Consider the following 115,343-nt stretch of genomic DNA (forward strand, 5'->3'; position numbering starts at 1 on the left):
CGAGTAGACCTCTGGCGTCATCTGCCCGATGCGGGCCGTGCCCTGGACCAGGACGAAGCCGGGACGTGACGACCTGCCGTGCTCCCGGGTGTGGAAGGCCAGCGCGACGCGCGGGTCCGCGGTCATCCGGTCGAGCTTGCGCCCGTTGCCGAGGGCAGTGGTGAACCCGATCCTGCCGTGCGTCCTGTCCCGCAGGCCCAGTGGGCACACGGGCGTCATCACGACGCCGCCGGCCGGCGTGGTGTAGGCGAGCGCGGAGACCAGGTCGCCGGCGAAGATGTCGTCGAGCGTGTCGTCCCAGGTGATGGTGGCTGCTCCGGACGGCAGCGCGGATCCGGTGAGTGAGTCGCTCATGCGCCGTACACCTGCCGCATCCGCTTGTTGAACTTGGGCCGCATCGCCAGGCGCCAGAGCAGCCGGACGAACCACGGCACGCTGGTCAGGAGGTGGGCGATCTCGGTCCTGCTCGCATACGTGACGGCGATCCCGAACAAGAAGGGCAGGTCGGGCTGGTCCCAGCTCTTCGTGACCTTCTCGTGCAGCTCTCCGAACCACTCCTGGGTCAGGTGCCGGCGGATCAGCGGCACCGCCTCGCGCTCTTCCAGCGTGAGGTGGTCGGCGAGGCGGGCTTGGAGTTCACGCAGGATCGGGGCGCGCTGGGCCAGCGTCCTGCCGCGGTCGCCGATCTGCTCCAGCAACGCGTCGATGTCACCGTGGTCGGCCTCCAGCCGGTCCAGGACCGCGGTGGCGGCGGGATCGGCCAGGCGCAGCGCCGGCCAGATATCCTCGTCCTCGGGCGCGTGGTGATGGTGCAGATACTTGATCATGAAGGCGATGTGCGCCTCGATCGCCGCGACGCGTTCGACGTCGGCCGGGTCCACGGTGGCCGCGGCGTCGGCGAGGCGGCCGTACTCGGCCTTCATGGCCTTGTGTGCGACGAGGAAGCCCGTCAGATCGGGCCCGGTGGTGACGGTGGATGCGGCGGGCATGTCCGCCCCTTTCTGTCGAAGACTCTTCGAGAGTGCGGGGCGGCTCTTGCGCGGCTATTGGTTGTGGATTGTCCGGATCAGGCCGCGGGCCTGATCCGCCCACCACGTCAGCCCCTCCCGGCCGGCGTCGGCCGCGCAGGATCGCAGCAGCTCGCCGGCCTCGTCACGCCGGCCGAGGAGAAGCGCGAGCTTGGCGAGGTGAAGGTCGACCGGCCCGAGGGTCAGGATGTTGCCGCCCATCACCAGGCCCCCCTTGTAGGGGAGGAGCCGGGCGTACGTGCGTTCCGCCTCCTCCTGGTCTCCCGCCGCCTCGACCGCCATGGCGCGGTACGCGAGGCTCGCGACCTGCGTCCAGTCGTCTCGCAGCGGCTCCCAAGGGCTCGACGCGAGCTCGGCGACGCGTCGCGTGTCCCCTCGCGCGTCCGCGGCGATGAGGGCCAGGTCGTGGGCCGTGGCGGGAACGAGCATGGCTATCCCGGAGCTCTCGAGCATTTCCTCGGTGATCTCGCCGGCCCGGCCCGAGCAGATCAGCAGGGAGCAGCGAACGCTCGTGTAGTGCGCGTCCGGGCTGAACAGCCCGAGTACCCGCAGCCGCTTCCACGACTCCTCGAGGCTCCGCATCGCGGCGTCGAATCGTCCCCCGACGGCCAGTCTGGCCACGCGCCACGCCTCATGCTGGACACCCTGCAGGCGCAGCCCCAGTCGCCGGATCTGCACGTCACACTCGGCGGACAGCCGGTCGGCCTCCGCGATCGCGAGCCGCTGGGCCGCCAGCCAGACGAGCAGGGCCCTGCCGACGACGGCATGCACGGGCAGGTCGTGCCGCTCGCCCGTCTCGATGAGATCCGTGCCGACCTCCTGCAACTGCGGGTTCCACGAGGGACGCAGGAGGGCGAGCAGGCGCGCGCTGAGCGCGAAACCCAGCAGCCGGGGATCGCCGATCCGGCGTGCCATGGCGACCGCCTCGGCCGTGAGGCGGTCGCACAAAGGGTTCTCGACGGGGTCGTAGAGCTCCATCCCCAGTGTGCCGAGCAACCTGCACCGCAGCTCGGAGTCCTCCTGGGGAATCCCGCTCAGCGCGGTCTCCAGGCGCTTGACGAGCTGCAGCTCGACCTCGTGGTACGTCTTCATGACCCACATGCCCGGCATGTCGAGCGCGACGAGCGCCCGCATGTGGACGTCCTCGTCACCGGCCGCCTCCGCCAGGCGTATCGCCTGGTTCCTCGCCTGGCGCGCGCCGGTGAGATCCCCCGCGTCCAGGCGGGCGCGTACCTCGCAGAGCAGCAGTCCGGCTCGTTCGGAAAGATCGGGAAGCGAGGCGGCGGCATGCTCGGTGGACGCTCTGGCCCACCATCGGGCGGCGTCGCCGAAGGCGAGCTGGCCCTCGGCGGCGATCGCCGCCGTGCGGGCCCACGCCACGGCCTCGGCGGCTCCCAGAGGCGAGGCGGAAAGGTAATGTCCTGCCACGGCCTCGGGGTCGCTTCCCGGCCGGGCGGCGAGCGCTTCGGCGACGGCCAGATGCAGCGTGCACCGCCGCGCCGACGGGAGACCGGCGTAGATCGTCTGCCGGATGAGATCGTGGGCGAAGGCCCGCCCGGGCTGCAGCAGCCTCGCGGAGACCCCCTCGTCCAGATCCTCGATCACCTCGGTGGCCGCCTTGGCGGTGACGACGGACAGCAGCGGGATGTCGCCGCCGTGCCCGATCACCGCGGCCGCGGTGAGGACGTCCTGGCCGCTGAGCCGGGCGACGCGGCGGCGGATGACGTCGGCCACGCCGGAGGGCACGGCTTCGAGCGCGGCCTCGACGCCTTCGGCGGCCGCCAGCCGCAGCGTCTCCTGGACGAACAGGGGATTGCCGCCGGTCCGGTCGACCAGCCGCTTGAGCGCCTCGTCGCTCATCGTCGTCTCCGACGACTCGGCCATCAGACGGACGCCGTTCGCGGACAGCCCGGCCAGCTCCACCCGCTCCGCCCCCGACCGGGTCAGCGCGTTCAGCAGCTCGCTCAGCTCGCGGCTCTCCGCCTCTCCCGTACGGAGCGTGGCCACGACGTAGAGCCGGGCGCCGGAGGCCATGGTGAGCAAGTCGCAGAACAGCCGGAGGGAGGCGTCATCCGCCCATTGCACGTCCTCGAGGATCAGCAGGCAGGGGGTGGCCGACGCCGCTGCCGTCAACCGCTGGACCAGTTCGGCGTGCCGCTGGAAACGCGCCTCCGCCGCGTCGGGGATGGAGCGTTCCTCGTACTCCGATCCGATCGCTCCCAGAGCCCGCAGCGCCTGCGTCCACGGCCACAGGGACGGCCGGCCGCCGGATTCGCTCGACCGTCCCCAGGCGACCTGCCAGCCCTGCCCGGCGAGCGACTCCGCCAGCCGCGTGGTCAGCCAGGTCTTGCCCACCCCGGCCTCGCCGGAGATCAGGGCGCACCCCGGACGGTCGGAAGCGGTGGGGGCCGCGCCGAGAAGCGCGCCCAGTGGCTCGGCGCGGTTGGCGAGAGGCTGCGCCGTCCGGGCCGGCGGGGGCGGCGGCGCCGGGGCGAGCAGGATCTCGTCCTGGGCGAGCAGCATCGACTCGAGTTCGCGCAGGCGAGGCCCGGGATCGACGCCGAGCTCGGCGGCCAGGCGGGCGCGGGCCCGCCGGATGGCGGCAAGCGCGTCGCCCTGCCTTCCCGAACGGTAGAGCCCGAGCGCGAGCAGCCGCCACAGCTCCTCCCGCAGCGGATGCTCCCGCACGGCGGCCTCCAGCGGGGGCACGGCCTGCGCCGTGCGGCCCAGTTCCAGCAGCGCCTCGCAGCGGGCCCCGAGCGCGTCCAGCCGCAGCTCCTCCAGGCGGGAGACCTCGGGCGCCGCCCAGTCCTCCGTGGCGAACTCGGCGTACGGCCTGCCCCGCCACTCCGCCAGCCCCGCCTCCAGGAGGGCGAGCGCCTGCGTGGGGCGGCCGGCGGCGAGCTGCTCACGGCCGCCGAGCACGGCGTCGGTGAACCTGCGCGCGTCGACCGCGTCCTTCGCTATCCGCAAGGCGTAGCCGGGCGCCTCGCTGACCAGCACCGTCGCCGGGCTGCGCGGGGGCCGCTCCGGTTCGAGCATGCGTCGCAGCCGGGCGAGGATCGCGTGCATGCCGTTGACCGCCTCGCGCGGCGGCTTCTCCCCCCAGATGGTGTCGATGAGGGCGTCGAGGGAGACGACGGTTCCGTCGGCCAGGATCAATCTCGAGATCACCGCGCGCTGCTGGCGGGCCTTGATATCGACATGGGCACCGGCGACGCGGGCTGTGAGCGGGCCGAGAACTGAGAAGCGCACCGGACAAGTGTGATGTCTTGGGTAGTAACTCTGCCAATTCGGCAAGGACTCTTTTCGGACACCATTTGCCACCCAGCCGTCGCCGCCCGTCCCAAAGGGAGACCTTAAGCGATCCGTAAGCAGGTCCCGCGAGGCTGAAGGCACATCAGAACGGCGGGGCCGGACGGCCCCGCCCCTTCCTGGAGGATCATCATGAGGACGATCGCCGCAAGCCTGTTCATCTCCCTCGACGGGGTCGTCGAGGAGCCGGCGGAGTGGCATTTCCCGTACTTCAACGACGAGATGGGTGCCGCCGTGGGGGCGCAGATGACCGACACCCTGCTCCTGGGGCGCAAGACCTATGACAGCTTCGCCGGAGCGTGGCCGGAGCGGGAGGCCGAGGGCGGCGAAGACGCCGGCTTCGCGAAGACGCTCGGTGACGCACGGAAGATCGTCGTGTCGCGGCAGCCCCTGGAGTTCACCTGGCGCAACTCCGAGTTGCTCCAGGGCGACCTGGTCGAGGCCGTGACCGCGTTGAAGAAGGAGCAGGGCGGCCGCATCGCCGTGAGCGGCTCGATCTCGGTGGTCCGCCAGCTGCTGGCCGCGGGAGTGCTGGACGAACTGCACCTGCTGGTGCACCCGATCGCCATCCGCAAGGGCGAGCGCCTGTTCGACGAGGGGGACAACCCCGTCCCTCTGGAGCTGATCAAGTCGGAGACGTTCACGACGGGTGTGCTGTACCTGGTATACCGGCCTGCCGAGGCGACCGGCGACGCCTCCTAGGACGGCGCCGAGGCCGGACGTCGATGTGGGCACCAGCTGTTCTGTGAAAGCGCAGAGAGAACGCATTGCCTGTGGCCAAATTATTAGTTAACTTTCCTTTATGAAGTCGCGCACTCTTGCCGCGCTCACGTTGACCGCGGCCGCCCTCGTCACCGCATCCAGTTTCGGTTCGCCCGCGCACGCCGAGGTGCCCGGCTATGTCAAGCAGGGCACCTACGGCTGGCCCGACCAATGCCTCGGGGTCGGCCACCAGGGCCAGACCAACCACAGCTGGCGCCTGTACTACTGCGAAACCGTCATCCCCACCAACTGGAGCGCCCCCGGCCTCTACTACCTGTGGGTGCAGCACTGAACAGCCGGTCTCCTACAGAGGGCTGATCGCCCGGTCCCCGGCGGACGTGACGATGCTCCAGGGCGCCTCGGGCAACGGGAGCCGGTCCGCCCCCGGATCGAGGAGCAGGGAGCCGGCGGGCAACCGCGGTGAGTTGGCCGCCACCACCCTGCCCTCGGCGTTCACCAGCGTGATCTGCGTGGGGCTCGCGGCCAGCACGCCGAGCAGCAGCGCCTCGAACCTGGCCGCCCGCACGTCGGCCCCCACCACGCCGAGGAAACGGCCGTCCACCTCGGCGGGCGCGGTGAACGTCAGCATGTACGTGTCGGTGCCGCCGTAGTCGACGTACGGGCCGACGATGTGGCGGCGGCGGGTGCGCTCGGGCACGGCGAACCATTCGGCGGCCGTGTAGTCGTAGAAGTCGAGGCTCTCCGGGTTGAGGTCCACGTCGAGGAAGATCGGATCCTGCTCGGGCGGCGCCTGCCACCACTCCAGCCACCGCCGGCGGTCGGCCAGCACGCCGGGCGCGACGATGACGCCGGCCCCCGCCACCACCTCGTTCGTCCTGCTCAGGCAGGCGAAGATCTCCGGCCGGACCGCGGCCAGATCGGCGCAGGCGAACGAGCCGGAGGCGCGGTAGCAGGCCACGACGCTCGCCAGGATGCGATCCAGCGAGCTGAAAATGTCCGCGACGATCGTATGGACCCGGTCCGCCACCTGGCCGACGTGCCGATCGCTCATCGTTGCCTCCTCACTCGGATGCGACGAGCCGCCAATGGAACTCCATCAGACGCTCTATCCCCTTGTCGATGTGTTCCTCGGTGAGCGACCTGGCACGGGCCGGGTCGCGGGCCTCGATGGCGTCGATCACCTGGGTGTGGCTGCGCACCACGTCCTGCGGGTCGACGGCCTCCCCGTACGGGAGCCAGAGCAGCTCGCCCACCTCGGCCTGGATGTCGATCTCGGCGCGCGTCAGCCGTACGGACTGGGCGGCTGCGGCGACCTCGATGTGGAAGCGTCCGTCGGCGCGGCGGCGGTCGCCCACGGAGGTGGCGGCGTCGAGACGGCCGAGGACCTGGCGCAGGCGCGTGACGTTGTCGGCGGAGGCGCGCAGGGCGGCCAGCCGGGCGGCGGTGCCCGCGATCGCCGAGCGGTAGTCGCCGATCTCGCGCAGCTCCGAGGTGCTGAGCTCGCGCAGGCGGCGGCGCAGCCGGGCCGTGGAGGGGTCGGCGGGCGCGAGCACGAACGTGCCGCCGCCGCGCCCCCTGCGGGTCTCGACCAGCCCGCGCTCGCGCAGGGCGGCCAGGGCCGCGCGCAGCGTCACGGTGGAGACGTTGAGCGCGTTCGCCAGCTCCAGCTCGGCGGGGAGCTGGTCGCCGTCGGCGATCAGGCCGAGCGCGATCGCCTCGGCCAGCCGGCGCACCACGACCTCCACCCGGCCGGAGCCGTCATCGACCGGGGCGAAGACCGCCGCCTTGGGGAGCGCCCCCGCGCGCTGATTCATAAGCAGAGCATATTGCCTTTTGAAATATGAACTCATAGTTTTAAGCGCAACCCACTGAGGGAGGCCCCATGCCGGATCCGGAGAAGAGGCCAGAGAAGAAGCTCGCCGAGGAGTGGCGCAACGCCGCCTACAACTGTTTCTCCTCGGGCCACAAGTTCTGCCGCGAGGTCTGCCCGGTCATGCAGGTCACGCGGAACGAGTCCTGGAGTCCCACCGCCTTCCACGCCAACGTCGTCGCGATGGAGCAGGGCGAGCTCGAGGTCGCGGACGTCGCGGCCGACTACGTCAACTGCACCGGATGCGGCGCGTGCGAGCTGCGCTGCCCCAACTCGCTGTTCACCGGCGACTTCTACCGCTTCCGCACCCGTACGGTCGACCTGGTCAAGGCCGTGCGCGGGCTGGCCGTCTCGCAGGGCGTGCACCAGCCGGGCTGGCAGCGCTGGAACCTGCTCACCGACGAACGCGGGCACGAGCCGGTGCTGAACGGCACCCCGGTCGACCAGGCGCGGGTACGCGACTGGGCCGAAGGGCTGGACCTGCCGATCGGCGGGGAGACCATCTTGTTCGTCGACTGCGAAGCGGCCTTCTACCGCACGTCGGTGCCGCGCTCGGTGGCCCGGACCCTGAATCTCGCCGGCTACAAGTTCGGGCTGATGAACGAGCAGTGGTGCTGCGGCGGCCCGGCGGCCGAGATGGGCTACGAGGAGCAGGCGCGCAGGTTCGCCCAGCACAACCTGGACGACTGGCGGGCGGCCGGGGTGCGGCGCGTGCTGGTGCTCGACCCGCACGACTACATCACGTTCACCGAGGACTATCCGAAGTACTTCGGGGACGCCTACGACATCGAGATCGTGCTGGTCGTGGAGCTGCTGGCGGAGCTCATCAGGGAGGGCAGGCTGACGCCGCGCGTCCCGGTCGAGCGTACGGTGACCTACCACGACCCGTGCCGGCTCAACAAGCGCAAGGGCGTCTGGCGGGAGCCGCGGGAGATCCTGGAGGCGATTCCCGGGTTGACCTTCCATGACGTCGACCGGGTGACGCAGTGGTCGTACTGCTCGGGCGGGGGCGGCGGGCTGCCCGTCGAGAAGCCGGAGCTGACCGCGAAGATCAGCGAGCACCGGGTGGGGAAGGCGGCGGAGCTGGGCGTGGACACGCTGGTCAGCGCCTGCCCGTGGTCGGAGCGGCCGCTGTCGGAGGCGGGTCGGGCGCGCTCGATCGACGTCGTGGACCTGCACGAGCTGCTGGCCGAGTCGCTGGGGGTGGCCCCATGAGCGCGCCGGAGGTGGAGTCATGACCGTCCTGCTCGGCGACCCCGTGCTGGAGGAGCTCCGGCGGATTCTCGGCCCCGAGCACGTGCTGACCGGCAAGGCCGACCGGCTCAACCGGGCGCGCGTGCCCGCGCCGTTCCCCGTGCACCGGTGGGCGGAGCGCATGCCCGACCTGGTCGTGCTGCCGGCCTCCACCGAGGAGGTCGCGGAGGTGCTCAGGCTGGCCAACAGCCTGCGGATCCCGGTCGTGCCACGCGACGGCGGCACCGGGCTGACCGACGGCGCGGTGCCGCTGCGCGGCGGCATCGTCGTGGACGTCAAGCGGATCAACCACATCAGGGAGATCGACCTCGACAACCGCACCTGCACGGTCGGCACCGGCATCAACGCGCTCAAGCTCAACGAGGTCCTCGCCCGGCACGGGCTGATCTATCCGGACGATCCGGCGTCCTACCCGTGCTCGCTGGTCGGCGGCCGGATCGGCACCAGCGGCTGGTCGCTGATCGGCTCCCGCTACGGCCACACCCGCGACCTGGTGCTCAGCTTCGACCACGTGCTGCCGACCGGCCGGGTGATCCACGTCGGGGACGGCATCGGACGGAAGATCACCAAGAGCTCCAGCGGGTACCAGCTCAAGCACCTGTTCATGGGGCATCAGGGCACGCTCGGCATCGCCACCGAGGCGACGCTGAAGTTGTTCCCCAAGCCGGAGGCGGAGTTCTCGCCGTTCTGGGCGTTCGAGGACTATGACAGCGCTTACCGCGCGGTCGGGGCGCTGGCGCGGGCGGGCGTGGCCACGTTCGCCGGCGCGGTGCTGTTCGACGAGTGGAAGGTCGGCTACCTGCGGCGCGACGACGAGGCCTACATCCCGCAGCCGTCGTCGGTGAAGGCGCTGGTGTGCGCCGCGATGTACGGCTACGAGGACGAGGTCCGGGCCGGCGGCACGAGGCTGCTGCGCATCGCCCGCTCGCTCGGCGCCCGCTACCTGGGCGACGAGATCTCCGAGGGCGACTGGGCGGCCAGGCACGACAGGTACGCCACGCCGCTGCACGGCCGTACCCGGTCGGGCCAGGTCGTCCCGATGAGCTGGCACTGCGAGGACGCCTCGATCAACTACACGAACCTGCCCTCTGTACGGCTGGCCTGGCACGAGATCGCCGACCGGCTCAGGCGCGAGAGCGATGTGTTCGACGACTGGGGCATGTTCGCCTACACCAACGGCGCGACCGGCGCCGACTACCTCACCGAGATCGACATCGGCATCTGGGAGCAGCGGCTCGACGACGCCGCCTGGGAGGCGTGGGTGCGGGCCAAGCGCGACCTCGCCGCCGTGTCGCTGGCGCACGGCGGTTCGATCAGCGCCTGCCACGGCTCCTGCCGTGAGGGCGAGGTGGACCTGGTGCCCGCCGAGCTCGGCGGCGGGTACGACGTGATGCTCGACATCAAGCGGGCCATCGACCCGAACAACATCATGAACCCCGGCAAGTACCTGCTCGACCAGGCATACGCGGAGAAATCGTGAAATATCGCTATCAGGAGGAGATGTCGCCTCCACCGGTCCAGCGGGTGACCGACGTCGCGATCACCCGGTTCGAGCACGTCTTCGAGGTCGAGCCCGGCCTCATGATCGAGCACGTGACGCAGCAGACCTTCCCCAACTGGGACACGCTGCGCCTGGTCCGGTCCCGGGCCGACCACCTGGCCTGGATGCACCGGCACTTCGCGGACAAGGTGATCTCTGGCGAGGAGCTCCTCCGTGACCTCGACGAATAACGCCCCGCCGATCCCTGGGGACGACGCGGGGGACGACGCCCGGCTGGCCGACCTCGGCTACACCTCCGAGTTCCGCAGGGACATGAGCTTGTGGGCCAACTTCTCCCTCGGCTTCACCTACCTGTCTCCCGTGGTCGGGATCTACACGTTGTTCGCGTCGTCGCTGGCCGTCGGCGGCCCGCCGATGATCTGGAGCCTGGTCATCGTGGGCGCCGGGCAGTTCCTGGTGGCGCTCGTCTTCGGCGAGATCGTCTCGCAGTACCCGCTGACCGGCGGCATCTACCCCTGGGCCAGGCGGCTGTGGGGCCGGCGGTGGGCCTGGATGACGGGCTGGGTGTACCTGGTCGCGCTGCTGGTGACGATCGCGAGCGTGGCGTACGGGGCGGGGCCGTACCTGTCCGCTTTTCTCGGGATCGAGGTGAGCACGGGGAACACGATCCTCTGCGCGCTGATCATCCTGGCCGTGGCGCTGGCCGTCAACATGGCCGGGACCAGGGCTCTGGCGATGGCGGCGATCATCGGGTTCGCCGCCGAGCTGGTCGGGGCGCTGGCCGTGGGCGGGTGGCTGCTGCTCACCCAGCGGCACCACGGGCTCGGGGTGCTGTTCGACTCGTTCGGTGCGGGGTCGGGGTCCGGATACTTCGCCGCGTTCCTGGCCGCCGGGCTTATCGGGATATTTCAGTACTACGGGTTCGAGGCCTGCGGTGATGTGGCCGAGGAGGTGCCCGACCCGACCCGGCGCATCCCCAAGGCCATGCGCATGACCATCTACGTGGGCGGCGCGGCGGCGACGTTCGTCTGCCTGGCCCTGCTGCTGGCCGTGCCCGACTTCGCCGCCGTCGTCTCCGGGGCCGACGCCGACCCCGTCACGAACGTGCTGACCACCGCCTTCGGCGCCACCGGCCTCAAGGTCGTGCTCGGCGTGGTGCTGCTGTCGTTCCTGTCATGCACGCTCAGCCTGCAGGCGGCCGCCAGCAGGCTGCTGTACTCCTACGCCCGCGACGACATGATCGCGGGCAGCCGCGTGTTCAGGAGGTTCTCCCAGGCCAGGCGCATCCCGCCGAACGCGCTCCTGGTCGCCGCCGTCGTGCCCGCGCTGGTCGTGCTCGGCTCCATCGTGTCGGAAGACGCCCTCATCAAGATCATTTCTTTCGCGGTCCTCGGCATCTACCTGGGCTTCCAGATGGTGGTGCTGGCGGCGTTGCGGGCCAGGTTGCGCGGCTGGAGCCCGTCCGGGCCGTTCACGCTGGGCCGCGCGGGGCTCGCCGTCAACGTGGCCGCGCTGGTCTACGGGGTGCTCGCCATCCTCAACATGGCCTGGCCGAGGACGCCTGACGCCCCCTGGTACGACAACTATCTGGTGGCCCTGTCCGGGCTGGTGGTCGTCGCCGCCGGGCTGGTCTACCTGCTGGTCGCCAGGCCGTACGACAAGGGCGACGCCCCTTCGGGCGACGCCATCCCCCAGGAGGTCGCACGATGAAGTTCAGCTACGTGATGTTGCCCGACTACCCGCTGCAGGAGTCGCTGGCGTCCATTCGCCTGGCCGACGAGCTCGGCTTCCACGCCTGCTACGCGGCCGACGAGACCTGGCACAAGGACCTGTGGCTGCTGTTCGCCGCCGCGGCCCAGCAGACGTCCCGCATCAGGTTCGGGCCCAGCGTGTCGTCGGTGGTGCTGCGCGAGCCGACCCTGATCGCCCAGGCGGCGGCCACGCTCGACGAGCTCAGCGACGGGCGTGCCGAGGTGGTGCTGTCCAGCGGCAACTTCGGGCTGCTCGCGCAGTACAACATCGACTGGACGGTCACCAAGCCGCTGTCGCGCGTGAAGGAGGCGGCGCACGTGGTGCGCACGCTGCTGGACGACGGCGCGATCACCTTCGACGGCGAGTTCTTCAAGTACACCGGCCTGTTCACCTTCGCCCGCCCGGTCCAGGACCGCGTGCCGGTCAAGCTCGGCGCGATGCGCGGACCGCGCTCCTTCCAGGCGGCCGGCGAGCACTCCGACGGCGTGCACCACGCGCTCAGCTACACCCGCGAGGCCTACGACTACCTCGTCCAGCACTTCAGGGCCGGCGCGGAGAAGGCGGGCAAGGACGCCTCGTCGATGGACATCGGCGCCTGGGTCGTCTTCGCCACCGGTCCTGACTCGGCCGTGGCGAAAGAGGCCGCCCGCAGCATGGTCGGCCTCTACGCCTCCTCCATGCCCGCCGAGCAGCTCGAACGCAACGGCGTCGACCCGAACGCGATGAAGCCGATCGTCGACGCCCTCGGCGCCGGCGACCTGGCCAGGGCGATCGAGCTGACCACACCCGAACTGGGGGAGCGGCTGTCCATCGCCGGCACGCCGGAGGAGTGCGTGGCCAAGATCAAGCGCGAGATCGAGCCGTCGGGCGTCAACCACATGATCCTGGCCATCACCGACGCGACGCTGGTCAAGCAGTTCATGGGACGGGAGCTGCCCGAGGTGGCGGATGTGGACTCCCAGCTCAGGCTGATCCACGACCAGATCATGCCCGCGTTCGCCTGACCGGGAGGGGTACGGCGGGCCACGCCGTACCCCTCTCCCGGCCGATGCCGTGCGGTCCTCGTGGCGGCTCACGCGTCGACCCCGCGTACACGGAACCGGCGCCACCGCGCGTTCATGCCCTGGCCGTCGAGCGAGCGACTGCGCCCGTCCCGGATCGGCAGCATCGTCCAGATCCCGAACCCGATGCGGACACGTTCGGGGATGAAAGTGCCGCGGGCCTCGTACACCGTGCGGCCGTCGACGCGCCAGGCCGCGGTCGATCTGCTCCGGTCGAGCGTGATCTCGCACGCGCGAAGCCGGGTGGTGAAATCGTCGTCGAAGTCCTCGTACGGCGACTCGACCACGTGGTAGAACGGCTCGCCTGCTCCCCACGCGCCCAGCTGCTCGTGCAGCGCGAGCACACGGGTGGAGGTGCCGCAGACGGCGAACACGCGCTTGCTCACCTCGAAGTCGAAAGCGTGGAAGGCGGCCATTCCCCGACGGTAGTCCTCCGGTTCCCCGCCGATGTTCTCGACCGCGAGGTCGACGGCGAACGTCGCGGGCCGATCCGGCGGCAGCTCGAACTGGCGCGTCGAGAAGATGAGGTACTTGGCGCTGTCGGCGGGCTGGAACGTGTCGTGCGACAGCGAGAAGCGCGGGATCGTCACTCGCACTTCGCCGTCGCCGACGGCCGGCTCCGCGTTGGGGTCCAGCGGGATGTGGTCGCCGCCCGTCGGGAGCGGCAGGTGCGCCGGGCTCCAGCGCGCAGCGTCGAGGCCCGGCCCCTTGAGCTCGTCGTACGTGACGAAGCCGTCGCGGGGGGCGGCCGCGGCGCGCGTCTCAGGCATCACGGCTTCCGCCCCGGGAGCAGATCGATCACGATGCGTCGCCACTATCCGTCTCCTTTCGTTTACGCCCTCAAGAGGAAGATGCCCGGCGGCACCAAGATGTGACGTCACCTTCAGCGCCCGGGACGGGCCGGCAGATCGATTCCCGGTCGTCGGGGGCGACACCGGCGACCTGGCCAGGGCGATCGAGGCAGGCTCCTTTCTTTCATCGGTGACTACCGACAGCGTCCGGAGGAACGTGCCACGCGGGCCGGGGGCTTTGTCCACCGGCACCAGGGCACGAAGACGATCGGTGCATGCCCGGCAGTTCGCCGTGCACTGTTCCTGGGGATTCCTCAGGGTCGCCAAGCCGATCAGAGACGCTGCTTGGGCACGTGCCCGGCCTTCGCGTTGATGTCAGGCGCCCGCCGCAGGGCAGGGGATCAGACTCCGAACGCGACCGGGTAGCGGATGGTGCCGGCCGGCACGGGCCGGGTGGGGTCGAAGACGAGCGCCATCATGTACCTGTCCTCGACGTCGAAGGGTGGCCGGATGGAGTGGCGCGAGGCCGGGACGAAACCGAAGCGCGGGTAGTACTCGGCGTGGCCGAGCACGAGGACCACGTTCTCGTCCTGTCGCCGGGCGGCATCCAGGGCGGCGCGGATGGCCGCCGAACCGGCGCCGCGACGCTGGTGCTCGGGCCGTACGGCGCACGGGCCCAGGGTGAGGGCGGCGAAGCCGTCGACGTGGCAGCGCGTGAGCAGCGCGAACCCGGCGATGGCACCGTCGGGCTGCTGCGCGATCCATGACAGGCCGGGCACCCAGGCCGTCCGGTCGGCACGCAGCGCGTCGACCAGGTCTGCCTCGTGAGAGGTGGGGAAGGCGGCGAGGTTGACCTCCCGAACCTGGTCACGGTCGGCGTCGGTCTCGGGACGGGCGATCCAAGGGATGGTCATGATGGTCGGGAGTCCGTTTCTGTGGTCGTCGCGAGGTGGCCGGTCGAATAGTGGCCCGTGTCCGGGCGGCCGGGGGTGTCGATGAGCACACCGCCGGTGGGCAGCGGAACCAGCTCGCGGTGGACGGTGGTGTGGCGGCCCTTGCCGTCCTGTGCCCGCACCGTGCGAAGGTTCCCGGACGAGCGACGCGGCGATGCGGTCGCCGGCCACGCTGTCCATCGAAGACCAGCGATGCTTCGACGTCCAGACCGGCGCCTGGGCTTTGGCGCCGGTCTCTGGCAGGTCAGTGCCTCGCGATCGCAGAGATCGACCACTCCGTCGGCGTCAGCCCAGTTCTTTTCTCAGCCATTGCAGGACATCGGGCGTCACCGGGTCGATGATGTCGGCGAACTCGTCATGCTTCTTCAGGTGTTTGGCCACGTACGGGCAGACGGGCACGATCCGCCTTCCCGCGGCGCGCACGTCGGCGAGCGCCTGCTGGACCAACTGCGCGGCCAGGCCCTGACCGGCGAAGGCGTCGCCGACTTCCGTGTGGAAGAAGACCCGTTGCTCACCGCGGTCGCGGTACGCGGTCAGGCCGGCACGCTTGCCGTCGACCAGAATCTCGTATCGCTGCTTGGCATCCACCCGCTCGACGATCGGAGCGGCAGACGGCTGGCTCATGAGGTGCCTTCCGGACGAGGCTCGGAACGCGGAGGATTCCCGCGCGGCTTGATGGTGGCGTTGGGCAGGGCGGGCGCGTGAAGGCGGTTCCCCGGATATCCGGAGACGACGCCGAAGCGATCGGAGGAGGCCTCCCAGTCCTCTCGGGCCCGGACGATGTCCTCATGAGTGCGGCCGATGAAGTTCCACCACATGACGATCTCCTCCTTGAACGGAGTGCCGCCGAGCAGCACCGCCCTCGCCGGGCCGTCTGAGGTGTTCGTCAGCTCCAGGGCGCCGATACCTGGGCGGACATAGCCGAGTTCCGCCGGGCGCAGCAGGGTGCCGGCCACGCGGACGTGCCCGCTGTCCACGAGAAGGCCGTGCTCGAAGGTGGTGTCCACGGCGAGTGTGATCGCCGCATGCGGTTGGAGGGTGATCTCGGCGCCGAGCAGCGGCGTGAACGTCCGCACGGGGGAGACGTCTCCGGCGAGCGAGCCCAGGAATACCCTGATCTCGGCCCCGTCGATCCGCACGGGTTCGGGCACGTGGTGCTGGAAGTCCCGTTCGGCGTCGCGGTGCTCTTCGGGCAGCGCCACCCACAACTGGACACCGTGGAGAACGGTGGTGCCCGGAGTGGAGACCTCTGAGTGGGCGATGCCGTACCCGCCCGTCATGAGGTTCATCTCACCAGGCCGGATGAAGGCGTGACTGCCAAGACTGTCGCGGTGTTCGACCTCCCCGCTGAACAACCAGCTCACCGTCTGCAGGCCGGTGTGCGGATGCGGGGCGACCTCCATGCCACCGGTCCTGGCCACGTCGTCGGGGCCGTAGTGATCGGCGAAGCACCAGGCTCCGATCAGCGTCCGGGCCCGCTGTGGCAGCGTCCGTCGTACGGACATCGCCCGCGGCCCGCCCAGAGGCACGTTCCGCGCGGAGAGCACGTCGACCGAGGGCGCCTGCGCCGGCCGCCCGTCGTCTGCCGGCTCTCCACATCTCATTTCAACAGGCTCGGCTTCCACGTTGCTCACCGAGACCACCTCCCACACAGTCCAGTTCCATATTCGACTACCACGCCAAACGTCGGCGCGTCGTCCAGGAGCGACGCTGGGCGGCGAGATCCCGATGGTGTCGCACCGCCCAGCCAGGATGACGGTCTCGAAGCCGCGGTGCGGTGGTCAGCCGGCGCACTGGGCGGTATCGGGTCGAGCGTGGGCAGGCGGGGCAGGACGAGGACGTCGTCGACGGTGATGGCGGGCATGGCGGTTCTTCTGAAGACGCTCAGGTGAAGGGATACGGGCCGAAGCGGCCCCAGGCCACGAACAGGGCCAGCGCGAGCAGCACCACGTTGATCACGATCGGCTGGGACTCCTTGCGCCGGGCGTGCGTGAGGATGGCGCCGATCATCGACACCGCCAGCCCGGCGGCGGCCAGCGGCGCGAGCACCGGGACGATGCCCAGCGCCGGGGGCAGGATCAGCCCGAGCGCGCCCAGCACCTCCAGCGCGCCGATCGTCTTGAGCGCCCCGGGCGGGAAGTCCTCGGCCCAGGCCATGTTCGGCGAAGCGATGAGCTTCTCCTTCGATTGGGCCAGCTTCGCGCCGCCGGCACCGAGGAACACGAGGGCGAGCAGGGCGGCGATGACCCACAAAACGATGTTCACTACGACTTCCAGGAATCTTGGGGGATGGATGCGGCTGGGGGATGGCCGGGGTCGTGGTCAGATGCCGGCGAGGGCGGGCTTGTGCGCGGCCAGCCACTGCTCGAAGCTCTGCAGTTCCGGGTTGAGGCCGCGGACGACGTCCAGGTCGCGGGCGGCGGCGAACTGCGGCACCTCCGCATAGAACTGGAACATGTTGCCCAAGTCGGCGGCGCCCGGCCAGGGCTGCGCGCGTATGGCGTCGAACGGCACCGGTACGTAGCCCACCTCTTCACCCAGCGCCTTGCTGAGGTGCGCGGCCATCTCCGTGCCGGTCAGGTGCTCACCGGCGATGGACACGGTCTGGCCGGCGAGTTCGCCGCCCTGCTTGAAGATGCCGTAGGCGGTCTTGCCGATGTCGTCGACGGCGATGCCGGCGAGCTTGCTGTCGGCCATCGGCAGGGCGAGCACGAGCCGCCCGTCCTCTCCTCGTCGCGGCGCCATCGGGCCGAGGAGTCCCTCCCAGTAGAACGTGGTCCGCAGGAACGTGGTCGGCACCCCGGCGTCGATGAAGAACTGGTCGGCTTCGGCCTTGGCGTCGAAGTGCGGCACCTTGTACCGGTCCATCAGGGTCGGCATGCGCTCGTCGTCGAGCGGGATGTACTCGCGGGTGTCGTCCAGTGTCGACCAGATCACGTGGCGCAGCCCGGCGTTCTTGGCCGCCCGCGCCATCGTCGCGGCGTCCTGCTTCTCCTGCTCCGGCGACATGTGGTCCCAGGTGTTGGTCATGAGGAACGCGCCATAGGCCCCGTCGAACGCCTCCGTGAGCCGCGTCTCGTCCCTGATGTCGGCCTCGACCACTTCGGCCCCCTGGGCGGCGAGCTCCCGCGCCTTGTCCGAGGCCACATTGCGGGTCAGTGCCCGCACTGCGAACGCGCCGCCGGCGTCGTTCAGGATGGCGCGGGCCAGCCCGCCGCCTTGAGCTCCGGTCGCGCCGACCACCGCGATCACTTTCTTGTCCGCCACAGTTTCTCCTTCGGTTACGGTGCCAGAACACCTGTACAGATGATGTGTCATCGCTTCATGCGAGAGGATAGATGACGCATCAATTGATGTGTCATGTACTTTAGCGGGAACGCATGACATGTCAAGAGCCGGGGGTAGACTTCGGGCACATGAACGAGACGCCCCAGTGGCTCAGCCCGGCAGAGCAGCAGACCTGGCGTGCCTTCGTCCGCGTGCACCAGCAGCTCACCGCCAGGCTGGGCCGTGACCTGCAGGCGCACTCCAAGCTGTCCGGCGCCGACTACGAGATCCTCGTCGCCCTCACCGACACGCCCGACGGCCGGCAGCGCTTCCAGGACCTGGCCAAGACGGTGGACTGGGAGCAAAGCCGCCTGTCCCACCACATCGCCAGGATGTGCAAACGCGGTCTGGTCGCCCGTGAGGAGTGCGCCGAGGACGGACGCTCGGCCTTCGTCGTCCTGACACCCGCCGGTCGCGAAGCCATCGAAACCGCCGCCCCCCAGCATGTCGCCACGGTCCGGCGCCTGGTCATCGACGCCCTCAGCCCGGACGAACTCGCCATGCTCGCGCAGATCTCCAACCGCATCCTCGAACAACTGGACAACATGGCGCCGTGACGCTCGACGCGGCCCTCCGAGTCCCGGCGATCGGCAGGACGGCCCGGCGTCGGCGTAAGGGAGTCCCCTCGGCCGGCGGGAAGGTTCAAGCCGTGCGGATCCGTAACGTGCCCTCATGGGTCGTCGCTCTCGACACGCCGATCGAGGTGCTCGAGTACGGCACCGTCCTCGCCGACGTGGCCTTCGGCGGGTAGTTCTATGTCCAAGCGCCGGCTGTCGCCATGGGCGTGGAGCTGGGTGCGGCCAACGCGCCCGCGATCGTCAGGGCGGGAGCCGCGCTCCTGGCCGCGGCGCGGGCCAAATTCCCGGTTCGTCACCCCGATGACGCGAACATCGATCGGGAATCTCGGCGCGCATGGCCTGCCTCCACGCACGGGGTGAACTCCCGCTCAAAGTCCCCTTCATCCACCAGGGCGTGATGGGGACGACCTTTGACGGCATGCTGCACGAGCGCGTGCAAGTCGGCGGACGCGATGCCGTCATCCCATCGATCAAGGGGCGCGCCTGGATCACCGGCATCAACCAGCACATCCTTCACCCCGACGATCCATTCCCACGCGGGTACACCGTGGGCGATGTGTGGGGGACCACCTCGTTGACCCTGATGGCTAACTCGAGCTCAGGCGGTGAGAGCCTGGTCGAGGCGGGCGAGGTGGCTGGTGTGGGTGCGGTCGAGAGGGTGGCCGTTCCACTAGGCATCGAGTCGGGTGAGGTTGAGAGCGGTGGCTGCGATGACGTGTTCGAGGTGGACCTTGCTGAGTCCGCGGTAGCGGGCTCGGCGGATGCCGGTGATGGCGACAGCTTGCCGGATGGTGCCTTCCACCCCGGCTCGGATTTTGTACTTGTCCTGCCAGTCTTGGCTGGTCTGTTGGGTGCGAGCGGTGTCGAGGGCTTGTTGCTGGGTTTGGGTGTGGCGCAGGGTGATCTGGCGGCGGCCGCTGTTACTGCTGGTGCATTCGGTCCTGGCAGGGCAGGGCGTGCAGGTCTTCGCGGAGAATCTGACCACGATGGTGTCCAGGCCGCGTTGGATGGTGGGCGTCCAGGAGATGCCGGTTTGTCCTTGGGGGCAGGTAGCCTGCTTGGCGGTCCAGTCGATGGTGAATGCCGCCCTGTCGTAGCCGGTGGCTGCGCGGGCCTGGGACGAGGAGTCGAACCGCACCGGTGCGCTCGCCGCGCCTTCCCCGCTGGTGCCACAGGTTTCGCTGATGTGAGTAGCGTAGAGGGCTGGACCGCGGTCTTATAGGGCGGTCCAGCCATCCCTCGCCAGAAGGGGTTGTCTCCGTGAGACGACTATCCGCAATCGCTGCGATGCTTGTTGCGGCCGTGAGTTTAGTGGCCTGCACTGCAGACGCCCGCCGAAGCGGATCATCCGCGGCCGCTCCTCCTAAACCGTGCCCGTCGGACAAGGTATGCCACGCCGTTATTGGCACCGACCCGGCCATCGCTGTATATCAGGGGGAGTTCTACTCCACCTTGATGCCGTTGACGGCACGGCTTGAGTGGGTGGAAAGTGAGTCGTGTCTTGTGGTTACGAGACATGGCGATCACTATCGGCAATTCAGGACGCTAGTTCCCCTATGGCCGGAGGGGACGAAACCGGTTCGAGCGCCAGACGGCAGACGAGGCATCGAAATTCCCCAAGTTGGACCGATCTTCGAGGGTGCATTTTTTACGACGGGCGGCACAGATTATCCGCCTGATCTCAAACGACCCGTCCCTGCGATCTCTACTCTTACCCAACCGCCTGGCGCGTGTACCGCCCATGACGGATTTTTCATCATCGAACCGTCTGCGATTAGGCGTTTGGAGAGTTAGTCGCGCGGGCCCTTTACGCCAGATGCGGCGCATGGCGCCTCCTGGCCGTAGGAATACGTGATGCGACCGTCCTGCCACACGACGACGGCGGGCCCGCTCCCCGGGCGACCCCGGACAAGGCCGCCTGCCATCGCTGCTATGCACGAGACCTGCCTCCTACCGGTAGGCGTCGACCAGGTCGTCGCTGTAGGGGTCCCGCCCAGGTCCGGTAACGGCGGGCGCCGAGATGGAGGCCTTCACGTCCCAGCTGTACCGAGTGGCGGCGGTAGCTCCGCGCAGCCGGTACCCGTCACCTGTCCGCCAGACGGTGATGACCGTCACCGGCACGCCCGTGTGGTCGGTGTGGACGCCCCACATGAAGGAGATCTTGCCGACACGCGGGTCGAGCCGGCCGCCGAGCATGTCGCGGAACGGCTTGGAAGCGCGGAACAGCGCGGCGAAGGTGGTCGTGCCACGGTAGGCCCAGGTCTTGTTGACCCGACGACCGTCGGCATCGTAGTGCGCGGGGCCGGCCCGGTTGATGGTCGCCGTCCTGACGAGGAACTTCAGGGTGCCGATGTCGAAGGGGTCGATGATCTGGTCGCCGTAGAGCGCCGCGCCGCCGGGTGCCTTGCCGAGCGTGCGCCACCCGGTGCCGCTGCCGTAGGCGGGCCCCGAGACGTAGAGACGCCCGCCGACCGTGCGTGTCCGGTGCGCCGCCGATGCGATCTTGACCTGGTCGGCCGCCCCTTGGTCGCCGTTGGCGGCGTCCTCCTCCAGGAACCGCAGAGCGCATTCGGAGGTGGTCACCTGACGTTTCATGTCGGCGGCCACCACGCCACCGCGGCCCAGCTTGGCCAGACCGGTCACCACGGGCGCGTCGGCCCGCCGCCCGCACTCCCTCGTCGGTAACGCCTCTACGCGCGGATCCTCCGGCCATCCCGCATCGGTCCGTTGATAGACCTTCACCGCGGCGCCCTTGCTCTGCAGGCGCTTCACCGCAGCCACCACATCTACCGCAGCTGCCTGCGCAGGGGCAGGCAGCGCGGTCAGTGTGAGCACGATCGCTGATATAGCTTGCCATCTCATGGCTGGTGATCATGCCACACCACTCGATGCGGGCATCTCGGACACCTGTCTGGCAGAAACGATGGCTCGAAGGCCGGTGGACCGTCGTCATCAAGTCGGTGTTTGACCATGAGCGTCTCGGACTTAAGGGGCAGGCCGAACGCCGTCGCGGAGAACTGCCGAACCGGCATGGGGCTCATTAGGTGGCCGAGCCACTGCACCTGCGCCTCAGGGCGTCTACACGCCGGGGTGGCAGTCCACCGGAAGGAGATCCAACACCCGTACCAATGCGCTTTGTGAATGACCAGACTAGGACTCCGCCACGTAACCCATCCGACGTGATCACGAGTGCCTTCGCCGTGCTGCCGCCCTGCGCGACAGTGGAAACCCTCGAAGCCCGATTCCTGGTGAGTCCATGACCCGCATCGAAGACCGCACACCCCCACTTCCCGGTCATCCCGTCCGAACGGACAAGGTCGCGCGCGTCGGCTACTTCTGGCGCTACCGGATCTCGAGTCCCTTCATCTTCACCGCACTCCTGGGAGTCGCCGCCCTGGCTGGCGCCCTCTTCCTCCCCCGCTACCTGCTCGCGTGGGACCTGGGCGCGGCAAAGGCGCCGGCCGACTACGCCACCGCCGTGAACAACATCCGCACCGCCCTCCTCCAAGGCGTCGGCGGCCTGGTGCTCCTGATCGGCGCCTATCTCACCTGGCGCCAACTCCAGCTCAGCCGCCATGGGCAGGCCACCGAGTCCTTCGCCGCCGCTATCGCGCATCTGGGCGATACGAGCGTGGACGTCTGCACGACGTCGGGCGCGCCGGTGCCCGCCTTGAGCACATCGCGCGCGGCGCCCGGATGATCGAGTACTGGCAGTGGCACACGCTGAACTTCGGCTGGGAGACCTACTGGGGCGGGGTTCTCCCGCACAGCAACCAGCCCGGCCGCACGTACGCCGAGCTCGCCCGCCTCGGCGCGGAGCTGGAGGCCGCCGGTCCGCTGGCCGCCGGTCTGGAGCCGGACGCCGACATCACGATGGTGTACTCGATGCCGAGCAAGTGGCTCATGCAGAAGCACCCGCCGCTGCCGGCCGCCGACGGCGGCCCTGACGCCGCCGCCTACCACCGCATCTTCGACCCGTTCTACCGGGGCGCCTTCGACACCGGCCGCCAGGTGCGGATCGTCCACGCCCGCCAGTTGCACGACCCCCGCGGGGAACGGGCCGGGACCACGCCCGACGAGGCGGCTCGCCGTCACCCGGTCCTCGTCGTCCCGGCGCTGTACGTCGCCGACGACGCGACGCTCGACTGGCTCGCCGCCTACGCCCACGCGGGCGGCCACCTGGTCCTCGGCCCGCGCACCGCCTACGCCGACCACGAGGCCCGGGCGCGGCGGGAGCCCGCACCCGCACGCCTCGCCGAGGCCGCGGGCGTCCGCTACGACGAGTTCAGCAACCTGACGCACGACCTCCCGGTCCGCGCCGTGCCCGGCGGCCCGCTCGACCTGCCGGGCAACGCGACCGCGACGCGCTGGGCCGACGCCCTCATCGTCGCCGACGCCGACGTGCTCGCCACCTACGTGCACCCGCACTTCGGCCGCTGGCCGGCGATCACCACCCGCCGCCACGGCGCGGGCCGCGTCACCTACGTCGGCACGGTCCCCGGCCGCGAGCTCGCCCGCGCGCTCGCCGCCTGGGTGGCGCCTTCCCCGGTCAGCGGCTGGCGTGACCTCCCGGCCTCCGTCACCGCCACGACCGCGACGTCCCCGGACGGGCGCCGCGTCCACATCGTGCACAACTGGAGCTGGGAGCCCGCCCGCGTCAAGGTCCCCGTGGAGCTGTCCGACGTCGTGGACCGCGCTTCCGTCCCCGCCGGCACGACGTTGGAGCTCGGCGCGTGGGACGTGCGGGTGCTCGTCACGGTGTCGTGACCGACGGTCCCACCATTTGACACACCTGACGCGCGTGGATGGGCTGAGGAGCCAGCCCACCCCACCTGATCGGGCGCGGATTCGGCTCGTCGAGCCCGGGCGTACCGGCACGGTGAGGCCGCCGCAGTGGCGTTATCGTGTCTACGTGACGATGCCAAGCAGTGCAGCAGAAGGATCGGAACCGAAGCCGACACAGCCCCGGTCCTTCATCGTCACGATCTACGGCTTGTACGCACGCGAGGTCGGGGGCTGGATCAGCGTGTCCGCGCTGATCCGGCTGATGGAACAGCTCAAGGTCGACGAGCCGTCGGTGCGTTCGGCCATCTCCCGGTTGAAGCGCCGGGGCCTGCTCGAGGCCCGGAAGGTCAACGGTACTGCCGGATACGGACTGTCTCCGCAGGCCCGGGAGATTTTGGACGAGGGCGATCAGCGGATCTTCGGCCGGCAGCGTGCCGAGCTGTCGGATGGGTGGTTGCTCGCGGTCTTCAGTGTTCCCGAGTCGCAGCGGCAGCAGCGGCATGTGCTGCGGTCGCGGCTGAGCTGGCTGGGTTTCGGTACGACGGCGTCGGGGGTGTGGATCGCGCCACGCTACCTGTACGAGGAGACCCGTGAGGTGCTGGAGCGCTACGAGCTGTCGGGATATGTGGATTTGTTCCAGGCTGACTACCTGGCGTTCGGAGACGTCACCGAGCTCGTGGGCCAGTGGTGGGATCTGGAGGGGCTGCAGCGGCTCTACGGCGAGTTCCTGAGTTCGTTCCGCCCGGTGCTGGATCGCTGGCGGCAAGGTGGTGCCGGCAGTGACGCGGGAGCGTTCGGCGACTATGTGCGGGCGCTGACCGCGTGGCGGCGGTTGCCGTTCCTGGATCCGGGTCTGCCGCCGGAGCTGTTGCCGCGCGACTGGTACGGAGTGCGCGCGGCCGCGCTGTTCGATGAGTTGAAGCACCGGCTGAGCAAGCCCGCGCACCACTTCACGAGCTCGGTGATCCACGAGCACGGCGGCCCGGCTGTGCCGGCCGGCCCGCGGTAGGGCCGCCCGGCTCAGCTCGCGATCAGCCTGTCCTCGGGGATGACGGCGACGCCCAGAATCTCGATCATCGCCTCCGGCTGCCACAGGGCGGTGCAGCCGATACCGGCCATGGCCGGGTAGACCGGTCCGGCCAGCTCGCGCCAGACGCGGCCGATCTCCTTGCCGTGCGCTTGGTAGCCGGGGATGTCCGTGAGGTACAGCGTGATGCTGACCAGGTCCTCAGGCCGGCCCCCCACTTCGCGGAGCGTGGTGAGGACGTTGCCGAAGGCCTGGCGGAACTGCTCGACGATGCCGCCTTCGACGATCTTCATGTTCTCGTCGAGTGCCGTCTGGCCACCCAGGTACAGCGTGTTGCCGATCAGGGTTCCGTGCGAGTAGCCGCTCGGGGCCGGCAGGGCATCCGGGTTGACAGGGATCGGGGTCATCACGCCTCCGTCGAGTCTCGGTCCGCGCCGCCGTGGGGCCGCCGCGGTTGGCTGTTGACTTTATCTGACGTACGTGAAAAAAACGACATACCCTGGTCCTGCGCAACCGGATCGCATTCACCGACGACTAGGAGTCGACCATGCAGCCGACTGAGGGAGACCTCAGCAACTACCAGCTCGAAAGGGACAACACGATGTACGCCACCGAGAGTGGCCTGGTCGTCCCGGTCGTGACCCGAGGAGGGCTGGAGTCCCTGCGGACCGGCCAGTCGGAGGGTGCCTCGCGCGTCGCGGGTGTGAGTCCCCAGCACACGCCGGCGCGGCGAATCTGGTTCGGGAAGGTCAGCAACGAGCCCGGTTACCGCTCGGCCCCGCACCACCACGGTGAGGCCGAGACCGGTGGATACGTCCTGTCGGGCCGGGCGCGCATCTACTTCGGCGAGAAGTACGAGGACTACATCGACATGGAGGAAGGCGATTGGGTCTTCGTCCCGCCCTTCATGCCGCACGTCGAGTGCAACCTCGACCGTAACCGGCCTCTGACCTGGATGACCACGCGCACGCCCGACAACATCGTCGTCAATCTCGCCGACGTCGCGGACGAGGCGCTGAGCGACTGGGTGGAGCGGCCGTGACCGCCCGGGTCCAGCGTGACGCCGTGCCCACTTCTGAGACGTTCACGGCGGCTGTGTCTCTGAAGGAGGCCGAGCCGGAGCACTACGACGTGGCCTACACCGCGGTGACCCAGCCCTGTCCCTGGCCCAAGGCGTACGGCGGTGACCTGGTGGCCGCGGCGGCGGCCGCGGCCATGCGGACGGTTCCGGAGGGGGCGGAGGGGGCGGAGGGGGCGGAGGGGGCGGAGGGCGGCAAGACTCTGCACTCCATGCACTCCTCCTTCATGCGCCCGGCCGACATCGGGGCCGAAGTCCGTTACGAGGTGGAGTTGCTCCGCGACGGTCGCGGTTACAGCACGCGCCATGTTCGCGCGTACCAGCACGGGCGGCCGATCTATGTGGCGCTCATGTCCTTCGCCGCCGGAGAGCCCGGCGGCACCTTCGCCGCGCCGCCTCCGGAGGTCCCGGACCCCGGCACGCTGCCCTCCTCGGCCGCATACCTGGAAGAGCGGTCAGGCGGGACGATGACCCAGGAGTCGAAGGCGTACTGGAGCGGTGGGCGGGGCTTCGACATGCGCCACGTTCCCGGGCCCGTCTACCTGACCGTCGACGGAGACCGGGCGCCGTACCAGGCCGTCTGGGTGAAGCCCTACGACGACCTGCGCCCGGTGGAGGGCCTGACCCGCACGCAGCGCGACCTGGCGGCCCTTTCCTACGTCTGCGACTACACCATCCTCGAACCGGTGCTGCGCGTGCTCGGCCTGCCGTGGGCTCACCCCGGGCTGGTCACGGCGAGCCTGGATCACGCGATGTGGATCCATCGGGTTCCGGGCGAAGGAGTCCTCGACGACTGGCTGCTCTACGCGCAGGAAGCCGTCTCGGCAGGCTCCGGGCGCGGTGCCGGTCAAGGACGCTTCTTCACGCGCGACGGACAACACCTGGCCACGGTCGTCCAGGAAGGCATGGTCCGCACGTCCTGATCGTGCTCTCGTCATGAACCCTCCACACCGGAAGAGCCTCCGATGCAGCTCACCCCCACCTCCCACACCGACACGTTCGCCCGCGATCACCTACCGCCGTTCGAGCAGTGGCCACGGCTGGAGTTCACGACCGATCTCCTGCGGTACCCGGACCACCTCAACGCGGCCGGAGAGATCATCGACGCCTCGGTCGCGGCCTTCGGTCCCCATCGACCGGCGATCCGCACCGACGCGGGCGAGATGTGGACCTACGGTGACCTCCAGCGGCGCGCCAACCAGGTCGCCCAGGTGCTCGTCGAGGACCTCGGCCTCGTGCCTGGCAACCGGGTTCTCCTCCGATCCCCCAACAATCCCTGGGCGGTCGCCTGCTGGCTCGGGGTGCTGAAGGCCGGGGGCGTCGTCGTCACGACGATGCCGGCGCTGCGCGCCCGTGACCTCGCTCCCGTCGTCGCCAAGTCCCTGCCGGCGATCGCGCTGGTCGACCACCGGTTCGTGGCGGACGTGGAGATCGTGTGCGACTCCGAGGCCCCCGGCCTGACGGTGGTGTCGTTCGGTGGCCGCGGCGATGACGACCTGACTGCTCGCTGCGCGGTCAAGCCGGGGGAGTTCACCGCCGTTCTCACCGCCGCCGACGACGTCGCCCTGTTCGGGCCGACCTCGGGCAGCACGGGTGTCCCCAAGATCACCACCCACTTCCACCGCGACATCCTGTCCATCGACAACACGTTCGGCCGGGGGACTCTCGGGCTCGCCGCCGATGACGTGGTCGCCTGCACGGCCCCTCTCGCGTTCACCTTCGGTCTCGGGATGCTCGTGGTGTTCCCTCTGCGGGCGGGTGCCTGCGTGTTCCTCGTGGAGAGCGCGACGCCGGCACGGCTGGCGGACCTCGTCGAGGAGCACGGGATCACGGTGCTGGCCACCGCGCCGACGGCCTACAAGCAGATCCTGAAGGCAGGCAAGATCGCCAAGCTGCGCGGCCTCCGCGTCGCGGTGAGCGCCGGCGAGCACATCCCTCAGGGCCTCTGGGAGCAGATCGAGGCGGAGATCGGGCTCAAGATCATCGATGGCATCGGGGCCACGGAGATGTTGCACATCTTCATCTCCGCGGCCGGCGGCGACATCCGGCCCGGCGCGACGGGGAAGCCGGTTCCCGGCTTCAGGGCGACGATCCTCGGCCCGGACGGCGAGGAGCTGCCTCCCGGCGTCGAAGGCCGGTTGGCCGTGATCGGGCCGGTCGGTTGCCGCTACCTGGACGACGCCCGTCAGGAGACGTACGTCGTCAACGGCTGGAACGTCACCGGCGACACCTTCTACCGGGACGAGGACGGCTACTTCTACTACTGCTCACGTACCGACAACATGATCGTCTCCTCGGGCTACAACATCGGTGGCACCGAGGTCGAGGCGGCCGTCGACAGCCACCCGGACGTGGTCGAGTCCGCGGTCGTCGCCGAGCCCGATCCCGAGCGGGGAGCGATCGTGTGCGCCTTCGTCGTGCTCAGGGAGGGCGTCGAGGGTGACGCGGCGAAGGCCAAGGAGATCCAGGACTACGTCAAGCAGCAACTGGCGCCGTACAAGTACCCCCGCGATGTGCGTTTCTGCTCGTCGCTCCCACGCAACCCCAGCGGGAAGCTGCAGCACTACGTCCTGCGAAAGATCATCGAAGCGGAGCAGACAGGCGACCTCGCCGCCGCGCAATGAGAGGAACTCCCGTTGAAGATCGCAATCGCCGGCGGCGGCCCTGGGGGTCTCTACTTCGCGGCCCTGATGAAGCAGCTGAACCCGGACCACGAGATCACCGTTTGGGAGCGCAACGCCCCTGACGACACCTTCGGCTTCGGCGTCGTCTTCTCCGACGAGACGCTGGGAGGCATCGAGAGCGCCGACACGGTCATCTACGACCAGATGGCGCGTCGCTTCGCCCGCTGGACCGACATCGACATCGAGTTCAACGGCCATGCCTTCACCGCCGGAGGGCAGGGCTTCGCGGCCATGAGCCGCAAGGAGCTCCTGCGCCTGCTGCAGCAGCGCGCCGCAGAGCTGGGCGTGACCGTCCGCTACGAGACCGAGGCGCCCGACGCCGACGAGCTGCGCACCGCCCACGACCTCGTCGTGGCGGCCGACGGCCTCAACTCGAGGATCCGGACCAAGTACGCGGACTCCTTCGTCCCCTCGCTCGACCACCGCCGCAACAAGTACATCTGGCTGGGCACGGACCTGGTGTTCGAGGCCTTCCAGTTCTTCGTCAAGCAGACGGAGTGGGGCACCATGCAGATTCACGGGTACCCGTACTCCGCGAACGGCTCGACCTTCATCGTCGAGATGCACGAGGACGTGTGGCGTCGCGCGGGATTCGACGCGACCGAGAGCGAGTCGTTCCCTCCCGGAGTGTCCGACGAGTACGCGGTCGAGAAGATCAAGGAGATCTTCGCCGGCGAGCTCGCCGGGCACCAGGTGCTCACGAACAACTCCAAGTGGCTCAACTTCACCACCGTGCGCAACGAGCGCTGGTACGACGGCAATGTCGTTCTCCTCGGGGACGCCGCCCACACCGCGCACTTCTCCATCGGATCGGGCACGAAGCTCGCGATGGAGGACGCCCTGGCGCTGGCGGCGTGCCTGCACGAGCACCCGTCGCTCGGCGAGGCGCTCGAGGCCTACCAGACAGAGCGGAAGCCGGTGGTGGAGTCGACCCAGCGCGCGGCGCAGGCCTCGCTGGAGTGGTTCGAGAACATCGGCATGTACGCCGGCCAGGACCCCGCCCAGTTCTGCTTCAACCTGCTGACCCGGTCGCGGCGTATCACCTTCGAGAACCTCAAGGAGCGCGATCCGGAGTTCGCCCACCGCATCGAGGCGGCGTTCGCCGAGGCGGCCGGGGCGGACGAGGTCGCTCCCGCGATGTTCCAGCCGGTCGACATCGGGCCCCTGCGGTTGAAGAACCGGGTCATCGTGTCGCCGATGGACATGTACTCCGCGGAGGAGGGCGTGCCCAACGACTTCCACCTGGTGCACCTGGGCTCCAAGGCGCTCGGCGGCGCCGGGCTCGTGATGACCGAGATGGTCTGTGTCTCCCCGGAGGGCAGAATCACACCTGGCTGCACCGGCCTGTGGAACGACGATCAGCGTGACGCCTACCGTCGCGTGACCGACTTCGTGCACGCGCGGACGACCGCGAAGATCGGTCTCCAGCTCGGCCACTCGGGGCGCAAGGGCTCCACCAGGCTGATGTGGGAGGGCATCGACCAGCCCCTCACCGAGGACAACTGGGAAGTCATCGGCCCGTCCGCCCTGCCGTACGGGGAGGGCTGTCACCTGCCTCGCGAGGCCGGCCGCGACGACCTGGACAAGGTGGTGGCCGACTTCGCCGCCGCCGCGGAACGCGGCGTCGCCGCCGGCTTCGACCTCATCGAGATCCACGCCGCGCACGGCTACCTCCTTTCCTCCTTCCTCTCACCGGTGGCCAACAAGCGGACCGACGCCTACGGCGGCTCGCTGACCAATCGGCTGCGGTTCCCTTTGGAGGTCTTCGACGCCGTGCGCGCGGCCGTTCCCCCGGAGATCCCGGTAACGGTCCGCATCTCGGCGAGCGACTGGGTGCCGGACGGCAACACCGCGCAGGACGCCGTCGACATCGCCCGGGCCTTCGTCGAGCACGGAGCAGCGGCCATCGACGTGTCCTCGGGACAGGTGACCAAGGAGGAGAAGCCGGCGTTCGGCCGTTCCTACCAAACCCCGTTCGCCGACCAGATCCGTCAGCTGGTCGCCGAGCCGGCAGGCGTGAAGGTCATCGCAGTCGGCGCCATCTCCTCCTTCGACGACGTGAACTCCATCCTGATCGCCGGGCGGGCGGACCTGTGCGCTCTGGGACGGACCCATCTCTACAACCCACAGTGGACACTGCAGGCGGCGGCCGAGCAGGAGTACCGGGGCGAAGGCGCCGAGTGGCCGGTCCAGTTCCGCGCCGGCCGCCGCAAGCCCCCGACCTCGCGCACCGACAAGGTCCCGCCGCGCCTCGCGCTCCTGCGGCACGAGACGGATCAGCACGTCCACGTCCGGTGGACCCCCGGCCGTGAGCTCACTCCCGTGTCGTGATCCCCATGCACGGCCCTCGGATCACCTCGGCGATCAGACGACAGAGCTTGCCGAGTACGCTGGGCCGGAGCCGGTCCGGCACGAGATCGCCCCGGCTCCCGAGGAGGTCCGGCTTCCATGACCACGACATTCGGCGCGATCGGCGGCGGGGGGCGGACGCGGTTCTTCCTGCGGCTGGCCGCGGCGATGCCGGACCGGCTCCGGGTCAGCGGCGTCGTGACCCGCAGCGCGGATCGGGGCAACCAGATCACCGCCGAGTGGGGCGTACCGGCCTTCCGCTCGGTTGACGAGCTGCTCCGGCACGAGCGGCCCGGCTACATCGCCGCGGCGGTGCCATGGGCCGCGATGCCGGACGCGATCCGCGAGGTGGCCGGGCATCGGATGCCGGTCCTCGCCGAGACGCCACCCGCTCCGGACCTGGCCGGGCTGCGCTCATTGTGGCGGGACGTGGGCGGCACCGGCCTGGTCCAGGTGGCCGAGCAGTATCTGCTGATGCCGGGACACGCGGCCCGGCTGGCGCTCGTCCGCGAGGGCGTGATCGGCGAGCCGACCTCGGTCCAGGTCTCCTCGACCCACCTGTACCACGCGGTGTCGCTGATCCGCGGTCTGCTCGGCGTCGGCTTCGAGGCCGCCGAGATACGCGCCGGCGCGTTCGAGGCGCCCCTCGCCAACCCGCTGGGGTTCGACGGATGGACCGGTGACGACAGGCCGCAACGGCTGACCACGACCATCGCCACCCTCGACTTCGGCGGCAAGATGGGCCTGTACGACTTCACCGACAACCAGTGGTGGAATCCCCTGCGGATGCGGCGCATCGTGGTTCGCGGCTCGATCGGCGAGCTGGTCGACGACCGGGTGGTCCGGCTGGTCGACCCGGCCACGCCGGTGGAGTCGCGGCTGATCCGGCGGGACACCGGCATCGACCTCAACCTGGAGCTGCGCGACCTCAAGCACATCAGCTTCGACGGCCGGGTGGTCTATCGCAATCCGTTCGAGGGTGCGTCCCGGTCCGATGACGACATCGCGGTCGCGGACATCCTCGAGCGCACGGGTGCGTGGGCACGTCAGGAGGGCCCGCCACCGTACCCGCTCGCCGAGGCTTGCCAGGACCATCTGATCAGCGTCGCCATCGAGAAGTCGGTGAGAACCGGCGGCCCGGTCACCACGGGCAAGGAGCCTTGGGCGGAGTGAAAAATCTCCTCACCGGACGAACGTCACGACGCCGCCCGAGTCGGAGATCCGCCGCAGCCGGTTGAGGGAGAACCAGGGCAGCGTGGAGGTGGCGGTCGGGATCGTGCCCGTCGTACTGCCGGCCGTCGAACACATCCCACCACAATTCCTCCGGGGTTGAGGGTGTGCGGGTCTCTGTTGATTTCAGCCAGGGGAGACGGGGCATGTCAATGACTTTCATCGAACTTCCGGCACTGGACTGAAAGTTTTCGCGCGACTATTGCAAGTCCGCGAAACGTGGATGTAACGTCACGCGGCAACAGGTCAAACCTCCTCATCCCCAGGGAGTTCGATCATGGCCAATCTCGACCGACGCCGATTTCTCCAGCTCAGCGCCCTGGCCGCCGGTGGGGCCGCGATCTCCGCCTGCGGCGGGGGAGGCGCCGTCCCGGCGGCCGCTCCGGCGGGCCCGACCGGCACGGCCGCGAAGGGCAACATCACCGTCTGGAGCTGGCAGGGCCCGGCCGCGATGCTGAAGGAGCTCGTGCCCGGCTTCCAGAAGCAGTTCCCCGGTGTCAAGGTCGACGTCCAGGACATCGGCAACCCGGCCATCTGGGACAAGATCACCGCCGGGATGGCCGCGGGCGGCCAGGGACTCGGCGACGTCCTGCACATCGGCGTCGACTACCTGCCCGCCTACATCGAGAAGTTCCCCGGCGGCCTGGCGGACCTCGTGCCGCTCGGCGCCGACCAGCACAAAGCCAAGTTCGCCCAGGGGATGTGGGAGACCGTCAGCCGCGACGGCAAGGTCTACGCGCTGCCGTGGGAGGCCAACTCGGCCGGCTTCTACTACCGGGCCGACCTGTTCGAGAAGGCCGGGATCGACGCCGCGGCCCTCCAGACCTGGGACGAGGTCATCGAGGCCGGGATCGAACTCAAGCAGAAGACCGGCGTCCAGCTGCTCGGCATCGACAAGCCCGCCTCCCAGGCCGACTCCGCCAACTTCTTCCAGATGCTGCTCCAGCTCCAGGACACCTTCTACTTCGACATGCAGGGCAACGTCACGCTCGACTCGCCGCAGGCGGTCACCGCGATGACCATCATCAAGAAGATGAACGACGCCGGCCTGGTCGCCGACATGTCGGGCGGCTGGAACACGATGATCAGCTCGCTCAAGAGCGGCAAGGTCGCTGTCCAGTCCATGCCCACCTGGTTCGGCGGCGTCGTCGAGGAGAACGTGCCCGAGCAGAAGGGCAAGTGGAAGGTCCGCCTCCCGCCCGCTGTCACGCCGGGTGGCAAGGTGTCGGCGACGGTCAACTCCACGCACCTGGCCGTGGCGGGCACCAGCAAGGTCAGGGAGGCCGCGTACGCGTTCGCCGAGTTCGTGCTCACCCGTCCGGAGAGCCAGGTCGCGATCTACAAGGGCAAAGGCATCGCGCCCGCGCTCATGTCGGCGTACGACGACCCGGTCTTCCACGAGGCGTCCGCGTTCTTCAGCGGTCAGAAGAAGGGCGAGGTCTTCCTCGACGCGCTCAAGCAGCCTTCCTATGTGACCAACTACTCCGCCGACTACCCCCGCGGGCTCAAGGCCGTCACGGACGCGCAGACCAAGGTGCTGCTCAAGGGCGCCGACCCGGCCGCCGTGCTCAAGGAGGCCGCCGATCTGATCGCCCAGCAGACGGGGCGCAAGGTACTGAGATGACCGCCGTCATTCAGCGGGTGACGACCGCCCCGTCTCGCGTGCCCTCCCGCAGGTGGGAGGGCAGAAGGCTGGCGCCGTACCTGTTCGTGCTGCCCGCACTCGCCCTGTTCGCGACGTTCAAGCTGTACCCGATCGTGTGGTCGTTCTGGCTGAGCCTGTTCAGGACGGACGGCGCGCTGCAGACCTTCGCGGGAGCGGCGAACTACGAACGCCTGGCCGCCGACCCGCTGTTCTGGACCGCGCTGGGCAACACCGCGATCATCCTGCTCGTCCAGGTGCCGATCATGCTGGCGCTGGCGATCGGGCTGGCGGTGGCGCTCCATTCGCGGTTGCTGAGGTTCAGGGGCTTCATCAGGCTCGGGTTCTTCATGCCGATGATCACCGGTCTGGTCGCGTACGGGCTGCTCTTCGCGGTGCTGCTGAACCCGCAGTTCGGCCTGGTCAACTGGGTGCTCGGGCTGATCGGCGTCTCCCCGGTCCCGTGGCTGACCGACACGCTGTGGGCCCGCATCGCGATCGGCCTCGCGCTGACCTGGCACTACACGGGCTACAACGCGGTGATCTACCTGTCCAGGCTGCAGTCGCTGCCGCAGGACCACTACGACGCGGCCGCCGTGGACGGGGCCGGCGCCTGGAACCGTTTCCGGCACGTCACGCTGCCGGGACTGCGCCCGGTCATCCTGCTCACGCTCATCCTGTCCACGATCGGCACGCTGCAGCTCTTCGACGAGCCGTACGTCATGACCAACGGCGGCCCCGACAACAGCACGCTGACCGTGGGCCTGTACCTGTACAACAACGGCTTCAAGTTCTTCGACTTCGGCTACGCCTCGGCCATCGCGTACGCGCTCGCCGTGCTCATCGGGCTCCTCGGCATCGCGCAGTTCCGCTTCCTGGGGGAGCGGTCATGACCCGCCGCGTGATGCTCACGTCGTCGCTGCTGATCACGGTCACCGTGGTCCTGGCGCCGTTCTACTGGCTGGTCGTCGCCAGCACGCACAGCACGGCCGAGGTGTTCGGCAACCCGCCGCCGCTGCTGCCCGGCGGGCATCTGCTGGACAACCTGGCCACGCTGGAGTCGACCGTCGGCTTCGGCAGGGTCGTGCTCAACTCCACCCTGATCGCCACCGTCTACACCCTGCTCGCCGGGCTGGTGTGCACCATGGCCGGGTACGGCTTCGCGAAGTACAGCTTCCGCGGCAGGGAGCTGCTGTTCGGGCTGCTCATGCTCGGTCTGGTCATCCCCAGCCAGGTGACGCTTGTGCCGCTGTTCAAGATGATGCTGGCGCTCGACTGGCTCAACACCTACCAGGCGATCATCCTGCCCAACCTGGCCCTTCCGTTCGGCATCTTCCTGATGCGGCAGTCGATGTCGGCGCTGCCCGACGAGCTGCTCGCGGCCGGGCGCGTCGACGGCTGCGGCGAGCTGCGGCTGTTCTGGCGCGTGGTGCTGCCGCCGATGCGGCCCGCGCTCGCGGCGCTGGGCATCTACCTCTTCCTCTACCAATGGAACGACTTCGTCTGGCCGCTCATCGCGCTGCGCACGCGTGACGCCTACACGATCCCGCTGGCCATCGCGTCCCTGCAGGGTGCCAACGAGACCGACTACGGCGCGATCCTCGCGGGCACCGCCGTCGCCGCGATCCCGATGGCGATCCTGTTCCTTCTTCTGCAACGCCATTTCATCTCCGGACTTCTGGCGGGAGCTGTGAAAGAGTGAGCGTCACGACCGCAGGGCTCGCGCCCGCGCCCACCGAGCCCCTGCTCGACGACGTACGGCTGGCCGTGCTGACGCACACCCCGGGCGCGGCTGTCCGGCGCGAGCTGATCGCCCGGCCCGACGGCACCGAACTGCTGGCGCTCCACTCCGACGGGGAGCTGGAGATCAGGCTGTCGGTCCCGCTCGGCGACGCGGCCGGCTTCTGGCACCCCGACGCCCAGTGGACGCGCACGATCGTCGCCGACTGGGCGGGACTCGCGCGGATCTCGCTGGTGAGCGGCGCGGTGGCCGGCTGCCTGTACGACAGCCGCGGCGCGTCCATGCTGACCTTCGCCGCACTGGACCCGGTGTCCGAGACCACCATGCGCTACGGGGTGTCGGAGGAGAACAAGACGTTCGTGGTCCACCTGCGCGTGCCCGCGGGACGCTCGCCGTACCGGATGGCCTTCGCCCGCACCGCGCCGACCGTCGCGACGGCGCTGCGCACGTTGCGCGGTGCGCTGGGGGAGGAGCGCGCGGCGGTGCCGGAGGGGGCGCGTGTGCCGGTCTATTCGACCTGGTACGGCTTCGCCCAGGCGGTCGAGGCGTCGGCCGTGGAGGCGGAGGCGCGGCTGGCGGCCGAGCTGGGGTGCGGGACGATCATCCTGGACGACGGGTGGCAGGAACGGGGCAACCGGCGCGGTTACCACGGCGTCGGTGATTGGCGCCCAGATAAAATGAAATTTCCGGACTTCACGGGGCATGTCGGCAGGGTTCGTGAGATGGGGCTGAAGTACGTCGCCTGGGTGGCCCCGCTGCTGCTCGGCGCGGAGGCCGAGTGCTTCCCCGCGCTCGCCGCGTACGCGCCCGCCACCGGGGGCGCGCCCGGCGCGCACGTGCTCGACCCGCGCATCCCCGAGGTCCGCGAGCATGTCGTACGGACCTGCGCCAGGCTCGTCGGGGACTACGGACTGGACGGGCTGAAGATCGACTTCCTGGACACGGTCATGGCCTACGCGGGCACGCACTCGCCGGGCGACGTCGCCGACGTGGGCACCGCCATGCGGGCGTTGCTGGCCGAGCTGGTCGCGGAGGTCGAGGCGGTACGGCCGGGCGCGCTGATCGAGTTCCGCCAGCCCTACGTGGGGCCGGGCATGACGCCCTTCGCGACCATGTTGCGGGCCGCCGACTGCCCGGCCGACGCGATCGCCAACCGGGTGCGGACCATCGACGTCGGGCTGCTGGCCGGATCCGGCGCCGTACACGCCGACATGCTCATGTGGGACCCCGCCGCGCCCGCACGATCCGCCGCCCGCCAGCTCATCGGCGCGCTGCACGCGGTGCCGCAGATCTCGGCGCGGCTGGGCGAGCTGAGCGGAGAGCACCGCCGGATGGTGGCGTTCTGGCTGCGGCGCTGGCGGGAGCTGCGGGCGGTGCTCCTGGACGGCGAGGTCGAGCCCGGCCGCCCCGACGAGCTCTACCCCGTCGTGAGCGCTTCGCTCGGCGAGCGGTGCGTGGTCAGCGTGACCGCCGACCGGGTGGTCACGGTGGACGCCGCCCGGCACGCCAGGATCACCGTGGTCAACGGCACCGCGTCGGATCGGCTCGTCCTGGAGGTCCGCGGCGGAGCCCTCGACGTGGCCGCCGTCTTCGGCCCGGACGGTTCCAGAGTGGCCGGCTCCAGAGTGGCCGGCTTCAGAGTGGACTCCTCCGGCGGGGCCGGCTCCGGACTGGACTCCTCCGGCGGCGACGGCTCTAGGATCGAGCCGTCGGACCGGCGGCTGGGGCCGGGCCTGTGCGTGCTCGGCGTTCCGCCCTCGGGGCTGGCTGATCTGGAGGTTGCGCAGTGAAGATCGGCATCACCGAGGTGGCGGCCAGGGCAGAGGTGAGCGAGGCCACCGTCAGCCGGGTCATCAACCGGCGCGCCGGGGTGTCGGCGAAGACACGCGAGGCCGTGGAGCGGGCCATGGCCGAGCTGGGCTACGAGCGCTCCACCCGCGGCCAGCTCGTCGCGGTGATCACGCCGTGGCTGTCCAACTGGTTCTTCTCAGACCTGGCCGAGCTCATCGAGGCCGCGCTGGCGCCCCACGGGCTCAAGGGCGTGCTCTGCCCCGCCCTGCCCGGCGGCATCCAGGAACGCGAATTCGTGGCCGCGCTGGCCGAGCACGGCGTGGCCGCGGTGGTGTTCCTGTCGGCCAGCAACACACTTGACGACGCCGACCCCGAGACCTACGACGTGCTGGCCGCGCGGCGCATCCCGTTCGTCGGGGTGAACGGCGGGTTCGACGGGCACGACATGCCGGTCTTGTCCACCGACGATCGTATGTCGGCCGAGCTGGCCGTCGACCACCTGTGGACGCTGGGCCATCGCAGGATCGGGCTGGCCTCGGGCCCCGCCGGCAACCGGCCGGCCGACCGGCGGGTCGCGGGGTTCCGGGCCGCACTGGAGCGCCGGGGTGTCGAGGACACCGGCTCGCTGGTGGTCAGGCAGAACTACACGATCGAGGGCGGCCAGTCGGCGACGGCCGAGCTGCTCGGGCGCGGAGTGACGGGGGTCGTGGCGGCCAGCGACTTCATGGCGCTCGGCGCGATCAGGGCGGTGCGCAGGGAAGGGCTCGAGGTGCCTGGAGACGTGTCCGTCGTGGGACACGACGGGTCGATGTTCATGGAGTTCGTGGATCCGCCGCTGACCACCGTACGCCAGCCGATCGACCGGCTGGCCAAGGAGGTGGCGCGGAGCGTCGTCGCGCTGGTGGGCAACCGTGAGGTGCCCAAGGGGGAGCTGCTGTTCAGCCCGGAGCTGGTGGTGCGGGGGTCCACCGCGCCGCCGCGCGGCTGAGCCCTTCCTGTTGTGATCTTTCGTCGTTCTCGTGGCCTGTTACATCATCCGATCATCGGGAGAATTCCATGAAGTGGAAGGCCTTACCCGTCGCCATCGGCTCCTCGTTGCTCGCCTCCGCCGCCCTGACCCCCGTCCAGGCTTCGGCCGGGGGAGGGCCGCTCATCGTCGTGAACCCCGGCTTCGAGAAGGACACCGAGGGCTGGACGTTCACCGAGGGCACCGGCGTGGCCACCAACCGTCCGCACGGCGGCGCCAAGCTCATCTACCTCGACGCCGGTGCCGGCAAGAGCGTCAGCCAGGTCGTCACCGCCCCGGCGGCGGGAAACTACTCGTTCTCGGCCTGGATCGCCACCGGCGGTGAATCGGGCACGTTCACCGTCAGGCGCAACGGCGCCGACGCGGGCACCGTCACCCTGCCCAGCCGCTCCACCTACAGCCGCTACACGATCTCCGACGTGGAGGCCGCCGAAGGCGACCGCATCGAGATCGTCTTCGGGTCCGGCTCCGGCTGGGTCAACGCCGACGACGTCATGATCTCGCCGGGAGCCATCGCCGACCCGCGCGTCACCTCCTCCAACGCCGAGATCGTCGAACTGTTCGCCTGGGCCAAGGCCAAGGCCGGCGGTTGGGTGCACCAGGACGGCATCCCCGGCCTGCTCAACGTGGACGAGCGCAGGCCCGGCGGCACCGGCGAGGGCGTCTACGCCGCCACCTACTGGGCCGGATACGCCCACCGCACCGGCTACTACTCGCGCGATTTCGCCCACCAACTGGCCGGGGCCCACATCCTCGGCCTGGACCAGGAGAACAAGAACATGCTCCGGTCCTTCGCCGCCTCGGCGACCGAGGAGCACAAGTACTACCCGGTCTGGGCGCTGAACTTCGACGCCAAGACCTACCTGGCCATCGACTACCGCTCGCCCACCGACTTCGTCCGCGAGGTGCCCGCCACGTTCGAGCTGGTGGAGAAGGCCAACCAGGCGTTCAGATGGACCGGCGACCGGGACTACCTCGACGACCCGGTGTTCTGGTCCTACTACCAGCGCGCGACCGGCGACTTCGTCACTCTGCACGACGGCCAGATCCCCAACGGTCCCGTCCAGGTCGCCGAGGGCACCGGCAAGGGGATCTTCCAGGGTGCGGCCAGCTACAACGAGGTCAGCGGCGAGCCACTGGCCGAGGCCGGCGACGCGATCGGCGCCCAATACCAGGCGTACCGGGCCCTGGCCGAGCTCGCCCTCGACAAGCTCGACCTCAGGACGTCGCGCAAGGCGGCCAAGCAGGCCCGCGATCTCAAGGCGTACTTCAACCAGACCTGGAGCGTGAAGCCGGGCTCCGGCGAGTTCGTCCGCGCGTACACGGTCGACGGGACCCCGCTGACCGGCTTCGGCAAGGAGAACAGCTGGTTCATGCCGATGAAGGGCATCATCGACGCCGGGCCGCGCAACGACGCGTACCTCGACTTCGTCGACGCCGAGGCGACCGGCGCGGGGCGGCCGCGCAACATCGAGGCGATCACGTACCTGCCCGACACGTTCTTCAGGCACAACCGCTACGAGACCGCCTGGAAGTGGATGAGGCACGTCTACGAGCAGCGCGAGACCAGGCACGTCAACAGCCGCCAGGGACTGAACGGCGACTACCCGGAGGTGCCGTTCACCCTGGTCAGCCAGACGGTCGAGGGGCTCATGGGCATCCAGCCGGACGCTCCGCGGCACACTGTGGCCACGCAGTCGCGCCTGCCCGCCGACATCGGGTGGCTCCAGGTGACCGGCGTGCCCGTGGGCGACGGCACGGTGACCGTACGGCATGACGGGCACACGTCCACGACGTTCACCAACGGGTCTCGCGCACCGCGTGTCTGGGAGGCCCGCTTCCTGGGCGAGCACCGGCGGCTCGAGGTCAACGGCCACCGCGTGCCCGGTCTGCCCAAGGTGATCGACGGCGTCAGGTACACCGTCGCCCTGGTACCGGTGCTCGGCGGCCGTACCGCCACCGTCAAGATCGCGAGCTGAGGCCCTGGGGGTCGGGAGCCGGAATTCCCCGAACGATCTCCGGCTTCTCGGAGATCGTTCGGGGCCGGATCACTCATGCTTCTAATGGTACATAGGCCGATTGACACATTAGGCTGCGATCCACTAGAACTAATGCGTCATTAGGCCAAGGAGGCATGTGAAGTGTTGATCCCGACCGTCCCCCGCACCATCCACCGCCACGTCGACGTCGACGGCGTGCAGGTCTTCTATCGAGAATCGGTCCCCGACCGCGCCGACGCCCCGGTCCTGCTCCTGCTGCACGGCTTCCCGTCGGCGTCGCACCAGTACCGCCGGCTCATCGACGCGCTCGGCACCCGCTACCGGCTGATCGCGCCCGACTATCCCGGCTTCGGGCACACCCAGCCCCCCGACGACTTCACCTACACCTTCGACCGGCTCGCCGACATCGTCGAAGGCTTCCTGCGGCGGCTCGGCCTGTCCCGGTTCGTCATGTACGTCTTCGACTTCGGCGCCCCCGTCGGCTTCCGGATCGCCCAGCGGCACCCGGACTGGATCGCCGGCCTCATCGTGCAGAACGGCAACGCCTACGAGGAGGGCCTGTCAGAGGGCGCCCGCGGGTTCATCGCCCTGCGCCCCGGAGAGCCTGGCGCCGAGGACACGATCCGCGGCCTGCTGACCCTGCCCGGCACCCGTGGCCAGTACGAAACCGGAGCCCGGGACCCGCACCTCATCGCGCCGGACGGCTGGACCCTCGACCAGCACTTCCTGGACCTGCCCGGCCGCAAGGACGCCCAGGTCGCCCTGGCCTTCGACTACCACTCCAACGTCCAGCGCTACCCCGCCTGGCAGGCCTGGCTGCGCAAGCACACCCCGCCCACGCTCATCGTCTGGGGCCGCCACGACCCGTTCTTCCCCGAGCCCGGAGCCCGCGCCTACCTGCGAGACCTGCCCGAGGCCGAGCTCCACCTGTACGACACCGGCCACTTCGCCCTCGAAGAGAACCTCCCCGAGATCGCCCCGCTCATCGCCGGATTCCTCGACCGCCTCTGACCTGGCCGTCCACGGGGCGCAAGGGATTCACCGCTGCGCTGATGTGGAGAGGTCCTTCAGTGCGCGGCCCTCGTCCGTCCCCCGTGTCATCCATCGACCCTTCGTGCGCGATACGTCGGTTGGGGGCACGGAGAACACGGGGTTGTCCATGGAGATTCGATCTTTGCAATATGTCGTGACGCTGGCGGAGGAGCTCCATTTCGGGCGTGCGGCGCGGCGGCACCACATCGCCACGCCCCCTTCGGGCGGCACATCAGTCGCCTCGAGCGGGAACTGGGCCACGTGCTGTTCAAACGTACGAGCAGGCGGGTGACGCTGACGCCAGAGGGAGAGCGCTTCGTCGACCGGGCCAGGGTCCTCTCATGCTGGTGGCGATAGCCACGAGTCGAGCGGACGCCGGCACACCCGACGGTGCGGCGCACCTGGACACCGTCCGGGCGTTGTCAAAGACGCAGGATATGTGGGCCTATGCCGGTAGTTCGATCTTCTTCTGCCTCGGGGCCCTGCTCCTCAATGTCCTGCTGTACCGGTCAAGACTTGTGCCCCGGTGGATAGCCGGCTGGGCGCTCGTCGCGGTGGTGCCGTACCTGGCCGATGCCTGCCTGGTGATGTTCGGCGCGCTCACCATATCCTCGGAGATCCACACCCTTCTTGTACTGCCACTGGCGCTGAACGAAATGGTGTTGGCGGTGTGGTTGCTGACAAAGGGATTCAGGGCACCGTCGTCGGCGCTCACCGCCGATGTCGCCGGCACCGACACGAAAAGCCGGGCAGTCGGCAGCGCCACATGATGCGTTTCGGGCAGTAACGAAGGTAATCATGATCTGCCAAAGGATCACGCTCCCACTTGTAGGGAGCTGCCATAGGACTCGGCGTCGCCGACGGGCGATCATGAACCCCCATGACGAAAAAGATCCTTTCCAGCGTCGCCGGCGTCGTTCTCGGGGCCGCCGCCCTCATCGGCAGCACCGCCTCCCCCGCGGCCGCAGTGGGCACCTGCTCCAAGACCGCGAGCACCGACCACTCCGTGAGCGTCAAGTGCACCAGCGGACAGGAGACCTACTTCCGGGTCTACGGCTACTTCTGCTCCACCTCGTCCTGTTCCTACCGGCCGGGCAGCCTGGTCCCCCTGGGCCACACGAGCAAGGCCACCAGCAGCGCCTACTACAGCGGCAAGTGGTACGTGAAGGGCTGCTACGTGACCAGCGGCTGCTGAATCGCCCGGGTCTGGACCTCTCCTGAGGTCCAGACCCCTTACCTGCTCTCGACTCGCTTCTTCAGCGTCTCGTCGAGCGCCTCCGAAGGCCGCCGGTCCCGGCCTGATCAGCGACGCTCTCTGGTGAGACTCGACCCTCTCCGTATGCAGGGATACATCTCAGTTCGCCGGGAGGAAAGCGAACGAGATGACCTGCTCCGGCTTCACCGCGGCGGAGATGACCCCGGCTTCGCGGAGTACGGCGATGTTGCGCGCCAACCGTCCGCTGTCCCACCTCCAGGCAGCGGGCACCCTCGGCGACCCCGGCCCGCGTCAGCCTGGCGGTCGTGAACTCATCCAGCATCTCGCACAGGGAGCCGAGCATGGCGCCCGCTGTTGGCTCGTCGTTGTCGAACGCGTACGGCGTCGCAGGGCCCTTCGTGCCCCCAGTGGCCGCGCCCATCGGTCCTCCTCGAGGGACGGACGACGGTAAACCTGACTGGCGTGCTACGGCGGGATCGGGAGGAGGCGCGTTGACCCGAATGGCCGGAATGTCGCAGGTCTTCTCCGGGGGATCAAGGCCTGTCGAGGCCGGACGGGCTCAGTTGTTTCACCAGCCCTGAGATTTCACGCCGTCGCGTGAGCCGACCGGTGCGGCAACCATAAGAGGTCCGGTTGCCGTCCGTCGGATCGTGGATCAGATCCCCGTGTTCAGGCGCGTGCGTTACTTATCGGGGCCGGGCCGGGCCGGGCCGGGGCAGGGGTCGTAGCCCGTCGAGGATGAGCTGGGCGATGTGTGCTGAGCGTTTGGGGCTGGTTTCTGCGCCGGCGTGGCGGATCGCGGCGAAGGCACCGGCGACGAGTGCCATCAGCTCTTCGGCGGTGAGGTCGTGGCGCACGACGCCGGCTGCGTGCGCGCGATCAAGCAGGCCTGCGACATGGCGGGTGAGGTCTGTCGCGACGCCCGGGGCGGCGGTGCGCAAGTCGAACTCATCAGCCGCGAGCGCGCTCTTGACTGCCGCGTTCTCGGCGCCGTTGGCCATCATCCGGGACAGCAGCGTGAACAGGGCTGCGGGATCATCGGCGGCGGCGAGCTCTTCTGCCTCCGCCACCAGTTGCTTGAGCTGATCGGTCGCGACGGCGAGATACAGCGCTTCCTTGGTGGAGAAGTGCCGGTGGACGGTGCCGGGGCCAACGCCCGCGCGGCGGGCGATCTCATCGAGTGATACGCCAAGGCCCTCCGCGGCGAACAGCTGCTGCGCGGTCCGAAGCACCCGCTCGCGGTTGCGGCGCGCGTCAGCCCGCAACTCCCGGTCGCTCCCGTGAGCTGCCGTCGGGTTCGCTGGGGCTGGCTCAAGCTGGCTGGACATGTCGGTCTCAGCATAACCGGGGCTCCGCACCGTATACTGTGCCGTAACCGGGGCCGCGCACCGGTTAGAGTCTGCGCCGCTCACCATGACCCGGTCCGTCAGCCACGAGGAGACCACGCCGATGACCACACGCGAGGACGCGAGCGCCCTGGTGCAGCGGATGCAGGAGTGCTTCAACAGCCGGCAATTCGACCAGGCCGCCGACCTGCACACCCCCGGTTTCTTCAGCCATCCGCTCGGCACCACCGGATTCGAGGCAGGCAAGGACGCCTGGCGCGCGGTTACTGCCCGGTTTCCCGGTATGCGCGTCGTCGCCGAGGACATCCTGGTCGACGGCGACAAGGCCGCCGTCCGCTCGACCGTCGAGGGGATCGCGACCCCGGACGGCGCCGCGCAGCCCATGCTGTTCGAGATCTTCCGCATCGACAACGGCCGGTTCGCGGAGATGTGGGGGGCCAGCACGGGATTCCCGCCCTCGGCCGGCCCCGAGGATTTGCTCAGCTGAGCTCGTCGACTCACGCGACCTGATGAGAGTTCGGGCCGGACGATCAGTCGGACGGCGAAGAGTGCCCCTGATCTGGAAGGTTACGGATTGTCGAGATCAACAACCCTCCAGAGGAGGAGCACTCTTCGCATGCAGACCATGCCGAAACGGATGCAAGGGCCGGCGGTTACGGTCGGCGATCGCGGCGCGGGCTCTCATGTCGGTACGGCAGGGCTGCGGATGCCGGCGTTCAAGTCCGCCGAGGCGCGCTACGGCCGAGCTCTACGCCTTGGCTCCCTGCCGGATCCGCACCATGGTGCCTGAGGGGTCGCGGAATGCAGATCATCGGTGCTGAAGGCGATCACCGGGTCAGCGCTCGTCGACGACCTGACCGTTCAGGGCGGTGGCGTCCTTGGTGAGGGCCATGGTCAGCGGCGCCTGCGCGAAGGTAGGCAGGGCGCCGAACGCGGCGCCCATCTGCTCGGCGCTCGCCCAGTGCCAGGTGTCGGTGTAGGTACCGTCCTCGAGCTGGATCAGCACCGCGTGCGTGAGCCCGGGGTGCCCCTCCCGGACGGTCGCGATCAGCGAGCTGCGGCGGGCCAGGAACTCCTCCCGGTCGGCGTCGGCGACGGAGTAGCGGTGCGAACGGACGACGGACATGTCAGTGTTTCCTTCTGTGCGCAGGGGTCGGGACTTACCAGTTGCCGGCGATCTGCCGGATCGGGGCGTTCAGGCGGTTGAAAAGGTCGGTGACAGCGGTCATCAGCAGGATCCAGGCCTCGGCCGCTGACCCGCAGGTGGATCATCTCCAGGAGCTCCTGGGGGAGACCCTGCGACCGAGCGGCCTCATCAGCTCCTGGATCGGCTGAATCGCGGCGGGGATGATCGTGGCGGGGTTCTTCATCCGGGCTTCCATCGTGTTCCCTCCGTCTCGGTTCGTGTGAGATCAGAGTGGCTGACCGGATTGATACATTCCCTATGCGCCCACGATGCGATGGTGATGGGGGATGACCGCCGGCGGCTGCGCGGGCTGGTCTCCAGCGCCTTCACCGTCCGCCGCACCGCTGAGCCGCCACCCCGCCGGAGTGGTCAGCTTTCGTGGCTGGGCCGGGCGGCAAGCTCAGGCAATGATCGCGGGCCATGAGGCTTCACCGGGTGGACTACATCCCGCGATGCGTGGTCCACGAATTGAGCAAGCAGATGGTCGCTCTCCTTGACCTTTGCGTCGAACTCCGGTCGTGACAGGGTGGGACGCATTTCATCGATCGTCTCCAGCACGCTCTTGGCGCAGGCCGTGACGTCGTTGTCGCCGGCGATGATCTGGGCGCGGAACAGGGCGTGCAGGGCTGCCCCTTGAGCGCGGTCGCTTTCAGCGCGAGCTTCGTGATAGGTCGGCCCTTCAGCATCATCCTGTGCTCTGTACCAACGCGTTATCCGAGCCTGCCGATAAGTAGTTGAAGCGACGGCGAAGGCTCCATATGCCTCAATCCGCTCTTGACGGAGGTTGGAGTCTCGGGACCGCATTTCCATCTGATCGGTCATGCGGCGTTGTAACCAGTGGGTGACGATGGACCCCAGAAGGGTCCCTGCAACGGCGACGACTGCCAGCACAGCTTCCATGGCCTTATGGCATCACATCCGACCATGGGATCGGTATGCCGAATGGCGACCACACCCTCGGGGACGGGCACGACGAGGGCGCCGTCCTCGGGCCGCTGGTCGACCGCGCGGTCAGCCATCACGGCGGCCTGCACCGCCGCGGTCGCCGGCAAAGCGGGTGCCGGCGGCGCTCATTTTCCTGTGGCACCGAACTCGTGAATGGCCGAATATGGCTTCATGTCGTGCCGTTGAGACATTATTCTCGAAGGCTCCACACCACCCCTATAAATTCTCCATAAGCTCACCATACGGCCTTCTGACCTGCGCTTACGCTTGAATTAATTGTGCCCCGGACATGGCTTCATGGATGATTTGAGCATCGCTCCATAAAAATGTCAACCTCTTGCCGAAGTGCTTTATCGGCATTTACTCTCCAGGTGATCAAATCAGTTTTTCCCCTTTGCCTGGAGGCACCACTTGCGCCGATTAGCGCTTCCCGCCGCCCTCGCGGCGATGCTCATCCCCTTCCTCGCCCCGGAGGTCTCCGCCACCACCGCGCTCGACGACCCGCCGCTCGCCGACGTGCAGGAGGTCGGCCCCGGCCAGTACTCCTCCGACACCAAGACCTTCAAGCTCTCCGAGCTGGACGTGTCCGCGGGGGCGATCAGCCGCAAGCACGGTGTGGCTCTGACCGGCGGCGATCTGGCCCGGCCGCAGTCGGCCCCGGCCACCCGCCCCGAGCTCGGCGTCTTCGGGCCGGGCTGGCAGGCCGAGTTCGTCGGCGGGGAGATCAACCGGAAACTGGAGAACCAGGCCGGCACCATCGTCGTCACGGAGCTCGAGGAAGGGACGTCCACGCGCTACCCCCTGAAGAGCAGCGTCTCCTTCCCCGACGGCGGCGGCATCCAGACGTACGAGGCCGACGACGGATCCCAGATCACCGAAACCACCAAGTGGGACGCGGCCGTCGGAGCGATGCGCACCACGACGACCGAGACGTTCGTGACGGATCTGGGCCCCCTGGATCCGGGCGACGACCCCATCACCAACGCCGACGGCACGCCCATCAGCGCCAACGACCTCAAGCTCACCTACACCTGGTCGCGGCCGGCCGGGGCGCCCAGCGCCGACCCCTGGCGGGTGACCAGCGTCGGCACCGCCGCCTTCGGCAAGTCCGTGGTCACCTACGACGGCCAGGGCCGGGTCAGCACCGTCAAGGAACCGGCGACCGCCGAGTCTCCCGAGTCCGTCACCAGGTTCACCTACGCCACGGCCACCACGGCCACCGGCACCTCCTTCGGCGACTTCGCGGGCCGGCTCAAGGCAGTCACGGTCACCTACGGAACTCAGGCGCCGCAGACCGAGGCCGGCTACGCCTACGACCCGAACGGCCTGCTGCGCACCGTCACCGATCCCAGCGTGGGCGCCACCCAGGCGACCTACGCCTACGACACGGTAGGACGCCTGTCGTCGATCGAGTCCGTCAGCAACGGCGGATGGCAGCTCACCTTCCCGGCGGGCGCCGCGGCTCCCGAGGTGACCCCCACCGCCACCGACATGCCCGTCAACGGCGGGATGACCGAGGGCGCGGCCGGGCTCGACGACCCCAACGCCACCGAGCCGCCGGCCAGTGACTTCCTGCCGGACGGCGTGGACCCCCCGCAGTCCTACCCGCGCAAGTGCGACACGGCCAAGACCTGGATGTGGTACACGAAGTCGGGCTGCTCGGCCTGGGCATACCACGGCGGCAAATGGAAGAAGCCCGACTGGAAGCGGACCGCCAGCGGCTTCAAGGTCAGGGGCATCGTTCACGACCACTGCACGAAGCCGGGACCGGACCGCCCCGCCGGGTTCGACTTCCGGCCGGCCTGTGACTCCCACGACTACGGGTACGGCCTGATGACCAACCAGAAGAAGAAGTACAAGTACTACCTCGACCGCACTGTCCGGCGAAAGCTCGACGTGGACACCCGGTTCTACATCACCCTGCGCGACAAGGTGTGCGGTGGCTACTTCATCCTGGTCCGTGGCGCCTGCAGGAAGATCGCCAAGGTCTACTACGCGGCTGTCGCCGCGTTCGGCATGCCGTGACAACGGCGTGAGCAAGACAGAGCCTGCGTTGTGACCCTTCCCCGGGGACCTTCCCGGGGGCCTCATCCGGGCCGGACGGCGGCATCGCCCGCCGTCCGGCCCCCCTCATGCCCTGCACGTCCTTTATGTAAGGCGCGGTACGTGATGAAATCACCAGTCTTAATCTGTGTCATCGTGGCGCTGGCGGCCACGGCGATCGCGACCGGGCCGGCCCACGCGTCACCGGCCCCTTCGGCGTCCACTTCACCGGCCACTTCGGCGGGACAGCAGGCCACGTCGGCGAGCCCCTGGATCGAGCCCCAGTTGAGCGAGCGGGTGGCCGCCGCGGGCAAGATCAGGGTGAACGTGGTGAGCAAAACCCGCGCCGGCCTGCCGGACGCGGCAAGTAGCGGTCAGGTCGTCCAGCAGCTGTCCCGCTTCCCCGTGGTCACCCTGCGCGTCGACGCGGCCGGGCTGGACCGGCTGGCCAAGCTGCCCGGCGTGGTGAGCGTGACCGAGGACCGCCCGGTGCCGCCGGTGCTGGCCGAGAGCGTCCCGCTCATCGGCGCGGACAAGACCAGGGCCGCGGGCAAGACGGGCGCCGGCAGCGTGGTGGCCGTGCTGGACACCGGCGTCGCGGTCAACCACCCGTTCCTCAAGGACCGGGTGCTGGACGAGGCCTGCTTTTCCCCCATCGACGCCGAATACTCCGCCACCAGCCTGTGTCCCGACGGCACCCCCCAGCAGGAAGGGCCGGGCGCCGCCGACACCGACCAGGGCCCGTGCGCCGACCCGGCGCTGGAGTGCGACCACGGCACCCACGTGGCCGGTATCGCGGTGGGCGACGGCCAGGGCGTGACCGGTGCCCCGCCGGCCGGCGTCGCGCCTGGCGCCGAACTCGTCGCCATCCAGGTGTTCAGCAAGTTCACCTCCGAAGACCTGTGCGGCGTGGGCGCCGCCCCGTGCGTGCTCAGCTTCACCAGCGCCCAGCTCGCCGGCCTGGAGAAAGTGCTGGAACTGAAGGACGGCGGGGTGCCGCTGGTGGCCGCCAACCTCAGCCTGGGCGGCGGCCAGTACACCGCCGCCTGCGACGCCGACCCGCGCAAGACGGTCATCGACGGCCTGCGCACCGCCGGCGTGGCCACCGTGGTCGCGGCCGGCAACAACGGCTACGGCACCGCCGTCAGCGCTCCCGCCTGCGTGTCCTCGGCCATCGCCGTGGGCGCCACCACCGACCAGGACGGCGTGGCCGCCTTCAGCAACCGCGGCGCGCTGCTGGACCTCTTCGCCCCCGGCGTGTCCATCGTCTCCTCCGTCCCCGGCGGCCGGTGGGCCTCCCTGAACGGCACCTCGATGGCCGCCCCGCATGTCGCCGGCGCTCTGGCCGTGCTGAGCCAAGCACTGCCCGACGCCCCGCTGACCCAGCTCGAAACCGCCTTGAAGACCACCGGCAAATCCATCGCCTACAGCGGCCTGACCACGCCCCGCATCCAGGTCGACTCCGCCGTGCTGGGTCAGGCCCCCGACCCCGACGCCTGGTCCATCCCGTACTACGAGAACATGAAGGACACCGCGATCCCCGACCACGGCACCGTGACGTCCTCCATCGCGGTCACCGGCCTGCTCGGCAGCGCGCCCGCCACCACCGAGGTGTACGTCGACATCCACCACACCTGGCGCGGCGAACTGAAGATCGACCTGATCGCCCCGGACGGCAAGGTCTACCCGCTGCAGGCCAACGACCCCAACGACAGCGCCGACATCCTGCACGAGACCTACCAGGTCAACGCCAGTGCCTCCCCGGCCAGCGGCACCTGGAAACTACGCGTACAGGACGTCGAATGGGTCGACACCGGCTACATCGACGGCTGGTGGATCCGGCTGCCCTGCTTCGGCAACTGGGACGACGGCACCATCCCCGATCCCGGCGCCGCCGAATCCAGCATCATCCTGGCGTGGATCAACGGCAACGCCCCCACCCGCACCCGGGTCCACGTCGAGATCGAGCACACCTGGCGCGGCGACCTGAAGCTCGACCTGATCGCGCCGGACGGCAAGGTGTACGCGTTGCGGGCCGCCGATCCCAAGGACGGCACCGACAACATCGACGAGAACTACTGGGTGAACGCCGGCGCCTCACCAGCCAGCGGCACCTGGAGACTCAAAGTCGAAGATCTCGCCAAGGGCGACACGGGCTACATCGAAGGATGGACCCTGACGCTGTAGAGGCATCTGCCGGACGGCTGCCCGCGCGCCTGCCGCGGGCAGCCGGTCCGGCTTTCCTCGATGCCCGCGGACTTTGACCGGCCATGCCGCCCCCGCGACTCACCACGACGAGGAGGGGCGTCTCCCGAACTCGGCAACTGAAGTACGACAACAATTCGGCGCTGCACAGTGGCTCCCGCACGCCGGATCCATTAACCAGTGAGAAGTTATCGGTCGGCGATTTGCGTCCGTGAGCCGGGATGACAGCAGTCGGTCTCGGATGCGATGCGCAGCCTGCTTGACGTGCATGGATGCGCTTTTCGGGCAGCCGCAATGCCGGAAAGGCTGATATATCGATCAATGCCGAAAAGGCTCATCGATCGCTCATCCGGAGAACGGTTACCGGCGAACAAAGGACAAACGACTGATGTCGAAATATGTGAGGTGGTTCCGGCGCAGGGTGGGCCGGAACCCGCCAGGGACGCGCCCGGGGGCGGTGCGCGCAAGGGGGATAGATGAACATCGGTGCGAGAACGCGCCGGGCTGTCCAGCCTGGGGCGAAACGGGGAACGGCGCGCATGTTCGCCACGGCCGTCCTGGCGCTGGCGGTCACCGGGGCCGGGCAACTGGCGGTCAGTACGGGAACGGTCCAAGCCGCGGTCCTGCCGGGCGTCGCGCCCGGCGTCGACGACGGGTCGGGCCCGTACACGGATGCGCTGTTACGCGGGCTCGCCGCCTACGAGGCGGGGGCCACGTTCTTCGTCGTGGGGCTGAACGTCGCCGCGTACCCGTCCATTCTGAGCCGGACCGTCGCGGCCGGGAGCGAGGTCGTCGCCATGACCACGACGCCGGGGACGTCCGCGTTCCAGAAGCCGCTCACCCGGGCGGTCGACCGTTATCTGGACGACGTCCCCGGCCAGGTGGCGGTGTCGGTGCGGGATCTGTCCACCGGAATGTCGTACTCCTACAACCCCGGGCTCAGGACGGCCACGGCCAGCATCGTCAAGGTCGACATGGTGATGGCGCTGCTGCTCAAGGCCCAGAGTGAGCGGCGCGGCCTCACGGGCTGGGAGCGGCGGGCCGCCGCACAGGCGATCAAGGTCAGCGACAACGCGGCCGCGTCGGCGCTGTGGTCGGCGATCGGGGGCGCGTCCGGGCTGGCCGCCGCGAACAGGAAGTTCGGCCTGCGCGAGACGACGCCCGGCGCGGGCGGGGCGTGGGGCTCGACCACCACCAGCGCCGCCGACCAGGTGCGGCTGCTGACCGCGCTCACCTCGCCCAAGAGCCCGCTCTCCGAGAAGAACCGCCGGTACGTGCTGGGGCTGATGGGCGGTGTGGCGCCGGAGCAGGCGTGGGGTGTCAGCGCGTCCGGGCGCGAGGGTGCGGACGTGGCTGTCAAGAACGGCTGGCTGCCGCGTGAGCGGCATGGGGGGCGGTGGACGGTCAACAGCATCGGGCGGGTGCGGGATCGGGGGCGCACGTACCTGATCGCCGTCATCTCGCACCGGCACGGGTCGATGGGCGCGGGTGTGACGGCGGTGGAGCGAGTGAGCCGGCTCGTCACCGACGCCCTGGTTCAACGGGGGTGATGGGAGGCGAAGCGAACCACTCCGCTCGGACGGGCGGAGTGGTTCGGGCAGCCGGCGACGGCACGTCTCCCGCATGAGCACGGAATGGCGTGAATTTCAGTCCGCTATCCGGGAGCACGTGCCCCATGTGGTGAATTTGAACCAGTCGCCGGTGGCGTCGGTCACGACCACCTCGATGGCCACGTCCTTGCCGACCGTGCAGCCGATCCTGAGCATTTTCCGGTCGTTGAACTGCGCCGGGAGATTCCGGCGGCCGTCCGTGTCGTCCGGCGCGCCCGCACGTGCGATACGTCGGGGTCAGGAGAGTTGCCCGGCCGTCGTGCGCGCCGCCATCCGCCGTTCGAACCACACCGAGGTGAACGGCGGCACCGCGCATGCCAGGCCGAGCACCACTGCGCCCCGGCTCCAGCCCGCTTCCCGTGCCGAGAGCACCACTCCGAGTGCATACAGCACGAACAGCGCCCCGTGGATCGGCCCGAACACCTTCACCCCGAGTTCGCCGGTCGCGGCGACGTACTTGAAGAACATCCCGACCAGCAGCCCTGCCCACGAGCACGCCTCGGCCACCGCTACGACTCGAAACCAGCGCAGCACGCTCCACCCTTTCCCTAGTACCGCGCATACTCTACAAGCTGTAGAGGATGGCCGTGGCGGCGCTGCTCGCGGTCTGAGCGTTCATCGGGCGAGCTCAGGGCCCGGTAAATGTCCGGTCGCTGACTGTTTTCCTCGCCCCATGAGAGCGTGAGGTGCCCAGCAAAAGGATCAATCCTCAATGCGGCGGCTGTACGTGGAGGTGGCCAACGGCGGCTTCGGCCCGCGTGGCTCGGTCCTCGGGGTCCCCGACGCTCCCGGCCCCCGCCTGGGCACCGACATCGTCGAGTGTCACGAACTGTTCACCGCCGCGCCGCGCCGGCTGGTCCCCGCCGGCGCGGTCTGGTTGTGCGACTGGGGCAGCACGATCTGGTCCTTGACGGACTGCCGCGATCCTGCCGGCCCGATGTGGGTGTGGGATCCGGTGGCGCCCGGAGAGGTTCCGGGCGCGCCGCTGGTGCCTCAGCACCTGACCCTCGCCGAGTGGCTGACGGCGTGGCTGGACGGCTCCTACGGCGAGGGTTTCAGCCCTTCAGCCCTCCGGCACGGCTAGTGCCGCCGCGAAAAGCCGCCTCCTGCTCAACCCGGAATCGGCCATGACCGCCTCCGCTCAGTTGAAGGGGTTGTCGTAATACGGCGTCGACTTCGTGCGCGACCTGTACTGACCCTGGCGGTCGAACCACCCACCCGTCAACTGGAAGCGAATGTTCCTGACGATGTCGCCGTGAGTTACGTCATTGGCAGAGTACACGCGCAAAGTGAGCTGGCACCCGGGCGCGGTCGGCCCGGTCGAATACCCCACGCTCTGCCACACGTCGTTGATGTAGACGTCGAAGTTCGGCGCGGGGTAGGCGCGCTGCCAGCAGACGTTCACGTTGAACGTGTACCTCCTGTTCCCGTCATCGAACGCCACCGTGCCTTCCGCGCGGGCCAGTTGCAGCCCCTGACCGTCGTCTGAGACCAACTGCAGGTAGACCTGCTGTGGCGGGCCGTACGTCGCGTGCGCGGGCGTCGTCGGCAGGAGAACGGCCGCGAGCATCGCGATGGCGATGGCGATCGAACGAGCTGTCAATTCGCACCTCCTGTTTGAGTGGAGCGCCATGAACTGCGTCGGACGTTATTGTTGAATCGTCAATCGGTCCAGCGACGGCAATTTGCGCGCGCAATCCGGCCGGACTTAAACAAGGCACCGGCGCGTCCCTTGCGTCTGCCATTCCGGCGGTCACCAGGACGGAAAAGGGGGCACGGCGAGCCCGCCGCCAAGGCGCGGACCGTGAAAATTTCATTGACTGACGAATGTTGTGGAAATTTGCACCGGATGTCTAGCATTGTGGCTCCCGAACCTCACCGGTCACACCCTCGAAGTGGAGCCGCATGCTCGCCCTTCCTCGCCTGCGCCGGTTACTCGCGATCCTGCTCGCCCTGACCGGAGTCGCCACGCTGACGGCCGGGACCCCCGCCGTCGCACGCCCCGTCCAGCCCAACGTGGTCGTCATCATGGTCGACGACATGAACATGTACGCCCTGCAGTACCTGCGTAACGTGCAGTCCCTCATCGCCGGGCAGGGGACGACCTTCGACACCAGCGTGGTGTCGTACTCGCTGTGCTGCCCGTCCCGCGCGACCTTCCTGACCGGCCAGTACGCGCACAACCACGGAGTGCTGAACAACGCGCCGCCCGACGGCGGATACGAGAAGCTGCCCGCCGAGACGCTGCCGGTGTGGCTGGGCCGGGCCGGCTACGACACCGGGCACGTCGGCAAGTTCCTCAACCGCTACGGCCGGGCGAACCCCACCGAGATCCCGCCCGGCTGGAGCGAGTGGTACGGCTCGGTCGACCCGACCACGTACAGGATGTGGGGATACACGCTCAACGAGAACGGCGTACTACGCACCTACGGCACCCCCGGCGTCGAGGATCCCGAGCTCTACCAGACCGACGTCTACGCCCGTAAGGCCGTCGACTTCATCCGGCGCAAGGCGCCTGCCGGCAAGCCGTTCTTCCTTTCCTTCGCGCCGCTGGCGCCGCACGGCGAAGGCAACACTCCGGCGGAGTTCCGTACGCGGCGCAACCCCCGGCCCGCCCCGCGGCATCTCGGCGCCATGGACGGCGTGACGCTGCCGAAGCCGCCCAGCTTCGACGAGGCCGACGTCTCCGACAAGCCCGCCGCCGTCCGCAACCGGCCCAGGATCGGCGCCGCGGCCCAGCAGCGCATGCAGAACGTCGCGCTCAAGGGCCGCCTGGAGTCCCTCCTGGCGGTGGACGACGCGGTCGCCGGCATCGTGAAGGCCCTGCGCGAGTCGGGCGAGCTGAACGACACGCTCATCGTGTTCACCTCGGACAACGGCTGGATGCAGGGCGAGCACCGCATCCGCAACGGCAAGGTGGTCCCGTACGAGGAGTCGATCCGGGTTCCGCTGATCATGAGAGGGCCCGGCCTTCCGGCCGGCAAGCATGTCAAGACGATCGCGGCCAACATCGACCTCACGCCGACGATCCTCGACGCCGCGCACGCGACCGCCGCGGTCACCCTCGACGGCCGCTCGCTGCTGCCGTTCGTCAACGGCGACGCCACGATCCCGCGCGCCGTCGTGATCGAGACCGGCCCCAGGACGGGCGGCGGCAACTGGTACGCCGGCCTGCGGGCGCAACGGTGGAAGTATGTCGAACACTCGACCGGCGAGCTGGAGCTGTACGACCTGCAACGCGACCCGTACGAGCTGACCAGCGTGCACGCCGACCCGAGCTACGACGCCACCCGGCAGGCTCTCGCCGAGCGGCTGGCGCGGCTACGGACGTGCGCGGGTGCCGCGTGCCACCAGTGGAGCCCCGTCCCCGGGCCCCGGCTCTGATCGATCCGCTCCGCATCGCCAGCCTTCGGGCGCACTGAACAGTCCGGTGGTGCCAGGTGGCAGCGAGACGTCCACCGTCAAAGTGGTGCCGCTGATCGACCGGGCGACGGATGCCGGCTCGAACTCCCGGCGGAGCAGCGACACCGGGCCGGGGGTGGTCCGTCCCCGGTCACTGGGCAGATGGACGGGACGGGCCGTCCAGTCCTCGTCGCCGAGCAGCGCGGCCTCCACCCGGGCGGGTACGCTCCATCCCGTCCACCCGTGGTCGGTGCGGACACGGACGCGCCAGTATCGGACCTCGCGGCTGTGCAGCGGCTCGGCCGGCCATGGTGATCCGTCACGACATCGGACTCTTGCGGGGTGGCCACGAGACCGGAGTCGTCCGCGGTTCGCAGCCCGATGACCGCCGTCGTGGTGTCCGCCGGGTGTCGTGCCTCGAAGCTCGGCACCGGTCCCCGCACGGCGGTGCCGAGCGGAGACCGGTAGTCAGCGGATCAGCGGGCCGTTGCCGCAATGAAGGTGAACGAACCGGACGGGACGTCGTACACGGCGTAGTTTCCCTCCATCCGCAGGAACCTGGCCCGATGCGGGCTCGCGACAGAACGAGAGTCCTTGGCCGGCACCCAGACCTCGGCGGTGGTGTTCGCGGGCACGTCGATCGTCAGCTTGAACCATCGATCATCTTTGGCCCATGCGGAGCGGGCGACGCCTTGGGGTGTTTCGTAGCCGCCCTTGACGGAAGTGAGGTCGCCGACCGGCTTGGGCTGGATGACGAGCTTCCGGTAGGCGGTGGAGCCGCCGGCCTCGCGGATGCCGGCCAGACCGGTGTGGAACCATTCCTCGATCTGGGCGAGGATCATGTGGTTCTTCGAGGCCCCGCGGTTCCACTGCTCGCCGATCGTGGTCATGCCGCCCGGGTTGGCGCTGGTGGGCTGCATGAAGAACCCGTAGCTCGGCTGGTCGTCCGCCTGCAGCAACTCCCACAGGACGTCGTCCCTGCCGCCGCCGGCCAGTGCCCGGACCGTCGAGGCCATGCCGATGGTGCCGCCGCTGAAGTGCGGGCCGTCGCCGTTGGGGTGGAAGGCGTACACGAGTTCGACGAGCGCGTCGAGGACGGCTTGGCGCTCACCGCCGGGGACGAGCCCGGCGTCGAGCGCGAGCGCCTGTGCCGTCTGGGTGGCGCCGGCGGTTCCGGCGTTGCCCGCGCTGGTGTAGCGGCGTAGCTCCTGGTTGTAGAAGTGGGCGTTGAAGGCGTTCTTGATGTCGGCGGCGAGCCTTTGGTAGCGGGCGGCGTCGTCGGCATGGCCCGTCAGTCCGGCCATCGTGGCCAGTTTCGTGATCATCATGTAGTAGCCCCAGGTGCCGGTGATCCGGCCCGAGGTCTGGTCGGCCGCGACCCAGTCGGCGAGCGCGGCGTCGACGATGTGCGCGTTCTCGCCCGTCCCTGCCTTCTGGCGCTGGATGTAGTCGGCGAAGGCGACCATCTGGTCGTAGTAGCGCGTCATCGTGTCGGTGTCGCCGTAGAGCTCGTAGAGCATTGCGGGGACCAGAATGATGGCGTCGCCCCAGTTGATCTCGTCGCCGAAGCGTCCGCTGTAGCCCCAGTCGTAGACCGGGGTTTTCAACGCCACGTTCCCGCGCATCGGGGTGTCGGCGATCGACTGTCCCTCGACGAGGTGCCGCATGTGGGTCCGCAGGTAGGCGGCGAGTTCGTGATTGCGGTGGATGGCGCCCATCGGCATCGTGTAGTCGGCCGGATAGGACAGCTTCTCGCGGCCGGGGCAGTCGGTGAACACCGACATCATGTTGGACGCGAAGGAGTACCGGGCCATCGTGTGGATGCGGTTGACGCGGGCGTCGGAGGTGGTGACCTCGCCCGCGACGGGCGTGGCGACCTGCAGGCGGATGCCCTTGATCAGGTCCTTCGCAGGGGTGTAGCCCTCTGGCAGGCCGGTGACCTGGATCCACTGCATGCCGAAGTAGTTGAAGTCGGGGTGCCAGGTCTCGCCGCCGCGCAGTCCGGCCGTGGTGTAGGTGTTGAACAGGTCGCGGCCTCGGGAGCCGCCTCCGCCCATGAGGGAGGCCTGGTCGACGGTTCCGTCGGCGGCGAGTGACTCGGCGGGGGCCATCCGGATGGTGACCCCGGCGGGCATGGTGCCCTTGAGGTTGAGCTGCGGCCACCCGCTGATGTTCTGGCCGAGGTCGAACACCCAGGTGCCGGGGACCGGGTTCGTCATGGCGACCGGCGTGAACGTCTCGACGGCCTTGACCGGCTCGGCCGTACGGGCGACGAGCTTGGTGGCGAGGTTCGGGGGTGGCGCGATCCCGGCGTCCGCCCATCCCATGTCCGAGCCGTCGCGGCGCTTGGCGGTGGCCGACAGGTCGGACCCGGGCTGGTCCCAGCCGGGCTGGTCGCGCCGGGCGTCGTAGTCCGAGCCGGAGTACCAGGCGTCGGTGACGAGGGCGCCGAGTGCGGTGCGCCAGCTTCGGTCGGAGACGATGACGTCCGTCGAGCCGTTGCCGTAGGTGATTTCCAGGCGGGCGATCAGGCGGGGGGTGACCGCCGCGCCGGCGCTCGGGTCGCTGGCGGCGATGTTGTTGCCCGATCCGGTCACCGTCGCGCCGGAGGAGTGTGGCTTGGACAGGCCCGGGGTGAAGGTGATCCCGGTTCCCCCGGCGCCCGCGGTGCCGATCGCGGTGATGGTGCGGGATTCGAGGGTGTCGCCACCGTTGCCGGTGTCGACGTTGACGGTGCCGCCGACGTGGTAGCCGGCGACGTCGTTCAGTTTCACGGTCGTGGCGCCGGCTTCGGCGTCGGCGGCCAGGGTGCCGCTGCCTTTGAGCTGGCTCTGCCACCACGAGTAGGGGGCCGTGCGGCCGACGGCAGGGTTGGTGACGCTGCGCCGCACGTAGGCGGGGCCGTTGCCGAGCCGGACGCCGAGGGTGTTGGCGCCGGCGCGCAGGTCGTCGGTGATGTCGTAGGTGCGGTACTCGCTGGAGAGCTGGTAATTGGAGTAGCCCGGTGCGAGCACCTCGTCGCTGAGCTTGCGGCCGTTCAGGGTCGGCAGGTGCAGGCCGACGCCGGACAGGTGGAGACGGGCACTGGCCATGCGCTTCTTGCGGTCGACGTCGAACTGGCGGGCGAAGATCGGCATGGGCTGCGTCTCGGCGCGGCCCGGGTAGTCGATCCAGCGCGCGGGACCCCAGTCGCTCTGCTGGAGCAGGCCCATCTCCCAGGAGGAGGGTTCGCTCCAGGCCGACGGCCTCTTGTCCGCGTCCCAGACGCGGACGTGCCAGACGACCTTCTGGCGTGAGGTCAGAGCCCGGCCGGCGTAGCGGATGCCGGACTGGACGGCGGAGTTCACCTTGCCGGAGTCCCAGATCAGCCGGCCGCGCCCGAGGTTCTCCTCGCTCGTCGCCGCTTGGACCTGGTAGGCGGTCTGCGCGTCAGCCGGGCAGGCCGCCCGCGAGAGCGGCCTGCGGCAGGGGTGAGCCGCGGCTTGCCGGGTCTCCTTCATCCGCCACCCCAGGGACGGGGTGGGGTTGTCGAGGCCGAGCGGTTCGTCGTACCTGCCGTCCATGGTGAGGTCGACGACCTGGACGGGCGATGGCGCGCCTGCGGCGACAGCCGGTGGAACGCCGAAGGGCTGCGAGAGCACGAGGGTGAAGGACACCCCAAGTCCTGCGAGCATGCGGATCCGACGACGTAATTCGGACACAGGTCACTCCTTTCCCGGGCGGCCTCGTCGAGCCGGCCGGTACTGCTTCGCCTGCTGCTGCCCGGGATTGCTCCTCGTCGTCGGCGCCCTTCGCCGCGGGGCCGTCTTCAGCGGCGATGCGCGCACGGTTTTCACAATGCGCTCCCGGAACTATAAATCGATTTAACCGAGGTCATTGTCGTCAACGTAAGCGTTACACCCGCTGCCGTCAAGAGGTAATTCGAGCAACGGTTCCCGGCATTGACGCACGTGCAGTCGATATAGCCAACCGAGAAATGAATAACGTTACTCGCCCTGATGCGGGCTTTGACCTGGCGGAACCACGTCGCCCCCGCCGAACTCACGCCCTGGCTGACCGACGGCATGCTGCGCCGACCGTGGCCCAGCAGGATCCTTTGACCTGCTCATTCACCAGCGGTCCGATTCGGGCCGGACGACGAACACCCGCCCCGCGATCCCTCTTATGATCTGATGGATTAAAACGTTTTGCCTCAATTTCGTTGGTAGAGGGTACGTGAGCGACTCTCCGCCCCTCTCGGAGTCACGGAACGTCAGCAAGTCTTTCGGCGCCGTGCAGGCAGTGGGGAACGTACGCCTGGAGCTGCGCGCCGGCGAGGCACACGGCCTGGTGGGCGAGAACGGGGCAGGCAAAGCTCACGCACCACGTTACGGCTTGCCCCGAACGGAGCGGCGAGCTCACGCTCGGAGGGGAGTCCAGGAGCGTGCGCGACACCGATTCCGGTCCGTCGCGCTCAGATTCCTCCCGTCGGCGGTGACGGGTGATGTCGCCCAAGGTGGGCATCGCCCTGAGCTCATACAATCGGATCAGCCTCGGGAGATGGAGTTTCATGGTCACGTCTGGTCGACGACGAGTGACGATCTCCGATGTGGCGAGCCACGCCCAGGTCTCCGTCACAGCGGTGTCGAAGGTGATCCGCAACGCCACCGGCGTCAGCCCGGCCATGAGGGACCGGGTCAAGACCGCCATCGAGGAATTGGGCTATCGACCGCAGGCCGTCGCGCGCGGGATGCGCGGGCGCACCTACACGATCGGCCTGATGCTGCCGCACATCAGAAATCCCTTCTTCGCCGACATCCTCGACGGTCTCACCGACTACCTGGACAGCACCGACTACCAGGCGTTCATGATCCAAGGAGGCGCCACCCGCAAGGTCGAGAGGCGGGCGGTCGACGCCCTCATGGACCGGCAGGTGGACGGCATCATCATGGTCGCCCCGCTCGCCTCGAAGGCACGGCTGGAGGAGGTGGCGAAGGAGAAGCCCACCGTGGTGCTGGCCCGGCACGAGGGGTCGGGGTTCTACGACTCGGTGTTCGACGACGACGAAGCGGGCGCGGAGCTCGTCGTGAAACACCTCATCGAGCTGGGGCACCGCCGGATCGCCCACATCACGCACCAGGACGACAGCCAGGCGCGCCCTGCCGACCTGCTGCACAACATCCGGGCCGCGACCTATGAACGTGTGATGCGCGAGCACGGCCTCGCCGACGAGATCGCCATCGCGACCAGCTTCTACAACGAACAAGGCGGCTACGACGGGGCACGCCAGTTGCTGGGCCGTTCTCCGCGCCCCACGGCGATCTTCGCGGGAGCCGACCAGGCGGCGCTCGGCACACTCGCCGCGGTCCACGAGATGGGCCTTTCCGTCCCGGCGGACGTCTCGGTCGCCGGCTACGACAACATCCACCTCGCCGCCCTTTCCAACATCACGCTGACAAGCGTCGACCAGGACGGCGCCGTGATGGGCCGCGCCGCGGGGAAGCTGCTGCTGGAACGCATCGAAGGCCGGATGACCTCGGTGCGCTTCTCCGTGACCCCCACTCTGGTCGTCCGCGGCTCCACGGCCCCGCCAGAGGGCTCGGTGGATGCTTCGCCTTCGACGGCGAAGCGGTAGCCGGGGCAGGGTCGTCTTCCCCCGACGGGGTCAGGCCGCGCAACACCTGAAGGGCAGCTGACCGGTCGGTCTCACCCGCGGCGCGTCTGCTTTGTCGGTCGCTGTCTTCCGCAGGCACGGCCAAGCAGGGAAACGTTGCATTAAAGATCTTGGAATCAGCGATCTAAGCTGGGAAAAGTCTGGGTACCGTTACCCAAAAAGTATCTTGACACTTCTTCGTGTAAAGCCTACGTTAACCGCATCGGGGAGTCGCTTAAAACGATTCAATAGCCCTGGAGGGGTGTGTGAAGACCTTCCACCGCACGATCGCGACGGCTGTGGCCGTGCTCGCGATGGCGGCCCTGACCTCCTGCGGCTCCAGTTCGGAGCCCGCCACCAACGGCACCGTCACCCTGTCCTTCATGACGGGCAGCGACCAGGCGGTCGTGGACACGTCCAAGGCGCTGGCGAACGCCTTCATGAAGGCCAACCCCACCATCAAGATCGAGATGGAGCACCAGCCGGGAGGCAGCGAAGGCGACAACATCGTCAAGACCCGCCTGTCCACCGGCGAGATGACGGACGTGTTCTGGTACAACTCCGGCTCGCTGCTGCAGGCGCTCAATCCGGCCCAGACCCTCGTCGATCTCACCGGCGACGCCGTCCTGACCAACGTGCAGCAGGACTACCTGCCCGTGGTGACGCAAGAAAGCAAGGTGTACGGCGTCCCGGCAACCACGCTCGCCGGCGGCGGCATCCTCTACAACCGCAAGGTCTACGACAAGCTCGGCCTGGAGGTCCCCAAGACCTGGGACGAGTTCATGGCCAACAACGACAAGATCAAAGCGGCCGGGATCACCCCGGTGATCAGCACGTTCAAGGACACCTGGACGTCCCAGATCTTCGTGCTCGCCGACTTCTACAACGTCCAGGCCGCGGTGCCGGCCTTCGCCCAGGACTACACCGCCGGCAAGGTCAAGTACGCCACCACCCCGGCCGCGCTGGGCGGGTTCCAGCACCTCGCCGACGTGCACGCCAAGGGTCACCTCAACAAGGGCTTCGGCTCGGCCACCCTCGACCAGGGCCTGAAGATGCTGGTCGAAGGCAAGGGCGCGCACTACGCGATGCTCAGCGCGCTCCTGCCGCCCCTGCTGGCGACCTATCCGCAGACGGCGACCGACGTCGGCTTCTTCGGCGTCCCGGGCACCGACCCGGCCACGCATGGCGCCACCGTCTGGGAGCCTCCCGCCATCTACATCCCCAAGACCACCAAGAACCTGGAGGCGGCGAAGAAGTTCCTGGCCTTCGTCGCCTCGCCGGCGGGCACCGAGGCCGTCACCGCGGCCGTGCGGCCGTCGGGGCCGTACCGCATCAAGGGATCCAAACTGCCCGAGGACTCGATCCAGGTGGCCAAGGACCTGCAGGCCTACATCGACAACAGCGCCACGTCGCCGGCTCTGGAGTTCCTGTCGCCCATCAAGGGGCCGTCGCTGGAGCAGATCACCGTCGCCGTCGGCTCCGGGCTGACCCCGCCCGCCGAGGGCGCCGCCCAGTACGACAAGGACGTGGAGAAGCAGGCCAAGCAGTTGGGCCTGGCCGGGTGGTGATCAAGCAGCAGGCCGGGTCCCGCATGGGGCCCGGCGTGGCGCCCGGACAACGGCACGCCCGCCCGGGGGCCAGGCACAAGTCGGCCTACCCCTATGGGCTGTACCTGCCGGCCGCCGTCGTCTACCTGGTGATCTTCCTGGTGCCGACGGTGATGGCCTTCTACTTCGCGCTCACCCGCTGGACCCTGTTCGACAGCACGTTCGTCGGGCTGCAGAACTTCCGGGACTTCCTTGACGAGCAGAATCTGCGCATCGGCTTCGTCAACACCGTCTTCTACGCCGTCGTCACCAGCGGTCTGAAGGTGGTGCTCGGACTGCTGCTGGGTGTGCTGCTCACCAGCAGGCTACGGTTGCGCGGCTTCCTGCGCTCAGTGGTGTTCTTCCCGGTGCTGGTCTCCACCGTGGCCGTCGGCATCACCTTCAGCGCGCTGCTGCGGCCCGACACCGGGCTGGTCAACAGGACCCTGGCGGTGGTCGGCATCGACGGTCCCGACTGGCTGGGCGAGGCGAACACGGCGCTGCTGTCGGTGGCGCTGGTGGACGTGTGGAAGGGCGTGGGGCTGGCCACCGTCATCTACATCGCCGGGATCATGTCCATCCCCCGGGACTACTACCAGGCGGTGGCGGTGGACGGCGGCACCGCCTGGCACCGCTTCCGGCACGTCACGCTGCCATTGAGCTGGCCGGCGACGTACTCGGTGATCATTCTGTCGTTCATCGGGGGCCTGCGGTCGTTCGACCTGATCTGGACGATGACCCGTGGTGGTCCCGGCTTCACCAGCGACACCATCGCCTCGATCATCTACAAGCAGTACCAGGCCGGCTTCTTCGGCCTGTCCACCGCAGGCAACGTGCTGCTGTTCGTGATCGTCACGGCCATCGTGGTCCCGCTCAACTACGTCCTCGGCAAGAGGCAGGTCGCCGTATGAGAGCGCTCAAGAAACTCGGCGCGGAGACGATCGCGTTCGTCCTGGCCACTGTGATCTTCCTGGTGCCGTTCTCGTTCATGCTGCTGACCGCGGTCAAGGATCAGGCGAAGGCCGCGGATCTGGACTTCTCCTGGCCGGGCGAGTGGCGGATGGTGGACAACATCATCGAGGTCGTCGAGGCGCGCGACTACGTGCTGCTGCGCGCCTTCGTCAACTCCACCGTCCTCACCGTCGCATCGGTGGCGCTGATCGTCGTCTTCGCCGCGATGGCCGCGTTCGTGCTGCAGCGCCGCGCGGGGGCGATCGGCAAAGTGGCCAACTTCCTGGTGCTGTCCGGGCTGATCATCCCGCCCGCCATCGTGCCCACGATCTGGCTGCTGCAGGCGCTCGGCCTGTTCAAGACCATGCCGGGGCTGATCCTCGTCGAGGTCGCGTTCGGCCTGTCGTACGCGGTGCTGCTCTTCCGGGCGTTCATCGCGGCCATCCCACGCGAGCTGGACGAGGCCGCCATGATCGACGGCTGCGACGGGCTGCGGTTGTTCTTCCGCGTGATCTTCCCGCTGCTGCGGCCGGTCACCATCACGGTCATCCTGACCACGTCGGTGGCCGTCTTCAACGACTTCGTCAACCCGCTGTACTTCACCCCGGGCGACGACAACGCCACCGTGCAGGTCACCCTCTACAACTTCCAGAGCCAGTACAGCACCCAATGGAACCTGCTGTTCATGGACATCGTCCTGATCACCATTCCGCCGCTGCTGGCCTTCGTCTTCTTCAACCGCAAGATCGTCGCAGGCATGACCGCCGGCGCCATCAAGGGATGACATGACCTTTCTGAACGTCGAACCGGTCACGTTCGAACACCATCAAGACCCTCTCGGCATCGGGGAGCGCGCCCCGCGCCTGTCGTGGATCACCCTGACGAACATTCCCGGGTGGCTCCAGCGGGCGTACGAGATCGAGCTCACCGACGGAACTTCGACGGGCCTCATCGAGTCGGGGGAGTCGGTACTCGTGTCTTGGCCGGGCGAACCACTGGGTTCGCGGGAACGGCGTGGCGCCCGCGTGCGGGTCCACGGACGCGACGGCTCGATCAGCGACTGGAGCCCCTGGTCGTGGGCCGAGGCGGGGCTGCTCGGCCCGGGGGAGTGGCAGGCGCACGCGGCGGCACCACCGCGTGAACTGCTGTCCGATCCTGACGGCCCGGCGCCGCTGCTGCGCCGCGACTTCGCCCTTCGCGCGCCCATCGCCTCGGCCCGCCTGTACGTCACCGCCCACGGCCTCTACGACCTCGAGATCAACGGCGTGCCGGTCGGCGACGATGTGCTGGCACCGGGATGGACCAGCTACCACCATCGGCTGCGCTATCGCACGCACGACGTGACCGGGCTTCTGCGTGAGGGCGGCAACACCATCGGTGCGTCCTTGGCCGACGGCTGGTTCCGGGGCCGCATCGGCTTCGCCGGCGGCAGATCCGCCGTCTACGGGGATCGCATCGCGCTCATCGCTCAGCTGGAGATCACCTACACCGACGGCACCAGTGACCTCGTGGTCACCGACGATCAGTGGCGCTGCGCTTCCGGCCCGGTCACCGCCGCGAGCCTGTACGACGGCGAGAAGCACGACGCCCGCCTGCTGCCGCGCGGCTGGTCGCAGCCCGGCTTCGACGCCGCCGCCTGGCTGCCCGCCGACGCCCTGCCGCATGATCCCGCCAGGCTCGTCGCGCCGACCGGCCCGCCCGTGCGCCGCGTGGAGACCCTGGCTCCCGTGGAGATGCTGACCGGCCCGTCCGGGGAGACCATCCTCGACTTCGGCCAGAACATCTCCGGCCGGCTGCGCATCCGCGTCCAGGGCCCGGCCGGGCACACCGTCACCCTCCGCCACGCCGAGGTCCTGGAGGACGGCGCGCTCGCGCTGCGCCCGCTGCGCCACGCCGCCGCGCTCGACGCGTACACACTGCGCGGCGACGCCGAGCCCGAGGAGTGGGAGCCGCGCTTCACCACGCACGGCTTCCGCTACGCGCAGATCGACGGCTGGCCGGGCGAACTGGACCCCGCCGACGTGCAGGCGGTCGTCTGCCACACCGACATGCGGCCCATCGGCGCCTTCGACTGCTCCGACCCGCTGCTCAACCGCCTGCACGACAACGTCCGCTGGAGCATGCGCGGCAACTTCGTCGACCTGCCCACCGACTGCCCGCAACGCGACGAACGCCTCGGCTGGACCGGCGACATCCAGGTCTTCGCCCCCACGGCCGCCTTCCTGTACAACTGCGCCGGCCCCTTGACGTCCTGGCTCGCCGACCTGGCCGCCGAACAGGCCGAACACGGCACCGTCCCCGTCTTCGTGCCATGGATCGAACTCGAGCCCATCAAGGACGTGGTGGCGACGGCCGCCTGGGGCGATGCGGCCGTGGTGGTGCCCTGGACGATCCACCGGCGCACCGGCGACCTCAACCTGCTGCGCGAGCAGTACCCGAGCATGAGCGCCTGGGTGGACCAGATCGCGGGACTGGCCGGCGAGACCTTCCTCTGGGACACCGGACCCCAGCTCGGAGACTGGCTCGACCCGACCGCCCCGCCCGAACGGCCCTTCGAGGCGCAGACGGACCCGGGCCTGGTCGCCACCGCCTGCCTGGCGTACTCCACGCGGCTGGTCGCCGAGACCGCCGAGCTGCTCGGCCGCGCCGACGACGCCGTGCGCTACCGGGAGCTGGCCGAGCGGGTCAGGGCCGCCTTCGACACCGCCTACGCGACGCCCGACGGCAAAGTGAGCAGCGACTCCCAGACGGCGTACGCCCTCGCTCTGCGGTTCGAGCTCCTCGACGGCGGGGAACGGCGCGCCCGCGCCGGGGAACGCCTGGCGGAGCTGGTGCGGGAGAACGGTCACCGGATCGGCACCGGTTTCGTCGGCACGCCGCTCATCTGCGACGCGCTCACCGAGGCCGGGGCTGTCGACGACGCCTACCGGCTGCTGATGCAGACCGAGTGCCCCTCCTGGCTCTACGCGGTCACCATGGGTGCCACCACGATCTGGGAACGCTGGGACAGCCTGCTGCCCGACGGTGGCGTCAACCCCGGCGAGATGACCTCCTTCAACCACTACGCCCTGGGGGCGGTCGCCGACTGGATGCACCGCACCATCGCCGGCCTGGCCCCGGCTGCTCCGGGCTACCGCCGCCTGATCGTCCGTCCCCGCCCCGGCGACGGTCTCAGCCATGCCCGTGCCAGTCTCGCCACTCCTTATGGCCGGGCCGAGGTCGGCTGGAAACGTACCGATGAGCAGTTGACCCTGGTCGTGGTGGTGCCCCCGAACTGCACCGCCGCCGTTCATCTGCCCACCGACCCGGACAACGCCATCGAGGTGGGGGCCGGACGCCACGTTTTCGCCTGTGTATCCGGAGGCGCGGCCTGATGATGATCCACCACCACGACTGTGGTCGCCGGCGGTTCAGCGCGGCCGTTCGGTCGATCTGGCACCCATTCCGCGTTCGATGGCCTCGATGATCTGGGGTCGCAGCTCCGCGGCGCTGATGATCGCGTCCACCGAGCCGACCTCCACAGCCCGCTGGATGCTGTGCACCCGGTCGAACTCCGCGGCGACCTCCCCCAGCTTCTCAGCCCGCACAGCGGACTGCACCTCCACCAGCTGAGCGTTCAGCGCCGCACGCTCGGCCCCGCTGGCCGCCGAGATCCGCGTCTGCAGGCCGGTCACCCGCGGGTCGGTCGCCGTGCGGTGGTTCACCTCGCCGGCGAAAACCACGGCAGCGGCCGGGGCCCCGCCGAGCACCGAGGCGAACGAGCCCTCCAGCGCGAGCACGGTCATGTTCGGGTTGAGCGCCTTGGAGAACACCACGAACGCCCCACCGTGATACCGGGAGATCACGCAGAACACGATCGGCCCGTCGAAGTTGACGATCGCCCGGCCGATCTCCGCGCCGTACTCCAGCTGGAGCTTGCGCATCGACTCCGGTGAGCCGTCGAATCCGGACAGGTTCGCCAGCACCACCAGCGGCCGGTTGCCGGACGCGGCGTTGATCGCCCGCGCGGTCTTCTTCGACGACCGGGGGAAGAGCGTGCCCGCGGTGTAGGTGTCCGGCCCATCGGTGGGCGGGAAGCCGCGCCGCGGCACCGACCGGGACTCGATGCCGATCAGGCAGACGGGCCAGCCTCCGATGTGCACGTCCTGGACCGCGGACGTCTCCGCGTCGGCCATGCCCGCCCAGCGTTCCAGCACCGGGTGGTCCTGGTCGGACAGGGCGCGCATCACCGTACGGATGTCGAACGGCTTCTTGCGGTCCGGGTTGTGCTCCGCGGAGAAGATCTCACCGACGGTGGTGAAGTCGCTGCCCGCGATCGTGTGCGGGAACGACGAGACGTCGCGGTCGGCCGGGTCGCCGGTGAGGGCCCGCCGCGGCGCCGTCTCGCCGGGCACGATGTAGGTGTGGTCGTAGTGCGTCATCAGCACGTCGCGGGCGGCCTGCAGGTTGGGCGCCCAGTATTGCGCCTGGCCGTTCGGACCCATGACGCGGTCGTAGCCGCCGATGCCGAAGTTGTCCTCGGCCGACACCCCGCCGGAGAAGTCCAGCGACTGCTTGCCGGTGAGCACCATCGCCGAGTCCGGCGTCATCACCAGGATGCCCTTGGTGTGCATGAGCATCGTCGCTTCCGCGTTCCAGTACGGCTGGGCGCCGACGGTGATCCCGGCGACCACGATGTTGATCTCGCCACCCGCCTGGGTGAACGTGACGATCCGCTTCAGCGCGGCCGCGACCCAGTCCATGTTCTCGGTGCCCGAGGTCATCGAGATCCGTGCGCCCGCTGACAGCGCGAACCACTCCAGCGGGACCCGCATCCGCTCGGCGAGGTCGAGCGCGGCGATCACCCGCGAGCACTCCGGCTCCGACAGCGCGCCCAGCGCCTTGATCGGGTCGCCCAGCAGGACCACGCGGGTGACGCCCTCGGGGTGCCGTTCGGTCGGCGTCGTGACGACCCCCGCCACGATCGCCGCGGTGTTCTCCCCCTTCGGCCGGTCGACCGGCACGAGCGCGCCGTGCTCGTCGAGGTCGTGCTCGACGAAGTGGCCGAGCATGCCGGTCAGCTCGTACGGGTAGACGTTCCCGCGCCGGGCCGCCCGCAGCACCTTCTGGCGGTAGTCGTCGAGCGGCTGCACCGGCTCCGTCGACGGCTTCTCGACGTACAGGCTCGCGCCGTGGCCGGCGTCGAGGGTGATCCGCACGGCGACCTCGCTCAGCTCGCCCGCGGCGTTGCGCTGGCGGGCCACGAACAGGACCTCCTCCAGCCCCGCGCCCGCCGTGGTCGGCAGAATGCGCTGGACCAGCGCGTTCAGCTCGTCCTGCGACATCTCGGTCGACGGCCAGACGTACATCATGATCCGGTTGGTGTCGAACCGCTTGTTCTGGGGCCGTTGCGCCTGGATGTTGCGGATCGCGTCCAGGCCCGCGATGAGCGCGTCCTCCACCGCGGGCAACGCGACCAGCCTGCCGTCGGCCTCGCGCAGCGGCGTCAGGTCGCGGACCTGGCCCATCGCGATGAGCCGTTCGTCGGCCGGGTTGCTCTTCGCGACGGCCTTGAACAGGTAGATCTCCTCGTCGACGGACGGCAGCCGGGTGAGGTCGAACTCGCGCCACCGCTGAAGCTGCAGGCGCCGCGCGATCTGCGGGTGCAGGCCTCGGATCAGCCGATCCTCCGCGAAGCCCGCGCCGCGAGCTCCGTCGGGCCGGAAGGTGAAGTGGTGGTGCATCACGGCGCCGCTGGTGCCCGCGACGATGATGGTGATCCGGCGAACGGCCGCGGGTCGCGTGTGCTGGGCGAGGAGTTGCCCCAGCCGTACGGCCATGGCGTCGGCGTCGGGCTGGTCCTCCCAGGTGACGTAGAGGTCGGCGACCAGCCCGCGCTCAGCGGCTTCGGCGGCGAGCGTGCCGACGGCGCCGATGGCGCCGGGCAGAGCGGCGATGTCGACGGCGGTGGCGACCACGCACGTCGCGCCGCTCGAGCCGGCACGCTCGGCCGTGACGAACTGGCAGCCGTCGGTCTCGCGTACGGTGACCTCCGACAGCCCGCGGTTGCCGTAGTAGCGGCGGGTCAGCACCTCCAGCAGCGGCGCGTGGTCGCGCCCTGCCCGGCCGATCCGCTGACCGACCAGCCGGACCAGCGGCTCGGGGCAGGCCACCATGGCCTGGATCCGCTCGGCGCGGTCCGGCGCCTGCGGGTTGCGGTCCAGGTGACGCAGATGGCCGCGCACCGCGGCGTACACATTGGCGCGGTTACGCCGCAGCAGCGGCTGGGCGAACCAGCGGAACACCACGCCGCGGGCCAGGTCCGACACCGTGGGGAAGCGCACCTGCGTGGCCTCGATCAGATGCTCGAGGGTGAGCCCGGCGGGCTCGCTGAGCGACTCCAGCGGTGGCGCGCCGGCCAGCCACTGGCGCAGCAGCTCCGACACGATCGCGACGTCGGTGCTCATCCGCTGCTGCGCCAGGAAGATCCGGAATACCGCGGCCTCCAGCTCCGGAGTGCGGTCGAGGCCGGCGACGCCGTAGTGGGCCAGGACCTTGGTGAGCTTGGCCTGGAAGCTCTCGCTGAGGCCGGCGCGCTCCACGTCAAGGCTTTGCAGGTAGGTGTGGAAGAACTCGCGCGGGCTGCGCACCGCGCTGTCGGCCGACGCGGCGTCGAGGTCGCCGCCCGGCTTGTTGCGGCTCAGCTCACACAGGTCGGCGAACACGGTGAGCAGGTCCAGCTCGCCCTCGAGCAGCTGCCCGCCCAGCTCGGCACGCGCGCTCAGATAGTCCGACAGCACCCGCTTGTGGTCGTGCGGATCGACGTCGAAGCCCATCAGCAGGCTGCGAAGGTCCTGCAGGCCGCGCTCGACCCGGTCGGCCGCGGACACGTCCGCCGGCTCGGCGGGCAGGTCGATCTCGGCGGTGCCCGCCTCCTCCTGCGGGCCCTCATCGGCGAGCGGCTCCAGGCGCATCAGCGGCGCCCCGGTCCCGACCTGGCTGCCCACCGACACCGGGCACTCACGGACCCGGGCGCGGAACGGCGCGCGCAGCACCGTCTCCATCTTCATGCTCTCCAGGACCAGGATCGGCGTGCCCGCCTCGACCTCGTCGCCCACCGCCAGCGGCGCCGCCACGACCAGCGCGGGGGCCGGGGAGCGTACGACACCGCCCTCGTCGCGGCTGATCCGGTGGGTGACGCCGTCGACCTCGACCAGATGGATCGGCCCGTGCGTGGCCGACACCAGGCGGAACCGGCGGCCGTTGACCACGATCTGGCCGCTGTGCGCGTCGAACCGGTCGACCTCGACGTCAGCCGGGTGTACGGCACCGCCGCCCGAGACTCCGACGCGGAACCGCTTCTGCCCGACCCTGGCCACGCTCACCCGGTAGCCGACGCCGCGGAGCTTGAGGTCCAGCGGGCGGCCCGGGTCGTGCTGCACCTGGGGGCGCCCGCCGTACGCGGTGGAAAAGAGCCGGCGGCGGCTCAGCTCCTCCTCGTCGCGGTGGGCCTCGATCGCGGCGGCGGCCAGGGCGATCGCGGAGTGCCGGTGGCTGACCAGGCGGCCCTCGGTGCGCACGCGGTCGATCCAGCCGGTGTCGGCGCTCGCGGCGATGACCTCGGGCTGGTCGAGCAGGTCGAGGATGAAACTCTTGTTGGTGGCACCACCCTCAATGATCACTGTCATGTCGGCCATCGCGCGGCGCAGCCGGCCGAGCGCCTGCTCGCGGTCGCGGCCATAGGCGATGATCTTCGCGATCATCGAGTCGAAGTCGGCCGGGATGACATCGCCCTCCCTGACGCCGGTGTCCACGCGGATGCCGGGCCCGGCGGGCAGCACCAGGCGCGCGATGCGGCCCGGGGACGGAGCGAAGTCGCGGTCGGGGTCCTCGGCGTTGAGCCGGGCCTCCACGGCGTGGCCGGCCTCGATCGGCTGGGGACCGTCCAGCTTCCCGCCGCCGGCCACGTGCAGCTGCAGCCGGACCAGGTCGGTGCCGGTGGTGATCTCAGTGATCGGGTGCTCGACCTGCAGCCGGGTGTTGACCTCGAGAAAGGCGAACAGCCTCTCGCCGGGGTGGTAGAGGAACTCGACGGTGCAGGCGCCGCGGTAGCCGACCGCCATGGCCAGCCGCTCGGCCGCCGCCTTCAGCTCGGCGGCCTGCTCATCCGTCAGGACCGGAGAGGCGGACTCCTCGATGATCTTCTGATTGCGCCGCTGCACCGAGCAGTCACGGACACCCAGCGCCCACGCGGTGCCCTGGCCGTCGGCGATGACCTGCACCTCGACGTGCCGCGCGCCGGTGACCAGGCGCTCCAGGAACACCACGCCGGAGCCGAACGCGCGTTGCGCCTCCTGGCGGGTGCGCTCGTAGGCGTCGGTCAGCTCCTCCTCCGAGGAGACCACGCGGATGCCGCGCCCGCCACCGCCGGCGGTCGCCTTGAGCATCAGCGGGTAGCCGATCTCCTCGCCGGCGCGCAGCGCCTCCTCCAGGGTGGCGACCTCGCCGCGGCTCCACGGCGCGACCGGGACGCCGGCCTCCTCGGCTATCAGCTTGGCGCCGATCTTGTCGCCGAGGCTGCGCATCGCCTCCGCACTCGGCCCGATGAAGGTGATGCCGATCTTCTCGCACAACTCGGCGAACGCCGGATCCTCGGCGACGAACCCCCAGCCGACCCACGCCGCGTCCGCACCGGTCTCGATGAGCGCGCGCTCCAGGACGGCATGATCGAGGTACGGCCGGGCCGAGGCGGGACCCAGTGGGTAGACGATGTCGGCCTCACGGACGAAGGTGGCGTCGCGATCGGCGTCGGTGTAGAGGGCGACCGTCTCGATCCGCACCCCGGTCTCCGCTGAAAGGTCCCGGACGGCGTGGATGAGCCGCATCGCGGCCTCTCCACGATTGACGATGGCGACACGACTGAACACCGACTGAATCTCCCAGCTATCAAGCGCAAAAGGCGACCTTCATCCCAAAGCGTCGCCTCCACCTGTTCTATACCCTGCTCGATCACCGCCGGGCACACCAATGTCCGCATCGCCCATGGCCGGGCCGTTGCGTTGTAGGGGACCCACAAAAGGGCGCTCACCGGAATCCGCGGGGCGGCCCGTCAGCACGTGTCTCAGCAGGCCCTCCGCAGGCCGTTAACCAGCGGTTTTATGGGTAGCGGCCCAGGGACATGGTCAGCATCGCCGCCTGTTCCCGCCGACTTCCCGGCGCGGACACGGGGGCCGCTGCGACGCCGGATTCCTTGGTGACACGGCACAGCGCGGTGCTGAAACAGGCATGCCTTCGGGGGCACGCCGACGAGTGTGAGCGCCGATTCTTTACCGAATCGAGAGGGGTGCATATGTCTTCCGACCTCCCGGACTCACGTGTTCCGCCCGAGGCGGAGCCCGCGTCGGCGCTGTCCCGGCGCACGTTCGTCGCGACGGCGACGGCGGCGGCTGTCGGCGGTGTGGCCGTGGCGTGCGATCTGGTGCCGGAGCCGTCTCCGCTCGGAACGGAGCCGGCGGGGACGGGGGCGAAGGCGCCGCTCGGCGGTCGCGTCTCGCTGACGGTCAACGGTAAGAGACACACCACGCTGATCGACAACCGGACCTCGCTGCTGGATCTGCTGCGCGAGCAGCTCGGGCTGACGGGCACCAAGAAGGGCTGCGACGCCGGCGCCTGCGGGGCCTGCACTGTCCTGGTCGGCGGCCTCCGGGTCAACGCCTGCCTGACGCTCGCGGTGCGACTGGAGGGCGCCGAGGTCACCACCGTCGAAGGGCTCGCCCCGGGCGAGGACGACGAACTGCACCCCTTGCAGCAGGCATTCATCGACCAGGACGCCTTCCAGTGCGGCTACTGCACCCCCGGCCAGATCATGTCCGGCATCGGCTGCATCCGAGAGGGCCGCACCGGCTCCCGTGAGGAGATCCGGGAGTGGATGAGCGGCAACATCTGCCGCTGCGGTTGCTACGCGCAGGTCGTCCGAGCGGTCGAGCAGGCCGCCAGTGTGAAGTGAGGTCCGGCTCCGATGCACCCCTTCTCCTACACCAAGGTCTCCGACGTCGCCGGCGCGCTCGCCGCCGGGCGTCGTGGCGGCCGCTACATCGCGGGCGGCACCACCCTGGTCGACCTGATGCGCGAGAGTGTCGAGCGTCCCGCCACGCTGGTCGACATCAGCGCCCTTCCGCTGCGCGAGATCACCACCACCGCGGGCGGGGGCCTGCGCATCGGCGCACTGGTACGGATGGCCGACGCCGCCGCCCACCCCAAGGTGCGGGCCACCTTCCCCGTCGTGGCGCAGGCGCTGGAGATGAGCGCCTCGCCTCAGCTGCGCAACATGGCCACCATGGCGGGAAATATCATGCAGCGCACCCGGTGTACGTACTTCCGCGACGTGACGGCGCGCTGCAACAAGCGCCAGCCTGGGTCGGGATGCGCGGCGCAGAGCGGATACAACCGCACCCACGCGATCCTCGGCACCTCCGACCACTGCGTGGCCACCCACCCCTCGGACGTCGCCGTGGCGTTCGCGGCGCTGGAGGCGAGCGTGCACCTGCTGGGCCCGGACGGGCGGCGCAGCGTCGCCTTCGCCGACTTCCTGCTGCCGCCGGGCAGCACCCCGCACCGGGAACAGGCCGTGCGGCCCGGCGAGTTGATCACCGCCCTTGAGATCCCGTCCTTTCCGCGCCCGCTCAGGTCCGGATACCTGAAGGTGCGTGACCGGCAGTCGTACGCATTCGCGCTGACCTCGGCGGCGGTCGCCCTGCACGTACGCGGCGGGGTGATCCGTGAAGCGAAGGTCGCCGCCGGAGGCGTCGGCACCGTGCCGTGGAAACTGCCCGCCGTCGAACGCCGGCTCATCGGCGAACGGCCGTCGGAGGCGCTGTGGGCGGAGGCGGCCGAGCAGGCGGCCGACGGGGCCCGCCCGCTGCGGCACAACGGGTTCAAGGTCGAACTGCTCAAGCGCACCGTCGAACGTCAGCTGCGCATCGTGGGAGGCGCCGCATGAGCCGGCAAGCCGTCGGGGCGCCGCTGTCCCGGGTGGAGGGGCGCCGGAAAGTGACCGGACGAGCGAAGTACGCCGCCGACCACCCCACCGGCGGGGTCGTTCACGCCTTTGTCGTCGGCAGCACCGTCGGCCGCGGACGCATCACCGGCATCGATGCTCGCGCCGCCCTGGCCCTGTCCGGCGTCCTGAAGGTGATCAGCCACCTCAACGCGCCCAAACTGGCCTACAGGCCCAACCCGAGCTCGAACAACCCGGAAGGCGGCCGGCGGCTGCGCGTCTTCCAGGACGACAAGGTCCTCTTCCACGGGCAGCCGGTCGCGGTCGTGGTCGCCACGACGCCGGAGGCGGCTCAGCACGGCGCGAGCCTGGTCGAGGTCCGCTACGACGCCGAGAAGCCATCGACGAACCTCACCGGCGCCCCCGCGCACGACCCCGAGACCTATGCGCGCGGCGACGCCGACCAGGCCATGCAGTCCGCCGCCGTACGGCTGGAGATGACGTACCGCACCGCCCGCAACCACCACAACGCGGCGGAGCCGCACGCCACCATCGCCCGCTGGGACGGCGACCGGCTCACGGTGTGGGACAAAACCCAGTGGGTCGTCGGCACGCAGAGGGAACTCGCCGCCGTGTTCGGCATCAAGCGGGATGCGGTGCGTGTCATCTCGCCGTTCGTGGGCGGGGGGTTCGGCGGCGGCCTGCGGGCCTGGCCGCACGTCACCATCGCGGCCCTCGCCGCGCGCGAAGTGGGCCGTCCGGTCAAGCTCGTCCTCACCCGCAAGCAGCTGTACTCCGGGACGGGTTACCGGCCCGCGTACGAGTACCGTCTGCGCCTGGGCAGCGACCGGCGCGGCCGGCTGACCGCGATGGTCCACGACATCAAGGCTGAGACCTCGTCGTACGAGGACTTCCAGGAGAGCGTTCTGACGGCGGGGCAGATGCTCTACAGCATGCCCCACGTCCGCCAGGCGTACCGGACGGTGCCGCTGGATGTGAACACCCCGCTGTACATGCGCGGCCCGGGTCACGCCACCGCGGTCTACGTCATCGAGTCGGCCATGGACGAACTCGCCCACGAACTCGGCATCGACCCCATCGAGTTGCGCCGGCGCAACGACCCGTCCGAGGACGAGTCGAACGGGACGCCGTTCTCCACCCGGCGGCTGCGCGAGTGCTGCACCGTCGGCGCCCGCGAGTTCGGATGGGACCGGCGCGCCCCCGAACCACGTTCCACCCGCGACGGCGACTGGCTGATCGGCATGGGCATGGCCGCCGGCGTCCACCGCACCCTGCGGAACGCGGCCCAGGCCCGGGTCCTGCTCGACGCACGTGGCACTGCTCTGGTCGAGGCGGCGACCAGCGACATGGGCCCCGGCACGTACACCTCCATGACCCAGGTCGCCGCCGACGCCCTCGGGCTGACCGTGCGGGACGTGGAGTTCCGGCTCGGCGACTCCGCCATGCCGCCGACGCCGGCGCACGGCGGCTCACAGACCATGGCCAGCGTCGGGTCCGCCGTCCAGGACGCCTGCGACAAGCTGCGGCGCCAAGCGATCGAGCTGGCCGTCGGGGACGCGCGATCGCCGCTGCACGGCGTCGACGCCGCGGACGTCGCGGTCAGCGGCGGCCGGCTGCACGTCAGGGACGACCCCGCGCGCGGGGAGACGTACCAGCAGCTTCTGGCCCGCGACAACCGCCCCCACCTCCGATCGCTGGGCTCCTTCACCCCGGCAGAGAGCCGGTTCTCCCTGTTCGCCTACGGCGCGACGTTCGCCGAGGTCGCCGTGGACCACCGCCTCGGCCTGGTCCGGGTCCGGCGGATGCTCGGCGTCTACGACGCGGGACGGATCATCAGTCCCAAACTCGCCGACAGCCAGGCGCTCGGCGGCATGGTGGGCGGCATCGGCACGGCCCTGCTGGAGCAGACGGTCACCGACCACCACGACGGCAGGATCGTCAACGCCAACCTCGCCGACTACCTCGTCCCGGTCAACGCCGACGTCCCGGACCTGCGGGCGATCTATCTGGACGGCGAGGACCGCGAGGCCAGCCCCATCGGCGTCAAGGGCCTCGGCGAAGTGGTTCATGTCGGCGTGGCGCCCGCCATCGCCAACGCCGTCTTCCACGCCACCGGCCGCCGCATCCGCGAGCTGCCCATCACCGCCGAAGCCCTGCTTTGAACGCCGGGACACGCACGAGCTGTGCCGCCCCGCCCGACCAGATCGGCGACCGGCAGGGCACCGGTCACCGGTCGACGGCGCAGGTGTCTCTGTTGAGGGAGAACCGGCTCGGCAGGGACGCGTCGCCCGTGTGACCGGCGAGGTAGCCCATGGTGACGCTCTGGCCGGGGGCGATGGAGCCGTTGTGGGTGGCGTTGACCGCGGTGACGATGTCACCGCTCTGGGTGAGATCGGTGTTCCAGTCCGAGATGATGCGCTGTCCCCGGGCGAGGGGGAATCGCAGTGCCCAGCCGTTGATCGGTGTGGTGCCGGTGTTGGTGATGGTGAGGTCGACGGTCATGCCGCGACCCCAGATCTGTGTGGAGTACCGGATCTGACAGGTCGGCTTCGCGTGCTCGAACGAGACGCGGTGCAGGCCGCCGGGAAGATCGTTGACGACGTAGATCTCGCCCTCCGGCGTGGTGCCGAACGCGGTGACCTGCGTGGGCGTCTGGCCGATCTCGGCCGCAAGGTAGCCGCCCGCGCCGTCCTCGCGCAGCGCCCACACGGTGGAGGAGCAGTAGTCGGTGGCGATGTAGGTGCCGCCGACCAGGTCGGCGAATTCCTCGCCGTGATACACCACTCCGCCGATGACCGCGCAGCCGCCGGTGTGCGGGGAGTAGGTGAAGACCGGCTTGGTGTACTCGGCGCCGGAGCGGCACTGGGCCTCGTCGAACACCTCCAGTCCTTCAAAGCAGGACCAGCCGAGGTTCGCGCCGGCCTGCCGTCCGGCCTTGATGTGGTTGATCTCCTCCCACCTGCCCTGGCCGACGTCGCCGACCCACATCGAGCCGTCCGCGGGGTCGACGGAGAAGCGCCAGGGGTTGCGCCCGCCGTACATCCAGACCTCTTCCCGCGCACCCTCGACGCCGACGAACGGGTTGTCCTCGGGAACGCAGTAGGCCAGGTCGCCGCACCTCCGGCTGACGTCGACGCGCAGGATCTTGCCCAGCAGAGTGTCCAGGCGCTGCCCGGTGTCGAAGGGATCACCGGCGCCGCCGCCGTCGCCGATGCTCATGTACAGGTTGCCGTCGGTGCCGAAGGTGATCTGGCCGCCGTTGTGGTTGCTGTGCTCGGCGTGCTCCTGGGAGAGCAAGGGCTCGAGGCTCGCGTCGTCCAGCCTGTATCGGGCCAGGGTCACCGCGCCGTCGGGCAGCGCGGTGTAGGCCAGGTACAGGTCCTGGCTCTCGGCGAAGTCCGGCGAGACAGCGATGCCGAGCAGCCCCCGCTCGTTGCCGGATTCGTCCACCGACGCTGTGATGTCGATGATCGGGTTCTGTCCGAGACCGGTGTCCGGGTGGTAGACACGCACAGTCCCGCGCTTCTCGGTGATGAACAGCCTGTTCGTCCCGTCGTCGGGGGCGGCGATGGCGGTGGGACGGCGTAACCCGAAGGCGACTTGGGTGGTGGTCGCGTTGATCTCTTCCAGCGGCACCCTGGAGGCATTTGCCGCCTCCGCGCCGCTGTCCGCGACGGACGACGACGGGAACGTCACGGCGGCGGCCGGTGGGGTGAGTACGGTCAGGGAGGTGAGCAGCGGCAGGGACAAGGCGAGCAACGCGGGGGCTGCCCAGCGTTTTGCTGGCATGTCGGCTCCAGAGACGGGGCTTCGTCGGGGTCCGGAGGGCACAGGGTCCCCGGGACCGGAGCGCGTCGGGGCTCGCAACACGCCCGGAAACGAGCGGAGTACGACACCGGCCGGGCAGGTTCCGCGCCCTGACGTGCCCGACCGGACGGTATCCGCTCACCCGCCGTCACAACCAGGCCCGCGACGCGACTTCCGTTCTGAGAAGTCCCATCAGGCCGTTGTGGCCACTCTTTCCCTCTCTGACCAGGGGCGATATGAAAGCGCTTCGGCGAGGCCCGCCGCAGGCCCATGAAACGTACATCGCCACGGGCCCCCTTCCCCACAGCGTCGCGCTGCTTCGCAGCGGGGCGTGAAGCCGTCCGTTCCTTTCCTGCGATGGATCAATCCCGGAATTGGCGGGTGATGGAGGGGTCGGTGATGGCGGTGTCGTTCGCCAGGAGGAAAGCCTTGCTGAGGATGAGCGCCAACCGGCCGTCTTCCTCGAAGGGGAGGAACAGATCGGCGTGGGGGACGCGTGTGGAGACGATGCACAGGTAGGCGTCGTCAGGTTCCATCAGGATGTTCGCCGACCCCAGGTGGATCTTGTAGGTGCGCAGATCCCCCCGAACCACCAGGAAGCGCTCGGTCATGGTGCACCGGTCGGCGATAGCCGTACGCCCGATCAATCGGGACAGCGCGTCCCTGCGCACCTGGGCGGAGGGCTGCAGCGCCGCGAACGAGCCGGCCCGCCAGTAGTCCCGCATCCGGTCCGGCCCGTGGTCGGCCCACCGGGGATCGGCCGTGATCGAGGCGACGGCCACGAACAGGTCGACGTCCCGCATCGCCTCGCTGAACACCAGCGCCGGCACCTCCGTCAACGGCGCCTGGTGCCACCTGCCCTCGGCCAGCCGGTGGAAGCGGACCTCGCCGGTGGCCGCGTAGTCCTCTTCGTACAGACCATGGCTCAGTGACACCCGCCACCGTCCGCCCGCCATCACCCGCTGGGCGTCCCCGTCGTGGCCGCCGTCCCACGGCCCCAGGAAGTCGGACGCCCAGCCCCGCTCTTTGAACAGCGCACCGAGCCTGCGTCGGTCCACCACGTGCCCGGCGAACCGGTTGGAGTAGGTCCCGGTCGCCTCCTCGGCGGGAGTGAGCAGGTACAGCTCGCGGAAGGCCTGCTTGAACGGCTGGCGCAGCTCCTTGCTCTGCACCACGTCCCGCCAGGCGCTCACCTCCTCCACTGACGCGCGGGCCGGATGCCACAGCCGCACCGGCACGTCCGGGACGGTCAACCCCAGCTCGCCGCGCCACACGCCGGGCGCGACCTCGAACTCCCAGATCAGCCGCTCGGTGACCGAGTGCCCCTCCAACTGCCGGTACGGCGGAGCCGTCTCGCCGGCGTATCCGGCCTCCAGGGCCCTGATCAGGGTGGCCCGCTGCTGCTGGGTCTGCTTGGCCAGCTCGCGTAGCCGCTTGACCTCGTCGGGGTGTTCCCGCTTGACCGCCGCCGGGACCGCCTTCAGTTCCTTCTCTCCGTGCCACCACGACAGCTTCACCTCGCCGTCGGTCGAGATCACCGCCGTGTGCTCGCCGACGGCCTGCCGTACCCGGCCGTCGGGCAGCCGGAACGCCACCTCCAGCCGGTTGCCCAGGGCGGGTTCGATGCGCTTGAACATGCGGTCCAGCACCTTGGACACCGCGGGGTTCCGGGTGGCCCGGCGGGCAGCGCGCAGCGCGGAGATCGTCTCGGGAGTCGGGTGTTTCTCCGCCGCGCGGGCGATCTCGAACAGCACTCCTTGGGAGGGCAGGGTCTTGGCCTGGGTGGGTGCTACCGCGATCCCGCGCACCAGCGTGTCCAGCAGATCGGGCAGCCAGGGCTCGTCCCGCAGGAGTGCCAGCCGTACGGCCCGGCCGATGCTCGCCTTCTCCCCGTCCCCGAACGCCTTCTCCGCTCGGTAGGGGATCTCGCCGGCGTGGATCGACGCGACGCGGGCCGCGGCCGTCTCCAGAGCGGTCCGGGCGAAGTCCAGGTAGCCGGGCAGGCCGCTGAGCCATTCGAGCACTGCGAGTGGCAGCGGGTCAGGATGGCCCGGCCGCTCCCGCACCGCCTCGGCGAACAGCGCCCGCCGCTCCACGTCCCAGCCGAGCAGCACGTCCATCTCGGCGACCGCGATCGGCCCGAGCACCTCGGCGTGCCGGGCGCGCACTTCGGCGTCCATTCCCGCCAGCCCCGCCGCCACCAGCACGGAGAAGGGCTCGCCCGATCGTCTGCCGTCCTGCAGCAGGTATTCGACCAGCTCGCGGGCCGGTGCGACCAGCCGCTGCCTGGCCTGCTCGTCGATCGCGTACCGCGCCGCCATCGGGATGCCGTCGCCGGCCTGCACCGGCGCGCCGCTGCCCAGCCCGACCAGCCCGACGCTCAGCTGGGAGGCGTCGGGCCAGTAGGTGGGGTCGTTCGCCGTCCCGGCGAGCAGCCTGAACAGGCGCTGCGCCAGGGGGGAGAGGGTCACTAATGCCATTTGCGCGCCCTGTTTCGTGAAATGTCAGGTGGTGGCGCAATCTATAGCAGCAGCGAACGACAAACATCGGTGGCCGCCGGCATTGTGCCTGCCGATGATGCGTCGGCTGATCTCGGCCCGGGCTGCCACCGCTGCGGTCGTGAGCGCCTGCGGGCCGCCCTCCTCGAGCAGGGCATATCCCGCCTCGAGGATTTCCTGCCGCGAGCGGCGGCTGCGTTCGTGCGGTGCCGGAGGCAGACGATGACGTTCGCTCACGATGGCCCCCGGACGAGTGCCACCATGCGCTTTGACCAGCCCGGATACGACACCCGCAGGTCAAGGATGCTGGGAGCGCTCCCAAAAAATGACGAAAAGGTTTCCGACTTGTCAAGGGTTCGAAAAATAGAAAGCCCTGAAACGGGGGTGTGACGTGCGCACATCGCGAATTGTTCTTGTTAGATCACGATGGGCAGCGGGAAATGCCGATCTGGGCCTTGACCTCGGTGGGGCCGAAACCTAGCCTCCCTCGTGGGAGCGTTCCCACGGCCTGCACAGGCTTAGCCCTTCCGGCTACACCGATCGCACTGCAGCACATCCCGGTCTGGAGCGTCATCGCCGCGGACCTCGTACGTGTACGTGTACAACCGTGTGTTCCGAGGAGAAAGACGCGTGACCAAGAGCTCCCTTTCGCCGGCCAAGCAGGCTCTGTTGGAGCGTCGCCTTCGAGCGCGCGCCACCAAGGTCAGCGTTCCCCGCCGTGATCCCGGCACCGCGCCGCCACCCTCGGCCATGCAGGAGCGATTGTGGTTCCTTGAGCAGTACGCCCCCGGCACGGCCGCCTACACCGTGCCGTTCGCGGTCCGGCTGACCGGCGAACTCGACGAGGACGCGCTGGCCAGGGCGCTGACGGAGCTCACGCGGCGGCACGAGAGCCTGCGTACCAGCCTGGTCACCACCCCGGACGGCCGCCCGGAGGTGCTGATCGCCGAGGAGCCGGTCGTGGAGTTCCGCGTCACCGCCGACCCCGGCGAGATCGACGGGGAACTGACCCGGCCGTTCGACCTGGCACGCCCGCCGCTGCTGCGCGCCCTGCTGGTGCGGCCGGCCCCAGAGGAAACCACGCGTGAGCACGTGCTGCTGCTCACCATGCACCACGCGATCACCGACGGCTGGTCGTGCGACATCCTGTTCCAGGAGCTGCTGGCGCTGCACGCGGGCCGGGAGCTGCCGCCGGTGCCGCTGCAGTTCGGCGACTACGCCCATTGGCAGCGCGGCCGGACCTTCGACGACGACGTGCGCTACTGGGTGTCCCGGCTGGACGGGGTGCCCGCCCTGGAGCTGCCGACCGACCTGCCCCGGCCCGCCGAGCAACGCTGGACCGGCGCCGCCGTGGACGTCATCGTGGACCCCGCCCTCACCGCGTCGATCGCGGAGCTGGGCAAGGCGCACCGGGCCACGCCGTACATGACGCTGCTCGCCGCCTTCCAGGTGCTGCTCGGCCGGTTCGCCGGGCAGGACGACTTCGCGGTGGGGTCGCCGGTGTCCGGGCGGGAGCTGCCCGAGCTGGAGGGGGTCGTCGGGCCGTTCATCAACACCCTGGCCATGCGGGCCGACCTGCGCGGCGATCCGACCTTCGGCGAACTGCTCGGCCGGGTCCGCGACGCCACCCTGGACGCCTTCGCGCATCAGGCGCTGCCGTTCGACCGGCTCGTCACCGAGCTGGCCGTGGAGCGGGACGTCAGCCGTACGCCGGTGTACCAGACCATGTTCGCGCTGCAGAACTATCGCGGCCGGACCCTGGACACCTCCGGGCTGGGCGCGGAGCCGTACCCGATCCCCACCGTGGCCAGCCGGTTCGACCTGGCGCTCTATCTCTTCGAGGGCGGCGGCGGGCTGCACGGGCAGCTCGCGTACAGCACCGCGCTGTTCCGGGAGGACACGGCGCGGCGGCTGGTGGGATGCCTGGAGACGCTCCTGCGGGCGGCGGTCGCCGACCCCGATCTGCCGATCTCCCGGCTGCCGCTGCTCGGCCCGGACGAGCGGCGGCGTGTGCTGGCCCTCGGGATCGCCGAGCCGGCGCCGCCCGCCGGGATCCGGCTGCTGCACGAGGTCGTCGCCGCGCGGGATCCCGAAGCGGTGGCGGTGGTCGCGGGGGGCGTCTCGCTCACGTACGGCGAGCTCGGCACCCGCGCCGATCGGCTGGCCCGGCGGCTGCGGGCCCTCGGCGCCGGGCCCGGGGAGCGGGTGGCGGTGTGCCTGGAGCAGTCGGCCGGACTGGCCGTGGCGGTGCTCGGTGTGCTCAAGGCGGGGGCCGCGTATCTGCCGCTGGATCCGGAGCATCCGGGCGAGCGGCTGGCGTACGTGGTGCAGGACGCCGGGGTGCGGATCGCGGTGGCCGATTCGTCCTCGAGGGGGCGGTTACCCGATGGGCTGGTCACAGTCGGCCTCGACGGCTCCGGTGACCTCGACGAGCCCGATGGGGATCCCGGCGGCCACGTGATGCCGGTCTCCCGTGACGTGACCCCCGACGACCTGGCCTACGTCATCTACACGTCCGGTACCACCGGGAGGCCCAAGGGCGTCGCGATCCAGCATCGGCAGGCGCTCGTCTATCTCGCGGGCCTGCGGGAGCGGCTGGAGATCGAACCCGGCGGCTCGTACGGGCTGCTGCAGTCGCTGGCCTTCGACTTCGGGGTGACGGTTTTCTACGCGTGCCTGATGACCGGCGGGACGCTGCACATCATCGCGCCGCGCACGGCGGGGCATGAGCTGGCCGAGTACGTCCGGGACGCGGGCATCGACTACCTCAAGATCACTCCGTCGCATCTGGCCGCCTTACAGGCCGATGTGCTGCCGCGCAAGCTGCTGATCCTCGGCGGTGAGGCGTCGCCTCGCGACTGGGCCGGGGAACTGGCCGCGTCCGGGCGCTGCCGGGTCGTCAACCACTACGGGCCGACCGAGGCGACGGTGGGAGTCACCACATACGCGGTCGAGGGCCCGGTCGAGGGCACGGTCGAGGGCGGTGGCGGCACGACCACCACGCTGCCCATCGGCAGGCCGCTGCCGGGGGCTCGGGCGTACGTGCTGGACGAGCGTCTGGAGCCGGTGCCGGTCGGCGTCGCCGGGGAGCTGTACCTCGGCGGGGATCGCCTGGCCAGGGGGTATCTCGACCGTCCCGCCCTGACCGCGGAACGATTCCTCCCCGATCCGTACGGTCCGGCCGGCGCGCGCATGTACCGCACCGGTGATCTGGCCCGTCACCTTCCGGACGGGAACCTGGAGTTCCTCGGCCGCCGCGACCTGCAGGTGAAGATCCGTGGCTACCGGGTGGAGCTGGCCGAGGTCGAGTCGGTGCTCGGCCGGTGTCCCGGCGTGGCGTCGGCGATCGCCGACATGCGCGGCGGTGTGCTCGTGGCGTACCTCGTCGGCGGGTCCGGCGCCGAGTCCGTCGCCGGGGCCCGGCCGGAGGCCGCCGAGGTGCGGGCGTGGCTGGCCGAGCGGCTGCCCGACTACATGATCCCCGCCAGGTACGTGTGGCTGGACGAGCCGCCGCCGCTGAAGTCGCACGGCAAGGTGGACCGGGGCGCCCTGCCCGACCCGGCGCCGGAGACGACCGGCCGGTTCGAGCCGCCGCGGACCGCCGCCGAACAGACCGTCGCCGCCGTGTGGGCCGAGCTGCTCGGCGTCCCGGAGGTCGGTGCCACGGACGACTTCTTCGAGCTCGGCGGGCACTCCCTGCTGGCCATGCGGGTGGTGGCCCGGCTCAGGCAGGTGGCGCCGGAGCGTACCGTCACCGTGCTCGACCTGTTCAAGCACCGCACCGTGCGGGAGCTGGCCGCGCTGCTGGAGTCGGGCGGAGACGGCCCGCACCGCCTGCTGCACCGGCTCACGCCCGCCAGGACGGCCGCCTCGACGTTGATCTGCGCGCCGTACGGGGGCGGCAGCGCGGTCATCTACCAGCCGCTGGCGGACGCGCTGCCGGCCGACTGGGCGCTGTACTCGATCGCCGTGCCCGGGCACGAACTGGGCGAGGAGGCCCGGCCGCTGGACGAGGTCGCCGACGGATGCGTACAGGAGATCCTCGACGGCATCGAGGGCCCCGTCACCCTGTACGGCCACTGCGGCCTCGGCGTGATGCTGATCGCGGAGATCGCCCGCCGGCTGGAGGACGCCGGCCGCGAGGTCGAGGCGGTGTACCTCGGCGGCGTCTTCCCCTTCGCCCGCCCTCGCGGCCGCCTCGCCGGCCTGACCGAGCTCATGGAGCGCGTCCGCGGCGACCAGGCCTGGATCGACGACCTGCGGTCGGCCGGCCTGGACGTGGAGGAAGTCGGCCGCGACCAGCTCGACCTCATGGTCCGCAACCGGCGGCGCGGCACCCGGCAGGCGGAGCGGTACTTCACGCGCATGTTCGAGGAGTCCGCGACCCCGCTGCGGGCGCCGGTGATCGCGCTGGCCGGCGAGCGCGACCCGGCGATGGAGTTCTACCAGGAGCGGTACCGCGAATGGCACGTGCTGTCGGAGCTGACGGCCCTGGTCGTGCTGGACGAGGCGGGGCACTTCTTCCTGAAATACCGGGCCGAGGAGCTGGCGGCCATCGTGACCGGCACGCACCGCGCCATCGCCGAGGGGCGGGCAGAGCGGCTGGCACGCACACCGCGATCCACGTGGTGGCTGGAGGGTGTGTCCTCTGGAGATTCGCCGGTCTCCGACACCTCCGACACCTCTGATACCTCCGACACCTCCGGGGCTCGTCGGGTGCGGCCGAGCATGGGGCGGTTCTCGCTGGTCGCGGCCGGGCAGCTGGTGTCGATCCTGGGATCGGCGCTGACCGAGTTCGCCGTGCCGCTGTGGATCTACACGACCACCGGCTCGCTGGCGAACTTCGCGCTGTTCGCGGTGCTCGGGCTGCTGCCGGGCATGCTGGTCGCGCCGCTGGCCGGGGCCATCGTGGACCGGTACGACCGGCGCGTGGTGATGCTCGTCGCGGACGTCGTCGCGGGTGGCGTGCAGCTGATCCTGGGGGTGTTGCTGTGGACCGGCAACCTGGAGATCTGGCACGTCTACCCGCTGCTCTCGCTGCTGTCGGTCGCGCTGACCTTCCAGCGGTTCGCGTACGGCTCGGCGATCCCGCAACTCGTCCCCAAGCGGTTCCTCGGCCACGCCAACGGGGTGGTGCAGCTCGTCACCGGTACGGCCCAGGTGGTGGTGCCGCTGGTGGCGGTCGGGCTGATGGCGGTCATCGGGCTGGAGGGCATCCTCGTCATCGACGTGCTGTCGTACGCGTTCGCGGTCGCGGTCGTGCTGGCGGTCCGGTTCCCCCGGAGCATGGCGTGGCGGCGGCGCGAGACGGTCATGGCGGAGATCGCCGGGGGCTGGCGGCTGACCTGGGGAAATCGGAGCTTCCGCGGGATGCTGGTGTTCTTCGCCGTGCTGAACGTGTTCCTGTCGCCGCTGTTCCTGATGATCTCGCCGCTGGTGTTGTCGTTCGCGACGCTGCAGGACGTCGGGCAGGTGTCGCTGGCGGGGGGGATCGGCGTGCTGGCCGGTGGGGCGCTGATGGCCGTGTGGGGCGGGCCGCGCCGGCGGCGGCTGCGCGGGGTGCTGCTGTCCACGCTCGCGCTGGCGGTGTTCTGCGTGGTCGTCGGCGTACGGGCGGATCTGGCGGCGATCACCGTGGGGGCGTTCGGGATGTCGCTGTGCCTGACGCTGCTCAACGGGGTGTACGCGACGATCATTCAGGTCAAGGTGCCGCAGCGGTTCCACGGGCGGGTCATCGCGCTCAACACGCTCGTCGCCTGGTCCACGCTGCCGATCGGGTTCGGGCTGGTGGCGCCGTACGGGGCGGCGGTGTTCGAGCCGCTGATGGCGCCGGACGGGCCGCTGGCCGCGACGGCGGGGGCGTTGCTCGGGACGGGGGACGGGCGCGGGATCGGGCTGATGTACGTGGCCTTCGGGCTGGCCATCGCGGTGATCGCGGTGTGCGCGATGCGGGTGCGGGTGCTGGCACGGTTCGACGGCGAGGTGCCCGACGCGCTGCCCGATGATCTCGTCGGCATCCAGGAACTGCGGCGGCGCGCCGGGGGCGAGTCATGATCGTTCCGGAGTTGCTCGCCAGGCGGGTCGCGGAGGAGCCCGAGCGGGTCGCACTGGAGGTCGCCGGGGGCGGCACGCTGACCTTCGCGGAGTGGCAGGCGCGGGCGGACTCGCTGGCGCGCGGGCTGGTCCGGCGCGGGGTGCGGCGGGGCGATCGGGTGGGGCTGCTGTTCGGGGCCGAGAACTGGACCGACTTCGCCGTGGCCTACTGCGCCGCGCAGCTCGCCGGCGGGGTGGCCGTGCCGATCTCCGATCGGCTCGCTCCGGCCGAGGTGGCGTACATGCTGGGCCACTGCTCGGCGACCGGCGTGCTGCACGCCGGCGAGGGGCCGGCCGCGCCGCCGGACGGCGGGTACTGGAGCGCCGTACCGGCCGAGCTGGAGCCCGGTTCGTGGGAACCCGAGCCGCCGGGGCCGGGGGATCTGGCGCAGATCCTCTACACCTCCGGCACCACCGGCCGGCCCAAGGCGGTGGCGGCCACCCACGCCAACCTCACCTACGGCAGCGCCACCCGGGCCAACCGCCGGAGGTTCGGGCATTCGCGGCTCCTGCTGCACGCGTTTCCGATCGGCACCAACGCCGGCCAGGCCATGCTGATCAACGCGCTGGACGCGCGGCCGGCGGTGCTGACCCTGGCGCGGTTCACCCCGGGCAGGTTCGCCAGGCTGATCGAGTCGCGGCGGGTGGGGACCGTGTTCCTGGTGCCCGCGATGGCACTTGAGCTGCTCAACGCCGGGCTGCATGAACGGCACGACTTCTCGGGCGTGGTCCTGCTCGGGTCGGCGGCGTCGGCGCTGCCGGCGGCGCTGTGCGCGCGGCTGGCGGCGGCGTTCCCCAAGGCGACCGTGACGAACTACTACACCTCGACCGAGGCGGCGCCCGCCCAGACCGTCATGATCTACGACCCGTCGCGGCCCGCGGCCCTGGGCCGGCCGGCGCTCGGCAGCGGACTGAGGATCACCGGCCCCGACGGCCGGCCGCTGCCTGCCGGGGAGACGGGGGAGATCTGGCTGAGGTCCCCCGCCGCCGCGCGCTCGTACTACCGGGACGAGCGGGCCAGCGGGCACACCTTCCGGGACGGGTGGGTGCGGATGGGCGATCTGGGTCACCTCGACGCGGACGGCTACCTGTACCTCGTCGACCGGGAGAGCGACGTCGTCAAGTCCGGGGCGTACAAGGTGTCGACCGTGCAGGTGGAGGACGCGCTGCACGAACACCCGGACGTGGCCGAGGCGGCGGTCACCGGCGTGCCGCACCCCGTGCTGGGCACCGTGCTGGCCGCCGCCGTCGTGCCCCGTTCGCGGGCGCCGCGCGTGACGGAGCTGCGGGCCTTCCTCATGACACGGCTGGCCCCGCACGAACTGCCGGCACGAGTGATTTTTGTGGACCGCCTGCCCCGGAACCACTCGGGCAAGGTCGTCAAGTCCGACCTGCGCGACCTCCTGAAGCAGGAGCAGGCGGGCCCCGTAGAGAAAGCGAGCTCTGTGGAGAAAGAAGGCGGAAGATGACCGGATCGTGGCCGGCCTCACCTGCGCAGCAGGGGATGTGGCTCACCGAGCGGGCCGGGGTCGCCGGGCGGGCCTTTCACATGCCGCTGGCCGTGTGGCTGGACGGGCCGCTCGACGTGGTGGCTCTGGGAGAGGCGTGTGAGGAGGTGGCGCGCAGGCATCCCGTGCTGGGCGGCGTGCTCGCCGAGGACGGCGGTGAGCTGCGGGTGGTCCCCGATGCGGTGCCGCCGATGCGTGAAGGCGGCGATCTTCAGGAGGAGCTGGCCGGGCCGGTCGATCCGGTCGACGGGCCCGCGGCGCGGTTCACGCTGATCCGGGAGGACGCCAAGCGGCATGTGCTGCTGTTCCAGGCCCATCACGCGGTGTTCGACGGTGAGTCCAAGGACATTCTGCTGCGGGATCTGGCCGCCTGGTACGGGGGCGCGGCGCCGGCGCCGTTGGGGGCGACGTACCCGGAGGTGGCGGTCCAGCAGCAGGTCAGGCTCGCGGAAGCGCTGCCGGGCGCGCGGCGGTACTGGGCGGCCCAGTGGCAGGCGCAGTGGCAGGACCAGCGGGAGCTGTGCCTGCCCGGCTTGACCGGTGTGTCCGTGGCCGCGGCGCCCGGCTCCGCCCTCGACTTCGTCGTCGAGGACCTCGGCGGGCTCGCCGAGCGTCTGGAGGTCACCCGTTTCGAGGCGGTGCTGGCCGCGTTCGTGGCGCTGCTGCGCGCGTACGGCAACGCGCGGCCCGCGGTCGGCGTGGATCTGTCCACGCGGACCGATGGGAGCAGGGACCACGTGGGCGCCTTCGTCAACGAGTTGCCTGTGATCGGGGCCCCCGAGGGGGGCACGTTCGGCGAGTTCGCCCGGAGCCTGCGGGGCGATCTGCGGCGGTTGTACCGGCATCGCGAAGTTCCGCTGGCCAGGGCCGTGGACGGGATCGGCCCGCGGGCGGCGCTCACCCCCGTGTCGCTCAGCTACCGCCGGCGGCCGGAGACGAGCCCGCTGTTCCCCGGGCTGGGCGCGTCGGTGGAGTGGATGATGTTCAACGGCTGGGTGCGCAACACGCTCCACCTGCAGATCGTCGACGACCAGGCGGGTACGGCGGCGCGGCTGCAGTACAACCCGGCGCTCCTCGACCGGTCGGGGGCCGAGCGGATCCGGGAGCACCTTGCCGCGCTGCTGGCGGCGGTCGCCGCGGATCCGGAGGCGCCGCTGGACCGGCTGCCGCTGCCCGGTCCCGTTCCGGCGGCGTCCGTCACCGCGGCCACCGCCGCTTCCGTCGCCGTCAAGGACGGGCCGGTGGACGCCGATCTCGTACGGGAGATTCAGGCGATCTTCGCCAAGGAGCTCGAACTGGACGACGTGGAACCCGACGAGGACCTGTTCGATCTCGGCGGCCACTCCCTCACGATCACCCAGATCATGGCCAGGACCCGGGAACGGCTCGGCGTGGAGCTCTCCTTCGAGCTGTTCATCGACGACGCCACCGCGATGGGCATCGCGGCGGAGGTCGCACGCCTGCGGGAGCGGACATGCTGAGGGAGCGCGTGGCCGCGCTGGTGGCCCAGGCCAGCGACGGCGAGCTCACCACGGCGGAGGTGCTCGCGGCCGGCTGCTCGCTGACGGCGCTCGGCCTCACCTCGCTGGGCTACATCCGGCTGATCGACGCGATCGAGGACGAGTTCGGCTTCGACGTCGAGATCGACGGCAGCCTCGACACGCTCGACGGGCTGGTCGACCACCTGTCCCCGTTCGTGGGCCGCCTGTCATGAACAACGATCCAGCCGCCCGGCGCGCCCTGATCGAGGCGATCGAGGCGACGCCGCGCGAGGCCCGGACGCTACTGGTCAGCGAGGAGAACACGTGAATGCCGAGATGCGGGTGGTCGTCAACCACGAGGAGCAGTACTCCATCTGGGCCGCCGATCGCGAACTGCCGCCCGGCTGGTCCGACGCCGGGTTCGCGGGCACGCGGGAGGAGTGCCTGGCCCACATCGAGACCGTCTGGACGGACATGCGCCCGCTCAGCCTGCGAGACTGAAAGGCGATATCGACGTTGAGTGACGACACGACGCCGCCCCCGCCGGGGGCGGACAACGGCGGAGCCGGCACGATATGGCGGTGGCTGGACAAGGCGCCCGACGCGGTGGCCGTGACCGGCTCCGACGGTCAGGTGACCTACCGGGAGCTGCATCGGCGCGTCGAGGACCTCGCCGCCGTGCTGCGCGGACATGGCGTCGGCCCCGAGGTGCCCGTGGGGCTGTGCGTGGAGCGGACCACCGGGATGCTCGTGGCGATGCTCGCCGTGTGGACGGCGGGCGGGGCCTATGTGCCGCTGGATCCGGCGTTCCCGGCCGAACGGCTGCGGATGATGCGCCAGGACGCGGGCATCGGCCTGGTGCTGACCCAGGCGGGCGTCGACCCCGCACTGCTGGACGGCGTTCCCGCCGTTCTCACGCTCTCACCCGGGGGCCGGCCGCTGAACGGTGCTCCCCTCTCGTCCGCGCGGGTCCCGGCCGTGCCCCCGGCATCCCGGCTTGCCGCCGACGCCGCGCCGCCGGCGGTCGCCGCCGGCGTGGATCGGCTGGCGTACCTGATGTTCACCTCGGGTTCCACCGGTCGCCCGAAGGGGGTGGCGGTGCCGCATCGGGCCGTGGCGAACCTGCTGCAGGCGTTCGCCGAGCTGCTGCCGATCGGGCCGGAGGATCGGTGGCTGGCCGTCACCACGCTGTCGTTCGACATCTCGGTTCTGGAGTTGCTGCTGCCTCTGTTCACGGGCGGTCGGGTGGTGATCGCGGCCACCGCGGAGGTCTCCGACGGGTGGGCGCTGCGCGAACGGGCCGCCGCCGAGGGGGTCACGATCATGCAGGCGACACCGGCGGGCTGGCGGATCCTGCTGGAGTCCGGCGGAATACCCGCGACGATCAGGACCCGGTTGTGCGGTGGTGAGGCGCTGCCCCGCGATCTCGCGGACACGCTGCTCGCGGACGGCGCCGAACTGTGGAACGTGTACGGCCCCACGGAGACCACCGTGTGGTCCACGGCCGGCAGGGTGCGGCCGGGACCCGAGGCCGTGGATCTGGGGTCGCCCATCGGACGGACCTCGGTTTATTTGCTGAACGAGAACGGGACGCCGGTCGCCGACGGGGAGGTCGGCGAGTTGCACATCGGCGGCGCGGGGGTCGCCCGGGGATACCACGGGCTGCCCGGTCAGACGGCCGCGCGTTTCCTGCCCGACCCGTACGCCGGCATCCCCGGCGCCCGCATGTACGCCACGGGTGACCTGGTCAGAATCACGCCCGCCGGCCGGCTGGAGTACCTGGGCCGCGCCGACCAGCAGGTCAAAATCCATGGATTCCGCATCGAACTGGGCGAGATCGAGGCCGCCCTGCGAGCGGCCGCCGAGGTCAAGGACGCCGCGGTCGCCGTCCGCGACGGGCGTCTGGTGGCCTACCTGGTCCCGCGGGAGCAGGCCGTGGACTGGGGAGCGCTGCGGGAACGACTGCGCGCATCGCTCCCCGACTACATGATCCCGGTCCGGCACACGACCCTGACGTCCCTGCCGCTCACCCCCAACGGCAAGCTCGACCGCGCGGCCCTGCCCACCCCGTCGTGGACGCGCCCCGGCACCGCGGCCTTCCGCGCCCCGGCCACCACGGTGGAGTCCGACCTCGCCGAGATCTGGGCGGGGGTGCTCGGCGCCACCCAGCCCATCGGCGCCGACGACGACTTCTTCGAGCTCGGCGGCCACTCCCTCGCCGCGACGCAGATCATCGCCAGGGTCCAGGCCAGGTACGGCCTGGAGATGCCGATCGTCGTCCTGTTCGAGCATCCGACCATCGCCGGACTCGCCGCCCGGCTCGACGACATGGACGACGCCGATCTCAGCCTGGCCGACGTCGCCGCGCTGCGCGACCAGCTGGACGGCCTCAGCGCCGAGGAGCTCGACGGGCTGTTCGACGACCTGGCGGCCGGGTCATGAGGGCACCGCTGTCGCCCGCGCAGGAACGGCTCTGGATGCTCCAGCGGCTGCTGCCCGGCGACCCCTCGTACACGATGTACCTGGTACGCCGCCTGCGCGGCCCGCTCGACCGCGACGCGTTCACCGGCGCCCTCGGGGCGCTCGTGGCCAGGCACGAGAGCCTGCGGACCGCCTTCACGGAGGAGGACGGCACGCCCTGGGCGGTGGCCGGGCCGGTCGGCTGGGCGCCGCCGATCGAGTGGCTGCCGGCGGCCGGGGAGCAGGTGGGCGCGCTGGTCGCCGAGCGCATCAACGCCGCCTTCGACCTGGCCGCGGGCGTTCCGCTGCGGGTCGCCGTCATCGAGATCGCCCCGGACGATCATGTGCTGTGCCTGACGCTGCACCACATCCTGGCCGACGGGCATTCCCTGGAGATCATGCTCGACGACCTGGGGGAGTACTACGCCGCCGCCGTGGAGCGCCGCCCCGCCCGTCTGCCCGGCCTGCGCATCCTGCCCAGCGACTACGCCCGCTGGCAGCGGCGCAGGGCGGACAAGGCCATGCCGTACTGGACGGAGGCGCTGGCCGCGCCGCCGGTCACCGAGCTGCCCTTCGCCCGTCCCGGGGCGCGCGCGGCCGTCCGTGAGGGCGGGTATCACTGGGTACGGCTGGGCGCGCGTCACCTTGCCGAGGTGGAGCGGCTGGCCCTGGCCCACCGGGCGACCCCGTTCATGGTGCTCATGGCGGCGTACCAGGCGCTGTTGTCCCGGCACAGCGGGCAGCACGACATGGTGGTCGGCACTGTGGTCGCCGGGCGGGACCGGGTCGAGCTGGAGCGGATGGTCGGGTACCTCACCCAGACCCTGCCGCTGCGCGGCGACCTGACGGGCGATCCGACGTTCGCCGAGTTGCTCGGGCGGGTCAAAGGGGTGGTGCTGGACACGATGGGCCGGCCCGCGCCGCTGCTGGAGCGGCTGGCGCGCGGCGTCGAGACGCTGCTGCCGACCGTGTTCATCATGCAGGACTACGCCGCCGGGCAGGACCGGGTGTACGGAGGAGTCCGGGTGTCGGACTTCGAGGGACACCGCGAGCAGATCGTGGTGGATCTGCGGGTGGAGGTCTGGCCGGCGGGGGACGAGCTGGCGATCTGCTTCGCGTACGACGGCGCGGTGTTCGACGCCGGCGAGGTGGCGACGATCGCCGAGCGTTACCTGACGCTCCTGTCCGGGGCCGTGACCAGGCCGGACACGCCGATCTCGCGGCTTCCCGCGTGGACCGGACGGGACGAGGAGACGATGGCCGAGCTGGCCGCCGGGCCCGCTGAACCGGTCGTGGACGGGGTGCTGGAGCTGGTGGCGGGCGTGGCGCGCCGGACGCCGGACGCCGTCGCCGTGCGCTGCGGTGATCAGGTGGTCTCGTACGCGGCTCTCTGGGACCTGGCCGGCACGCTCGCCGGCACCCTGCGGGAGAGCGGCGTCCGGGAGGGCGACGTGGTGGCCGTACGGCTGGCCCCGTCCGCCGGGATGATCGCCGCACTGCTGGGCGTGTGGCGGGCGGACGCCGCGTACCTGCCCCTGGACCCCGCCGACCCGCCCGCCCGGCACGACGACTCCATGGCCGCCGCGGGCGCCGCCTGGCTGATCGGCGAGGACGGGGTGCGCGCCGTGGGCGAGGGGAGCGCCGCCGAGGGAGCGGCGAAGGGAATCGCCTATGTGATGACCACCTCGGGATCCGCCGGGCTGCCCAAGGCGGTTCTCGTCGAGCACGGTTCGGTGGCGGCCAGGGTCGGGTGGATGCGGCGGGAGTACGGCCTGGGACCGGGGGATCATGTGGTGCAGTTCGCGTCGCTGAGCTTCGACACCCACGTCGAGGAGATCTTCCCGGCGCTCGCGTCCGGAGCGGCGGTGGTGCCGCTGCCGGACGGCCCCGCGAGCCTGCCCGATCTGCTGGCCGGTCCGGACGGAGGGCGGATCACCGTGCTGGATCTGCCGACCGCGTACTGGCATCGGCTCGTCGAGTCACCGGCGGAGGTCGCGTGGCCTCCCGCGCTGCGGCTCGTGATCCTCGGCGGTGAACAGGTCGACGGGGCGGCCGTGGCACGGTGGCAAGCGCTGTGGCACCGAGAGGGGCCCGGGGTCCGGCTGGTCAACACGTACGGGCCGACCGAGGCCACGGTCATCGCCACCTGGGCCGAGCTGGACGGCACCGGCTCCGGCGGGCGCCCGCCGATCGGCCGGCCGCTGTCCGCCACGTCGGTGCGGGTGCTGGACGCCCGGGGGGAGCCGGTGCCGCCGGGCGCGGCGGGCGAGCTGGCCATCGGCGGCGCCGGGGTCGCCCGCGGATACGCCGGGCTGCCCGGCCGCACCGCCGCCGCCTTCGAGCCCGACCCGTACGGCGATCCCGGGGCCCGGCGCCTGCGCACCGGTGACCGGGCGCGGTGGCGCTCGGACGGGCTGCTGGAGTTCCTGGGCCGCCTGGACGACCAGGTCAAGGTGCGCGGCGTGCGCATCGAGCCCGGCGACGTGGAGGCCGCCCTGCGCGAGCACCCCGGCGCCGGGCAGGTGGTCGTGGCCGCGCGCGGCGAGGACCTGGTGGCGTACTTCACCGGTCCCGCCGACCCGGCCGAGCTGCGCGCGCACGCCGCGGGCAGGCTGCCGAGGGGATTCGTGCCGACCCGGTGGTCATGGCTGGCGGAGCTGCCGCTCACCTCCCGAGGCAAGGTCGACAGGGCCGCGCTGCCCGAGCCGGACCGGGTCACCGGGACGGACTACACGGCGCCGCGCACCGACAGCGAGGCGCTGGTCGCCGAGATCTGGGCCGAGGTGCTCGGCCTCGAACGGGTCGGCGTGCTGGACGATCTGCTGGAGCTGGGCGGGCATTCGCTGATGACCACCCGGGTCGCGGCGCGGCTGCGGGCGATGCTGGAGGTGGAGGTGCCGATCCGGGTCGTGTTCGGCTGCGGCACTGTGGCCGAGCTCGCCGAGGCCGTCGAGGACCTGCTGATCGCGGAGATCGACGCGATGAGTGAGGACGAGGCGCGGCGCGCCCTGACCGCGCAGTCCGGGTGACGTGCGTCTTGCCGCTGCTCAGGCGGTGATGGCCTTGCGCACGGCGTTGAGGAACATCGCCGCCTCGCGGCCGTTGACGACGCGGTGGTCGAACGCGAGCCCGAGGGTGACCGTGGTGCGTTTCACGATGTTCCCGGCCGGGTCGAGGGCGAACTCGTGCTGCGGCGCGCACAGCGACAGCGCGCAGGTCTGCCCCGGGAACACGATCGGCACGGCGAGGAGCACGGCCGCGTCGGTGTGCAGCGTGACGACGATGTTCCCGCCCGCCAGGTCCTCCTCGCGGAACGCGCCCCGCAACGCCTTCGTCCGGTACGCCGTGAGCCGCTGCGCGATCTCCGTGAGGGACAGGCGGTCGGCGCCGCGCAGCACCGGGACGTACAGGCCGTGGCCGACGTCCACGGTGACACCGACGTTCGGCGCCGGCGAGGGGCGTACGGCCAGTTCGCCGCCGGGCCCGTCCGCCACCACCGGTTCGGCGAAGCACATCGGGAACTGCTCGTGCAGCGACGCGACCGCCGCAACCAGCAGCTCAGGCAGCCCGATCAGCGCCCTGGCCTCTTTGCTGAGGGCGCGGGCCCGGGCGATGGCGGGGCCGGCGTCCAGTTTCACGGCGGTGAAGGCGGCCGGGATCGTGTGGTGGGAACGGGTGACCGCGGCGGCCACGGCCCGCTGAACGGCCGGCAGCGGCCGCGTCTGCGACGATGACGACGCGCTGCCGGCGCCGGCATCGATGCCCGCACCGGTGCCGGTTTCCAGCAGGGCCGCCACGTCGGCGCGCTTGATCACCTTCTTCCCCAGCGCGCGGATCCGCGCCGGGTCCACGCCGTGCTCGTCGATCAGCGCCTGGGCGGGTGCGGTGATGACCGGCCCGGAGGACCCGGGCACGCGGGCAGCGGTCTCACCGGCGTCGGTCGCACGCCCATCGGCTTCATCGACGCCGGCCGCGGACGCCGCACGGAGGCCGGCGGCCGCCGGCGGAGGTGCCGAGCCGTCGGAAATGTGCGCGATCACGTCCCCGGGCACGCAGGTCGCGCCGGTCTCCGCCGTCCGCCGCAGTACGCCATCGGCCTCGGCCACCAGTTCCTCGGCCGCCTTGGAGGTCTCCAGGACCACCACCGGATCGCCCTTCAGCACCCCGGCGCCGTCCTCGGCCAGCCACTCGACCAGCACGTACTCGGTGTCGTTGTTGTTGAGTTTGGGGACGCGCAGCTCGGTCAAGGCAGGAGCTCCTGTACGGCGCGGACGATCGCGGTGTCCTGCACCAGCACGTCACGCTCCAGATGGACGGCCGCCGGGATCACGCTGGCCGCCGAGTGGACGAGGGACACGGGACACCGCAGGCGCCCCCAGAGCCGGCTGTGCACCTGCTGCGCCACCTCGGCCCCCCAGGTGCCGCCGGCGGTGCTCTCCTCGGCGACGACCACGGCGCCGGCCCGCTCCAGCAGCGGCGACAGCGGGGCCACGTCGAAGGGGTACAGGCGCCGCGGCACGAGCAGCAGACAGGTGATCTCCCGCTCCAGCAGCAGCGTGCGCATCGCGGCCAGGGCCCGGTGCGCCATCCCGCCCGGCGCGATGATCACACAGTCGGCCTGCTCGGGATCGTCCAGGTACACCCTGGTCACCTGGTCCGCCGCGGCGGACCGCGGCAGCACGTCGTACCGGAAAAGATCGTCCGCGACCCCGCCGCCGAAGATCTGCCGGGTGTAGAGGATCTTGTCCTCGAACAGCAGGCACGGCTCGCCGCGCGCGAGCATCTCGCCGAACAGCTCGCGATGGTCGTCGAAGGGGGACACCTCGTACACCGCGAGACCGGGGACGCCGATGAAGTGCTTCTGCAGGCTCTGGCTGTGCGTGGGGCCGTAGCCGCGACCGCCCCCGGACGGGCATCGCACGACCAGCGGCAGCCGCAGCGGTCTGCCGTACATGGAGACCGATTTACTGGCGAAGTTCACGATCTGATCGAAGGCCAGGGTCACGAAGTCGGAGAACATGATCTCGACGATGGCCTTGCCGCCCGCGAGGGCCAGGCCGCCCGCCACGCCGACGATGCCGTTCTCGCTGATCGGGGTGGCCAGCACCCGGCCGGGGAACCGGCTGGACAGCCCTTTCGTGATCTTGAATGCCCCGCCGTACGGATCGAGCACGTCCTCGCCGAGCACCCGGACGGACGAATCGCCGGCGAGCACCTCGTGCAGCGCCCGGTTGAGGCTCTCCGCGACCCGCATCGCCCTCAGCCCTCCCGCGCCGACAGCGGCCGTCCGAGCACCTCACCGGCCACCACCTCGACGAACGCGCGCGCCTCCGCGTCCATGCGGGCGAAGCGGGGGGACACGGCAGCGCCCTCGCGCGGATACCAGTCGTGGTCGCGGGCGCGCCGGATCTCCTCGGCGGAGCGGGTGTCGTCGCCCTTGCTGTGCGGCCCGAGCCGGTGCGTGGCGAACTCCACCACGAGCGGCCCCGCGCCCTCCCTGGTCCGCTCGACCAGCGGCCGCAGCCCGTCCCGGATCTCGCCGATGTCCCGCGAGCCGACGTGCAGGAACCGGCATCCGAACGCCCGCGCCCGATCCCCGATCGTGCCCGCCATCTGCGCCGACGTCGGCGTGGTCTGCGCGATGCCGTTGTTCTCGGTCACCACGACCAGCGGCAGCCGCCAGAGCGCGGCCATGTTGAGTGCCTCGTACACGGCGCCCTCTCCCCACGTCCCGTCGCCGACGTACGCCAGCGCCAGCGCGCCCGGCTCGGCGTCCCGCAGCTGCAGGGCCACGCCCGCGGCGACCGGCAAGCTCTCGCCCTGGATCCCGGTGGACAGGTAGCGGCCGGACAGAATGTGCTGACTGCCGCCCACGCCACCGCAGACCGCGCCCTCCCGCCCCATGATCTCCGCGAGCAACCCGTACGGATCCCGGAATCGTGCCAGGTAGTGGCCGTGCCCGCGATGATTGCTGAAGACGAAGTCCCGCTCGTCCAGCAACGGCGCCAGCGCGACCGGGACGTACTCCTGTCCCAGACAGGTGTGAGTGGTCCCCTGTACCAGCCCTTGGCCGAACAGGTCGAGCAGCTTGCGTTCGAAGTGCCTGATCAGCAGGAGCAGCCCGAGGTCGTCATCGGACAGGTCCTCGGTGATCTCTTCCAGCAGTCCTTCTGTCACGACCGGCACTCCTTGGTGAGTGTCGAGGAATTGGGAGCGCTCCCAAAGAATTTTATTCGATCACTGGGATGTTCGTCAGCATCAGACGGAGAAGTTTCCAGGCTGTCAAACGCGGAGAATGGAGCGAGCGGAAATGACCTCCACCACGTGCGCCGATCGCCTAACGTCCGCGTCTGGTCACATTGAGCCGCGGCGAACGGCAGAGGAAGATCTTGACCTGCCCAGAGGCGAAACCTAGCCTCTTGGGAGCGTTCCCAATACTGGCCCGCACCACGTTCCGCCGGCGAACACGCGAACCGGAGACGCTGCCGATCAACGAGGAGGGCTCGTGAGCCCCGAGATGTGGGTGGTCGCCGACCACCAGGAGCAGTACTCGATCTGGGCCCCGCGCGGTCTTCGAGGTGGGGGCCGTTGACCACCCAGGACCCGGGCACGGCCGAGCGCGAGGAACTGCGGCGGCGCCTGGCCGCGCTGCCCCCCGAACGCCGTGCGGCGCTGCGCCGGTCGCTGCTCGGCGGCCCGGACAAGCGGACCTGGCCGCTGTCCACCGGGCAGGAGCGGCTGTGGTTCCTGCAACGCTTCGACCCTGACGACTGCGCCTATCACATCACCTGGCCGGTACGGCTGCGCGGCCCCATCGACGAGACCGGCCTCGCCGCGGCGTTCACCGCGATCGCCGCCAGGCACGAGGTGCTGCGCACCCGCTTCGTCCTGGACGGCGACCTGCCCGCGCAGGTCGTGGACGAGTCCCGCGAGGTGCGACTGGACCGGCTGGATCCCGCCTCCTCCGGCATCGAGCCGGCGATCGCCGCCTACGCCGGGCGGCCGTTCGACCTCGCGGCGGCCCCCGCATGGCGGGCGGGCCTGCTGCGCCTGGCCGCCGGCGACGCCGTCCTGTGCATCGTGCTGCACCACATCGTGGCCGACAACTGGTCGCTCGACGTGCTCATGCGCGAGCTCGGCGAATGCTACCGCGCCCACCGCGAAAGCCGTCCGCCCCGGCTGGAGGACTTGCCCACGCAGTACCGCGACCACGCCGTCACGGAGCGGCGGCGGGCCGAGGAGGACCGGGACCACCTGGGCTACTGGGTCGAGCGGCTCGCCGGAGCGCCGCCGCTCGACCTGCCCCTCGACCGCCCCCGCCCCGCCCGCTGGACCGGCCGTGGCGCGAAGATCGGCGTGGCCGTGCCGGACGCGGATGTCGCCCGCCTGGAACTCGTCGCGCGCGCCCACCGGGCCACCCTGTTCATGGCGCTGCTCGCCGCGTGGCAGGTCACGCTCGGCGCGGCCGCCGGGCAGGACGACTTCTGCGTGGGCGTGCCCGTGGCCGGCCGGGACCGGCCCGAACTGGCCCCGCTGATCGGCTACTTCTCCACCACGCTCGTCGCGCGGGCCGACCTGTCGGGGGATCCGGCTTTCGGCGAGCTGCTGCGGCGTACCCGGATCAGCACCCTGAAGGCCCTCGCCCACGCCGGAACCTCCTTGGACCGTATCCTCGGCGGACTCCGGCTGCCTCGCGATCTGAGCCGCCCGCCGCTGTGCCAGGCGATGTTCAACCTCACTCACAACCTGCCCACCGGCGACCTGCTCCGTACCGAGCTGGGGGACCTGACCGTGGAGGTGTGTCCGCCGCCCGACCTGGGCCGGTCGCGGGTGGAGGTGTCCCTTGACGTGTACCGGGAGCCCGAGGGGATCGGCGGCTGGCTGGAGTACGCGACCGACCTGTTCGACGCCGCCACCGCGCACCGCCTGGCGGATACGTTCGCCCGCGTGGTGACGCTCGCGGGCGGTGACCCGGAGCTGCGGCTGTCCGAGCTGGGAGCCGCGGACCCGAAGTTCCGGAGTTAGAAGTGTCTGACAGCCGAAGGAGGGCCATGCGGCTTCCGGTGGATTTCGCTTCCGACCGTTCCGGCACGGCGGAGCTCGCGTGGGGACAGCGGAGCATCTGGAATGCCATCCGCGACGTGGGGCCGGACAGCGCGCACTACTTCAACGTGCCCCGGCTGCTCGCCGTCCCCCGCGCGGGCGGCCCGCGCCGTCCCGAGGCCGTGGCGGCCGCCCTGGCCGAGGTGGTGGGCCGGCACGACGCCCTGCGATCCGTGGTACGGCTCGGCGCGGCCGGACCATACCAGGAGGTGGCGGCGGCCGGGACCCTGTCGGTCGAGACGGTCGAGGCGGCACGCGGCGACGCGGACGATGCCGCGGCGGACCTGGTCGCCCGCCTGGCCGGACGATCCTTCGGCGACGGCGAGCAGCCGCTGCGCGCCGGATTCGTGGTCTGCGACGGCGCCGCCACCCACGTGGCGCTCGTGCTCAGTCATGTCGTCGCGGACCGGCGCGCGGCCGACGTCGTGGTGCGCGACCTGCGGATGCTGCTGCTGCGCGGGGTCATCGGGCGACCGCCATCGTCGCAGGTGCTCGACCTGGTACGGGAGGAGGAGACGACCTCGGCCGGTTCGGACCGGGCGGTCGCGCACTGGGAGGCGCTTCTTCGGACCGTACCGTCCGCCATGTTCCCGAGTGTGGTCGGGCCGGGCGCGACGCCGAGGTTCGCGCGGGCCGTGCTGTCGTCGCCCCGGCTCGACCACGCCGCACATGTGCTCGCCCGCCGTGCCGGCGTCAGCACTGCCACGGTCCTGCTGGTGGCGGTCACCATGCTGCTGCGCGAGCTGACCGGGCACCAGGTGTGCGCGATCACCCCGATTGTGCACAACCGCTTCGACGGCCGGACCCGGGACCTGGTCACCAGCCTGAATCAGCTGGGACTGTTCACGCTGGGCCCGTGCGGAAGCCTTGCCGAGACCCTGGTGAGCGCGTATCCGGCGGTTCTCACGACCTACCGGCGCGCCCGCTACAACCCGCTGGTCAAGGACGCGATGGTCGACCGGATGAGCGCCGATCGGGGCGTCTCCGTCTTCCCGTCGTGCTGCTTCAACGACCTGCGCCCTGGTGAGGATCCGGGTGGCGCCGACCACGCGGACGGGGAGTCCGAGCTGGAATGGCTGCCCGGCGTGGACCGGCGCAACTGCCCCTTCTGCATAGCCCTGATGCGCTGGAAGGGCACGCTCGGCGTGGAACTGAGCGCCGACACCACCCGCCTGCCCGAGGGCGAGATGGCCGCCCTGCTGCACCGGCTGGAGTCCTTCGTGGCCGAGTCGGCTCGCCGGGAATTCGCCACATGAGTCAAACGAGATCATCGAGATCGCACCATGGCCTCGATGGCCTCGATGGCCTCGATGGCCTCGATGGCCTGATCGCCGGCTCCTGCGCCGCCACCGCCCAGCCGGCACCGGCACGCGGTGCCGGTGCCGGTGCCGGTGGGGGAGGCGGCGGGAGGGCTGTCCTCTGCCGCCCGCCCTTGCCTCAGAAGCGCTTCTCGTAGCGCTTGCTCCGGTAGTAGATCTTCACGGCGTCGGGCTTGGAGGCGTCGTGCCCGAAGGACAGCTTGCCGATGTTGCGGAAGTGGGTCTTACCGCGGGCGACCGCCACATAGCCGAAGTCGGACTGCCGGTCGCGCACGATCGCGTACTTGATCCCGCGGGAGCAGTTGTTGACCACCCGCACCTGCCACTTGGGATCGGTCCAACCGCTGTTGTTCAGCTTGATGCGGGTGGCTTTCACGCAGGAGGGCCAGGCGGCGGCCGCGAGCTGGGCGCTCGAGCTGGCGGCCGGGGTCAGGCCGGTGGCCGAGCCGGTGGCGGCGTGCGCGGCCACGGGGGTGGCGAAGAAAGTGGCGCCCGCAGCCAGGAAGGCGAGGACTCGCATCGGGTTCCTTCCGGAGTGGTGAGTTTCGGCGGGATGCGGCGTAGACATGTGGATATCCTCAATCAGGTTGAGTGAGCGCTGCTTTCGAGGAGATTCGTTCCTGCTCCGCGCCCCCGGACGGGCAGGAACGAATCGCCGTCGGCCGGGACGGGGTCAGCGGACGTGGAAGTCGGGGTTCCGGGCCTTGAAGGTGCATTCACCCACGAACTTGACCGTCTTGCCGGGCTTGATTTTCTTCCAGCCGGTGGTCTTCTGCTGCGAACCATTGCCCGCCAGGTTCTTGCACCAGTACACCAAACGCGCCTGACCGGTCTTGTTGCCGTTGTTCCAGCACTTGCCCCAGACGGTGGTGTTTCCGGTGCCGGGGGCGTTGCACCGCACCTTCGCGGCCTTCGCCGTGAAAGCGGACGCGTCCGCGGCGTGGGCGACGCCTCCGCCGAGAGACACGGCCATGAAATCGTGCCTGCCGCGACAGCCAGCGAGCGCATTACCTTGGACATTTATATTTCCCCTCTGTCATCGATATCCGCACGCCCCCGAACGGAAAAGCGTTCGTGGCGCGTGCCTCGATCAACATGCTGGCACGCGGCTTTCCGGCGGGCCAAGGCATCTTTGTCCAGAGGTCGTCCAAACGTGGCGCCCGCCCCCGTTGGACAAATGAAACCGCAGGTCAGAGAGGTTCGACTTGAAGACCGAGAACGCCGGGCGCTTGTCCGGGAGCGGCACTCTGACCTTCGGCGCCGGTCATCTTCCAGGAGAACCCGGCATTTTCCTGGTTTCTCTGCGGCCTTCACCTGGCCCGAGACGTCCGGGCACCGTGGCCGACACGGACTTTCGTTGAGCAAGGGAGATGGGACTTCCTTGCAGGCCATCCTCGAACAGGCGACAGAAGCGGGCAAAAACGTGACCGCCACCACCATTGGGGAGCCGCGAACAAGCGTGCGGCAAAATCCGGCTGACGTTACATGTGGTGGGCGTTGATCGTGCGGGGCACCTCGTTCTCGGTGCCGGGCTCCACGATCACGAACTGCCCCATCATTCCGGAGTCCTCGTGCCGGAGGATATGGCAGTGGTACATGTACGGCGTGGCGGGATCGGTGAACCGGCCGAACTGTACGGCGAGCCGTACCGTGCTCTTCGGTGGCACGTAGACGGTGTCCTTGTGGCCGCTCGCGTACGCGGGAGGTTTCTCCCCGTTCACGGCGAGCACCTGGAACGCCACCTCGTGGATGTGGAAGTTGTGGGCGTAGACGGTGTTCTCGATCTCCCAGATCTCGATGGCGCCGGCGGGGACCACCTCGTCGATGCGCGACATGTCCATTTCCTTGCCATTGATGGCGTCGTGGCCGTTGAGCCGGAACCGGCGCACCTTGGCGTTCGGCGGGGCCACGATCGGAGCGGGGCCGGCCAGGCGGGCCGGCGGGCGGGGGGAGGCGGTGAGCCGCCGCGCCGCGACGATCTTCATGATGTCGAAGTCGCCCTCGTCGATGTCGTCAGCCCCCGAGAGCGTGCGCAGGAGGACCTGCTCGCCCGCCGTGAAGGTCACGAGGACCTCCACACGCTCGCCCGGCGTGAGCGAGACCTGGTCCACCTGGATGGGGGCGGGCAGCAGGCCGGCGTCGTTGCCGACGATGTGGAACGCGCGGCGGTCGGCGAAGGAGAGGTGGTACATCCGGGCGTTGGAGCCGTTGAGGATCCGGAACCGCACGCGCTCGGTGCGCACGTTCAGGAAAGGCGCGTGCGTGCCGTTGACCAGGATGTGGTCGCCCAGGATGCCGAAGGTGCCCTTCAACGGGTCGCCCGTCGGCGAGCCGTTCTCGGCGAACCTCTTGTCCTGCAGGATGAGGGGGACGTCGTCGATCCCGTACGTGCCGGGAAGCTCCGCTTCGGTCCGGTCGCCGACGATGAACATGCCGGCGAGGCCGCGGTAGACGTGCTCGGCGGTCTCGCCGTGGGGGTGCGGGTGATACCAGGACGTGGTGGCGGGCTGGTCGATGGTCCAGTGCGGACTCCACGTGGCGCCCGGTTCGATCGTCTGGTGCGGCCCGCCGTCCATCTTCGCGGGCAGCCGCATTCCGTGCCAGTGCACGGTGCTCGCCTCGTCCAGCCGGTTGGTGACCGTCATCCGGATCCTGTCGCCGCGGGCCGCGCGGATCGTCGGCCCGAGGTGCGGGCCGTTGAACCCCCAGGTCTCGACCGGCTTGCCGGGTAGAAGCTCGGTCCGGCCGCGCTGCATCGTCAGCGCGAATCTCCGGGTCCCGTCCTTGTCCACCTTGGGTTGGAGCAGCGGTGGCACGCGTAGCTCGGTGCGGAAGGCGGCCGGATCGCTCGCGGCGCCCGAGGCGCTGGAGCCGCAGGCCGAGGCCAGGCCGGAGAGCGCGGCGGTCGCGAGGAACTGTCGACGATTCATGGTCCCCGGTGATCTTTGGTGTCAGTGTGGCGGACTCACTGTGAGGTACCGGGCCCTCCCCGGCACAGTCGCCGGGTTCACCTCGTGGGCGTGAGATCCTCATGATCGACTGGCGTGTGGGCGAGGAGCTCGAAGCGGTCGCCGGTCCGGGTGGTGGTGAGCTCGCCGCCGATGGCGGCCAGGCGGGCACGCAGGCTCCGCAGTCCTGTGCCGGGCTCGTCGGATGAGGGGGCTGCTCCGTCGTTGGCCACCCGCAGCCGTACGCGACCGTCCTCGACGGCGACCTCGACCAGGCACTCCTCCGGCGTGCTGTGCCGCAGGACGTTGGTGACGGCCTCGCGCAGCACCACCGCGAGAACGGACGCGGCCGGCCCGGCCACGGGAGCGGCGTCGATGCGCACGGCCGCTCCCGTCGATTCCAGCACGGCTTCGGCGGAGTCGACCTCGGCGGCCAGTGACAGGCGGCCGTCCGGTTCCCTCAGCCGGGCGATCTCCGAGAGCGCGGACTGGGCGGCCTCCACCAGGCGGGGGAGCTGCCCCATCGCCTGCCTCGGGTCCGCGTCGAGCACCCGTAGCGTGAGTTCCCCGTGCAGGACGATCGTGGTGAGACCGCGGCCGAGCAGGTCGTGCACGTCCCTGCCCACCTTCAGCCGCTCACGCAGGGCTGTCAGCTCGACGAGCTCCGCCCGGGTCCTCCTGAGTTCGGTGACGAGAGCGACCAGCCGGGTCAGGCCGTAGACCGCCAGAGCAGTGGCCAGGACACTGCACAGCTGGTAGCAGGCCAGGAACGGGCCATCGGCGAGCCAGCCCTCCACCCCGGCGATGCCGGAGATCGCCACGCACAGCGGCCACGACATCGGCGCCCGTGCCCAGAGCAGCACGACGCCGGCGAAGAACCCCGACACGAGGAGCCCGGACGCCTCCCCGTCCGCGAGAGGTACGAAGATGGTCATGGCCTGAACCGCCAGCGTCCAGCCCAGGCCTCTGGGCCGCCTGCCTTCACGCAGGGCGGTCAGGTGCCAGAACTGCAGGGCGAAGGTCACGGGCAGGAGAGCCAGATAACCGACATCTCCGGAGCCGCGGTCGAGCTCCTCGTCGGCGGCGAAGTTGAACAGGGACTGCCCGATGAACAAGACGTGCGTGACGACGAGGATCGGCGTGGCCAGCCGTACGATCCGCGCGTCGTGATCGCGAGGCGGGACCGGGATCGGGTCGTCGGCGGGTGGCAGGGACCGTACCCGGTTCAGCGCCTCCCGTGCGACGGTGACGGCCTGGGAGACCCCTCTTCGCACCGCCTCCTCGTCGCCCTGCCGCCGCGCCCGCATCGCCAGCCGCTCGACGGCGGACACGCTGCTCACGACCAGGCCGTGGATGTGCCGCCACAGCCGTAGCCGCTCGATCTCCCTGGCCCTGGCGGCCAGCTCGGATCGCTCCCGCCGTACCTGGTCCAGCAGGTTGGCGAGCCGGCTGAGGCCGTACAGCAGCAGGCCGAGATTGAGGGGGGCCACGACCGTGTAGTAGACGAGCTCGGGTGCGAGGTCCAGCGCGGACGCCACGGCTCCCTCGGCGACCGCGATCAGCGCCAGGACCAGCCACGCGGCGGGACCGCTCATCGTGAGGAGCGCGGAGGCGGCGACGAAACCCGAGCCGCCGGCCCGCCAGCTGTCGGTCTCGGCCAGCAGAGGCAGATAGTTGAGTACGGCCTGCGCCGGGAAGAGCACGGCTGACAGGCGCCGCCGGCCCGGCAGCGAGATCGGCAGCTGGAGCGCGGCGACCAGGACGATGCACGCCACGGTCAACGGCCCGGCCGAGGCCTCGCCGACGTGGAAGCACACCCGTACCACGCCCATCACGCAGATGAAGGCGACGAGCAGCCGGGCCGGGCTCAGAGCCAACCGGCTTCCTGGGCGATCCGGACGGCGTGCAGCCGGTTGCGGGCGTGCAGCTTGACGACGATCGTGGTGAGGTAGTTGCGTACGGTGCCCACGGACAGGAACAGCGCCTCGGCGATCTGCTCCACGTCCTCGCCGTCGGAGAACCTCCGGAGCACCTCTAGCTCCCGCGGCTTGAGCGGGCTCTCGACCACCTCCAGAGCGGCCAGGGCGAGCGCGGGATCGATCACCCGCTCACCTGCCGCGACCCTCCTGATCGCGTCGGCGAGCTGGTCCGGCGGGGCATCCTTGACCATGAAACCGGACGCCTGCGCGGCGAAGGCCTTGCGGACGCTTCCTGGGCGGCCGAAGTTCGTCACGATCAGCACGCGGCATCGCGGCAATCGCCTGCGCAGCTCGGCCGTGGCGGTGAGGCCGTCGACGCCGGGCAGCTCGACGTCGATCACCGCCACGTCCGGCGCGTGCTCGAGTGCCATGGGCACGATCTCGTGGCCTGTCGCAGCCTGCGCGACCACCTCGATGTCGGGTTCGAGATCGAGCAGTGCGACCAACGCCCCTCGGATCATGTGCATGTCCTCGGCGAGCAGAACCCGGATCATCCATCGCCCTTACTCCCATGACCTCATTTGCGCCCCATTTCTACCATCTCGTGAGATCTTCATTTTCGATCATGAAGAATTCACTCCCTGAGCGAGCCGGGACTGGTCCGATGGCGATGTTCTCCACAGGACGCGACAGCTCAGCGGGGGAAGGGGGCGGTCTACATGTCGTGTGCCGCTCGCCTGGGCGGAACGATGCCCGCTCGTGGCCCTGATATACTGATCATCACTGTTTGAGCCTTCTCGGCCGGAGCCACTCCGCACGGGGAGGCTTTTTTCATGCCCGGATTTCGGCCAGACCCGATGACCGAGGCACTCTCACAACCTCTCCGGCAGCCTCCTAGGCAAGGACATACACCTGATCATGACCCCACCGACGAACACCGCCGCGGCGGCGGGCACCTGGGACCTCGGTAACCTGGCCGTCAACCGCATCGGGTTCGGAGCGATGCGCCTCACGGGCAGCGTCGCCTTCGGCCCCGGCATCCCGGGTGACCGCGATCGTTCGATCGGCGTGCTGCGGCGCGCGATCGAGCTGGGGGTCAACCACATCGACACCGCCGCGTACTACTTCTCGCCGCACCTGTCGGCCAATGAGCTGATCAACCGGGCGTTGGCCCCCTATCCGGACGACCTCGTCATCGCCACGAAGGTGTGGCCGGCGCGTGACCCGTCGGGTGCATGGTGGTGGGCCACGCCAGAGCAGTTGCGCGGTCAGGTTGAAGAGAACCTGCGCCAGCTGGGGCGTGACCACCTCGACGTGGTGAACCTGCGCGTCCCCCCGAGCCGGAAGACCGGCTCGATCGCCGGCCATTTCGGCGTGCTGGCCGAACTTCGCGACGCTGGGCTCATTCGCCACCTGGGGGTGTCCAACGTCACGCCAGAGCAGCTGGCAGAGGCGCAGGCCATCGCGCCGGTGGTGTGCGTGCAGAACTCCTTCGGCATCGGCGCGTCGGCCGGCGAGCAGGAGCTCCTGCGCAGCTGCGGCGAGCAGGGCATCGCCTTCGTGCCGTTCTTCGCGATCGCCGGCGCCGGGCGCGAGGCGGGGGCGACCGCCACGGACCACAAGGACGTGCTCGCCATCGCCCGCGCGCACGGCGCGACGCCCGCGCAGATCCGGCTGGCCTGGACGCTGCGGCAAGGACCGCATGTGCTGGCCATTCCGGGCACCGGGAATCCCCGCCACCTCGCCGAGAACGTGGCCGCCGGAACGCTGCGGCTGTCCGACGAGGAGATGGCCCGCCTCCAATCCCCCGGCTGACCCGGAAGATCCGAGCGCGGAATCCCGGCTGAAGAGCTTGCTGACGGCCCGGCTTCCGGGGGCGACCCGGGCCGGTGGATGTCACAAATCGGGCCGTTACGCGGTCTTGTTTCCGGAATCGCTTTCGTCGATGCGTTCAAAGGAGCACCATGCATTCGCCGGAGAACCGGATCGCCACGTCCGTCCTGGTCATCGGCACGGGAGGAGCCGGGCTGCGGGCCGCGATCGAGCTTGCCGAGCGTGGGGTCGACGTCCTGGCGCTGGGCAAGCGGCCGAAGGCGGACGCGCACACCTCGCTGGCGGCGGGCGGCATCAATGCCGCGCTCGCCACGATGGACCCCGAGGACAGCTGGCAACAGCACGCTGCGGACACCCTCAAGGAGAGCTACCTGCTCGCCGATCCGCAGACGGTGCGGGTCGTCACCGAGGGGGCGGCGCGGGGGATCGAAGACCTCGAGCGCTACGGGATGCCGTTCGCGCGTGAGCAGGACGGGCGGATCTCGCAGCGTTTCTTCGGCGCCCACACCTACCGGCGAACCGCCTACGCCGGGGACTACACCGGCCTGGAGATCCAGCGCACCCTGATCAACCGCGCGGCGCAGCTCGCTGTCCCCATCCTCGACACCGTGTACGTCACGCGCATCCTCGTCCGCGACAACGTGGTCTTCGGCGCGTACGGGTTCGACGTGACCGACGGCAGCCGCTACGTCATCCACGCCGACGCGGTGATTCTGGCCGCCGGCGGCCACACCCGGATCTGGCGGCGTACCTCCTCCCGGCGTGACGAGAACACCGGCGACTCCTTCCGCCTCGCCGTCCTGGCCGGCTGCCGCATCCGCGATCCCGAGCTGGTGCAGTTCCACCCGTCCGGTCTCATCGCGCCCGAGAACGCGGCCGGCACCCTCGTGTCCGAGGCGGCACGGGGCGAGGGCGGAATCCTGCGCAACCAGCTCGGCGAACGGTTCATGTCCCGGTACGACCCGGAGCGGATGGAGTTGTCCACGCGCGACCGTGTCGCGCTGGCTGCCTACACCGAGATCAAAGAAGGCCGCGGGACCCCGGACGGCGGTGTTTGGCTGGATGTGTCGCATCTGCCGAGGCAGACGATCATGACGCGACTGCCTCGCGTCTACCAGACGCTCCTGGAACTGCAGATGCTCGACATCACCAAGGAGCCGATCGAGATCGCGCCGACCGCGCACTACTCGATGGGCGGGGTGTGGGTGCGGCCGGAGGACCACGGCACGGGGGTCGACGGCCTGTACGCGATCGGGGAGGCGGCCAGCGGCCTGCACGGCGCCAACCGGCTCGGCGGCAACTCGCTCATCGAGCTTCTCGTCTACGGTCGCATCGTCGGGCAGGCGGCGGCCGAGTATTCGGCGGGCCTCGAGGCCCAGCGCCGCTCGGCGGAGGCGCTCGGCGCGGCACGGGCGGAGGTGGACGGACTCCTCGCCGCCGACGGCCCCGAGAACGTGCGGGCACTGCAGCGAGCCCTCCGCGACATCATGACGGAGCATGCCGGGGTGGTGCGTGACGAGAGCGGCCTGCTGAAAGGCCTCGCCGAACTCACCGCGGTGGAGGCGCGCATCGACGACGTCGGCGTGCACCCGGACCTCGCCGGTTTCCAGGACCTGGCGCACGCCTTCGACCTGAAGTCCGCGGCGCTTGCCGCACGCGCGACGATCGAGGCGGCACTTGAGCGCCGCGAGACCCGCGGCTGCCACAACCGTTCCGACTACCCCCATCTCGACCCCGCACTGCAGGTCAACCTGGTGTGGTCCGGTCCAGGATCAGTGGAGAGGGAGACCATCCCCCCGATTCCCGCCGAGATCGCGGCGCTCATGCGCGAGGTCTCGACCGCCGGAAAACTCGTCGAATAGCACCCGCCGGCGATGCGGTCGCCACCGCGCTGCTGCACCGTTACACCGACGACGTGCCCTACCGGTTGTCGGTGTCCCCGTCGCGGCCGCCCACGCCGATTTCGGCGTCGTCACGCTGGGCTACATCATCATGAGGACGGGACTCGTCGCCCAATGGCTGCGGGCCGGGCTCGAAGCCGCGGTCGAGCAGAGCGGGCACCAGGTGGAGGCATCGTCGCCGGCATCTTGTCGCTGCCGCTCGCGTCGGCCCAGATCGGAGTGGCCGCCGTGGTCGCGGGGATCGCGGGAATCTGCGTCCTGCTGGTTGCCGTCACGATCGCGGCCCGAGCCCGTCGGGCTCGCGCCGGAAAGCGCCGTCCTGGCCCGGTAGCCGCAGACTACGGCGACGGGTCATGAGGTGGCGAGAGAAGCTCCCGGAAAGATTTCGCTGAATGTGTCACAAAGTTTGAGGGCTGTCTTGTCTTAGCTGGCGACCGGGTGGCGATGAAGTGCCCCGGGGGACAGAGAGGAAGGCTTGCTCATGAAGGTCGTGGTTGTCGGCGGGACCGGTCTGATCGGGTCGAAGCTGGTGGCGAAGCTGGCGGAGCACGGTCACGAGGCGGTGGCGGCGGCGCCGAACACCGGTGTCAACACGCTGACCGGGGAAGGGCTGGCCGAGGTGCTGGCCGGTGCGCAGGTGGTGGTGGACGTGTCGAACTCGCCGTCGTTCGAGCGGGCTGCGGTGCTGGAGTTCTTCCAGACTTCCACGCGTAATCTGCTGGCGGCGGAGGTGGCGGCGGGTGTCGGTCATCATGTCGCTTTGTCGGTGGTGGGTACCGAGCGGATGCCGGAGAACGGCTATTTCGCGGCGAAGATCGCTCAGGAGGAGTTGATCGAGAAGTCGTCGATGCCGTTCTCGCTGGTGCATGCGACGCAGTTCTTCGAGTTCGTGCGTGCCATCGCGGACGAGGCGACGGTGGGTGGCAAGGTGCATGTGGCGCCGGTGCGGTTCCAGCCCATGGCGGGCGAGGATGTGGCTGCGGCGGTCGGCCGGGTGGCGGTGGGGCCGCCGTTGAACCGCCGCCTGGAGGTGGGCGGGCCGGAGCAGTTCCGGATGGATGAGTTCTTCCGTCAGGCGCTGGCGGCGTGGGGCGATCGGCGTGAGGTGGTGACCGATGCGCAGGCGCGCTACTTCGGCAGCGTGCCGGGGGAGCGGACGCTGGTGCCGGGCGAGGACGCCCTTTTGGGGCAGATCCGTTACCGCGACTGGCTGAGCCGGAACGCCTCCGGCAAGTGAATCAGCGACACACGCGGTCAGCCCATCTGCCGGAGATCCACTCAAGCCACGTGCGGAGGAAACATGAGCGGTGAGAACGATTTTCTGGACGGGCTCAAGGTCGAGGTCGAGGTCGAACTGACCGTGGCCGAGGCCAGCCGTCCGGAAGAGATGACCGATCTGCCGGTCACCGACTGGCTGTTCGATCCGACGGATGTCGAGCGCGAGGAAATCGGCCTGCGGGGTCTGCTCGACGCGGTCGAGGTGCTGGAGGACGACCGAAACGAGAAAGCATGAACCACCTGGAGCCGCACGAGACCGCCGTCGCGCCGGCGCCGATCGCGACGCTCGACAGCCTTCGTGAGCACCTCCAGTGGGCGATCGAGCTGGAACACGCGACCTTGCCGCCGTACCTGTGCGCGCTGTACTCGCTCGACCCGGAGCGCAACCCGGAGGCCGTCGAGGTAGTGGGCAGCGTCTTCGCCGAGGAGATGCTGCACCTGGCGCTGGCCGCCAACCTGCTCAACGCCGTCGGCGGGCGGCCGCGCCTGGACACGCCGCAGATGTTGCCGCCGCACCCCCGGCGGCTGCCCCACGGAGATCTGGAGCTGTCGCTGCTGCCGTTCGGGGCCGAAGCACTGGAGATGTTCCTGCGTCTGGAACGGCCGGCGCCGCCCGGCGCCCCGGCGCAGAGCGACGGTTACGAGACGATCGGGCAGTTCTACGACGCGATCGAGCAGGGACTGCGCCATCTGTGCGACCGGCTCGGCGAGCGGGCGCTCTTCCGCGGCGATCCCGCTCGCCAGGTGAGCGGCGCCCATTTCCGGCACACGGCAGGACGGCTGATCGCGGTCGATGGCCTGGCCTCCGCGCTGGCGGCACTGGAGGAGATCGTCGAGCAGGGCGAAGGCACCTCCCGCGCCGAGGTCTGGGACGGCGACCAGAACGTCTTCCACCCCGATCGGGAGGAGGCCGCGCACTACTACCGCTTCCAGGAGCTCAAGATCGGACGGCGGTACCAGCGGGGCGACACCCCGCAGTCCGGGCCTACCGGCGAACCGCTCCGGGTCGACCTGGTCGGCGTACGTCCGATGCGGCGTAACCCGCGGCTGTCCGACCATGCCCCGGGCAGCGCCATCCGCACCGCGCAGGAGGAGTTCAACCACACCTACTGCGCCGTCCTGCACCTGCTCGAGAAGGCCTTCAACGGCAGCCCGAAACTGCTCTCGGTCGCCACCGGCACCATGTACGCGCTCAAGGCCCAAGCCCAGGCCCTGATGCTGATGCCCGGCGAAGACGGCACCACGGCCGGGCCGACCTTCGAGTACGTGGCCCCCGAGCAGCGCCGATGGAGCGTCGGCGACCGGCGGCGGATCGTCGTGCTGCGCGACGGCCCGTACGTCGTGTACGGCGGCGTTCCACTCCGGCGCAAGCGCAAGATCGTCTCTGCCGAGAACAACGCGCTGACCTGGCAGACCGGCGACCCCCTGGAGACCGAGGAGACCTACGCGCTGTGCCGCTGCGGCCAGTCGGGCTCCAAACCGTTCTGCGACGGGACCCATGCCGTGATCGGGTTCGACGGCACGGAGACCGCGGGCGTCCGGCCGTACGCGGAACTGCAGCACGTGCACGACGGCGTGGGCATCTCGGCCCAGCGGGTGGGGGAGCTGTGCATCCACGCCGCGTTCTGCCTCGGACGCACCAGGCCGATCGCCGCGATGCTCGCCGACACCGGCGACAGCGACGTGCGCTCCAACGTCATGGGCCGTATCGACCACTGCCCGTCAGGGTCGTACAGCTACGCCCTCCAGCGCGGCGGTGACACGATCGAGCCCGATCTTCCGCAGGCCATCTCGGTCCTGGAGGAAGAGGACGGGCTGGCCAGCGCGCTGTGGGTCACCGGCCGGGTGCCGGTCCTGAGGGCGGACGGGCGCCCATGGGAGACGCGCAACAGGATGACGCTGTGCCGCTGCGGCCATTCCGGCAACAAACCGCTGTGCGACGGGACCCACCGGGAGATCGGCTTCCGCGAGGAAACACCGGTCGACGGCCATCGGCTCACCAGGAGCGAAGCAAGCACATCATGAGCGGGCACATCCGGGAGCCGGCCGCACCGAGGTCACTCAGCCGTCAGCAGACGTCGCTTCATGCGGTCAGGGCCGTCACTCTGCGGATGACTTCGCGGCAGAAGTTCCCGACCTCGGCCGGATCGTCGATGAACTGGGACGGCTTGATGCAGAAGGTGGTGTATCCGGCGGCCATCCGCTCTGGGATGTGTTCCAGCGCGGGCGCCAGGTCGGCGCAGGAGTCTTCGTCGCGGAAGGTCGCCCGGGTGCCGCCGATCAGTTCAAGGGTGGAGGGGTCCCGGCCTGCCCGTGCCATTCCGTCCGCCAGTTTGCGCATGTCCTGTTCGGTGGGGAAGCCCAGCGGGTTGAATCCACGGCCGTAGCGGGCGAGCCGGTTGAGCAGGGCGTCGTGCATCCCGGCTCCGCCGAACCAGAGCACCGGCCCCTCCGGCCGGTATGCCTTCGGCTCGAAGTAGACGTCCTTGAACCGGTAGTGCTCTCCGGAGTAGCTGACGGGGGAGGAGCGCCAGAGCAGGTCCCAGATCTCCAGGTGCTCGTCGAGCAGCCGGCCGCGCCGTTCGAAGGGGACGCCGAGCGCGGCGTACTCGTCACGGCTCCAGCTCACGGTGGGCAGCACGATCAGGCGGCCTTCGGAGAGCAGGTCGAGGGTTCCCAGCTCGCGGGCCAGCAGGAGCGGATGGCGGAGCGGGGCGAGGACGGCCGCGGCCGCCAGCCGGAGGCGGGAGGTGACGGAGGCGACGGCGCTGAGCAGCATCAGGGAACTGGGCCAGGGGGTGAGCGGGTCCTGATTGCCCGGGAGCGCGTACTCGCGGGGATTCGGCATCCGGCCGGCGGCTCCCGCGTCCGGTCCCAGGACGACGTGTTCGCTGATCATGGCCGAGTCGAAACCGGCGTCCTCGGCCTCCTGGGCCCAGCGCACCAGCGTGGGCAGGTCCCGGCCGCAGGTCATGGTCCAGTTCTCGCTGAGGACCAGCTGCATGCGGGGCGCGGTCATCGGCGGGGGCCGACCGGGATCCCGGTGACGACGGCGGTATGTGCGGGCATAGACATAACCTCAGATCGTTTGATACCAAACAAACTAAGGATGCGCAGCATGCCAGTCAAGGGTTGGCTTGGATTGTTTGGATCCTAACAAGGAGTCTTCTAGTGATCGACTATCCGGCTTGGAAAGCCTTGGCCGCCACGATCGCCCCGCCGACCGGTCACCACATCGACGGTGACCTCCACTCGGGCGGCGGGCTGTTCCCCGTGATCTCGCCCCGCGACGGCACGGTGCTGGCGGAGGTGGCCGACGCCGGCGCCACCGAGGTGGAGCTGGCGGTGCAGGCCGCCAGGCGGGCGTTCGACCACGGGCCGTGGCCCCGGCTGCCCGCCTCCGAGCGGGGTGAGATCCTGCTGCGGCTGGCGGACCTCGTTCAGCGGCATCGCGCCGAGCTGGCCCTTCTGATCAGCCTGGAGATGGGCAAGCCGATCAGCGACTCCTACGGCATCGAGCTCCGTGCGGTGATCAACACGCTCCGCTACTACGGACACCTCGCCGACAAGCTGATGGACGAGGCCCCGCAGACCCCGCCGGACGCGCTGGCGCTGGTGACCAGGGAGCCGGTGGGCGTGGTCGCCGCGATCGTCCCGTGGAACTTCCCGCTCACCCTGGGCACCTGGAAAGTCGCGGCGGCGCTGGCCACCGGCTGCACGGTCGTGCTCAAGCCCTCCGACCAGACTCCGTTGTCGGCGCTGCGGCTGGGGCAGCTCGCCTCCGAGGCGGGCCTGCCGCCCGGCGTGTTCAACGTCGTCGCCGCCAGGGGCAGGACGGCGGGCACAGCCCTGGGCGGGCATCCCGACGTGGACGTACTCGCCTTCACCGGCTCCACCGAGGTCGGCAGGAACTACCTGCACTACGCGGCCGACTCCAACCTCAAGCGGGTCTGGCTGGAACTGGGCGGCAAGTCGCCCAACATCGTGCTGCCCGACGCGCCCGACCTCGATCAGGCCGCCGCCACGGCGGCCTGGGGCATCTTCTTCAACTCCGGCGAGATGTGCACCGCGCCCTCCCGGCTGCTCGTGCACGCATCGGTGGCCGAACGGGTCGTGGACGCGGTGGTACGGCGCGCCCGCGCCCTGCGGGTGGGCGACCCGCTGGACCCGGCGACCGAAATGGGGCCGATCGCCACCGCTCGCCAGCTGGCCTCGGTCAAGGACCACATCGCCTCGGGCCTTCAGGAAGGAGCGCGGCTGCGAACCGGCGGCCGCGGCATCGACGGGCTCTATCTGGAGCCGACGGTCTTCGACCAGGTGAGCCCCGGCATGCGGATCTGCCAGGAGGAGATCTTCGGCCCGGTGCTGTCCGTCCTGACCTTCGACACCGTCGAAGAGGCCATCGCCCTGGCCAACGACAGCGTGTACGGGCTGGCGGCCGGTTTGTGGACCGCCGACCTGGCCACCGCCCACCGGGTCTCCCGCCGGCTCAAGGCCGGAACCGTCTGGGTCAACTGTTACGAGGAGGGCGGGCTGAA

At 70.0% G+C, this 115,343-nt stretch carries 91 protein-coding genes and 1 pseudogene (2 of these 92 cut by a window edge); 57 read left to right on the forward strand and 35 right to left on the reverse strand.

What is annotated here, in order from left to right; translation table 11 throughout:
* The 3 genes in view from ACIBX3_RS32985 to ACIBX3_RS32995 are tightly spaced (at most 54 nt apart) and all read right to left on the reverse strand, a layout consistent with a single transcriptional unit that may run on beyond the window.
* Positions 1 to 354, reverse strand: the 5' portion of a protein-coding gene (locus ACIBX3_RS32985) for a hypothetical protein (RefSeq protein ID WP_397123856.1). The gene continues 600 nt to the left of window position 1, outside the view; 354 of the gene's 954 nt are visible here — the first part of the coding sequence; it begins with the start codon at positions 352 to 354; the stop codon falls past the left edge of the window.
* The gene (locus tag ACIBX3_RS32990) at positions 351 to 989 is read right to left on the reverse strand and encodes a hemerythrin domain-containing protein (protein ID WP_397123858.1); all 639 of its coding nucleotides are present in this window, start codon (positions 987 to 989) and stop codon (positions 351 to 353) included. Before ACIBX3_RS32990 ends, ACIBX3_RS32985 begins: the two co-directional genes overlap by 4 nt.
* 54 nt (positions 990 to 1,043) lie before the next feature.
* Positions 1,044 to 4,283 (reverse strand): BTAD domain-containing putative transcriptional regulator, encoded by a 3,240-nt coding sequence (locus tag ACIBX3_RS32995; protein WP_397123860.1) that lies wholly within the window; start codon positions 4,281 to 4,283, stop codon positions 1,044 to 1,046.
* Between the two features lie 192 nt (positions 4,284 to 4,475).
* On the opposite strand from ACIBX3_RS32995, the gene ACIBX3_RS33000 reads away from it, so the two are divergent.
* Both ACIBX3_RS33000 and ACIBX3_RS33005 read left to right on the forward strand, forming a co-directional pair.
* Positions 4,476 to 5,045: a dihydrofolate reductase family protein gene (locus ACIBX3_RS33000; RefSeq protein WP_397123862.1), complete on the forward strand. Its 570-nt coding sequence runs from the start codon at positions 4,476 to 4,478 to the stop codon at positions 5,043 to 5,045.
* 100 nt (positions 5,046 to 5,145) lie between these two features.
* Positions 5,146 to 5,397 carry a hypothetical protein gene (locus ACIBX3_RS33005; protein ID WP_397123864.1) on the forward strand — a complete coding sequence of 84 codons (252 nt, stop codon included), beginning with the start codon at positions 5,146 to 5,148 and terminating at the stop codon, positions 5,395 to 5,397.
* Positions 5,398 to 5,409: 12 nt separating this feature from the next.
* Here ACIBX3_RS33005 and ACIBX3_RS33010 read toward each other — a convergent pair whose 3' ends face one another.
* Both ACIBX3_RS33010 and ACIBX3_RS33015 read right to left on the reverse strand, forming a co-directional pair.
* Complete coding sequence (locus ACIBX3_RS33010; protein WP_397123866.1) at positions 5,410 to 6,117, reverse strand: hypothetical protein; 708 nt, start codon at positions 6,115 to 6,117, stop codon at positions 5,410 to 5,412.
* Positions 6,118 to 6,127: 10 nt separating this feature from the next.
* The gene (locus ACIBX3_RS33015) at positions 6,128 to 6,880 is read right to left on the reverse strand and encodes a FadR/GntR family transcriptional regulator (RefSeq protein WP_397123868.1); all 753 of its coding nucleotides are present in this window, start codon (positions 6,878 to 6,880) and stop codon (positions 6,128 to 6,130) included.
* A 68-nt stretch (positions 6,881 to 6,948) separates the two neighbouring features.
* Here ACIBX3_RS33015 and ACIBX3_RS33020 point away from each other — a divergent pair, with 68 nt between their 5' ends.
* From ACIBX3_RS33020 to ACIBX3_RS33040, 5 genes are read left to right on the forward strand one after another with little or no spacing between them, the layout of a single operon-like run.
* On the forward strand, positions 6,949 to 8,151 hold the full coding sequence (locus ACIBX3_RS33020; RefSeq protein WP_397123870.1) for a (Fe-S)-binding protein: 1,203 nt from the start codon (positions 6,949 to 6,951) through the stop codon (positions 8,149 to 8,151).
* Between the two features lie 19 nt (positions 8,152 to 8,170).
* Positions 8,171 to 9,670, forward strand: coding sequence for an FAD-binding oxidoreductase (locus ACIBX3_RS33025; RefSeq protein ID WP_397123872.1), 1,500 nt, complete (start codon positions 8,171 to 8,173; stop codon positions 9,668 to 9,670).
* Positions 9,667 to 9,921, forward strand: a complete 255-nt coding sequence (locus ACIBX3_RS33030; RefSeq protein WP_397123874.1) for a hypothetical protein — start codon at positions 9,667 to 9,669, stop codon at positions 9,919 to 9,921. The genes ACIBX3_RS33025 and ACIBX3_RS33030 overlap by 4 nt, the downstream gene beginning before the upstream one ends.
* Positions 9,905 to 11,401, forward strand: coding sequence for an APC family permease (locus ACIBX3_RS33035; RefSeq protein ID WP_397123876.1), 1,497 nt, complete (start codon positions 9,905 to 9,907; stop codon positions 11,399 to 11,401). The genes ACIBX3_RS33030 and ACIBX3_RS33035 overlap by 17 nt, the downstream gene beginning before the upstream one ends.
* Positions 11,398 to 12,447 carry an LLM class flavin-dependent oxidoreductase gene (locus ACIBX3_RS33040; RefSeq protein WP_397123878.1) on the forward strand — a complete coding sequence of 350 codons (1,050 nt, stop codon included), beginning with the start codon at positions 11,398 to 11,400 and terminating at the stop codon, positions 12,445 to 12,447. The genes ACIBX3_RS33035 and ACIBX3_RS33040 overlap by 4 nt, the downstream gene beginning before the upstream one ends.
* A 68-nt stretch (positions 12,448 to 12,515) precedes the next feature.
* On the opposite strand, the gene ACIBX3_RS33045 is transcribed toward ACIBX3_RS33040, so the two are convergent.
* The 7 genes from ACIBX3_RS33045 to ACIBX3_RS33075 all read right to left on the reverse strand — a co-directional run bounded on the left by ACIBX3_RS33045 (position 12,516) and on the right by ACIBX3_RS33075 (position 17,515).
* Positions 12,516 to 13,274, reverse strand: coding sequence for a DUF6081 family protein (locus ACIBX3_RS33045; RefSeq protein WP_397123880.1), 759 nt, complete (start codon positions 13,272 to 13,274; stop codon positions 12,516 to 12,518).
* Between the two features lie 422 nt (positions 13,275 to 13,696).
* Positions 13,697 to 14,209, reverse strand: a complete 513-nt coding sequence (locus ACIBX3_RS33050; protein WP_397123882.1) for a GNAT family N-acetyltransferase — start codon at positions 14,207 to 14,209, stop codon at positions 13,697 to 13,699.
* Positions 14,206 to 14,370, reverse strand: a complete 165-nt coding sequence (gene rsgA, locus ACIBX3_RS33055) for a GTPase RsgA (RefSeq protein WP_397123884.1) — start codon at positions 14,368 to 14,370, stop codon at positions 14,206 to 14,208. The genes ACIBX3_RS33050 and rsgA overlap by 4 nt, the downstream gene beginning before the upstream one ends.
* Before the next feature lie 163 nt (positions 14,371 to 14,533).
* A complete protein-coding gene (locus ACIBX3_RS33060; protein WP_397123886.1) occupies positions 14,534 to 14,836 on the reverse strand; it encodes a GNAT family N-acetyltransferase in 303 nt (100 codons plus the stop codon).
* Between the two features lie 32 nt (positions 14,837 to 14,868).
* On the reverse strand, positions 14,869 to 15,852 hold the full coding sequence (locus tag ACIBX3_RS33065) for a pirin family protein (RefSeq protein ID WP_397123888.1): 984 nt from the start codon (positions 15,850 to 15,852) through the stop codon (positions 14,869 to 14,871).
* A gap of 280 nt (positions 15,853 to 16,132) precedes the next feature.
* A complete protein-coding gene (locus ACIBX3_RS33070; protein ID WP_397123890.1) occupies positions 16,133 to 16,513 on the reverse strand; it encodes a DoxX family protein in 381 nt (126 codons plus the stop codon).
* 57 nt (positions 16,514 to 16,570) lie between these two features.
* Positions 16,571 to 17,515, reverse strand: coding sequence for an NmrA/HSCARG family protein (locus ACIBX3_RS33075; RefSeq protein ID WP_397123892.1), 945 nt, complete (start codon positions 17,513 to 17,515; stop codon positions 16,571 to 16,573).
* 149 nt (positions 17,516 to 17,664) lie between these two features.
* Between ACIBX3_RS33075 and ACIBX3_RS33080 the strand changes: the two genes are divergently transcribed.
* The 3 genes and pseudogenes from ACIBX3_RS33080 to ACIBX3_RS33090 form a co-directional block, all read left to right on the forward strand.
* The gene (locus tag ACIBX3_RS33080; RefSeq protein WP_397123894.1) at positions 17,665 to 18,132 is read left to right on the forward strand and encodes a MarR family winged helix-turn-helix transcriptional regulator; all 468 of its coding nucleotides are present in this window, start codon (positions 17,665 to 17,667) and stop codon (positions 18,130 to 18,132) included.
* A complete protein-coding gene (locus ACIBX3_RS33085) occupies positions 18,129 to 18,326 on the forward strand; it encodes a proline racemase family protein (protein WP_397123896.1) in 198 nt (65 codons plus the stop codon). Before ACIBX3_RS33080 ends, ACIBX3_RS33085 begins: the two co-directional genes overlap by 4 nt.
* 161 nt (positions 18,327 to 18,487) lie before the next feature.
* A pseudogene (locus ACIBX3_RS33090) lies at positions 18,488 to 18,640 on the forward strand (proline racemase family protein); the annotation flags it as partial.
* Between the two features lie 183 nt (positions 18,641 to 18,823).
* Here the strand turns inward: ACIBX3_RS33090 and ACIBX3_RS33095 are convergent.
* Complete coding sequence (locus tag ACIBX3_RS33095) at positions 18,824 to 19,291, reverse strand: transposase (RefSeq protein WP_397123898.1); 468 nt, start codon at positions 19,289 to 19,291, stop codon at positions 18,824 to 18,826.
* An 812-nt stretch (positions 19,292 to 20,103) separates the two neighbouring features.
* Positions 20,104 to 20,925, reverse strand: coding sequence for a hypothetical protein (locus ACIBX3_RS33100; protein WP_397123900.1), 822 nt, complete (start codon positions 20,923 to 20,925; stop codon positions 20,104 to 20,106).
* Positions 20,926 to 21,409: 484 nt separating this feature from the next.
* On the opposite strand from ACIBX3_RS33100, the gene ACIBX3_RS33105 reads away from it, so the two are divergent.
* From ACIBX3_RS33105 to ACIBX3_RS33115, 3 genes are all read left to right on the forward strand, one after another.
* Positions 21,410 to 21,853, forward strand: coding sequence for a hypothetical protein (locus ACIBX3_RS33105; RefSeq protein ID WP_397123902.1), 444 nt, complete (start codon positions 21,410 to 21,412; stop codon positions 21,851 to 21,853).
* Positions 21,850 to 22,920, forward strand: a complete 1,071-nt coding sequence (locus ACIBX3_RS33110; protein WP_397123904.1) for a beta-galactosidase — start codon at positions 21,850 to 21,852, stop codon at positions 22,918 to 22,920. The genes ACIBX3_RS33105 and ACIBX3_RS33110 overlap by 4 nt, the downstream gene beginning before the upstream one ends.
* Positions 22,921 to 23,071: 151 nt before the next feature.
* On the forward strand, positions 23,072 to 23,947 hold the full coding sequence (locus ACIBX3_RS33115; RefSeq protein WP_397124266.1) for a PaaX family transcriptional regulator C-terminal domain-containing protein: 876 nt from the start codon (positions 23,072 to 23,074) through the stop codon (positions 23,945 to 23,947).
* A gap of 11 nt (positions 23,948 to 23,958) precedes the next feature.
* On the opposite strand, the gene ACIBX3_RS33120 is transcribed toward ACIBX3_RS33115, so the two are convergent.
* Positions 23,959 to 24,372 (reverse strand): RidA family protein, encoded by a 414-nt coding sequence (locus tag ACIBX3_RS33120; protein WP_397123906.1) that lies wholly within the window; start codon positions 24,370 to 24,372, stop codon positions 23,959 to 23,961.
* A gap of 140 nt (positions 24,373 to 24,512) precedes the next feature.
* Here ACIBX3_RS33120 and ACIBX3_RS33125 point away from each other — a divergent pair, with 140 nt between their 5' ends.
* The 5 genes from ACIBX3_RS33125 (at position 24,513) to ACIBX3_RS33145 (ending at position 31,249) form a co-directional block, all read left to right on the forward strand.
* Positions 24,513 to 25,007, forward strand: a complete 495-nt coding sequence (locus ACIBX3_RS33125; RefSeq protein WP_397123908.1) for a cupin domain-containing protein — start codon at positions 24,513 to 24,515, stop codon at positions 25,005 to 25,007.
* Complete coding sequence (locus ACIBX3_RS33130; protein WP_397123910.1) at positions 25,004 to 25,966, forward strand: acyl-CoA thioesterase; 963 nt, start codon at positions 25,004 to 25,006, stop codon at positions 25,964 to 25,966. Before ACIBX3_RS33125 ends, ACIBX3_RS33130 begins: the two co-directional genes overlap by 4 nt.
* 42 nt (positions 25,967 to 26,008) lie before the next feature.
* Complete coding sequence (locus ACIBX3_RS33135) at positions 26,009 to 27,667, forward strand: AMP-binding protein (RefSeq protein ID WP_397123912.1); 1,659 nt, start codon at positions 26,009 to 26,011, stop codon at positions 27,665 to 27,667.
* Positions 27,668 to 27,679: 12 nt separating this feature from the next.
* Entirely contained in the window at positions 27,680 to 30,058 is a 2,379-nt protein-coding gene (locus ACIBX3_RS33140; RefSeq protein ID WP_397123914.1) for a bifunctional salicylyl-CoA 5-hydroxylase/oxidoreductase, read from the forward strand.
* A gap of 117 nt (positions 30,059 to 30,175) precedes the next feature.
* Positions 30,176 to 31,249, forward strand: a complete 1,074-nt coding sequence (locus ACIBX3_RS33145) for a Gfo/Idh/MocA family protein (protein ID WP_397123916.1) — start codon at positions 30,176 to 30,178, stop codon at positions 31,247 to 31,249.
* 9 nt (positions 31,250 to 31,258) lie between these two features.
* Here the strand turns inward: ACIBX3_RS33145 and ACIBX3_RS33150 are convergent, their stop codons facing one another.
* The gene (locus tag ACIBX3_RS33150; RefSeq protein ID WP_397123918.1) at positions 31,259 to 31,384 is read right to left on the reverse strand and encodes a hypothetical protein; all 126 of its coding nucleotides are present in this window, start codon (positions 31,382 to 31,384) and stop codon (positions 31,259 to 31,261) included.
* A gap of 199 nt (positions 31,385 to 31,583) precedes the next feature.
* Between ACIBX3_RS33150 and ACIBX3_RS33155 the strand changes: the two genes are divergently transcribed.
* The 10 genes from ACIBX3_RS33155 to ACIBX3_RS33200 all read left to right on the forward strand — a co-directional run bounded on the left by ACIBX3_RS33155 (position 31,584) and on the right by ACIBX3_RS33200 (position 41,734).
* The gene (locus tag ACIBX3_RS33155; protein ID WP_397123920.1) at positions 31,584 to 32,930 is read left to right on the forward strand and encodes an ABC transporter substrate-binding protein; all 1,347 of its coding nucleotides are present in this window, start codon (positions 31,584 to 31,586) and stop codon (positions 32,928 to 32,930) included.
* Positions 32,927 to 33,841, forward strand: coding sequence for a carbohydrate ABC transporter permease (locus tag ACIBX3_RS33160; RefSeq protein WP_397123922.1), 915 nt, complete (start codon positions 32,927 to 32,929; stop codon positions 33,839 to 33,841). Before ACIBX3_RS33155 ends, ACIBX3_RS33160 begins: the two co-directional genes overlap by 4 nt.
* Complete coding sequence (locus ACIBX3_RS33165; protein ID WP_397123924.1) at positions 33,838 to 34,650, forward strand: carbohydrate ABC transporter permease; 813 nt, start codon at positions 33,838 to 33,840, stop codon at positions 34,648 to 34,650. The genes ACIBX3_RS33160 and ACIBX3_RS33165 overlap by 4 nt, the downstream gene beginning before the upstream one ends.
* Positions 34,647 to 36,479 (forward strand): glycoside hydrolase family 36 protein, encoded by a 1,833-nt coding sequence (locus tag ACIBX3_RS33170; RefSeq protein WP_397123926.1) that lies wholly within the window; start codon positions 34,647 to 34,649, stop codon positions 36,477 to 36,479. The genes ACIBX3_RS33165 and ACIBX3_RS33170 overlap by 4 nt, the downstream gene beginning before the upstream one ends.
* A complete protein-coding gene (locus tag ACIBX3_RS33175) occupies positions 36,476 to 37,468 on the forward strand; it encodes a LacI family DNA-binding transcriptional regulator (RefSeq protein WP_397123928.1) in 993 nt (330 codons plus the stop codon). The genes ACIBX3_RS33170 and ACIBX3_RS33175 overlap by 4 nt, the downstream gene beginning before the upstream one ends.
* A gap of 68 nt (positions 37,469 to 37,536) precedes the next feature.
* Positions 37,537 to 39,486 (forward strand): hypothetical protein, encoded by a 1,950-nt coding sequence (locus ACIBX3_RS33180; RefSeq protein WP_397123930.1) that lies wholly within the window; start codon positions 37,537 to 37,539, stop codon positions 39,484 to 39,486.
* Positions 39,487 to 39,648: 162 nt separating this feature from the next.
* Entirely contained in the window at positions 39,649 to 40,518 is an 870-nt protein-coding gene (locus ACIBX3_RS33185) for an alpha/beta fold hydrolase (RefSeq protein WP_397123932.1), read from the forward strand.
* Between the two features lie 252 nt (positions 40,519 to 40,770).
* Entirely contained in the window at positions 40,771 to 40,896 is a 126-nt protein-coding gene (locus tag ACIBX3_RS33190) for a LysR family transcriptional regulator (protein ID WP_397124268.1), read from the forward strand.
* Positions 40,881 to 41,309 carry a DUF4386 family protein gene (locus tag ACIBX3_RS33195; RefSeq protein ID WP_397123934.1) on the forward strand — a complete coding sequence of 143 codons (429 nt, stop codon included), beginning with the start codon at positions 40,881 to 40,883 and terminating at the stop codon, positions 41,307 to 41,309. Before ACIBX3_RS33190 ends, ACIBX3_RS33195 begins: the two co-directional genes overlap by 16 nt.
* 110 nt (positions 41,310 to 41,419) lie before the next feature.
* The gene (locus ACIBX3_RS33200) at positions 41,420 to 41,734 is read left to right on the forward strand and encodes a hypothetical protein (RefSeq protein WP_397123936.1); all 315 of its coding nucleotides are present in this window, start codon (positions 41,420 to 41,422) and stop codon (positions 41,732 to 41,734) included.
* A gap of 707 nt (positions 41,735 to 42,441) precedes the next feature.
* Here ACIBX3_RS33200 and ACIBX3_RS33205 read toward each other — a convergent pair.
* Positions 42,442 to 43,083, reverse strand: coding sequence for a TetR/AcrR family transcriptional regulator (locus ACIBX3_RS33205; RefSeq protein WP_397123938.1), 642 nt, complete (start codon positions 43,081 to 43,083; stop codon positions 42,442 to 42,444).
* A gap of 121 nt (positions 43,084 to 43,204) precedes the next feature.
* On the opposite strand from ACIBX3_RS33205, the gene ACIBX3_RS33210 reads away from it, so the two are divergent.
* Entirely contained in the window at positions 43,205 to 43,588 is a 384-nt protein-coding gene (locus ACIBX3_RS33210; RefSeq protein ID WP_397123940.1) for an ester cyclase, read from the forward strand.
* Positions 43,589 to 43,936: 348 nt separating this feature from the next.
* Here ACIBX3_RS33210 and ACIBX3_RS33215 read toward each other — a convergent pair whose 3' ends face one another.
* Together ACIBX3_RS33215 and ACIBX3_RS33220 are read right to left on the reverse strand one after the other, a co-directional pair.
* Positions 43,937 to 44,227, reverse strand: coding sequence for a hypothetical protein (locus ACIBX3_RS33215; protein ID WP_397123942.1), 291 nt, complete (start codon positions 44,225 to 44,227; stop codon positions 43,937 to 43,939).
* Positions 44,228 to 44,656: 429 nt separating this feature from the next.
* On the reverse strand, positions 44,657 to 45,187 hold the full coding sequence (locus tag ACIBX3_RS33220; protein WP_397123944.1) for a hypothetical protein: 531 nt from the start codon (positions 45,185 to 45,187) through the stop codon (positions 44,657 to 44,659).
* A 456-nt stretch (positions 45,188 to 45,643) separates the two neighbouring features.
* Here ACIBX3_RS33220 and ACIBX3_RS33225 point away from each other — a divergent pair, with 456 nt between their 5' ends.
* From ACIBX3_RS33225 to ACIBX3_RS33235, 3 genes are all read left to right on the forward strand, one after another.
* Complete coding sequence (locus ACIBX3_RS33225) at positions 45,644 to 47,257, forward strand: phospholipase A2 (RefSeq protein WP_397123946.1); 1,614 nt, start codon at positions 45,644 to 45,646, stop codon at positions 47,255 to 47,257.
* A gap of 174 nt (positions 47,258 to 47,431) precedes the next feature.
* A complete protein-coding gene (locus ACIBX3_RS33230) occupies positions 47,432 to 49,462 on the forward strand; it encodes a proprotein convertase P-domain-containing protein (protein WP_397123948.1) in 2,031 nt (676 codons plus the stop codon).
* Between the two features lie 557 nt (positions 49,463 to 50,019).
* A complete protein-coding gene (locus tag ACIBX3_RS33235) occupies positions 50,020 to 51,030 on the forward strand; it encodes a serine hydrolase (RefSeq protein WP_397123950.1) in 1,011 nt (336 codons plus the stop codon).
* Between the two features lie 297 nt (positions 51,031 to 51,327).
* Here the strand turns inward: ACIBX3_RS33235 and ACIBX3_RS33240 are convergent, their stop codons facing one another.
* Positions 51,328 to 51,624 (reverse strand): DUF3817 domain-containing protein, encoded by a 297-nt coding sequence (locus ACIBX3_RS33240; protein WP_397123952.1) that lies wholly within the window; start codon positions 51,622 to 51,624, stop codon positions 51,328 to 51,330.
* A 178-nt stretch (positions 51,625 to 51,802) separates the two neighbouring features.
* Between ACIBX3_RS33240 and ACIBX3_RS33245 the strand changes: the two genes are divergently transcribed.
* Positions 51,803 to 52,174, forward strand: coding sequence for a hypothetical protein (locus ACIBX3_RS33245; protein WP_397123954.1), 372 nt, complete (start codon positions 51,803 to 51,805; stop codon positions 52,172 to 52,174).
* A gap of 57 nt (positions 52,175 to 52,231) precedes the next feature.
* On the opposite strand, the gene ACIBX3_RS33250 is transcribed toward ACIBX3_RS33245, so the two are convergent.
* Complete coding sequence (locus tag ACIBX3_RS33250) at positions 52,232 to 52,693, reverse strand: hypothetical protein (protein WP_397123956.1); 462 nt, start codon at positions 52,691 to 52,693, stop codon at positions 52,232 to 52,234.
* Positions 52,694 to 52,995: 302 nt separating this feature from the next.
* Here ACIBX3_RS33250 and ACIBX3_RS33255 point away from each other — a divergent pair, with 302 nt between their 5' ends.
* The gene (locus tag ACIBX3_RS33255; RefSeq protein ID WP_397123958.1) at positions 52,996 to 54,474 is read left to right on the forward strand and encodes a sulfatase; all 1,479 of its coding nucleotides are present in this window, start codon (positions 52,996 to 52,998) and stop codon (positions 54,472 to 54,474) included.
* 494 nt (positions 54,475 to 54,968) lie between these two features.
* On the opposite strand, the gene ACIBX3_RS33260 is transcribed toward ACIBX3_RS33255, so the two are convergent.
* Entirely contained in the window at positions 54,969 to 58,193 is a 3,225-nt protein-coding gene (locus ACIBX3_RS33260) for a family 78 glycoside hydrolase catalytic domain (RefSeq protein WP_397123960.1), read from the reverse strand.
* Between the two features lie 887 nt (positions 58,194 to 59,080).
* Between ACIBX3_RS33260 and ACIBX3_RS33265 the strand changes: the two genes are divergently transcribed.
* The 5 genes from ACIBX3_RS33265 to ACIBX3_RS33285 all read left to right on the forward strand — a co-directional run bounded on the left by ACIBX3_RS33265 (position 59,081) and on the right by ACIBX3_RS33285 (position 66,035).
* A complete protein-coding gene (locus ACIBX3_RS33265; RefSeq protein WP_397123962.1) occupies positions 59,081 to 60,106 on the forward strand; it encodes a LacI family DNA-binding transcriptional regulator in 1,026 nt (341 codons plus the stop codon).
* A 284-nt stretch (positions 60,107 to 60,390) separates the two neighbouring features.
* Positions 60,391 to 61,692, forward strand: a complete 1,302-nt coding sequence (locus ACIBX3_RS33270; protein ID WP_397123964.1) for an ABC transporter substrate-binding protein — start codon at positions 60,391 to 60,393, stop codon at positions 61,690 to 61,692.
* Positions 61,686 to 62,621, forward strand: a complete 936-nt coding sequence (locus ACIBX3_RS33275; RefSeq protein ID WP_397123966.1) for a carbohydrate ABC transporter permease — start codon at positions 61,686 to 61,688, stop codon at positions 62,619 to 62,621. Before ACIBX3_RS33270 ends, ACIBX3_RS33275 begins: the two co-directional genes overlap by 7 nt.
* Positions 62,618 to 63,445 carry a carbohydrate ABC transporter permease gene (locus tag ACIBX3_RS33280; RefSeq protein ID WP_397123968.1) on the forward strand — a complete coding sequence of 276 codons (828 nt, stop codon included), beginning with the start codon at positions 62,618 to 62,620 and terminating at the stop codon, positions 63,443 to 63,445. Before ACIBX3_RS33275 ends, ACIBX3_RS33280 begins: the two co-directional genes overlap by 4 nt.
* Position 63,446: 1 nt before the next feature.
* The gene (locus ACIBX3_RS33285; RefSeq protein WP_397123970.1) at positions 63,447 to 66,035 is read left to right on the forward strand and encodes a glycoside hydrolase family 78 protein; all 2,589 of its coding nucleotides are present in this window, start codon (positions 63,447 to 63,449) and stop codon (positions 66,033 to 66,035) included.
* 36 nt (positions 66,036 to 66,071) lie between these two features.
* On the opposite strand, the gene ACIBX3_RS33290 is transcribed toward ACIBX3_RS33285, so the two are convergent.
* Positions 66,072 to 71,567, reverse strand: coding sequence for a biotin carboxylase N-terminal domain-containing protein (locus ACIBX3_RS33290; protein ID WP_397123972.1), 5,496 nt, complete (start codon positions 71,565 to 71,567; stop codon positions 66,072 to 66,074).
* A gap of 422 nt (positions 71,568 to 71,989) precedes the next feature.
* Here ACIBX3_RS33290 and ACIBX3_RS33295 point away from each other — a divergent pair, with 422 nt between their 5' ends.
* From ACIBX3_RS33295 to ACIBX3_RS33305, 3 genes are read left to right on the forward strand one after another with little or no spacing between them, the layout of a single operon-like run.
* Positions 71,990 to 72,646: a (2Fe-2S)-binding protein gene (locus ACIBX3_RS33295; protein WP_397123974.1), complete on the forward strand. Its 657-nt coding sequence runs from the start codon at positions 71,990 to 71,992 to the stop codon at positions 72,644 to 72,646.
* Between the two features lie 12 nt (positions 72,647 to 72,658).
* A complete protein-coding gene (locus ACIBX3_RS33300; RefSeq protein WP_397123976.1) occupies positions 72,659 to 73,639 on the forward strand; it encodes an FAD binding domain-containing protein in 981 nt (326 codons plus the stop codon).
* Entirely contained in the window at positions 73,636 to 75,819 is a 2,184-nt protein-coding gene (locus ACIBX3_RS33305; RefSeq protein ID WP_397123978.1) for a xanthine dehydrogenase family protein molybdopterin-binding subunit, read from the forward strand. The genes ACIBX3_RS33300 and ACIBX3_RS33305 overlap by 4 nt, the downstream gene beginning before the upstream one ends.
* Positions 75,820 to 75,883: 64 nt before the next feature.
* Here the strand turns inward: ACIBX3_RS33305 and ACIBX3_RS33310 are convergent, their stop codons facing one another.
* The 3 genes from ACIBX3_RS33310 to ACIBX3_RS33320 form a co-directional block, all read right to left on the reverse strand.
* A complete protein-coding gene (locus ACIBX3_RS33310; protein ID WP_397123980.1) occupies positions 75,884 to 77,446 on the reverse strand; it encodes a PQQ-dependent sugar dehydrogenase in 1,563 nt (520 codons plus the stop codon).
* Positions 77,447 to 77,826: 380 nt separating this feature from the next.
* Complete coding sequence (locus tag ACIBX3_RS33315) at positions 77,827 to 79,944, reverse strand: DUF4132 domain-containing protein (RefSeq protein ID WP_397123982.1); 2,118 nt, start codon at positions 79,942 to 79,944, stop codon at positions 77,827 to 77,829.
* Positions 79,945 to 79,968: 24 nt separating this feature from the next.
* Positions 79,969 to 80,199 carry a TetR family transcriptional regulator gene (locus ACIBX3_RS33320; protein ID WP_397123984.1) on the reverse strand — a complete coding sequence of 77 codons (231 nt, stop codon included), beginning with the start codon at positions 80,197 to 80,199 and terminating at the stop codon, positions 79,969 to 79,971.
* Between the two features lie 393 nt (positions 80,200 to 80,592).
* Here ACIBX3_RS33320 and ACIBX3_RS33325 point away from each other — a divergent pair, with 393 nt between their 5' ends.
* The 7 genes from ACIBX3_RS33325 (at position 80,593) to ACIBX3_RS33355 (ending at position 94,533) form a co-directional block, all read left to right on the forward strand.
* Positions 80,593 to 86,016 (forward strand): amino acid adenylation domain-containing protein, encoded by a 5,424-nt coding sequence (locus ACIBX3_RS33325; protein WP_397123986.1) that lies wholly within the window; start codon positions 80,593 to 80,595, stop codon positions 86,014 to 86,016.
* The gene (locus ACIBX3_RS33330; protein WP_397123988.1) at positions 86,013 to 87,524 is read left to right on the forward strand and encodes an AMP-binding protein; all 1,512 of its coding nucleotides are present in this window, start codon (positions 86,013 to 86,015) and stop codon (positions 87,522 to 87,524) included. The genes ACIBX3_RS33325 and ACIBX3_RS33330 overlap by 4 nt, the downstream gene beginning before the upstream one ends.
* Complete coding sequence (locus ACIBX3_RS33335; RefSeq protein WP_397123990.1) at positions 87,521 to 89,044, forward strand: condensation domain-containing protein; 1,524 nt, start codon at positions 87,521 to 87,523, stop codon at positions 89,042 to 89,044. Before ACIBX3_RS33330 ends, ACIBX3_RS33335 begins: the two co-directional genes overlap by 4 nt.
* The gene (locus ACIBX3_RS33340) at positions 89,038 to 89,277 is read left to right on the forward strand and encodes a phosphopantetheine-binding protein (protein ID WP_397123992.1); all 240 of its coding nucleotides are present in this window, start codon (positions 89,038 to 89,040) and stop codon (positions 89,275 to 89,277) included. Before ACIBX3_RS33335 ends, ACIBX3_RS33340 begins: the two co-directional genes overlap by 7 nt.
* A 103-nt stretch (positions 89,278 to 89,380) precedes the next feature.
* Positions 89,381 to 89,545 (forward strand): MbtH family protein, encoded by a 165-nt coding sequence (locus ACIBX3_RS33345; RefSeq protein WP_397124270.1) that lies wholly within the window; start codon positions 89,381 to 89,383, stop codon positions 89,543 to 89,545.
* Positions 89,546 to 89,560: 15 nt separating this feature from the next.
* Positions 89,561 to 91,486: an amino acid adenylation domain-containing protein gene (locus ACIBX3_RS33350; RefSeq protein WP_397123994.1), complete on the forward strand. Its 1,926-nt coding sequence runs from the start codon at positions 89,561 to 89,563 to the stop codon at positions 91,484 to 91,486.
* Positions 91,483 to 94,533, forward strand: a complete 3,051-nt coding sequence (locus tag ACIBX3_RS33355; RefSeq protein ID WP_397123996.1) for an amino acid adenylation domain-containing protein — start codon at positions 91,483 to 91,485, stop codon at positions 94,531 to 94,533. The genes ACIBX3_RS33350 and ACIBX3_RS33355 overlap by 4 nt, the downstream gene beginning before the upstream one ends.
* 18 nt (positions 94,534 to 94,551) lie before the next feature.
* On the opposite strand, the gene ACIBX3_RS33360 is transcribed toward ACIBX3_RS33355, so the two are convergent.
* Genes ACIBX3_RS33360 through ACIBX3_RS33370 form a run of 3 tightly spaced genes read right to left on the reverse strand, consistent with a single transcriptional unit; the run spans position 94,552 to position 97,681 of the window.
* On the reverse strand, positions 94,552 to 95,751 hold the full coding sequence (locus tag ACIBX3_RS33360; protein ID WP_397123998.1) for a 2-oxo acid dehydrogenase subunit E2: 1,200 nt from the start codon (positions 95,749 to 95,751) through the stop codon (positions 94,552 to 94,554).
* On the reverse strand, positions 95,748 to 96,758 hold the full coding sequence (locus tag ACIBX3_RS33365) for an alpha-ketoacid dehydrogenase subunit beta (RefSeq protein ID WP_397124000.1): 1,011 nt from the start codon (positions 96,756 to 96,758) through the stop codon (positions 95,748 to 95,750). The genes ACIBX3_RS33360 and ACIBX3_RS33365 overlap by 4 nt, the downstream gene beginning before the upstream one ends.
* A 5-nt stretch (positions 96,759 to 96,763) precedes the next feature.
* The gene (locus ACIBX3_RS33370; protein ID WP_397124002.1) at positions 96,764 to 97,681 is read right to left on the reverse strand and encodes a thiamine pyrophosphate-dependent dehydrogenase E1 component subunit alpha; all 918 of its coding nucleotides are present in this window, start codon (positions 97,679 to 97,681) and stop codon (positions 96,764 to 96,766) included.
* Positions 97,682 to 98,092: 411 nt separating this feature from the next.
* On the opposite strand from ACIBX3_RS33370, the gene ACIBX3_RS33375 reads away from it, so the two are divergent.
* Entirely contained in the window at positions 98,093 to 99,529 is a 1,437-nt protein-coding gene (locus ACIBX3_RS33375; RefSeq protein WP_397124004.1) for a condensation domain-containing protein, read from the forward strand.
* A 26-nt stretch (positions 99,530 to 99,555) separates the two neighbouring features.
* Positions 99,556 to 100,863: a condensation domain-containing protein gene (locus ACIBX3_RS33380; RefSeq protein WP_397124006.1), complete on the forward strand. Its 1,308-nt coding sequence runs from the start codon at positions 99,556 to 99,558 to the stop codon at positions 100,861 to 100,863.
* Positions 100,864 to 101,044: 181 nt separating this feature from the next.
* Here the strand turns inward: ACIBX3_RS33380 and ACIBX3_RS33385 are convergent, their stop codons facing one another.
* The 5 genes from ACIBX3_RS33385 to ACIBX3_RS33405 form a co-directional block, all read right to left on the reverse strand.
* Positions 101,045 to 101,446: a hypothetical protein gene (locus ACIBX3_RS33385; RefSeq protein ID WP_397124008.1), complete on the reverse strand. Its 402-nt coding sequence runs from the start codon at positions 101,444 to 101,446 to the stop codon at positions 101,045 to 101,047.
* A 153-nt stretch (positions 101,447 to 101,599) separates the two neighbouring features.
* Positions 101,600 to 101,899, reverse strand: a complete 300-nt coding sequence (locus ACIBX3_RS33390) for a hypothetical protein (protein WP_397124010.1) — start codon at positions 101,897 to 101,899, stop codon at positions 101,600 to 101,602.
* Between the two features lie 508 nt (positions 101,900 to 102,407).
* On the reverse strand, positions 102,408 to 103,856 hold the full coding sequence (locus tag ACIBX3_RS33395; RefSeq protein ID WP_397124012.1) for a multicopper oxidase family protein: 1,449 nt from the start codon (positions 103,854 to 103,856) through the stop codon (positions 102,408 to 102,410).
* Positions 103,857 to 103,933: 77 nt separating this feature from the next.
* Positions 103,934 to 105,751 (reverse strand): histidine kinase, encoded by a 1,818-nt coding sequence (locus tag ACIBX3_RS33400; RefSeq protein WP_397124014.1) that lies wholly within the window; start codon positions 105,749 to 105,751, stop codon positions 103,934 to 103,936.
* Positions 105,742 to 106,347: a response regulator transcription factor gene (locus tag ACIBX3_RS33405; protein ID WP_397124016.1), complete on the reverse strand. Its 606-nt coding sequence runs from the start codon at positions 106,345 to 106,347 to the stop codon at positions 105,742 to 105,744. Before ACIBX3_RS33405 ends, ACIBX3_RS33400 begins: the two co-directional genes overlap by 10 nt.
* Before the next feature lie 364 nt (positions 106,348 to 106,711).
* Here ACIBX3_RS33405 and ACIBX3_RS33410 point away from each other — a divergent pair, with 364 nt between their 5' ends.
* From ACIBX3_RS33410 to ACIBX3_RS33430, 5 genes are all read left to right on the forward strand, one after another.
* Positions 106,712 to 107,608, forward strand: a complete 897-nt coding sequence (locus ACIBX3_RS33410) for an oxidoreductase (protein ID WP_397124018.1) — start codon at positions 106,712 to 106,714, stop codon at positions 107,606 to 107,608.
* Between the two features lie 149 nt (positions 107,609 to 107,757).
* Positions 107,758 to 109,488: an L-aspartate oxidase gene (locus tag ACIBX3_RS33415; protein WP_397124020.1), complete on the forward strand. Its 1,731-nt coding sequence runs from the start codon at positions 107,758 to 107,760 to the stop codon at positions 109,486 to 109,488.
* Between the two features lie 520 nt (positions 109,489 to 110,008).
* Positions 110,009 to 110,764 carry an SDR family oxidoreductase gene (locus ACIBX3_RS33420; RefSeq protein ID WP_397124022.1) on the forward strand — a complete coding sequence of 252 codons (756 nt, stop codon included), beginning with the start codon at positions 110,009 to 110,011 and terminating at the stop codon, positions 110,762 to 110,764.
* Positions 110,765 to 110,827: 63 nt separating this feature from the next.
* Positions 110,828 to 111,040 (forward strand): hypothetical protein, encoded by a 213-nt coding sequence (locus tag ACIBX3_RS33425; protein ID WP_397124024.1) that lies wholly within the window; start codon positions 110,828 to 110,830, stop codon positions 111,038 to 111,040.
* Entirely contained in the window at positions 111,037 to 112,830 is a 1,794-nt protein-coding gene (locus ACIBX3_RS33430) for a ferritin-like domain-containing protein (RefSeq protein ID WP_397124026.1), read from the forward strand. The genes ACIBX3_RS33425 and ACIBX3_RS33430 overlap by 4 nt, the downstream gene beginning before the upstream one ends.
* Before the next feature lie 58 nt (positions 112,831 to 112,888).
* On the opposite strand, the gene ACIBX3_RS33435 is transcribed toward ACIBX3_RS33430, so the two are convergent.
* Positions 112,889 to 113,809, reverse strand: a complete 921-nt coding sequence (locus ACIBX3_RS33435) for a TIGR03619 family F420-dependent LLM class oxidoreductase (protein ID WP_397124028.1) — start codon at positions 113,807 to 113,809, stop codon at positions 112,889 to 112,891.
* Positions 113,810 to 113,976: 167 nt separating this feature from the next.
* Between ACIBX3_RS33435 and ACIBX3_RS33440 the strand changes: the two genes are divergently transcribed.
* On the forward strand, positions 113,977 to 115,343 hold the 5' portion of the coding sequence (locus ACIBX3_RS33440) for an aldehyde dehydrogenase (protein ID WP_397124030.1). The gene runs 103 nt beyond the window's last position; the window shows 1,367 of its 1,470 coding nt (coding positions 1-1,367); the start codon lies at positions 113,977 to 113,979; its stop codon lies off the right edge, out of view.

Source organism: Nonomuraea sp. NPDC049480 (assembly GCF_044465905.1).
Classification (GTDB): domain Bacteria; phylum Actinomycetota; class Actinomycetes; order Streptosporangiales; family Streptosporangiaceae; genus Nonomuraea.

What these genes read in the sequence shown, in the direction of transcription:
- ACIBX3_RS32990 (WP_397123858.1), bottom strand. Translation starts at nt 989, where the DNA reads ATGCCCGCCGCATCCACCGTCACCACCGGGCCCGATCTGACGGGCTTC.
- ACIBX3_RS33000 (WP_397123862.1), top strand. Translation starts at nt 4,476, where the DNA reads ATGAGGACGATCGCCGCAAGCCTGTTCATCTCCCTCGACGGGGTCGTC.
- ACIBX3_RS33005 (WP_397123864.1), top strand. Translation starts at nt 5,146, where the DNA reads ATGAAGTCGCGCACTCTTGCCGCGCTCACGTTGACCGCGGCCGCCCTC.
- ACIBX3_RS33010 (WP_397123866.1), bottom strand. Translation starts at nt 6,117, where the DNA reads ATGAGCGATCGGCACGTCGGCCAGGTGGCGGACCGGGTCCATACGATC.
- ACIBX3_RS33015 (WP_397123868.1), bottom strand. Translation starts at nt 6,880, where the DNA reads ATGAATCAGCGCGCGGGGGCGCTCCCCAAGGCGGCGGTCTTCGCCCCG.
- ACIBX3_RS33020 (WP_397123870.1), top strand. Translation starts at nt 6,949, where the DNA reads ATGCCGGATCCGGAGAAGAGGCCAGAGAAGAAGCTCGCCGAGGAGTGG.
- ACIBX3_RS33025 (WP_397123872.1), top strand. Translation starts at nt 8,171, where the DNA reads ATGACCGTCCTGCTCGGCGACCCCGTGCTGGAGGAGCTCCGGCGGATT.
- ACIBX3_RS33040 (WP_397123878.1), top strand. Translation starts at nt 11,398, where the DNA reads ATGAAGTTCAGCTACGTGATGTTGCCCGACTACCCGCTGCAGGAGTCG.
- ACIBX3_RS33045 (WP_397123880.1), bottom strand. Translation starts at nt 13,274, where the DNA reads ATGCCTGAGACGCGCGCCGCGGCCGCCCCCCGCGACGGCTTCGTCACG.
- ACIBX3_RS33050 (WP_397123882.1), bottom strand. Translation starts at nt 14,209, where the DNA reads ATGACCATCCCTTGGATCGCCCGTCCCGAGACCGACGCCGACCGTGAC.
- ACIBX3_RS33065 (WP_397123888.1), bottom strand. Translation starts at nt 15,852, where the DNA reads ATGAGATGTGGAGAGCCGGCAGACGACGGGCGGCCGGCGCAGGCGCCC.
- ACIBX3_RS33080 (WP_397123894.1), top strand. Translation starts at nt 17,665, where the DNA reads ATGAACGAGACGCCCCAGTGGCTCAGCCCGGCAGAGCAGCAGACCTGG.
- ACIBX3_RS33105 (WP_397123902.1), top strand. Translation starts at nt 21,410, where the DNA reads ATGACCCGCATCGAAGACCGCACACCCCCACTTCCCGGTCATCCCGTC.
- ACIBX3_RS33110 (WP_397123904.1), top strand. Translation starts at nt 21,850, where the DNA reads ATGATCGAGTACTGGCAGTGGCACACGCTGAACTTCGGCTGGGAGACC.
- ACIBX3_RS33115 (WP_397124266.1), top strand. Translation starts at nt 23,072, where the DNA reads ATGCCAAGCAGTGCAGCAGAAGGATCGGAACCGAAGCCGACACAGCCC.
- ACIBX3_RS33120 (WP_397123906.1), bottom strand. Translation starts at nt 24,372, where the DNA reads ATGACCCCGATCCCTGTCAACCCGGATGCCCTGCCGGCCCCGAGCGGC.
- ACIBX3_RS33125 (WP_397123908.1), top strand. Translation starts at nt 24,513, where the DNA reads ATGCAGCCGACTGAGGGAGACCTCAGCAACTACCAGCTCGAAAGGGAC.
- ACIBX3_RS33135 (WP_397123912.1), top strand. Translation starts at nt 26,009, where the DNA reads ATGCAGCTCACCCCCACCTCCCACACCGACACGTTCGCCCGCGATCAC.
- ACIBX3_RS33145 (WP_397123916.1), top strand. Translation starts at nt 30,176, where the DNA reads ATGACCACGACATTCGGCGCGATCGGCGGCGGGGGGCGGACGCGGTTC.
- ACIBX3_RS33150 (WP_397123918.1), bottom strand. Translation starts at nt 31,384, where the DNA reads ATGTGTTCGACGGCCGGCAGTACGACGGGCACGATCCCGACCGCCACC.
- ACIBX3_RS33155 (WP_397123920.1), top strand. Translation starts at nt 31,584, where the DNA reads ATGGCCAATCTCGACCGACGCCGATTTCTCCAGCTCAGCGCCCTGGCC.
- ACIBX3_RS33160 (WP_397123922.1), top strand. Translation starts at nt 32,927, where the DNA reads ATGACCGCCGTCATTCAGCGGGTGACGACCGCCCCGTCTCGCGTGCCC.
- ACIBX3_RS33165 (WP_397123924.1), top strand. Translation starts at nt 33,838, where the DNA reads ATGACCCGCCGCGTGATGCTCACGTCGTCGCTGCTGATCACGGTCACC.
- ACIBX3_RS33180 (WP_397123930.1), top strand. Translation starts at nt 37,537, where the DNA reads ATGAAGTGGAAGGCCTTACCCGTCGCCATCGGCTCCTCGTTGCTCGCC.
- ACIBX3_RS33195 (WP_397123934.1), top strand. Translation starts at nt 40,881, where the DNA reads ATGCTGGTGGCGATAGCCACGAGTCGAGCGGACGCCGGCACACCCGAC.
- ACIBX3_RS33200 (WP_397123936.1), top strand. Translation starts at nt 41,420, where the DNA reads ATGACGAAAAAGATCCTTTCCAGCGTCGCCGGCGTCGTTCTCGGGGCC.
- ACIBX3_RS33205 (WP_397123938.1), bottom strand. Translation starts at nt 43,083, where the DNA reads ATGTCCAGCCAGCTTGAGCCAGCCCCAGCGAACCCGACGGCAGCTCAC.
- ACIBX3_RS33210 (WP_397123940.1), top strand. Translation starts at nt 43,205, where the DNA reads ATGACCACACGCGAGGACGCGAGCGCCCTGGTGCAGCGGATGCAGGAG.
- ACIBX3_RS33215 (WP_397123942.1), bottom strand. Translation starts at nt 44,227, where the DNA reads ATGTCCGTCGTCCGTTCGCACCGCTACTCCGTCGCCGACGCCGACCGG.
- ACIBX3_RS33220 (WP_397123944.1), bottom strand. Translation starts at nt 45,187, where the DNA reads ATGGAAGCTGTGCTGGCAGTCGTCGCCGTTGCAGGGACCCTTCTGGGG.
- ACIBX3_RS33235 (WP_397123950.1), top strand. Translation starts at nt 50,020, where the DNA reads ATGTTCGCCACGGCCGTCCTGGCGCTGGCGGTCACCGGGGCCGGGCAA.
- ACIBX3_RS33245 (WP_397123954.1), top strand. Translation starts at nt 51,803, where the DNA reads ATGCGGCGGCTGTACGTGGAGGTGGCCAACGGCGGCTTCGGCCCGCGT.
- ACIBX3_RS33255 (WP_397123958.1), top strand. Translation starts at nt 52,996, where the DNA reads ATGCTCGCCCTTCCTCGCCTGCGCCGGTTACTCGCGATCCTGCTCGCC.
- ACIBX3_RS33280 (WP_397123968.1), top strand. Translation starts at nt 62,618, where the DNA reads ATGAGAGCGCTCAAGAAACTCGGCGCGGAGACGATCGCGTTCGTCCTG.
- ACIBX3_RS33285 (WP_397123970.1), top strand. Translation starts at nt 63,447, where the DNA reads ATGACCTTTCTGAACGTCGAACCGGTCACGTTCGAACACCATCAAGAC.
- ACIBX3_RS33295 (WP_397123974.1), top strand. Translation starts at nt 71,990, where the DNA reads ATGTCTTCCGACCTCCCGGACTCACGTGTTCCGCCCGAGGCGGAGCCC.
- ACIBX3_RS33300 (WP_397123976.1), top strand. Translation starts at nt 72,659, where the DNA reads ATGCACCCCTTCTCCTACACCAAGGTCTCCGACGTCGCCGGCGCGCTC.
- ACIBX3_RS33305 (WP_397123978.1), top strand. Translation starts at nt 73,636, where the DNA reads ATGAGCCGGCAAGCCGTCGGGGCGCCGCTGTCCCGGGTGGAGGGGCGC.
- ACIBX3_RS33310 (WP_397123980.1), bottom strand. Translation starts at nt 77,446, where the DNA reads ATGCCAGCAAAACGCTGGGCAGCCCCCGCGTTGCTCGCCTTGTCCCTG.
- ACIBX3_RS33315 (WP_397123982.1), bottom strand. Translation starts at nt 79,944, where the DNA reads ATGGCATTAGTGACCCTCTCCCCCCTGGCGCAGCGCCTGTTCAGGCTG.
- ACIBX3_RS33330 (WP_397123988.1), top strand. Translation starts at nt 86,013, where the DNA reads ATGATCGTTCCGGAGTTGCTCGCCAGGCGGGTCGCGGAGGAGCCCGAG.
- ACIBX3_RS33335 (WP_397123990.1), top strand. Translation starts at nt 87,521, where the DNA reads ATGACCGGATCGTGGCCGGCCTCACCTGCGCAGCAGGGGATGTGGCTC.
- ACIBX3_RS33340 (WP_397123992.1), top strand. Translation starts at nt 89,038, where the DNA reads ATGCTGAGGGAGCGCGTGGCCGCGCTGGTGGCCCAGGCCAGCGACGGC.
- ACIBX3_RS33345 (WP_397124270.1), top strand. Translation starts at nt 89,381, where the DNA reads ATGCGGGTGGTCGTCAACCACGAGGAGCAGTACTCCATCTGGGCCGCC.
- ACIBX3_RS33355 (WP_397123996.1), top strand. Translation starts at nt 91,483, where the DNA reads ATGAGGGCACCGCTGTCGCCCGCGCAGGAACGGCTCTGGATGCTCCAG.
- ACIBX3_RS33365 (WP_397124000.1), bottom strand. Translation starts at nt 96,758, where the DNA reads ATGCGGGTCGCGGAGAGCCTCAACCGGGCGCTGCACGAGGTGCTCGCC.
- ACIBX3_RS33380 (WP_397124006.1), top strand. Translation starts at nt 99,556, where the DNA reads ATGCGGCTTCCGGTGGATTTCGCTTCCGACCGTTCCGGCACGGCGGAG.
- ACIBX3_RS33385 (WP_397124008.1), bottom strand. Translation starts at nt 101,446, where the DNA reads ATGCGAGTCCTCGCCTTCCTGGCTGCGGGCGCCACTTTCTTCGCCACC.
- ACIBX3_RS33390 (WP_397124010.1), bottom strand. Translation starts at nt 101,899, where the DNA reads ATGGCCGTGTCTCTCGGCGGAGGCGTCGCCCACGCCGCGGACGCGTCC.
- ACIBX3_RS33395 (WP_397124012.1), bottom strand. Translation starts at nt 103,856, where the DNA reads ATGAATCGTCGACAGTTCCTCGCGACCGCCGCGCTCTCCGGCCTGGCC.
- ACIBX3_RS33405 (WP_397124016.1), bottom strand. Translation starts at nt 106,347, where the DNA reads ATGATCCGGGTTCTGCTCGCCGAGGACATGCACATGATCCGAGGGGCG.
- ACIBX3_RS33410 (WP_397124018.1), top strand. Translation starts at nt 106,712, where the DNA reads ATGACCCCACCGACGAACACCGCCGCGGCGGCGGGCACCTGGGACCTC.
- ACIBX3_RS33415 (WP_397124020.1), top strand. Translation starts at nt 107,758, where the DNA reads ATGCATTCGCCGGAGAACCGGATCGCCACGTCCGTCCTGGTCATCGGC.
- ACIBX3_RS33420 (WP_397124022.1), top strand. Translation starts at nt 110,009, where the DNA reads ATGAAGGTCGTGGTTGTCGGCGGGACCGGTCTGATCGGGTCGAAGCTG.
- ACIBX3_RS33425 (WP_397124024.1), top strand. Translation starts at nt 110,828, where the DNA reads ATGAGCGGTGAGAACGATTTTCTGGACGGGCTCAAGGTCGAGGTCGAG.
- ACIBX3_RS33430 (WP_397124026.1), top strand. Translation starts at nt 111,037, where the DNA reads ATGAACCACCTGGAGCCGCACGAGACCGCCGTCGCGCCGGCGCCGATC.
- ACIBX3_RS33435 (WP_397124028.1), bottom strand. Translation starts at nt 113,809, where the DNA reads ATGCAGCTGGTCCTCAGCGAGAACTGGACCATGACCTGCGGCCGGGAC.